A 114,378-nucleotide genomic window follows, 5' to 3' on the forward strand; every position below is an offset into this window, starting at 1 on the left:
GACCGTCAAAGCCCGCACGCCGAGACGGTGCGGTACCGGTACGCGAACGTAGTGAGCCTCAGCGAGCGAGCCGAAGGGCGCGCCGGTGTCGAAAGTGACGAGACCAAGTGAGCGAGGTACGAGCGAGCGCACAGGAGGAGTGTCGACACCGGGTACGAGCGCCCGGAGGCGAGCCGAGCGCACAGGAGGAGTGTCGACACCGGGTACGAGCGCCCGGAGGCGAGCCGAGCGCATCAGAAGAGCATTAGGCTCCCCCGTGACGGGAAATGCAGTCTGAAGGGGTACTCATGGTCACGGAGCAGCGCGGCGCGTTTGAAGCGCGTGGTGAGTGGATTCTCGAGATCTTCGGCACCGCCTTCGGGGAGTTGCTGGCCGCGGATCCGGCGGCCTTCCAGGTGAAGTTCCGGAAGATGGCCGCGTCCGCCTTCGCCTTCTACCGCGGTACCGCCTGTCTCTTCTACGCCGATCTCGACGACGAGAAGCACGGCGGCCCGTTCATGGACGACCGCACCGGCCGGGTGTGGATCCACGGTGATCTGCACGCCGAGAACTTCGGCACGTATATGGACGCGAACGGCCGCCTCACCTTCAACGTCAACGACTTCGACGAGGCCTTCGTCGGGCCTTTCACCTGGGATGTGAAGCGGTTCGCCGCCTCCGTGGCGCTGCTGGGTTACACAAAGGCCCTCAGTGACGAGCAGATCACCGGCCTGGTGCGCACGTACGCGAAGGCTTACCGGGAGCGCATCCACGCCCTGGCCACGGGCGCCAAGGACGACGAGGCGCCCTCGCTCACGCTCGACACGGCCGACGGCCCGGTGCTGGGCGCGCTGCGCGCGGCCCGCGCCAACACCCGCTTCGGGCTGCTCGACGGCATGACGGAGATCCGTGACTGGGAGCGCCGCTTCGCGCCCGGCGGCGGCGTCATAGATCTGGATTCCGCCACCCGCTACAAGGTGCTCGACGCCTTCGACGGCTATCTGGACACCCTTCCCGGCGCCACCCACATCCGGCCGGACGCCTACCGGGTCAAGGATGTGGTGGGCCGCCGTGGCATCGGCATCGGCAGTGCCGGGCTGCCCTCGTACAACATCCTGCTGGAGGGCCACAGCGACGCCCTGGAGAACGACCTGGTGATCTACATGAAGCAGGCGGGGACCTCGGCCGTCTCCCGCCACATCACCGATCCCGCCATCCGGGACTACTTCCAGCACGGCGGCCACCGCACGGTGATCTCCCAGCGTGCCCTCCAGGCGCACGCCGACCCGTGGCTGGGCTGGACGGAGCTGGACGGCGAGGGGCAGCTCGTCGCCGAGGTGTCGCCGTATGCGGTGGATCTGGACTGGTCCGATCTGGACAGCATGGAGGAGATCGCCCAGGTGGTCGCCGATCTGGGCCGGGCTACGGCCACCATGCACTCGGCGGCCGATGACGAGAGCGGCCACTCCCTGGTCCCGTTCTCCACCGAGCGCGCCATCGACGCCGCCATCGCGGGGGACGAGGAGTGCTTCCCCGAGCTGCTGATCGACTTCGCACACGCATACGGTGCGACCGTGCGCCGTGACCACCAGATCTTCGTGGATCTCTTCCGCAACGGCCGGATCCCCGGCCTGTAGCGGCGGTCGAGCCTGGCACGATGGCGGAGTGACCGCACCGACACCCTCGTCGCCCGACAGTGACCACCCCCAGCAGCACGACCCCTGGGCCTACCCGCAGCAGTCAGCGGCGGGAGGCGACGCGCCGGCGAACGCCCTTCCGGAGCATGGCGCCACCGCCGCGTCTCCTCCCGGGCTCGGGCTGCCGGTGCGCACCGAACTGCGTGACGCTGCGGCCGCCGCGCTGGCGCTGACTCTGCTGGGGGTGGTGCTCGGTCTGCTGTGGCTGTGGCTGGCTCCCCGGGTGCCGATGATCTCGGACGGCCGCGCCGTCTATCTGCTGAACGCGGAGGGCGAAGAGGCGATCGGTGCGGAGGGCACCTTCGTGCTGCTGTCCCTCGCGGCCGGCGCGCTCGCGGGCGTGGTGGCGTTCTTGTTCCGGCGCAGGGGCGGGGTCGGTCTGGTGATCGGGCTCGCGGCCGGTGCGTTCGTGGGAGCGCTGCTCGCCTGGCGGCTCGGCGTGTGGCTCGGCCCGGCCAGCGACCTGGCGGCCCATGCCCGGGAGGTCGGGAAGGGCAAGGAGTTCGACGGACCGCTGAAGCTGGACGCGAAGGGCACGCTGCTGGCCTACCCGTTCGCCGCGCTGCTGGTGCATCTGCTGGCCACGGCGATCTTCGGTGAGGCCGATCCGGAGCCTCCGGCGGAGCCTGCCGCGTACAAGGGGCCCCAGGGAGAGTTTGAGAAGTAGCGGTGACCGGCGGGCGCCTGTCAGGCGGGGCGCCGGCCGTGGTTGGCGTGGCCTGTGCGGATCCGGATCACCCGTCGTGAAGGGCTGTGAAGGCCCCGGGCGCAGGCTCTCAGCGGCGGGCGATCGGCGCGGACGTGGCGCCGGTGAGCGTGACCAGATCCGCCGGGGCCAGTTCGATCTCCAGGCCCCGGCGCCCCGCCGACACGCAGACCGTCGGCTGGTCTCCCGCGGAGGCGTCCAGCACCGTGGCCAGCTGCTTGCGCTGGCCCAGCGGAGAGATCCCGCCCCGCACATAGCCCGTCGTGCGTTCGGCCAGGGCGGGGTCGGCCATTGTGGCGCGCTTGCCGCCGACCGCCGCCGCGAGCGCCTTGAGGTCGAGCGAGGCGGAGACCGGCACGACGGCCACCGTCAGCACCCCGTCCACCTCGGCGATCAGGGTCTTGAACACCTGGTCGGGGGAGACGCCGAGTGCCTCGGCGGCCTCCTCGCCGTAGGAGGCGGCGGCCGGGTCGTGCGCGTACTGGTGCGTGGTGAAGGCCACTCCGGCGCGGGTGGCGGCCACGGTGGCGGGGGTCGCCGCGGACTGCTGGTGCCCCTGCTTCTTCTTCGCCATGGCCTCGTGCCGTCAGTTGGGACTGGTGGGCCGCCGGGTCAGCTCCGCCGCCGGCAGTGACGGGAGCTTACCGATCACCGCGGTCTCCCGTCGAAGGACTTTCAGCTCCTCCGCGAGCCGGGTCGCGGTGTCCGGTGCCTGGAGCAGCCGCTGCTTGGCCGGGGTGTCGAGCACGGTGGCCGCGGCGACCAGATAGGAGACCACGGACGGGTCGTCCGGCAGTTCCTGCCCGGTCGCGAGCGTCCGCTCCCGCGCGCTCGCCAGGCGCTTCTGGTAGGAGCGGAAGGCCCGCAGCACGCCCGAGGCCAGCGCTCCGGCGCCTTCGCCCTGCTCCTCGGGCAGCTCTTCCACCTCACCGACGAGATACGGACCGCTCGCGTCCACGGAGAGCAGCCGGAACCGGGTGGTGCCGGTGGCGAGCACCTCGTATCCGCCTTCAGCGCCCTCAGCGTCCCCGCCCGGCTCCTCGGGGCCACCGGGCTCGCCCGTTCCGGTCTCGTCCTCCTCCTCGTCCTCCTCCGCCCGGCCTCCGGAGCGGGGGCGGATGGTGGAGGCGTCCGCGATGCAGCCCACCGTGTAGAAGGACTTGACCGGGTCGGGGCCGAAGCCCGCTGTCGGGTCGCTACCCGGTGGTGGCGCTGCCTCGGGCAGGCCGGCGCCCGTGGGGGCCACCTCGCGCCCGTCCCGGATGGCCACGACACCGAAGCGGCGCGGGGCGTCCTCGGGGAGGATGAGCAGATCGCGCATGAGCGCGCGGTACCGCGGCTCGAAGATGCTCATGGGCAGCACGAGCCCGGGGAACAGCACCGAGTTGAGCGGGAAGAGCGGAAGCGCGGTTGTCACAACCGGTAAGCCTAAAGCCTCCGGGGCCGCGTCCGGGGCCGACTGCGGATCATTGGGTGCGAAGAGCGCCCCGCCGGGACCCGCGGAGGCCCCGGCGGGGTGTCGTCACACGCACTCTTCTCACTGCCGCCGCAGCAGCCGCGTCGCGCCCGCCGCGACGGTCGTGGCCAGCACCCAGCCCAGCAGGATCATCATCGCGGCCACCCACTGGTTCCATCCCAGCGGGCTCCACGCCGTGTCATGGCCGAAGCTGATCACCGGCAGCAGCAGATCCAGTGCGTACAGCGGGGCGTTCCACTGCGGTGCCTCGTCCCCCTTGAGCGGTGGCGGCGGCTGCTCGGTGAAGAACAGTGCCCCAGAGGCCCAGATGATCGCCATCCACAGGGCCGCCCGGCCGGGCCGGTAGCCGTACGCCACCGTCCAGTCCTGGAGATAGCCCCACAGCTTGCCCGCCAGCGGCAGCGTCTCGCGGCGCCTGCGGTGCTTCTCGAGCAGTACGGCGCGGGCGTCGGCGTCCTCGCCGCTGTTCCGGTAGACGCCTGCGAGCTGCTCGTACGGTCCGGGGGAGTACTCCGGGGTCGCGGTGGCCAGCCATTGCAGGCGCTGCTGGAGTGAGAAGTGGCCGCGGTGTATCAGCTGCTGATAGCTGAACCCCGCCATCCACAGCCGCTCGTCCCGTGGCCAGCTGCCGACCTTGTCGACGAGGTTCTCCACCGTCGCACCCGAGAGCACCACGACGCCTCGCTCCGGCGCCTGAGAGGTGAAGCACAGCTCCGGTGTCGTGATGCGGCGCAGCGACAGTTCCTGGTCGCGCTCCAGGTGGAAGCGCGCGTTGTCGAGCACCAGCGCGCCGCCGAACCGCCCGTCGTCCAGCTTGACGCTGCCGGTGCACTCGAACCGTTTCGTGCGGTGGCGCGAGATGCCTGAGGGGGAGAAGGGGTTCTGGGTGCCGGTCGGCGGTGTGGTGCCCTGGATCAGCCGGGCGCGGTCCGGTTCGGCGTCGGCGAAGTGTGCGGACTGGTCGACGGTCAGCTGCGGCGCGTGCAGTGCGTACCGTCCGTGCCGGTTGCGCAGCACGCTGCCGTACATGAAGAGGGAGCCGCCGATCGTGGCGCCGCGCAGGCTCACCTCTCCGTCCGTGACGAGCAGGCTGGCCTGGAGTTCCTGGGAGACCTGGAGGCCGTCGGCGGCGATGGCGCGGATCCGCCGCCCGCTGCCGACCGTCGCCTCGTTCAGCAGCAGATCGGTGCCGATGGAGGCGTCGGTCAGCCTGATGCCGTCCGGGATGCTGCACCGGGCGAGGTGCAGATCGCCCTCGGTGTGCACCCGTGCCGCCTCCAGCCGGGGTATGTAGCAGTTGACGAGCCGGGCGGTGTTCAGACGCGCCTCCGGCAGCAGCACCTCGTGCTCGAAGCGGCAGTGCCGCAGCTCCAGGTAGGGCTCGATGACGCCGCCGGACAGATTCAGCCTGCCCGTGATGTAGGCCCCGGTGAGATGCAGCGCGGCGACCCGCCCCAGCAGCGCGGCCGGCCCGTGCAGGAGCAGCAGCGCGATCACCCGGGCGCGCACGGTGCGCTGCGGGCCCCAGCTGTGCTCGCTGTTCGGATCGTCCAGTTCGGCCTCGCCGGCGCGCAGATCGTGCGAGCTGCCGTTCCGGAAGGCCTGCCACATGCCCCACTCCGCGGTGGTAAGCCGCAGTCCGGCGGGCGGTTCGCCGGAATCGGGCTCGCTCACACATCCTCCCCACAGCTGTGCGGGGCTCCCTGGCGGTGCCCCTCGGTCTTTCCGGCCGTCCCGGCCTGTGCCCCACCGTCCCTTACCCCTCCGTGACCGGTTGAACGCCGACCGGACAGGGACTGCTGACCATGATCACCCCGTGCGGCGTGTATCAGCCAGTGATACGAGCGATCGGTGTCCTCCGGTGGTCTGCGAGAATGGGTTTCGTGATCTCCCGAATCGATCTGCGGGGTTCTGTCCCCTCCGGAGCGCCCGGCGCTCCCGAAGGCGGCGGAATCGACCGAGACCTGCTGCCGCGCGCCGAATTCGACGTCGAAGCCGCCCTGGAGAAGGTGCGGCCCATCTGCGACGACGTGCGCCATCGCGGCACCGCGGCGCTGATTCACTACGGGAAGCGGTTCGACGGCTGCGAGCTGGAGCGCATCCGCGTCCCCGTCGAGGCCCTGCGCCGTGCGCTGGCGGAGCTGTCCCCAAAGGTGCGGGAGGCGCTGGAGGAGTCCGTGCGGCGGGCCCGCCTGGTCCACCGTGCGCAGCGGCGTACGGACTCGGAGGTGCGCGTCGTTCCCGGCGGCACCGTCACCGAGCGCTGGGTGCCGGTCGAGCGCGTCGGGCTGTACGTACCGGGTGGTCAGGCCGTCTATCCGTCATCCGTCGTGATGAATGTCGTGCCCGCGCAGGAGGCCGGAGTCCAGTCGCTGGCCGTCTCCTCGCCGCCGCAGCAGGCCACCGAGGGCTCCTACTGGACGGGGCTGCCGCACCCCACCATCCTGGCCGCCTGCGAGCTGCTCGGCGTGAGCGAGGTGTATGCGGCGGGCGGCGCGCAGGCCATCGCCATGTTCGCCTACGGCACCGAGGAGTGCCGTCCCGCGCAGCTGGTAACGGGGCCGGGGAACGTCTATGTGGCGGCGGCCAAGCGGCTGCTCAAGGGCCGCATCGGCATCGACGCCGAGGCGGGCCCGACCGAGATCGCCGTCCTCGCCGACCACACCGCCGACGCCGTGCATGTCGCGGCCGACCTGATCAGCCAGGCGGAGCACGACACGCTCGCCGCCGCCGTCCTCGTCACCCCCTCCGAGGCGCTCGCCGAGGCGGTCGAGGCCGAGCTGAAGACCCAGGTGGCCGCCACCCGGCACCAGGAGCGGATCACCGAAGCTCTGGCCGGGCGGCAGTCCGGCATCGTCCTCGTCGACGATCTGGAGCAGGGGCTCGCGGTCGTCGACGCGTACGCGGCCGAGCACCTGGAGATCCAGACGGAGGACGCGGCTGCCGTCGCCGCCCGGGTGCGGAACGCGGGCGCGGTGTTCGTCGGCGCCTTCGCGCCCGTCTCGCTCGGCGACTACTGCGCCGGGTCCAATCACGTGCTGCCCACGGGCGGCTGCGCCTGCCACTCCTCCGGGCTGTCCGTGCAGTCGTTCCTGCGCGGCATCCACGTCGTCGACTACTCCCGGGACGCGCTCGCCGAGGTGGCCCACCATGTGGTCGCGCTGGCGGAGGCGGAGGACCTGCCCGCGCACGGGGCGGCCCTGAAGGCACGGTTCGACTGGAAGGTACCTCGGTAAGTGACCGGCGACATCCCCGCTCCGGACGAGCTGCCCGCTTCCGACGAGCTGCCCGTACGGGAGGAGCTGCGCGGCAAGTCCCCCTACGGTGCGCCCCAGCTGGACGTGCCCGTCAGGCTGAACACCAACGAGAACCCGTACCCGCTGCCCGAGCCGCTGGTGGCCCGGATCGCCGAGCGCGTCACCGAGGCCGCCCGTACGCTGAACCGCTACCCCGACCGGGACGCGGTCGAGCTGCGGACGGAGCTGGCGCGCTACCTGAGCCGTACGGCGGGCCACCAGGTGGACCGCACCCAGGTCTGGGCGGCCAACGGCTCCAACGAGGTGCTCCAGCAGCTGCTCCAGGCGTTCGGCGGCCCCGGGCGCACCGCGATCGGCTTCGAGCCCTCGTACTCGATGCACGCTCTCATCGCGCGCGGCACCGGCACCGGCTGGATCTCCGGACCGCGGCACGACGACTTCACCATCGACGTCGAGGCGGCGGTGCGCGTCATCGCCGAGCGCCGGCCCGACGTGGTCTTCGTCTGCTCGCCCAACAACCCCACCGGCACGGCCGTCGACGCCGAGACGGTCCTCGCGCTGTACGAGGCGGCGCAGTCGGCGAAGCCCTCCATGGTGGTGATCGACGAGGCGTACGGCGAGTTCAGCCACCACCCCTCGCTGCTGCCGCTCATCGAGGGCCGCCCCCGGCTGGTGCTCTCCCGCACGATGTCCAAGGCGTTCGGCGCCGCCGGGCTGCGGCTCGGCTATCTCGCCGCCGACCCGGCCGTTGTCGACGCCGTCCAGCTGGTGCGGCTGCCGTACCACCTGTCGGCGGTCACCCAGGCCACGGCGCTGGCCGCGCTGGAGTACACCGGTACGCTGCTCGCCTATGTCGAGCAGCTCAAGTCCGAACGCGACCGGCTGGTGACCCAGTTGCGCGCGGCGGGCTGCGAGGTGACCGCCTCGGACGCCAACTTCGTCCAGTTCGGCCGCTTCCAGGACTCCCACGCCGCCTGGCGGTACCTGCTCGACCAGGGCGTACTCGTCCGGGACAACGGTGTACCGGGCTGGCTCAGGGTCTCCGCGGGCACCCCGGCGGAGAACGACGCGTTCCTGGACGCGGTACGCAAGCTGAACAAGACGGCTTTTCAGAAGGAGACCGCAGCATGACCCGCACAGGTCGCGCCGAGCGCACCACCAAGGAGACCTCGGTCGTCGTCGAGATCAGTCTCGACGGCACCGGAAAGGTCGACGTGTCGACAGGCGTCGGCTTCTTCGACCACATGCTCGACCAGCTCGGCCGGCACGGCCTCTTCGACCTCAGCGTCAAGACCGACGGCGATCTGCACATCGACAGCCACCACACGATCGAGGACACCGCCCTCGCGCTGGGCGCCGCCTTCCGGCAGGCGCTCGGCGACAAGCGCGGCATCGTCCGCTTCGCCGACGCCTCGGTGCCGCTGGACGAATCGCTGGCCCAGGTGACCGTCGACCTCTCCGGCCGCCCCTATCTGGTGCACAGCGAGCCGGACGGCCTGGCCCCGATGATCGGGCCGGTGTACGACACCACGATGACCCGGCACATCCTGGAGTCGTTCGTCGCCCAGGCCCAGGTCGCCCTGCACGTCCACGTGCCCTACGGCCGCAACGCGCACCACGTCGTCGAGTGCCAGTTCAAGGCCCTCGCGCGGGCACTGCGCCACGCCTCGGAGATCGACCCGCGGCAGACGGGGATTCCCTCGACGAAGGGCGCGCTATGACGGGCTTGACGGCGCTGCTCATCTTCGTGGGGCTCTTCTTCCTCGGCGGGGCCATCTCCTTCTGGAAGCAGCAGATGCCCAAGGGCATCATCGTGCTGCTGGGCTTCGCCGCCTTCATGTCGCTGCTGGGCGGCGTCATGCGACTCTCGGTCTGGACGTGACGGACATGACAGCCCCGGCCTCCGGCCCCCGGAAGCGCGTCGTCGTCCTCGACTACGGCTTCGGCAACGTACGCTCCGCCGAGCGTGCGCTGGCACGCGCCGGTGCGGACGTCGAGATCACCCGTGACTACGACCGGGCGATGGCGGCCGAAGGGCTGCTCGTCCCCGGTGTGGGGGCCTTCGCCTCCTGCATGGCGGGCCTGAAGGAGGTCCGCGGCGACTGGATGGTCGAGCGGCGCCTCGCGGGCGGACGCCCCGTGCTGGGCATCTGTGTCGGCATGCAGATCCTCTTCGCGCGCGGCGTCGAGCACGGTGAGGAGGCCGAGGGGCTGGACGAGTGGCCCGGCACGGTGGGCCCGATCAAGGCGGACGCCGAGCACGCCGTCCCGCACATGGGCTGGAACACCGTCGACGCGCCGGAGGGCTCCCGCCTCTTCGCGGGTCTCCCCGCCGACGCCCGCTACTACTTCGTGCACTCCTACGCCGTCCACGACTGGGAGCTGCAGACCACGCACGCCGCGATGGCCCGTCCCGTCGTCAGCTGGACCACCCATGGGCGCCCTTTCGTCGCCGCCGTGGAGAACGGGCCGCTGTGGGCCACCCAGTTCCACCCCGAAAAGTCCGGCGACGCCGGAGCGCAGCTGCTGACGAATTGGATCGAGACCCTGTGACGCACCAGCCCCAGACCAGCTCCCGCCGCGCGGCGACGCTCGAACTCCTCCCCGCGGTCGACGTCCGCGACGGCCAGGCCGTCCGCCTCGTGCACGGCGAGTCAGGCTCGGAGACCTCCTACGGCGACCCGCTGGAGGCCGCCCTCGGCTGGCAGCGTTCGGGCGCCGAGTGGCTGCATCTGGTGGATCTCGACGCCGCTTTCGGCACCGGCGACAACCGCGGCTGGATCGCCCAGGTGACCGCCGCCATGGACGTCAAGGTGGAGCTGTCCGGCGGCATCCGGGACGACGCCTCCCTCGCCGCCGCCCTCGCCACCGGCTGCACCCGGGTAAACCTGGGCACCGCCGCGCTGGAGAGCCCCGAGTGGGTGGCCAGGATCATCGCCGAGCACGGTGACCGCGTCGCCGTCGGTCTGGACGTACGCGGCACCACGCTGCGCGGCCGTGGCTGGACGAGGGAGGGCGGCGATCTGTACGAGACACTGGAGCGGCTCGACGCCGAGGGCTGTGCCCGCTATGTCGTGACCGACATCGACAAGGACGGCACCCTCCAGGGCCCGAACCTGGAGCTTCTGAAGAACGTCTGCGCCGCCACCGACCGGCCCGTGGTCGCCTCCGGGGGAGTCTCCTCCCTTGACGATCTGCGGGCGATCGCCACTCTGGTACCGGAGGGTGTCGAGGGCGCGATCGTCGGCAAGGCCCTCTACGCCCGGGCGTTCACCCTGGAAGAGGCTTTGGAGGCCGTTTCTTCATGACCACCACTCCTGTCACCCGTGTGCAGTCGGACAGCCCGTGGGAAGAGACGATCGGCTGCGCGCACGCGGTCGCGGTGGGGGACCGGGTGCTCGTCTCCGGGGCTCTCCCGCTGAGCGGCGGCAACCTTCAGGTCGAGGGCACCCCCTACGACCAGGCGAAGGCGGCCCTGGCCCACGCGATGGGTGCGCTGGAGCAGTTCGGCCTCGGGCCCGACTCCGTGGTCCGCACCCGGATGTACCTCACGCACACTCGCGACGTGGACGACGTCGCGAGGGCGCACAAGGAGCTGTTCGACTCGGTACGGCCCGCGGCGACGGTTGTCGTGGTCTCCGGTTTCGTGGACTCCCGCATCGTGGTCCAGGTAGAGGTGGAAGCGTACCGAGGAGGGGGAGACGCATGACGCTCGCCGTACGAGTCATCCCCTGCCTGGACGTGGACGCCGGCCGGGTCGTCAAGGGCGTCAACTTCCAGAACCTGCGCGACGCGGGTGATCCGGTCGAGATGGCCAAGGTGTACGACACGGAGGGCGCCGACGAGCTGACCTTCCTCGACATCACCGCCTCCTCCTCCGACCGCAGCACCACCTATGACGTGGTGCGCCGCACCGCCGAGCAGGTCTTCATCCCGCTGACCGTCGGCGGCGGCGTGCGCAGCACGGCCGACGTCGACAACCTGCTGCGGGCCGGTGCGGACAAGGTGGGGGTCAACACGGCCGCCATCGCCCGCCCGGAGCTGATAAAGGAGATCGCGCGGCGGTTCGGCAGCCAGGTGCTGGTGCTCTCCGTGGACGCCAGGCGCACGACGGACGCTTCGGCGGCCACGCCCTCGGGGTTCGAGGTCACCACGCACGGCGGGCGGCGCGGCACCGGCATCGACGCCGTCGAGTGGGCGCACCGCGCCGCCGAGCTGGGCGCGGGCGAGATCCTGCTCAACTCGATGGACGCGGACGGCACCAAAGCGGGCTACGACACCGAGATGATCACCGCCGTCCGCAGGCAGGTGACCATCCCGGTGATCGCCTCCGGCGGCGCGGGACGCCTCGCGGACTTCGCGCCCGCTGTGGAGTCGGGCGCCGACGCGGTACTCGCCGCGTCCGTCTTCCACTTCGGCGACCTGCGGATCAGCCAGGTCAAGGACACGCTGCGGGACGCGGGCAAACCGGTGCGGTGAGCGACGCTCCCACATGCGGGGCGGGGGCCGGTGATTACGCCGATGTGCGCGCAGTGCCCCTGGCCTGACGGTGTCTTCTGTCAGTGACACCGGCGGATCCCCCACCACCCGGCACGTCGCGGGTGTGGCGCCGCCATGACGGAAGGACGCTCCGACGTGCACCAGCACCAAAGCGAGAGCAGCAGCACCGCAGCGGGCAGGCGCCGGGCCGGAAGGCCGCGGCTGCGGGCGGCGTTGGCGGGACTCGCCGGTCTGCTCGCCGTAACCGGTTCCAGCACCGCCCTCGCCCCGGGCGCACAGGCCGCGCAGGACAACCCGTACGAACGCGGGCCCGCCCCCACGGAGTCCAGCATCGAGGCGCGGACGGGGCCGTACGACGTCGACGAGGATCGGGTCTCGTCGCTGGTCGACGGGTTCGGCGGCGGCACCGTCTACTATCCGGAGGAGACCGGCGACGGCACCTTCGGGGCCGTCGCCATCGCGCCCGGGTTCACCGCCAGCCAGTCCAGCATGGCCTGGTACGGGGAGCGGCTCGCCTCGCAGGGCTTCGTCGTGTTCACCATCGACACCAACAGCACCCTGGACCAGCCCGCGAGCCGGGGGCGTCAGCTCCTCGCCGCGCTCGACTACCTGACCGACGACAGCCGCGTGTCGGACCGCATCGACGCGTCCCGGCTCGGCGTGATGGGTCACTCGATGGGCGGGGGCGGCAGCCTGGAGGCGGCCAAGAGCCGTCCGTCGCTACAGGCGGCGATCCCGCTCACCGGCTGGAACACGGACAAGTCCTGGCCCGAGATCCAGGTGCCGACCCTGGTCGTGGGGGCCGACGGCGACTCGGTCGCCTCGGTGAGGACACACTCCGAGCCGTTCTACGAGAGCATGCCGGGCTCCCTGGACAAGGCGTACCTCGAACTGAACGGCGCGACGCACTTCACCCCGAACACCTCCAACACCACCATCGCGAAGTACAGCATCTCGTGGCTGAAGCGCTTCATCGACAATGACACCCGCTACGAGCAGTTCCTCTGCCCGACCCCCCGGCCCGACAGCGACATCGAGGAATACCGGGGCACCTGCCCGCACTGAGGGCTGTCCCGTGGCCGCGTCAGGCGAGGTTCGCCCCGGCTCTCAGTGTTTCTTCCGCTGGACCTTCCAGAGGGCCATTCGGTCGAGGAGCCGGTCCCGCAGGACCAGCGTGTGGAACAGCACGGCCAGCATGTGCACCGTGAAGAGGAGGAACAGCGCGTAGCCCAGCACCATGTGCATGTCGTTCAGTACGGCGTACAGCCCTGGATCGTGGGGCAGAACAGCGGGCAGCCGTACGGGTCCGAACAGCTTGAGCGGGGTGCCGGACGCTGACACCATGCCCCAGCCGATCAGCGGCTGCGACAGCATCAAGGCGTAGAGCGCGTACTCGGAAAGTGTGGCTGCCCGGCGTTCGGCACTGCCCATGGACTTGGGATGCGGGGGAAGCCGGCTGGTGAATCTGTTCACCAGCCGGATCACTCCCAGTACGAGGACCCCGACGCCCAGCGGCCGGTGCACGGCCAGCAGAAGATGGTAGTCGGCCAGGGACGCCACCATCGCGGCCCCGATGAAGAGCATGGCCACGATCATGATGGCCATCGCCCAGTGCAGCCAACGTGAGAACAGCGTGAACTGCGCCGGTGCCTCGACCGCGGGGGCGGGGGCAGGGATGTTGCCGGTGTCGACGTCAGGCATCCAGCACCTGCGACACGTTGACCGCGCTCGTCCCCGCCGGTTCGCCGGACCGCCGCGCGAAGGACTGTGCGTAGACCGCCGAGCGGGCACTGAGCAGGGGATCGTCGGAAGGTTCGATCCCCTGGGGCAGAACCAGCGGATCGAAATTGACGTCCCGCCCGTTGCCCTCCGCCTCGGTCTGGACGTTGTCGAGGGTGAGTGTTCCCGCGTCGATCTGGCGGCGTGAGTCCGGCCAGGGCACTGTTGCGTCATCGAGCTGGTCGCCGGGGAGGCCGATGGTGAGCATGAGGCGCCACCGCAGAGAACCGGCGTCGACCGTGGTGACCAGCGTGTTGAAGAGCTGGTCCCGGTCCTCCGGCGGCTTCGCCGCGGCGGGACGCGCCTGCTGGACGGGGACCATGGACCACCGGACCGGGACCATGTGGCCGGAGCTGTTGGTGAGATGGAAGGCGTTGAGCCCGTGGTAGGTGCTGTCCGCGAAGCCCGACGTGGGCGGATGTTTCTTCACGATCTTCATCGCCTTCACGGTCTCGGGATGTCCGGCCAGAAACGCGGCCGCCTTCGCCGGGTCCGGCTTGCCGGTCGCGGGCACCTTTTTGAACGCGAGCATCCGGTCGTAGAACCCGCGCGGCGTGCTGTCGAGGAAGACGGGAATGTTGATCATCGCGGTGCGCCACTGTTCGCCGTCGGGCAGGCTGAACCGCAGCCCGAGGCCACGTACGGTCGTGGCGGTGTCGGCTACGTCGGGAACACCCCCGGACAGCGAGAACCGTCCGGTCACCGGGCTCCGCCGGCCGGATTCGAAGACCGTCGCGGTCGACACCGCGCTGCCGGCCCCGTTGCCGGTGAAATGCCCCGATACGCTGACCCCCTTCGCATGGTTCCGTCTGAAGCCCGCATGCTTGCCGAAAGTGGTCTCGAATCCGTCCGCCAGCCGGGCGGGCGTCAGCTTGCCGGGGGTCAACCGGCCACTCACGTACAGGAACCCACCGACGTCGACCGCCGCGATACCGGCCACCGTGGCAAGACCGAGCACGGTACTTCTGCGACTCGGCGTCCGGGGCTGTGCCGCGGGCGCCTGTTCGTCTTCCTGGTCCAACAGATCTCTCCTTCCGTCATGCCTGCCGGCTCATGTGCGTGCCGGACACGGCGTTTCGCTGGGGGATACGCGGTCCGGTGGCGAAGTGTTGAAGACGGGGCGCTGTGCGATGCCTCGTGCGCGTACGGAAGAGGTGGTGCCGGGGCCGGGATCAGGACCTCGAACCCCTTGGCGGCACGGGCAGCCGGGCGACCGTGTTCCTGTCGGCGTCCTGGACGACGAGCATGGTGATGGCGTTCCTGGCCATGGCCGTGACCATGCGCGTGTGCGTGGGCGCGTCGCGGGGCCCGGCGCGGAGACTGCCGGCCGGCACGAGTTCGCCGTCGGCGTTGCCGGTCATCATCCGGTAGGTCTGCCCGGGCAGCAGGCCGCTCACCGAGACGGGCACCTCGGTGCCCCAGCTGTGGTCGGTCATCCTGCCTTCGCGGGACAGGGTCACCCCCGCCGTGGTGGCGCTGCCGCCGCCATCGTCGAGCGAGACGTCGACCGCTGCGAAGGCCGCACAGGCGGCCAGCGCCAGCGCAGCCGCCGCTCCGGCCAGCCGACGGCGGCGCGCGCCTGGCGGGAAGGCACCGCCACGGCGTCCCGGTGCCTCGGGAGGAGCGGCAAACTGATCCCTGCCCGCCGCTCGCGGCGACGCGGCCCGCTCGAAGGTCCGCATCACGCGCCGGACACCCTCGGCCTCGCCGGCACAGTCCGCGCACGCGGCCAGATGCCGGCCGAGCGGCTCCGGCAACGGCCGCCCCAGCAGCAGCAGCTCGGTGGCCTCTGCACGGAACGTGTCACAGGGGGAGGTCATGGGGCCAGCCATCCGTTCTCCTCCAGGATTCCGCGCAGGGCACGGACACCGTGAAACAGTCTGCTGCGCGCTGTGGACGCGGGGATGCCGATCTCCGCGGCCACCTCGGCGCAGGACCGCCGCAGGACGTAGACCTCGACGATCACTTGACGGTGTTCCGGGGTGAGACGCGCCAGTGCCTCGTCCAGTTCGATGCGCGTGAGGAGCTGGTCGAACGGATCCGGTGGGGTGTCGCGGTCGTTCTCCTCGAACTGCTGTGCTCCGGCCACCGGCGGTCGCACCGCCCGCCGCCGATGCGCGTCCACCACCGCGTTGCGGGCGATGGCGAACAGCCACGTCCGCACGGAGGAGCGTCGGCGGTCGAACGAGGGAGCGGCTCGCCAGGCCCGGGTGAACGTCTCCTGGATGACCTCTTCCGCCAGATGCCGGTCGTTCAGGGCGTTGTAGGCGTATCCGAGCAACTCGCCGCCGTACTCACGGTAGGCCTCACGCACGCCCAGTTCGGTTTCCAGGGACGGCTCGGTCCGCTCGGCGGAGGGAACGACGCGGCGCTTGCGCCACAGCCGGGGCGTCACGGCGTCCGCCTGCCGACTGACACCGCTTGCCTGCCGTGTGTCGTCACCACATGCGTCCTCACCTGTCGGCCGGCTGTCGTCGAGGGGGATACGCACGGTGTCCCCATGGTGTTGACCGCTGGCTGCGGTGTTCTGCGTCACTCTCCGGCTCGGAGGTGACATGCGGTGGCTAGGAGGTTGCCGCCCTCGCTGTGCGGCCGTACAGCGAGGGCGGCCGAAGGCTGGGGGACTGCCCAGCGGCTGTGCGCACTTCTTAACGCAGCAGTAACCTCGGCGCGTGACCGGAATGGGAACGACTGCCGGAGCAACGGCCGCGAGCAGCCCGCCGCGAATGTACGGCCGCAGTGCGGAAACCGGAACCGTCGAAGCGCTGGCGGCGCGGCTCGCCGACGGCGAGGGCGGTGCCCTGCTGCTGTCCGCACGGCCGGGGCTCGGCCGCAGCGCGCTGCTCGCCCACGCCGCCGCCTTCGCCTCCCGCAGCGGGGGCCTCGTCCTGCACACACGCGGCACGCCCGCCGAGAGCAGGCTGCGGTACGCCGGACTCCACGCGCTGCTGTGCGGCGCCCCGCCCCGGGCACGTGCCGCTCCGCCCCCGGAGGTGCTGGGCGCGGGCGTCGGTGCGGCGACGCCCTTTCTGGCTCAGCTGCGCCAACTGGCGGCCGGAAAACCGCTGTTGGTCTGCGTGGACGACGCCCATCACTGGGACCGGGAATCCCGCGCGGCCCTGGGGTTCGCCGCCCGCCGTACTGGTCCCGCGTATCCCGTCGGCGTGATCCTCACGACCGAGCAGGCGTACGCGGGGGAGCCCGACTTCGCCGCGGTGCCCAGCGTCCGTATCCCGCCGCTGGCCGAGGACGCCGCCGCCGCGCTCCTCGACGACCTCGTACCGGCGGGCGCCGCTCCCGCCGTCCGCGAGAAGCTGCTGCGCGCGGCGGACGGAAGTCCACGGCTGCTCGTGGACCTGGTGGCCCTGCTCGCACCGGGGCAGCTCACCGGGGGCGATCCGCTGCCGGACCCGCTGCCCACCGACCGCGCGCTGCTGCGGGGCTACGCTGCCCGGCTGCGCGCGCTGCCGTACGGGACCGGGCTGCTGCTCGCGCTCGCCGCGGCGGCGGCGGAACTGGCGGGCGGGCCCGGCGGCTCGGAGGACGTCGACGCCGACCTGGTGCTGCGTGCCGCCCGTGCCGCCGGGCTCGGGCCCGGCGTGCTGGGACCGGCCGAGGCGGCCGGACTCGTCCGCACCACCGAGGGCCGTATCCGCTTCGACCCGCCGCTGCTCGCCCGAGCCGTCTACGCGGGGGAGCCGCTGGCGCGTCGCCGGGCCGCGCACGCGCTGCTCGCCTCCGCCCTGCACGGCGCACGGGACCGGCTGGCACGGCTGCGCCACGAGGCAGCCGCCGCCACCTGCCCCGCTCCCGCGCTCGCCGACGCGCTCGCGGACGCGGCGGCCGCCGCCGCCGGGGCCGCCGCCGACGGGACTGCGTACAGCCACCGCGACGTGTCCGGAGCGCTGGCACGCGCGGCGGAACTCAGCGAGGACGATGACACGCGCGTCGCCCGTTTCACCGCCGCCGCGGACCACGCCCGGCTGGCCGGTGCGTCGGGCACCGCGCGTCACCTGCTCGACCGGGCGCGCGGACTGCCCGCGCAAGCGGCCGTACGAGGGCGGGTCGAACTGGTGCGCGGCATCCTCGAACTGCGGGACGGGCCGGTCGCCGACGCCCGCGAAGTGCTGCTGCTGGCCGCCGGACTGCTCGCACCGCATGAACCGGGGTTCGCCCTGGAAGCCATGCTGGGCGCCGCGGACGCGGCGTGGGCGGCAGGTGACGTGCCCGGGTATCTCGCCACGCTGGACCGTACCGGCCCGCTGGATCGCCCGGCCGCCGTGCGTACCGCTCCCGCACCGCTCGGCGACTACCGCAACGGCATGTCCGCCGTCATGCGGGGCCGGTTCGCCGAGGCGCGGCCTCCGCTGCGCCGGGTGCTGGAGCTGGCGGCGCACCGGTCACACCCGGCGGAGCTGGTGCGCGCCTGTGTGGCCGCGCTCGTGCTCGGTGAGATCGCGACCGCTCGTGAGACCGCCGCCCGTGCCCTCGCGTCCGCCCGCGCACACGGCCACGACACGCTCGTACCGCAGACGCTGGAGTATCTGGCCTACAGCGAGCTGCGTTCCGGGCTGCACGCCCGCGCACGGGCCCACGCCCGGGAAGGGCTGCGCGCCGCGCACCGGACGGGGCAGCGGAACTCCGCCGCGCACCACCACGCGATCCTCGCCATGGCCGCGTCCCTGGAGGGCGCAGCGGGGGACTGCGCCGTCCACGCTTCCGCTGCCGCCCGTACCGCCGCGCAGCACGGCCTGGTGATGGTCGAGGCACTCGCCACCTGGGCGCAGGCGCGCGCGGCGCTCGGCGAGGCGCGTCCGCTGGAGGCGGCGGCCCGGCTCGGCCCGCTGGTGCTGCCCGGACCTCGGCGCGGGCACCACGCGGTACGGATGCTCGCCGTGCCGTGCTTCATCGAGGCGGCGGCCCTCACCGGGAAGGAAGCGGAGGCCCGTACGGCGCTGGCGGAGTTCACCGGCTGGACCGGCTGGACGGCCGACCCGAACGCCCCCGGTCAGCTGGCCCGTTGCCGCGCGCTGCTGGCGGGACCGCAGGCCGCCGAGGGGCTGTACGCGCGCGCGGTGGCGGGGCACGAACGCGCGGGCGGCGAGTTCGAGCGGGCCCGTACGCAGCTTCTGCACGGCAAGGTGCTGCGCCGCCGCCGGCGGCCGCTGGAGGCGCGGGACCAGCTACGGGACGCGCTCGTCGGCTTCGAACGCTGCGGCGCCCGCAGCTGGGCGGGTCAGGCACAGGCCGAACTGCGCGCCACCGGAGCGGCCACCGCCGGGACCACTGCCGAACGCCCGCCACTCCTGGGGGAACTGACGCCGCAGCAGCTGCGCATCGCCCGCTTCGTCGCCGACGGTGCCACCAACCGCGAGGTGGCCGTCCGGCTTTCGGTAAGCCCCCGTACCGTCGACCACCACCTGCGCAACGTCTTCGCGACACTGGGCGTGCGATCCCGCGTCGAACTGGCCCGCCTCGTCGCCCGCGCGCCCGAACGGGAGCCCTGAGCCCGGCCTCCCGGTCACAGCACCAGTGCGCGGCACTAGGTACCGACCGGATGGTATGTCATCCTGCCAGCCTCACGCTGGTACGGCGCCTCGCACGCCGCTCCGCACGGATCCGACCCACGTGGAGGTCTGTGATGCAGCCAGACGTACGATCCCGGTCACGCGTCCGTGCGGTGCCCGGCCTGCCGGACACCGCTCCGCACAGCCGGTCACGCGCCAACGCGGAGGCCGTCGCCGTCCTGCACCGTTCCGCACAGGTGCTGCTGGACCACCTGCCCGAGCTGACCGACCGGCTGGTGGCCTCCCTTCGGGAGCAGGAGCCCGCCTACCGCGCGTCGATCGAGGCCGATCCCACCGAGGTGTGGCAGGAGGTGCACCACTCCCTCCGGCACAATGTCGGCTCGCTGATCCGCCCCCGGGAGAACCGCGAGTCGGCCCGCCGCTACTCCAGGCGGATCGGTGAGCTGAAGGCCGAACGCGGCCTGCCGCTGGACGCGCTGCTGCACGCCTTCCGGATCGGCGGTGCCATGGTCTGGCAGGGCCTCGTCGAGGAGACCGCACGCCGCCGGCCGGATGACGTACGGCTGCTGGTGCATGTGGCCGCCGACGTATGGAACTTCGTGGACGAACACTGCACGTGCGTCGCCGAGGCCTACCACCGTACGCAGCGGCAGCTTGCCTGGAGCCGGGAGAACCGGCTGCGGCTGATGACGGAGGCGCTGCTCGACGGCACGACCCGGATCGCCGATCTGCCCGAGGTCGCGACGGCGCTCGGACTGCCCGAGCACGGCAGATACGCCGTCCTGTGCGTCGCCCGCAGCCTCCGGCCGCCGGTGAGCGTGGGCGGCGCACTGCCACGGCCCAAACTGCCGGGGATCCGGGTGATCTGGCGCACCGGCCCGGATGGCGAACACGGCATCGCGCTGGTCGATGACGGACACGGCAACGGCCGCGGCCGCGGCAGCGGCAACGCGGGCAGGGGCGGCGACCGGAGCCGCAGCAGCCTGCCGGAGCTGGCCCGGGAACTGTCGGCACCGCCCGGCACCCGGATCGGCATCAGCTCCGAGGTGGCGGGCCTGAGCGCGGTCGGTGACGCCCGCCGCCTCGCCGAGACCGCGCTGAGGATCTGCCCCGAGGCAGGCGGCAGCGTGCTGCTGGACGATCACCTGCCCGCCGCGCTCGTCGTCTCCTCCCCGTCGCTGGGCTCCGCCCTCGCGCAACGCGTGCTCGGGCCGCTGCTCCAGCTGGAACCCCCGGACCGGGACGTCCTGCTGGAGACGCTGACGGTGTGGCTGGAGTGCGACGGTTCCGCGCCGCGCGCCGCGTCCCGGCTGTACTGCCACCGCAACACCGTGCTCAACCGGCTGCGCCGCTGCGAACAGCTCACCGACCGCTCCCTGGCCCGGCCCGATGACCTGGTGGAGCTGTCCCTCGCACTGTCGGCGCGGCGGCTGCTGCACGGCTGACGGGCTGGCGGGGCCTCCGGTCCGCTGGGCACCCGCACAGTCCGCGGGCACGGAGGCTGGGACCCGGCCCTGACCCTCGGGCGGACTCTGTACGGCGCCGGTGGCGCCTGCTGTCGTGGGCGCACCCCCGCACCACACACCGTCGCCGCGCGGAGCCGAGGAGTCTGTATGCCCGGAAGTCCCCCTGCCGGACAGCCCGTTGGAGAGCCACCGGAGCCCGGACAGTCCGGGGTGCTGCGGATCGAGCGGCTGGAGGTGACGTACGGCCGCACCGTACGGGCCCTGCGTGGTGTCGGGCTGACCGTCGCCGGGGGCAGTGTGGTCGCCCTCCTCGGTGCGAACGGCGCGGGCAAGAGCACGCTGCTGCGTGCCGTTTCGGGCACCCTGCGGTTGCACGGCGGAGCGGTCACCGGCGGCACGGTGCGCTACGACGGCCGTGTGCTGGACGGTGCCGACCCGGTCACCGCCGTACGCTCCGGGGTCGTCCAGGTGCCCGAGGGGCGGCGGGTCTTCGGTGGCATGAGTGTGGAGGAGAACCTGCGGGCGGGCCGCCTGGGACTGGCCGGCGGACTGCGCCGAGGGCGCGGGAGTGATGCCGCCGGGGCCCGCGCCGCCCGTGAACGGGTCTACGGCCTCTTCCCCAGGCTTGCCGAGCGCAGCGGCCAGCGCGCCGGGCTGCTGTCCGGCGGGGAGCAGCAGATGCTCGCCATCGGCCGTGCCCTGATGGCCGCGCCACGCCTGCTGCTGCTGGACGAACCCTCGCTCGGCCTCGCCCCGATGATGGTCGAGCGGATCGCCGAGGTCGTACGGGACATCCACGCGCAGGGCACCTCGGTGCTCCTCGTCGAGCAGAACGCGGCGATGGCCCTCGCCCTGGCGGACTACGCGTATGTGCTGGAGGTCGGCGAGGTGCGGCTGGAGGGGCCCGCCGGCGAGCTGGCCCGCACCGACGAGGTGAGCCGCCTGTACCTGGGCGAGGCCGGCGAGGCGGACACCGCGGCCGGAGCCGACGCCGAACGGTCCGCCGGATGACCGCCGCCGCCCCGGGACTGCGGGTCCGGGACATCACGGTGCGCTTCGCCGGGCTGGTGGCCCTGGACTCCGTCGACCTCACCGTCGAGCCCGGCAGCATCCACGCCCTCATCGGTCCCAACGGTGCGGGGAAGTCGACCTGCTTCAACGTGCTCTCCGGCATCCACCGCCCGGAGCACGGCAGCGTCCGGCTCGACGGCACCGAACTGACCAGCCTCGCACCGCACCGCATCGCCGCCCTCGGAATGGCCCGTACCTTCCAGAACATCGTGATGACCAGCGGCACCGTCGCCGACAACCTGCTGCTCGGCCGGCACGGCCACTCCCGCGCGGGCTTCGCCGCCACCGCGCTGCGCCTCCCGCACGCCGTACGTGAACAGCGCGCCCAGCTCGAACGCGCCCGGGAGATCGCCGAACTCACCGGGCTGGGAACGCACTTCCGCACCCCCGTCGACCTGCTGCCCTACGGCGACCGCAAGCGCGTGGAGCTGGCCCGCGCACTGTGCCTGGAGCCCAGGATGCTGCTGCTGGACGAGCCCGTCGCCGGAATGAACGCCGCCGAGCGGGCCCGCACCGCGGGCACCATCGGCGAGCTGCGCACCCGGTTCGGCCTGACGGTCGTGCTGGTGGAGCACGACATGGGCCTGGTCATGCGGCTCGCGGACGAGGTCACCGTCCTCGACTTCGGCCGCCGCATCGCGGGCGGTACTCCCGCACAGGTCCGGCAGGACCCCGAAGTCCGCCGGGCCTACCTCGGAGCCCCGTCCCCCCAGGAGTCCGCATGAGTACGGCGTTCGACATCCTGCTCAACGGCGTGGCCCTGGGCTCCGTCTACGCCCTGGTCGCCCTCGGCTTCGTCATCATCTTCAAGGCGTCCGGGGTGATGAACTTCGCCCACGGCTCGCTGCTCCTGCTGGGCGGCTATCTCACCGCGGTACTCCACGAACGCCTGGGCTTCTACGCCGCGTTGGCGCTCGCCGTCCTCGCGACCGCGCTGGTCGCCGGGGCCGTCGACCTGATCCTGCTGCGCCGCCTCGATCCGCACGCCACGCATGTCCTGACCATCCTCACCATCGGCGTCGACATCGCCCTGATGACGGATCTGACCCGGCGCATCGGCGGTGACCTGCTCTCCCTGGGCGACCCCTGGGGCGGCTCGGTCAGCACCTTCGGCGGAAGCACCGTCCCGCATACCAGGATCGCTTCGATCGTCGTCTCGCTGCTGGTCATCGGCGCCGTCTTCGCCGCCTTCCGGTTCACCGCCTGGGGCCTCTCGCTGCGGGCCGCCGCGGAGGACCGGGAGGCCGCGGCGCTGATGGGCATCCGGCTGCACCGCATCCGGACCCTCGCCTGGTGCCTCGCGGGAGCGCTGGCCGCGCTGGCCGCGGTCTTCCTCGTCGCGTTCCCCGCGCCGGGGCTGGAGCGTACGACGGGGGAGATCGCCCTCAAGGCGTTCCCGGCGGCCATCCTCGGCGGCATGACCTCCCCGCCGGGTGCCCTGCTCGGCAGCCTGCTGATCGGGGTCACCGAGGCCCTGGTCGCCGGCTATGAGGCCGAACTCAGTGCGCTGGGCGGCGGGTTCGGTGACGTCGCGCCCTACGCGGTGATGCTGCTGGTGCTGTTGGCGAGACCGAACGGTCTGCTCGGCGAGAAGGAGGCCATCCGTGTCTGACCGCTGGGTGTCCGGCCGTCAAGCGTCCGGCCGTCGAGTGTCCGGCCGCGCCGCGCTGCGCCGGGTCGGACCGGCCCGCGCGGCGGGGGCCGCCGCCGCCGTCCTGCTCTGCGCGTTCCCGTTCTACCTCGACGCCTTCTGGCTGCAGGTCGGACTGTTCTCGATGGCCGCCGCCATCGGCGCCATCGGCTTGAACCTCCTCAGCGGAACCAGCGGCCAACTCTCCCTCGGGCACGCCTTCTTCCTCGCGGTGGGCGCCTACGGCTACGTATGGCTCGCCGGGGAGCCGGGCCCCGGGCTGCCGCCGGCGGTGGCCATGGTCCTCGCGGTCTGCCTGTCCGGGCTGGCCGGGGGCCTCTTCAGCCCCATCGCGGGCAGGGTGCGCGGCGTCTACCTGGGAGTGGCCACCCTGGCCCTGGTCTTCCTCGGCCAGCATGTGATGGTCAACGCCGAGGGTGTCACCGGCGGGTTCAACGGGCGCTCCGTCCCCCCGCTGGAGATCGGCGGATTCACCTTCGCCGAGACCGATCCGGCCCTTGTCGTCCTCGGTGTGCCCTTCGGAGCCGAGGAGCGGCTCTGGTACCTCGGTCTCGTGCTCCTCGCCGCCGTCTGGTTCTCCGCCCGCAACCTGCTGCGCGGGCGCCCGGGACGGGCCCTCTCCGCGCTGCGGGACAGCGAGGTGGCGGCCGCCGCGATGGGTGTGCCGGTGGCGCGCTACCGCTCCGCCGCCTTCGTCGTCTCCTCGATGTACGCGGGGCTCGCCGGTGTGCTGATCGCGCTCGCCTTCCGTGGGATCGTCCCCGACTACTTCGGGCTCGCGCTGTCCATCGACTACCTCGCCATGATCGTCATCGGCGGTCTCGGCTCGGTGGGGGGCGCCACCGCCGGCGCCGTCTTCGTCACCGCGCTGCCGCTGGTGATGGGCCGCTATGCCGACCAGCTGCCACTGGTCGCCGCACCCGGTGCGACGGGCCACGCCATCGGCCCGACCGAGGCGGCCCGCTACCTCTACGGCGCCGCGATCATCCTCGTACTCCTCTACGTGCCCGGTGGTCTCGGCGGCCTGTTCCGCCGCCGCGTCCGCCCACCCACGCCCCCCGTCCGCCAGCCCAAGGAGCAGACCCCGTGAACCGCATCGGAAGACCGGCCGCCGCCGTGGCCGCCCTGGCCGCTCTCGCCCTGCTGGGGAGCGGGTGCAGCAGCAAGTCCGAAGACGCCTCCGCAGGGACCGGCTCGGACGGGGTGAAGACCGGCCGGGGTGTCACCGAGAAGACCGTCCAGCTGAGCGCCCTCACCGACCTCACCGGCCCGTACGCCACCCTGGGCAAGAGCATCGTGCAGGCGCAGAAGCTGTGGGCCGACGAGTTCAACAAGGCGGGCGGCGTCTGCGGCCGCGAGGTCCGGATCGAGGTCAAGGATCACGGCTACGACGTGCAGAAGGCCGTCTCCGCCTACGCGGAGGTCTCCCCTGACACCCTGGCCATGCCCCAGGTCATCGGCTCACCCATGGTCGCCGCGCTGCTCGACGAGGTGGAGGGGGACAAGATCCTCACCTTCCCGCAGGCGTGGTCCGCGGATCTGCTCGGCAAGGACGCAGTCCAGGTGCTCGGCACCACCTACGACCTCGACATGATCCGCGCCGTGGACTTCCTGACCCGTGAGCAGGGCGTCAAGAAGGGGGACACGATCGGCCACGTCTACTTCGACGGCGACTACGGCGCCAACGCGCTGGAAGGCACCCGGCACGCCGCCCAGAAGGCGGGCCTGAAGGTGGTGCCCAAGAAGATCAAGGCCACCGACACCGATCTGTCCGCCCAGGTCACCGCGTTGCGCGGGGAGAAGGTCGACGCGATCCTGATCAGCGCGGGGCCCACCCAGACCGCCTCCCTCGTCGGAGTCGCCGCCGCGCAGGGCCTCCAGGTGCCGGTCGTCACCAGCGCGCCCGGCTACGCCCCGCAGCTGATGGACACCCCGGCGGCTCCCGCCCTGGAGAAGACGCTGCACGTGGTGAGCGCGATACCGGAGCTGGGCTCCGATCTGGACGGGGTGCGGAAGATGGTCAAGGCTTACCAGAAGCGGTTCCCCGGCGAGCTGGTGGACTCCGGAGTGCTCTCCGGCTACAACGCCGCCGTCCTGCTCGGCCAGGATCTCGAGGCAGCCTGCGAGGCGAAAGACCTCACCCGGGAGGGGCTGATCAAGGCACACCGTGACCGGGCGGCGGGCGACGCCGGTCTCGGCGCCCCGCAGGACTTCACCGACGCGTCACAGCCCGCCAGCCTCTCCGCTTACATCCACCGGCCGGACAAGGCGGCGCTCGGCGGAACGGTGCTGGTCGAGGACGCCCGGAAGGCCCCCGGAGCCCAGGAGTACCTCGACTCGGCGGGGGAGTAGCCCGCTCCGGCGGCGGGCGTGTCCCGCCCGCCGCCGTTCAGCGCCCCTTCCGTACGGCCCGCAGGTACTCGCGGTTCATCGCGGCGATGGACGGCAGCGGGATGCCCTTCGGGCAGGCCGTGGCACACTCGCCGGTGTTCGTGCAGCCGCCGAAGCCCTCCGCGTCCATCTGGCCGACCATCGACAGCACCCGCTCCTCCCGCTCCGGCGCACCCTGCGGCAGCGAGTTGAGATGGACGACCTTGGCCGAGGTGAAGAGCATCGCCGAACCGTTCGGGCACGCCGCCACACACGCCCCGCAGCCGATGCACTCCGCGTTCTCGAACGCCGTGTCGGCCGCGGCCTTGGGCACCGGCGTGGCGTGCGCCTCGGGAGCGCTGCCCGTCGGCACGCTGACATAGCCGCCCGATCCGATGATCCGGTCGAACGCCGAACGGTCCACCACCAGATCCTTCACCACGGGGAACGCGGCCGCCCGCCAGGGCTCGACGTCGATGGTGTCGCCGTCGGCGAAGTGCCGCATGTGCAGCTGGCAGGCGGTGGTCCGCTCCGGCCCGTGCGCCTGCCCGTTGATGACCATGCCGCAGGCGCCGCAGATGCCCTCGCGGCAGTCGTGGTCGAAGGCGACCGGCTCCTCGCCGCGCCCGGCCAGCTCCTCGTTGAGGGTGTCGAGCATCTCCAGGAACGACATGTCCGGACTGATCCCGCTGACGTCGTAGGCGGCCATAGCGCCGTCCGCGTCGGGCCCCTGCTGGCGCCAGACGCGCAGATGAAGGTTCACGTGTAGCTCCGCTGGGTGGGGTGTACGTATTCGAAGGTGAGCTGCTCGCGGTGGAGCACGGGCGGGGTGCCGGTACCGGTGAACTCCCAGGCGGCGACGTAGGAGAACTCCTCGTCCCGGCGCTCCGCCTCGCCGCCGTCCGTCCGGCTCTCCTCGCGGAAGTGGCCGCCGCAGGACTCCGCGCGGTGCAGCGCGTCCAGGCACATCAGTTCGGCCAGCTCCAGGTGGTCGGCGACCCGGTTGGCGTTCTCCAGCGACTGGTTCAGCGTCTCGCCGCTGCCGGGCACCCTGATCCGGCGCCAGAACTCCTCGCGCAGCGCCGGGATGCGGGCCAGCGCCTTGGTCAGCCCCGCCTCGTTGCGTGCCATGCCGCACTCGTCCCACAGAAGCTCGCCCAGCTCGCGGTGGAAGGAGTCCGGGGTGCGGTCGCCCTGGTTGGACAGCAGTTGGTAGAGCCGGTCGGTGACCGTGCCGAGGGCCTCGTGGACGGCCGGGTGCCGGTCGGGCACCGGCTCGTGCGGGTGCCGGGCGAGATAGTCGTTGAGGGTGGCCGGGAGCACGAAGTAGCCGTCCGCCAGGCCCTGCATCAGGGCGGAGGCGCCCAGCCGGTTGGCGCCGTGGTCGGAGAAGTTGGCCTCGCCGATGGCGAACAGGCCGGGCACCGTCGTCTGGAGGTCGTAGTCGACCCACAACCCGCCCATCGTGTAGTGGATGGCGGGATAGATCCGCATCGGCGCCTCGTACGGGTTCTCGGCGGTGATCCGCTCGTACATCTCGAAGAGGTTGCCGTACTTCGCCTCCACCGCATCACGGCCCAGCCGCGCGATGGCGTCCGCGAAGTCCAGGTAGACCCCCTGCCCGCCGGGGCCGACCCCCCGCCCCTCGTCGCAGACGTTCTTCGCGGCGCGCGAGGCGATGTCGCGCGGCACGAGGTTGCCGAAGGCCGGGTACTGGCGCTCCAGGTAGTAGTCCCGCTCGCCCTCCGGGATCGCGGACGGCGCCCGCTCGTCACCTGCGGCCTTCGGCACCCAGATCCGGCCGTCGTTGCGCAGCGACTCGCTCATCAGGGTGAGCTTGGACTGGTGGTCGCCGGCGCGCGGGATGCAGGTGGGGTGGATCTGGGTGAAGCAGGGGTTGGCGAAGTGCGCACCGCGCCGGTGCGCACGCCAGATGGCGCTGGCGTTGGAGTTCTTGGCGTTGGTGGAGAGGTAGAAGACATTGCCGTAGCCGCCGGTCGCCAGCACCACCGCGTCGGCCAGATGGGTGTCCACCCGGCCGGTCACCAGATCGCGGGCGACGATGCCGCGCGCCCGCCCGTCGACGACGATGAGGTCCAGCATCTCGGTGCGCGGATGCATCTCCACGCTCCCGCCGGCGATCTGCCGGGACAGCGCCTGATAGGCACCGAGGAGCAGCTGCTGGCCGGTCTGGCCGCGCGCGTAGAACGTACGGGAGACCTGGACGCCGCCGAAGGAGCGGGTGTCCAGCAGCCCGCCGTACTCGCGTGCGAACGGCACGCCCTGGGCCACGCACTGGTCGATGATCTCCACCGACACCTCGGCCAGCCGGTGCACGTTCGACTCGCGGGAGCGGAAGTCGCCGCCCTTGACGGTGTCGTAGAAGAGGCGGTGGACGGAGTCGCCGTCGTTCCGGTAGTTCTTCGCCGCGTTGATGCCGCCCTGGGCGGCGATGGAGTGGGCGCGGCGCGGCGAGTCCTGATAGCAGAACTGGATGACGCGATAGCCCTGTTCGGCCAGTGAGGCTCCGGCCGCGCCGCCCGCCAGCCCGGTGCCCACCACGATCACGGTGTGCTTGCGCCGGTTCGCCGGGTTGACCAGCTTGGCCTCGAACCGGCGCCGCTTCCAGCGCTCCGCGACCGGCCCGTCGGGTGCCTTCGTGTCGACGAGCGGCTCGCCGAGCGCGTAGTCGGCGTAGTCGGTGGCCTGGGTGGCTTCGGTTTTCTGGGAAGGTCCGCTGTCGGCGGCCATATCAGCTCACGACTCCCGTCATCACGCCGATGGGTATGGAGAGGAATCCGGCGGTCAGCACCAGCGCGAGCCCGTTGGCGGTGCCCTTGAGGATCCGGTCGCGCCCGGGGCGGTTGGCCCCGAGCGTCTGGGCGGCGCTCCAGAAGCCGTGCCGAATGTGCAGACCCACGGCGAGCATCGCCACGATGTAGATCACATTGCCGTACCAGGTGCTGAAAGTCGCCAGGACGTTTTCGTACGGGTGGCCTGCCTCGCCGCGCGGGTTGACCGTGTGGGTCGTCAGGTCGAGCAGATGCCACACGATGAACAGCGCCAGGATCACCCCGCCCCAGCGCATCGTGCGCGTCGCGTAACTCGCCCGCTGCCGCTGGTGCGCGTACTTGACCGGACGCGCTCGGATGTCCCGGCGGCTGAGCTGGTAGGCGGAGACGCCGTGTGCCACGACGACGGCGACCAGCCCGAAGCGCACGATCCACACGAACCAGCTGTGCTTGAGGAACGGCTCCCCGATGGTGCGCAGCCAGTGCGCGTAGCCGTTCATCTCGTCCGGCCCGAAGAACATGTTGAGGTTGCCCACCAGGTGACCGACCAGATACAGCAGCATGATCAGCCCGCTGACCGCCATCACTGCCTTCTTCCCGACGGTGGAGCGCCACGCGAGGGATACGAGGGACGGCCGTCGGTCCGTCCGGGTCACCAGTGCCATGGCGCTGACGCTAGAGACTCCACCGTGCATCAGTCCAAGACATAGACCTGCTGCTTTCGATAGGCATCACCTATCCTTTCTCCATGCAGCTCCAGCAGCTCCGCTACTTCGCCGCCGTCGCGGACACCCGCCACTTCACCCGCGCCGCGCAGCGCGAGCACGTCGCGCAGCCCTCGCTCTCCCAGCAGATCCGCGCGCTGGAGCGCGAGCTGGGCGCCGAGCTGTTCCACCGGGCGCGGGGGCACATCTCACTGACCGACGCGGGGGAGGCGCTGCTGCCGCTGGCCCGCCGCATCCTCGCCGACACCGAGACGGCGCGGCGGGAGGTGCAGGAGGTGGCCCAGCTGCGGCGCGGCCGGGTGCGGCTGGGGGCGCCGCCCAGCCTCTGCGCCAGCATGGTGCCGGACGTGCTGCGGGCCTTCCGGGACAGTTACCCGGGGGTGGACCTCGTCGTCCACGAGGACGGCTCGCAGGACCTGGTGCGGGTGCTGGCGGCGGGCGAACTGGATCTGGCGCTGATCATCACTCCGCTGGTCGGCCAGGCCCCGGCCCTGACCGCCTACGAACTGCTGCGCGAGGATCTGGTCGTCGTCTCCTCCCCGGACGGCCCGGCGCCCGCACAAGGGCGCACCATCCGGATCGCGGACCTGCGGGGCCGCCCGCTGGCGATGTTCCGGCGCGGCTACGACCTGCGGGACTTCACGCTTGCCGAGTGCCGGGCGGCCGGGTTCGAGCCGGTGCTCGGAGTCGAGGGCGGCGAGATGGACGCGGTGCTCGGCTTCGTCCGCGCGGGCCTCGGCGTCGCGGTGGTCCCCGGCATGGTCGCCGCCCGCTCCGGCCTCCGCACGACCCCCTTCGCCCCGCCCGGCCTCCACCGCACGATCTCGGTGGCCCACCGCGGCGACGTCTCCCCACCCCGCGCGGCCCGCGAACTCCAGCGCATCCTGCGCGAGCGCATGGGCGCGTCGGGCGCGGCGGGCGCCGGTGGCGGCGCCGGTCAGCCGCCGTAGGCAAGCAGGCAGCGGACCTGCTTGCCTACGCTGGTGATCGCGGTGTGCCAGCCGGGGGCGAGGAAGTCGACCAGAGGCAGCCCCCGGCCCGACTCGGCCGCCGGATCGTCCATGGAGACCCCGGCCCGGCGCGGCATCCGGACGGTCTCCGGATCGTGCACCTTGACCCAGACGCCGGTGGGTGCGGTGTGCACCTCCACCACGAGCGGCACATGGTCCCCACACGCGCGGACGGCGTTCCCGCACAACTCGGAGACGACCAGCTGCGCGTTCTCGATGGTCCCACCGTCGACCCCGGCGTCGGCCAGCGTTTTGGCGGTCAGTTGCCGTACGCAGCGCAGGTTCGCGGGTGAGGCGGTCAGATGCGCGCGTACACCGTGCTCCCTGCCGGTGACGTAGTAGCCGGGCTGGGCTTCCTGGACGTGCTCGGCCATGAAATCCACGGTCCCTCCCGTGTCCAACTGCCGGGTGTTGACGTTGTCTTGTTGGCAAGGATGGGCACCCGTGCAGGGAATCTGCAAGTTTGTCACCCAAGTTGATGGATGCGTCGTTTGTTCTATCGACTTGCGAGTTCTCTGGACGGAGACTGCGGCTATGCCAAACATCCGCCCAGTTCCCACAGTCCGCCGCCGACGGCTTGGCGAGGCACTGCGCCGCTACCGCAACGACGCCGGGCTCACGCTGGACTCCGCGGCCGAGGCCATGGGCTGGATCGGCCCCAAGCTCTCCCGCATCGAGACGGCCAGCGCCCACATCAAGCCCGACGAGGTAGCCGCCCTGTTGCGGGCCTACGGCGTCGAGGACCGCGAAGTGATCGATGCCCTGGAAGGGCTCGCCAAGCACGCCCGAAAGAAGGGCTGGTGGCAGACGTACGGCGGCATCGTGGCTCCGGCCTACGCCGACTACATCTCGCTGGAGTCCGACGCGGAGTCCGTGCGTGCCTATGCGCCGCAGCTGATCCCCGGGCTGCTGCAGACAGCCGCCTACGCGCGCGAGACGACGGCCGCCAACGCAATCATGCGTACCCCGGAGGAGGCCGCCGCTCTTGCGGAGGTGCGCCAGGCGCGACAGGCGGTGCTCACCCGCCCCGGAGGGCCGCTCAAGTTGTGGGCGGTCATCAACGAGGCAGTTCTGCACCAGCGATTCGCGATCCGTTCGACCGCGATGCGTGAGCAGCTGCGAAGGCTGCTCGACGCGTCGGAGATGCCCAACGTCGCGCTGCAGGTCATGCCCCTGGACGCCACTCCGCATCCCGGCAATGCGGGAGGCTTTCATTTGGTGGGCTTTCCTGGGCCGATGCCCGATGTCGTCTCGCTGGAGAATCTGATCGGCGCGACGTACGTTGAAGGTGTCGACGAAGTAGCCACCTTCGCCGACGCGTTCGAGCGGATCGTCGCCGCTGCGCTTCCTGTGGACGATTCGCTGGCTCTGATCGCCCGGATGGAAGAGGACCAGCGCTCGTGAACGAGTCCAAGACGGACCTGTACGCCCGCGATCTCACCGCTGTGACATGGCGCAAGTCGTCCGCCAGCGCGGGAGAACACGAGTGCGTGGAGATAGCCGACCTGCCCGGCGGCGCCGTGGCCGTGCGGGACTCGAAGAATCCGGACCGCGAACCCCTCCGGTTCACGGCGACCGAGTGGGCCGCTTTCCGGTCAGGCGTCCTGGCCGGGGAGCTCTGAGGCCCGGCGGTCGACCCCGCGCACAGCCGGACCGCTGGTGGGTGTCTGCCGTTCAAATCCCGGTGGCCGTCCGGTCGTCGGAGGTCTTCAGGCTGCTGTCACACCCATGAGCAGCCTGGAGAGCCAGAATGAGCACCTCAGACAGATCCGGACTCGGGCGTCGTTCCGTGTTGTCCGCCGCGTTGACCGTCCCCGCCGCGACCGGTGCCGCCACCGCGCTGGGCGCCGGGTCGGCCACTGCCGCGCCGTCGAGCGCGCGGAGACCCTCCAAGGGCGGCCGGTTCGACGACGAGAGCCCCCGCTTCTCGCTCGCCGTGCTGCCCGACACGCAGTACCTCTTCGACGCCGACAGCTCGGACCCCGAGCCGCTCAACGCGACGTTCCGCTATCTGGTGTCCGAACGCGCGGGCGCCAACATCGCCTTCATGACCCACCTGGGCGACGTCACCGAGCACGGCACGAAGGACGAGATCAGCCTTGCGGCCGACACCTTCCGCACCCTGCACGGCAAGGTTCCGTACAGCGTGCTGGCCGGTAACCACGACGTCGACGGGAGCACCGACGACCAGCGGGGCGACACGGAGTACCTCCGGGCGTTCGGTCCGAAGCGCTATGCCGCCATGCCGACCTTCGGCGGCGCCTCGCCCGACGGCTACAACAGCTACCACGTGCTGCGCGCCGCAGGCCGCCGCTGGCTGGTCCTGGCCCTGGACTGGCGGGTGTCGGACGCGGGCCTGCGCTGGGCGCAGGGCGTGCTGGACGAGCACCCCACCCTGCCTGCGGTGCTCACCACGCACGACATCGCCTGGTCCGACGAGAAAGGCGCGGCGCGCCTGTCCTCGAACGGCCAGCGGCTCTGGGACGACCTCGTGCGCGGCAACGACCAGATCTTCCTCGCCCTCGGCGGCCACTACTGGCCGCCGGGCCGGACCGTGCTCACCAACGACGCCGGCCACGACGTCCACCTCCACCTCGCCAACTACCAGGACCGCTACTACGGCGGCGCCGCCATGATCCGCCTGTACGGCTTCGACCTGGTGCGTGGCGCGGTCGACGTCGAGACGTTCTCCCCGTGGTTCCTGGACCGGGCTCCAAAGAAGCGCACGCCGCTGGAGGCCGAGACCATCGAACTGACCGGCCCGACGGACCGCTTCCGCCTCGACATCGACTTCGCCGCCCGCTTCCGGGGGTTCGACGGCACCACGCTGCCGGCGCCGCGCCCCGCCTCCCGCGTGACGCCGCGCGGCACCGTGGCGTACTGGCGGTTCGACGGTTCCGGCCTCGCCGGACGCGGCAAGCCGGGCTCTGCCGTGGCGGAGGGCACCGTCGCGCACGACCTCTCCGGGCACGGGAACGACCTGCGGGTCCAGCTGCTGCATGACAGCGCGCCCGAGATCCTCACCCGCGACGCCGGCCACCACCTGTCTCAGCCCGCGCACGCCAGCCTCCGCTTCGACGGGGGCAAGGGCCCGGACCGGGGCGCGGTCCTCACCACCACCGCCGAGGCCCCGCTCAACGGCATGAAGTTCCTCTCCGGCTACACCATCGAGACCTATCTCAAGCTCCCCGATCCCTTCGAGGGCGATCATGCCTGGATGGGCATCCTGAGCTGGGAAGGCCGCAACGGGGATGCGGGCAAGACGACTGGCTGGTCGCAGGACGACCCGTCCTGCAGCCTGAACGTCACGCCGGAGCGCTATCTCCAGTTCTCGCTCTATCCGCACCGCCAGGACGCCAACCCGACGAACTGGAGCCACGCGCTGCCGGTCGGCCGCTGGACGCACATCGCGGTGGTGAACGACGGCGACCGCACCGACATGTACGTCGACGGTTCGAAGATCGCGCGCAACCCCGCGCAGCGCTCGTCCGGCATCGCGACACTGGGCAAGCCCTTCGTCATCGGCGGCACCCAGTCGGCGGAGAAGTTCGGGCAGGGTTTCTACGGCTGGATAGGCGACACCCGCATCGTCTCGCGCGCCCTGCGCCCGAGAGACTTCCTGCTGGAGGTCAGGTAGCCGACGCGTCGGCCGCCAGGCCACCAGTCCGTCAGGAGAGCCTCACCCCGCGAGGAAATCGCGGAGCAGGGCGTTGACCGCCCCCGGCTGTTCCAGCGTGCTGCTGTGGCCGCAGTCGGGGAGCGTCTCCAGCCGGGCCCCGGAGATGGCGGCAGCGATCCGCTGCGATCTGGCCGGGGGTGTCGCCGCGTCGTCCGCGCCGACGGCCACGAGCGTCGGCACCGTGATGCGTGCCAGCTCCTCGTGGACGGGGGAGCGGTTCGCGACACCCAGCACGGCCCTGCGGGTGCCCACGCGGTCGCAGGCCCGCAGCCGTTCGGTCAGCTCCTCCCGCAGCGGCTCGTGCTCCGGAGCGGCCAGGGACGCCGGGCCGAACATCAGCGGCAGGACCCTGCTCATGAGCCGGGCAGTGGGGCCGACCAGCCGGTATACCGCCGCCAGTTTCTTGTACTCCCGGGCGTGGCGGGGCTCTTCGGCGTCCGCGCTGCTGCCCAGGAGGGTCAGCGAGCGCAGCAGGCCCTCGTGCCGGGCGGCGATCCGCTGCCCGACGAATCCTCCCATCGACAGGCCGACGAAGTGGACCGGAGCGATGTGGAGTCTCTCGATCAGCGAGAGGGCGTCGCCGGTGAGGGTGTCCATGTCGTACCCGTGGCGGCAGGCCGGGGTGGCGCCCTGGCCCCGCCAGTCCAGCGTCACGCAGCGGTAGTCCTCCCGAAGCGCGGCGATCTGCGGCCCGAACATCCAGCCGCCGAACAGCAGGCCGTGCCCGAACACGAGGGTGTCCGCCTCCGGCCGCCCGGGCGGGGGTCCGGTGTCCGAGTAGGCAAGCGTCGCGCCGTTGACTCGTACCATCGGCATCGTTTCCCCCCTCGTCACAGAGCGTGCTGTGATTGTGACGGAGAATGCGACCGCGAGGAAGAAGGCAGCGGCTCGCTCGCCTGGGCGAAGACCCACCCGGGCAGGCGTCATGTCTCAGTAGTCGACGCGGTCGGATTTGGCCAGCCACGCGTCGAACGGCGCCGTACGGTTCGGCAGGTCCAGCCGCTCGACCGGCATCGGCCACATCGACTCGGGCTTCTTCTCGAAGAGGTCGTAGAACTTGCGGTCGTCGAAACCGGCCACCGCGGCATCGTGCCGATCGGCGGAGTAGACAACCCGGTCGACTCGCGCCCACAGCGCAGCGGAAAGGCACATCGGGCACGGCTCACACGAGGTGACCAGAACGCAGCCCTCGAGCGAGAAGACGTCCAGGTTCTTGCAGGCGGCACGCATCGCGCTCACCTCGGCGTGTGCCACCGGGTCCAGGGTGGCGGTGACCTGGTTGTTCCCGAACGCGACGACCTCGCCATCCTTGGCGACCAGTGCGCCGAACGGACCGCCGCCGTTCGTCACGCTGTCGGTTGCCAAGCCGATCGCCTCTTCCATCCAGGCGCGCTCGAATTCCTGGACGTTCTTTTCTCGGGTGTGCGCGGTCACAGTCGATCCTTTTTCTTCAGACGGGTGGGAATCACGGCTGAGGGCTTTCCTCAGACGCCGCAGATCTGCTCCGGTGTGACCGGAGTGTGGGTCAGGTGCAGACCCGTCGCGTTGCGAATGGCGTTCACGATCGCCGGAGTGGCGGAAATGGTCGGCGGTTCGCCGACACCGCGCACACCGTACGGCGCGTTCGGGTCCGCCCTCTCGATCACATCCACCGCCATCGGCGGCATGTCCAAAATGGTCGGGATCAGATAGTCGGTGAAGGAGGGATTGCGGATCTTGCCGTCCTTGACCTGGACCTCCTCCATCACGGCAAGGCCGAGCCCCTGCGCGGAACCACCCTGGATCTGCCCGATGACGGCGTCCGGGTTGACCGCCTTGCCGACATCCTGAGCACAGTCCAACTGCACGACCTTGACCAGGCCCAGGTCGGTGTCGATGTCCACCACCGCCCGGTGTGCGGAGAAAGCGTGCTGGACATGCACCCGCGGGCTCTGTCCGGTCACCGGGTCCATCTTGTATGTCGGAAGGTGATGGTATTCCCTGGTTTCCTCTATCGCGGAGTCGCCGAGCACGTCGACGAGTTCGGCGACGAAACCGGTGGCCAGGGAAACAACCTTGCCGCCGGAAAGCGACAAGTCCGCGGAGTTCTCGCCGAAACGCCGGGCGACGCGGTCGAAGACGACCTCGCGGACCGCTTCACAGGCGTTCCGGACGGCACCGCCGGTTACATAGGTCTGCCGGGAAGCCGAACTCGACCCCGCGTCGCCGACATTGGTGTCGGCCGGGTGGATGTTCACCCGCTCCACGCCGAGTTCACTGCGGGCGATCTGCTGCTGCACGGTGATCAGGCCCTGTCCGACCTCGGCCGCCGCCGTGTGCACCATCGCCACCGGTGCGCCGCCAATCGCCTGCAACCGCACCCGCGCCGTGGAGTAGTCGTCGACACCTTCCGCGTAGGAGACGTTCTTGACGATCACGCTGTAGCCGACGCCCCGCACCACGCCTTCGCTGTGCGTGGTGTTGGACAGACCACCCGGCAGCCCCCGGATGTCCACCGGTTCGGCCCCCTTCTCCGGCGGCAGCGGAAGCTTTTCGAGCCGCTCCAGCAGCTCGGCGACCGGCGCGGGATAGTCCAGCACCTGCCCGGTGGCCATGGTCGAGCCCTCGGCGACGGCGTTGAGCTGACGCAGCCGGACCGGGTCCATGCCCAACGCCTTGGCGAGTTTGTCCATCTGCGACTCGTAGGCGTATGCGGGCTGTACGGCGCCGAGGCCGCGCATCGCGCCGCACGGCGGGTTGTTCGTGTACAGGCCCCAACCCTCGATCTTGACGTTCGGCACCTCGTACGGCCCGACGGCCAGCGAGGTGGCGTTGCTGACCACGACCGGGGTCTTCGAGGCGTACGCGCCGCCGTCGAAGTACATCTTCGCCTTGACGTAGACGAGCTCACCGTCCTTGGTCGCGCCGTGCTCGTAGTACATCTTCGCCGGGTGCCGGTGCACGTGGCCGTAGAAGGACTCTTGCCTGTTGTAGACCATCTTCACCGGCTTGCCGGTGTGCAGCGCCAGCATGCAGGAGTGGATCTGCATGGACAGGTCCTCGCGGCCACCGAAGGCACCGCCGACGCCGGACATGGTGAAGCGCACCTTCTCGACCGGGAGCCCGAGCGCCCGCGCCGTCTGCTTCTGGTCCACGTGCAGCCACTGGGTGGCGAGGAACAGGTCGACTCCGCCGTCCCCGGCCGGGAGGGCCAGCCCGGATTCCGGCCCGAGGAACGCCTGGTCCTGCATGCCCATGGTGTACACATCGGACACCACGACGTCGGCACTGGCTTCCGGATCGCCCGTGGTGACCGGCTGATAGCGCACCACATTGCCCTCGGGGTGCAGCTTCGGCAGCGTCTCGTCATGCGCGGCCCGCTCCGGGTCGGTGACGGGCTCGAACACCTCGTAGTCGACGACGATCTTCTCCATCGCGCGCCGGGCCGTCTCCGGGTGATCGGCGGCGACCAGGGCAACCGGCTCGCCCTGATAGCGCACGACGTCCTCGGCAAGCACCGGCGTATCGGAGACCTTCAGGCCGTAGACGTTCTCGCCGGGGACGTCCTCGTGGGTCAGTACCGCGTACACGCCGGGGTGCTTGAGCGCGCGACCGATGTCGACCGAGTTGATCCGCGCATAGGGGTGCGGACTGCGCAGTGTGGCGCCCCAGAGCATGTCCTCCGCCCACAGGTCCGAGGAGTAGGCGTATTCCCCGCGTACCTTGAGCGTTCCGTCCGGCCGCAGCGGGCTGTCGCCGATCCCGCCGGTGATCGCCTCGTTGAGATCCTGCGGGGTGCGGGCGGGTGAAGTCTGGTTGGGCATCAGGAAGCCTCCACCTTGTGGCGGGATGGTTGCCGGGCATGAGGTGCTGATCAGACAGGGACGTCGGTCAGCGCGGTGGACGGATCGGTGATCGTCTGCACCCTGCGTGATGAGTAGACAGCCACCCGGGTGGAGTCAGCTAGGAGTGGAAGACATGAAACCGTCCGCAGGCCCTTCGTAGATTTCTACGAGAGCCGGACAGGCCGGTGGCGTTACGGAGTGCCCGCGCCCGGCCCCGCGCTGGCCCTTGGGCGCTGCCCCTTGCGCGCTGGCGCGGCTCCCCGTTCCGGGTGGTGGGCGACGTCACGGTTATTTAATGAGCGTTCCAGAATCTGCTAGGGTCAGAGCCATGCCTCGCCCGAAGGGGTTCGACCCCGACCGCGCCCTCGACTCCGCCATGGAAGCGTTCTGGAGCAAGGGCTACGCCGCCACCTCCGCCCAGGACTTGTGTGACAGCACTGGGCTGGGGCGCGGGAGTCTGTACAACACCTTCGCCGGCAAGCACCAGTTGTTCGCCAAGGTGCTGCGCCGGTACGAGGACGAGTGGACGGCGCGCCAGGTCGGGGTGCTGGAGGGTGGAGGTCCCGTACGGGATCGCATCCGGACGGTGCTGATGACCGTGGTGGATGAGGAGTCGGCGGGTTCGTCCGGGCGTCGGGGGTGCCTCGCCGTGAACGCCGCGATCGAGCTCGCGGGTCACGATCCGGAGGTCACCGAGCTGGTGCGGCACATCTTCGTCCGCATGGAGGACGCCTTCTGTGAGGCGTTGGAGCGGGCCCGGCGCGAGGGTGAGATCGAAGCCGACCGGGACGCGCGTGAACTGGCCCAGTATCTGCTCACCTCGATGTACGGACTGCGGGTGCTGGGCAAGACGGCCGACCGGCGTGCCCTGTCCGGCATCGTCGAGACCGTCCTCAGGCCCTTGTAGAAAAGCCGGCGGTTCCCCGGCGGTCTTTTTTCGGCTTCATTTTGGAATGAACATTAAAGAACTCTTGAGAGCACCCGTCGAGTCGAGAACGTGTGCGGGTGCGGCCACCCGGTGGCCGTACCCGCACACGGAGTGCCCGCACCCCGTCCCGCACCTCACCCGGAGACCCCTGTGAGCAGTACCACCGACAGCACCCCGCCCGACCTCAGTACGCCGCAGGCACCCGCCCCTCCAGCCGCGGAACGCCTCCCCGTAGGGCGGCTGCTGGCGTTCACCACCGCGGGGCTGCTGGCGATCATGACGGAGACGATGCCCGCCGGCCTCCTCCCGGAGATCGGACAGGGCCTCGGAGTGTCGGAGGGGCTGACGGGTCAACTCGTCACTCTCTACGCCATGGGCTCCGTACTCGCCGCGATCCCCGTCATCGCCGCCACGCGCGGCGTGCGCCGCAGGCCGCTGCTGCTCGCCGCCGTGGGCGGGCTGTTCGTCTTCAACACGGTGACGGCCCTGTCGGGCAGTTACGCGGTGACGCTGGCGGCGCGTTTCATCGCCGGCATGGCGGCGGGCGTCATCTGGGGCCTGCTCGCCGGGTACGCCCGCCGCCTGGTGGCCCCGCACCTTCAGGGCCGCGCGATGGCCGTCGTCGGAGTGGGGCAGCCGATCGCGCTGACCCTCGGAGTCCCCCTGGGGGCCTGGCTCGGTTCGGTGTTCGACTGGCGTGGGGCCTTCTGGGTCATGTCGGCACTGGCGCTGGTCCTGCTGGTCTGGGTCCGCACCCTGGTCCCGGACCATCCCGGCCAGTCGGCGGGGGAACGGCGGCCCCTCCGGGAGATCTTCCTCCTCCCGGGCGTACGGCCGGTGCTCAGCGTCGTCTTCCTCTGGATGCTGGCGCACAACATCCTCTACACCTACATCGCTCCCTACCTGGACGAGTCCGGCCTGGGCGGCTCCGTCGGCATCGTGCTCCTGGTCTTCGGTGCTTCGGCCATCGTGGGGATCTGGGGCGTCGGTGTGCTGGTCGACCATCGGCTCCGCGCGCTGACCCTCGTCGGACTCGCGGTGTTCGCCGCCGCGTCCCTGGTGCTCGGGATCGGGGTCCAGCACCCGGTCCCGGTCCTCGTCGGCGTCGTCGCCTGGGGCGTGTCCTTCGGCGGCGCACCCACCCTGCTCCAGACCTCGATCGCCGACGCGGCGGGCGACGGCGCCGATGTCGCCCAGTCCATGCTGGTCACGGTCTTCAACCTCGCGATCGCGGGTGGGGGCGTGTGCGGCGGCCTGCTGCTGGAGTCGACCGGGCCGACGTCCTTCCCGTGGGTCCTCTGCGTCCTGGCGCTCCTCGCGCTCGCGGTGGCCTGGACCGCCCGGAGTCACGGCTTCCGGCCCGGCGGGCGCGTGTAGGAAGTGCAGCGCGACCGTGTGCGAACGCGGCCACTCAATGGCCGCGTTCGCACACGGAGTGCCCGCGCCCCGGCCCGCACCGCCCCTTACGCGCCACCCCTTACGCGCTGATGCGGCGCACCCGGTCCGGGCGCTGACGGCCCTGATCGCACCCTTCGCCGCCGCCTACGTCCTGGTCCCCGTCCTGGTCCCGTGCTGGTCGCCGCTGCGGCGCTGCCCTACCGCCGGTGGAGAACGCGGAGTGAGGGCAGGCAGGGAGGGGGCCTCGGCGCTGCGGAGTCCATTACAGTAGACGGCGAAGTTCATGAAAGTGATCCGACAAGGAAGAGACGAGGAAGAGCCGTGCACCTCGAGGGCAAGCCGTGGCTGGATTCCGCCGGGATCGACCCCGCCGTTCTGGAGCTGCGCCCGGACTACCGTGCGCTGCTCGTCACCGCCGAGGGCCTGCGGCCCGGTCCCTGCGACGAGACAGGTGAACGGCTGCTCGCCGACGCCGAGGAGCACGCGCGCAAGCGGTTCGCGGACGCGGCCGTCGAGGAACACCCCCATGTCGCCGCCTGGCGGGACGCCTACCGCTCCTTCGGTGCGAAGCCGCAGCGGACCAGGCCGAGCGTGGAGGCGCTGCTGCGCCGCCTGGACACCGGCCTGCCCCGGGTGGACCGGCTGACGGACGTCTACAACGCCGTCTCCGTCGCCCACGTGCTTCCGCTGGGCGGCGAGGACCTCGACAACTACGCGGGCCCGGCCCGGCTCGTCCGCGCGGACGGCACGGAACGGTTCGAGATCACCGTCGGCGGCGAGGGTGCGGTGGAATACCCGAAGCCCGGCGAGGTGGTCTGGCGGGACGACGCGGGTGTCACCTGCCGCCGCTGGAACTGGCGCCAGTGCGTCCGTACGCGCCTCACGCACGGGACGACCCGCGCGGTGTTCATCCTCGACGCCCTGGGCCCGATGACCGATGACGCCCTCGCCGAGGCGGGCGAGGCCCTGACAGCCGCCCTGCTGGACTCCAACCCCGGCGCGCGCATGGCGTCCCGCCTCGTCACCGGCTGAGGCAGGACTGGGGGCTGCTGCCTAAATCGTGCGGGTTCGCGTGCCCCGGCACGAATCCCCTCGGCCCCGCGGGCCTGAGGAGACCCCGTACTCCCCGCGTTGTCGTCGGTCGCCAACGCTCCGCGCTGACTCCCTCCTCCGCCCTGCGACACCACGCACCAGACCCCGCTCACCGATCCGGCACGCACCAGACGGCAGACCCTAGAGGCCGAGCTTGGCCTCGTGCACCCGGGCCACCGCCTCCTTGTCTCCGTCCAGTTCCAGCCGCGCCGCGTCCTGGCGGCCGGTGGCGAGGAGGAGCAGTTCGGCGGGCTCACCGACGGCGGTGACGACCGGGGTGCCCTTGCGGGCGACCACCGTCTGGCCGTTGGGGCGGCGCAGCACCAGGCCGACGGGGGACCGGCGGCCCAGGACCCGGGCGGTGCTCTCCAGCCGCTGCCAGAGAGCGTCCGAGAAGACCGGGTCCAGCTCGCGCGGAGTCCAGTCGGGCTGGGCGCGGCGGACGTCCTCCGCGTGCACGAAGAACTCCACGGTGTTCGCCGCCTCGTCCACCTGTTTGAGTGCGAAGGGCGACAGCCGGGGCGGTCCGGTGCGGAGGAGCTGGATCAGCTCCTCGTACGGCTTCGCGACGAACTCCGCCCGCACCCGCTCGAGCCGCGCCGCCAGCGGCTTGATCACGGTGCCCGCCGCCGCGTCGCCGCGCCGCTCGCGCACCACGACATGGACGGCGAGATCCCTGGTCTTCCATCCCTCGCACAGGGTCGGGGCCTCGGGCCCCGCCCCCTCCAGTAGATCCGCGAGGAGCAGGCGTTCACGCTTGGCATGGGTCGACATGCTGCCAGCGTACGACGCGCCTGCCCGGTCAGCTCGGAAGCGGCTTGGTCAGCTTGGTGCCATCGAGTGAGTTGCTGAGGGTGAGCGAGCAGGAGATGGTGTCCTGCCCGCGGTCCTTGTACGTGTCCAGCGAGGGGTAGATCGCGTAGAAGTAGTAGTTGCGGCCGTCCTGCGGGATGGACTTCAACCGCTCCGACGCGTCCGCCTTGCACAGCTCCAGCACCTTGGCCTGGAGATCCTTGTCGGTGCTGAAGTTGCCGGTCAGCTTGTCGTTCGCGATGACCTCGCCGTTGTGCGGCCCGTCGCAGGAACGCTTCGTGACGACCGAGACGTCGCTGCTGAGGGAGGGGTGGTCGAAGCACTGCCCCGGATCCAGCACGACGAACGGCACCAGGTCGCTGGAGCTGACCTCGGGGGTCGGCTCGTCGGTCGGGGTTTCGGACTCCTGCTCCCGCTCCGTCCCGGACGGGTCCGGTATCTCGGTGTCCTCGGTCTCGCCCTCCGTCGGATCCGCCGAGGCGCTGGAGGTGTCGGACGACTTGGAGTCCGAGGCCTTGTCCTCCCCGTCGTCGCCGCCCATCAGGATCACTCCGCCGACGGCGAGGCCCAGGACCAGCACCGCGCCGACGACGATCGCCGCGACCTTGGCGCCGTTGTTCCCGCCGCCGGGGGGCTGCTGCGGCATTCCGCCGTACGGAGGCTGGCCGGGGCCACCGGGTGGCTGGCCGAAGCCGCCACCGGAGCCACCTGGGCCGCCGGGCGGCTGACCGTAACCTCCGGGCTGGCCCGGCTGCCCGTAACCCTGCGGCGGACCGGGCTGCTCGGGCGGGCCGAATCCCTGCGGCGGGCCGAAGCCGCCGCCTGAGCCGGCGGCGCCGGAACCGTGCGGGTCTTGCGGCGGCGGAGGAAAGCTCATGAGCGAAAGAATGCACCATCGCACTGACATCGGGGGAGCGCGGGGTACCGGAATTCCGCTTGTGCGACAGGCCTGTTACGCACGTCGTACCGAAGTGTCCGGGCATGTGGCTGTTCCGTGGCTGCTCCGGTGCCCGAGCAGCGACGGCGCGCTACGGATTTCGCCTCGGCCCGCAGCGGCGGCAGAATGTCCCCATGTCCAGCGCCGCTTCCCCCCTCGATCCCGCCGTGGCCGCCCGTCTCAAGCGGAACCCCGACGGCCTGCTCGCCGCCATCGCCCAGCAGTTCGACACGGGCGAGGTGCTGATGCTCGGCTGGATGGACGACGAGGCGCTGCACCGCACCCTCGCCACCGGCCGGTGCACCTACTGGTCCCGCAGCCGCCAGGAATACTGGGTCAAGGGCGACACCTCCGGCCACTTCCAGTACGTGAAGTCGGTCTCCCTCGACTGTGACGGCGACACCGTGCTCGTCCAGGTCGACCAGGTCGGCGCCGCCTGCCACACCGGCGACCGCACCTGCTTCGACTCCGGCCGGCTGCCGGTGTCCGGTGCGCTCGGCGTTCAGTGATCCGGTAGTGACAACGGGTAATCGGTAATAGAGTCCTCGATCATGACGACACCGGACCTCGACACCTTCCGCACGCTGGCGAGGAACCGCCGCGTCATCCCGGTCACCCGGCGCCTGCTGGCCGACGGCGACACCCCGATCGCTCTGTACCGCAGACTCGCCGCCGGGCGCGCGGGGACCTTCCTGCTGGAGTCCGCGGAAAACGGACGCACTTGGGCGCGGTACTCCTTCATCGGAGTACGCAGCTCCGCCGCGCTCACCGTCCGCCACGGGGAGGCACACTGGCTGGGCACCCCACCCGTCGGCGTGCCGACCAGCGGTGATCCGCTGCGGGCGCTGCGGGAGACAGTCGAAGCCCTGCACACGCCGCGCGATCTGCACGAGGCGACCGAACTGCCGCCGTTCACCGGGGGCATGGTCGGCTATCTCGGGTACGACGTGGTGCGCAGGCTGGAGAAGATCGGCGACAGCACCCTGGACGATCTGCGGGTCCCCGAGCTGACCATGCTGCTCGCCTCGGACCTGGCCGTACTCGACCACCGCAACGGCACGGTGCTGCTCATCGCCAACGCCATCAACCACAACGACCTGGAGACCGGCGTCGACAAGGCGTACCAGAACGCCGTCGACCGGCTCGACGCGATGGCCGCCGACCTGCACCGTCCCGCACCCGCGAGCGCCGTCCCGCTGCCGCCCTCCGAACTGCCCCCCTTCACCGCACGTTCGGGGGGTGAGACCTTCCGGGCCACCGTGGAGGACATCAAGGAGCGCATCCGGGCGGGCGAGGCTTTCCAGGTGGTGCCCTCGCAGCGGTTCGAGACCCCGTGCGCCGCCGACGCCCTGGACGTCTACCGTGCGCTGCGCGCCACCAACCCCAGCCCGTACATGTACCTCTTCCGCTTCGAGGACGACGACGGCGGCTTCGACGTCGTCGGCTCCAGCCCCGAAGCGCTGATCAAGGTCGAGGACAGGCGGGCCCTGCTGCACCCCATCGCGGGCACCCGGCCCCGCGGGGCCACCCCGCAGGAGGACACCGCGCTCGCCGACGAACTGCTCGCCGACACCAAGGAACGCGCCGAGCATCTGATGCTCGTCGACCTGGGCCGCAATGATCTCGGGCGGGTCTGCGAACCGGGCAGCGTCGAGGTCCTCGACTTCATGTCCGTCGAGCGCTACAGCCATGTCATGCACATCGTCTCGACGGTCACCGGCCGGCTCGCGCCCGGACGCACCGCCTTCGACGCGCTCACCGCCTGCTTCCCCGCAGGCACCCTCTCCGGCGCGCCCAAGCCCCGCGCCCTCCAGATCATCGAGGAACGCGAACCGACCCGGCGCGGCATCTACGGCGGCTGTGTCGGCTATCTCGACTTCGCGGGCGACTCCGACACCGCGATCGCGATCCGGACCGCGCTGCTCCGCGACGGCACCGCCTACGTGCAGGCGGGGGCCGGAATCGTCGCCGACTCCGACCCGGTCGCCGAGGACACCGAGTGCCGGAACAAGGCGGCGGCCGTACTGAGGGCGGTCCGCACCGCCGAACGGCTCGGCGGTAGCGTGGTGGGGTGACTTCCCTACCTCCCGCCCGTACTTCACGGGCCCCCCGGCGGGCGCTCGCGCTCGCACTGCTCTTCGGTGCACTGGGCGCCGCGGTGGTGCTGGTGGCCGCCGGGCAGGTGTGGAGCGAGAGCACCGCCTCCTTCGCGCAGGGCACGCTGCCGGTGAGCGCCGAGGGCGGTGACGTCGGCGGGCTGCCCAGCGCACTCGCTCTGGTGGCGCTCGCCACCCTGGTCGCGGTCTTCGCCGTGCGCCGCGCGGCGCGGCTGGCCGTCGCCGGACTGCTGACCCTCAGTGGCGCGGGGACGCTCGTCGCCGCACTGCTCGGCGCGAGCGACACCGGCGCGCTGGAGGAGAAGGCGGCCAAGGCGAGCGCCCTCGCGGGCACCGACATCGGCTCGGTCGACGTCACCCTCTGGCCGTACCTCTCCGCGGCGGGCGGCGCGCTGCTGCTGCTCGCGGGAGTGCTGGCGCTGCGGTACGGACGCGACTGGCCGTCGATGGCAGGCACCGGCCGGTACGAACGGAGCCCCCGCAAGGCGCGCAGGGCCCCGGCAAAGGTGGACCCGGAGCGCTCCGAGGACCTGTGGAAGGCCCTCGACCGGGGTGAGGACCCCACCCGGGGCACCGCATGACCGACCGGACCTGACCTGACCTGACCTGACCTGATCCTGGCCCGACCGCTCCCGGCCCGACTGCTCCTGGCCTGATCTCGCCAGACCCGGGCCCGGTGTGAGCCTGATCTCCTGGAGCACCCCTGAGTCCGGAGTGGACCGGCGTCGGTGGAGAATGGCGGGACGGGCCCTGTACGCCCACGAAGTTGATCAACGAGGAGCACTCAATGGCGGGCAACAACCACGGACATTCGCTGGCCGCGTGGACGGGCGTCATCATCGCCGTCATCGGCTTCACAGTCGCCGGGATGTTCACGGTCATGGCCGAGCCGCTCGGAGTCCTGGCGGGTGGCGTCGTGATCGTGCTCAGCGGCCTGATCGGTCTGGCCATGCGGGCCGCGGGCATGGGAGTGCCGAGGGCGCAGACGCACGGCCAGGCCCAGGCGGAGAGCCAGACCCAGGCACAGGGGCAGGCTCAGGCGGCGCAGGCCCAGGCCTGAGGCGGCGGAAACCGGTGGCGGGCCCTCACGGGTCCGCCCTCAGCCGGTGACACGGTGGATGCCGGGTGACGCGGATGGGCCCTGAGCCGTGCGGCCGGAGCGTGCAGCGGGGAGGCTGAGAGCGTGACGGACGCGAAGGACACCATGCCCGCGGGCGGCCCGCCGCCCGCCCGTTCCGTGCTCGCCCGCCTCGCTGCCCCCGTCGGCGCGCTGGCGGCCGTCGGAGCCGCCTTCGCGGTTGTCGGCACCCTCGATCCCAATGAGCCGGGCCACTACCCGACCTGCCCGTTCCTCTATCTCACCGGCCTGGACTGTCCGGGCTGCGGCGGCCTGCGTACCGCCCACGCCGTCGCACACGGCGACCTGGGCACCGCCCTGAGCGTGAACGTTTTGGCGGTCGCCGCCTTCGTGGCCTTCGCCGTCTACTGGATCGTGTGGGTGCTGCGGGCGCTCCGGCACCGGCCCATGAACGGTCTGACGCTGCGACCGTCGTACTGGTGGCCGATCGGGGTACTGGTCCTCGGTTTCACTGTTGTCCGGAACCTGCCTTTCGGAGCGGCCCTGGCGTCATGATCACTTCCGGCGACCTGTCCGGATTGTGGTCGTTGACGTATCCGGATGCGGGTGCTCCGCTCCCCTCCGGATACCATCGAGGTACTTGACCACACAATTCCCCGCCACGAAGGGAGCCGCTCGCGTGAGTGTGCTCGACGAGATCATCGAAGGCGTCCGCGAAGACCTCGCCGAGCGGCAGGCGCGCGTCAGCCTCGACGACCTCAAGCAGCGCGCCGCGGCCGCTCCGCAGGCGAAGGACGCAGTCGCGGCCCTGAAGGCCGAAAGCGTCAAGGTCGTCTGCGAGGTCAAGCGCTCCAGCCCCTCCAAGGGCGCGCTCGCCGCCATCGCCGATCCGGCCGCCCTCGCGGCCGACTACGAGGCGGGCGGCGCCGCCGTCATCTCCGTCCTCACGGAGGGGCGCCGCTTCGGCGGCTCGCTCGCTGATCTGGAGGCCGTCCGCGCCAAGGTGGACATCCCCGTCCTCCGCAAGGACTTCATCGTCACCGCCTACCAGCTGTGGGAGGCGCGGGCATACGGCGCTGACCTGGCGCTGCTCATCGTCAGTGCGCTGGAGCAGGAAGCGCTGGTGTCCCTCATCGAGCGTGCTGAATCGATCGGCCTGACCCCGCTGGTGGAGGTGCACGACGAGGCAGAGGTCGAGCGCGCCGTGGACGCCGGAGCGAAGATCATTGGGGTGAACGCGCGCAATCTGAAGACTCTTGAGGTCGACCGGGGCAACTTCGAGCGGGTCGCGCCGGAGATCCCGGACCACATCGTCAAGATCGCGGAATCCGGCGTGCGGGGCCCGCACGATCTGATCGCCTACGCCAATGACGGCGCGGATGCCGTGCTGGTCGGCGAGTCCCTGGTCACCGGCAAGGACCCGCGTGCCGCCGTCGCCGACCTCGTCGCCGCCGGTGCGCATCCGGCGCTGCGGCACGGGCGGGGCTGACGTTCCGATGAGCGGGCGACACGTGTGCCGTGGGACGCGCGAGGCGCGTCGTACGGCGCGGGGCGGGCCCGGTGTCCCGCGTGCGGCGGCCGTGGCAGCGGTCCCCGGCCCGTACGCGGCGCTCCGGCGGGGCTGTCGCCCCCGCGGATGCCGCGCGCCCGCGCGTCGGGTGCACGGGCGCCGTGTCAGGTATCACATCGGCTGTGAGCCGGGGCAGATCAACGGGTGCCGATGGCGGGCCCCGGCGCGGTCCGCAGCCTGACGGTTTCTTCCCGTCCGCCCGCTTTGTCGCTGGCGCTCCGCCGTCTCGCGGCGGTGCTTTCCGCCGCGTTGCGGCGCTGACGCTGCGTTGAGCGTGGTGGTGGGGGCTCTGCTGCCGCCGTCCCCAGTCCGGCCTGGTTGCTCGCCGTTGCGGCGGAGAACTCCTCCGCCGTGGTGGCGCCGGAACCCATCGGTCGGCTGCCCGCCGGCTGGGCCTCAGCGCGCGCCTCCCCGCGAGGAGGCCGCACTCTGGCCGCGCTTGCACTCACAGCGAGCAGGGCCGTGGCACCGCACGTGCTGCCTGTGGCGGCGCAGCGCGTCACGCGGCACACGCCACGCGCGACGGAACGGCGCACCGCGCCGCCCGTGCCTGCCGACGTCCACGCCGTGAGTGTCAGCGGCCCCGGCGAGCCCGAACACGTTATCCCCATCAACCATCTTTCCGAGGAGTGTGTCGGATGTCCGACTTCTTCATTCCCGACCCCGAGAGCCAGATCCCCACGGCCGAGGGCTACTTCGGGATCTTCGGCGGCAAGTTCATCCCGGAGGCGCTCGTCGCCGCCGTGGACGAGGTCGCGGTCGAGTACGCCAAGGCGAAATCCGATCCGGCCTTCGCCACCGAGATGGAAGACCTGCTGGTCAACTACACCGGTCGCCCCAGCGCCCTGACCGAGGTGCCGCGGTTCGCGGAGCAGGCGGGCGGCGCGCGGATCTTCCTCAAGCGGGAGGACCTCAACCACACCGGCTCACACAAGATCAACAACGTGCTGGGCCAGGCACTGCTCACCCGCCGGATGGGGAAGACCCGCATCATCGCCGAGACCGGCGCCGGGCAGCACGGTGTCGCCACCGCCACCGCCTGCGCGCTGTTCGGTCTCGAATGCACCATCTACATGGGCGAGATCGACACCGAGCGGCAGGCACTCAACGTCGCCCGGATGCGGATGCTGGGAGCCGAGGTCATCCCCGTCGCCTCCGGCAGCCGCACCCTCAAGGACGCCATCAACGAGGCGTTCCGCGACTGGGTCGCCAACGTCGACCGTACGCACTACCTCTTCGGCACGGTCGCCGGTCCGCATCCCTTCCCGGCCATGGTCCGTGACTTCCACCGGGTCATCGGCGTGGAGGCACGGAGGCAGCTCCTGGAACGGGTGGGGCGGCTGCCGGACGCGGTCGCGGCCTGCGTCGGCGGCGGCTCCAACGCCATCGGCCTGTTCCACGCCTTCCTCCCGGACGAGGGCGTGCGCCTGCTCGGCTTCGAGGCCGCCGGCCACGGGGTCGCCTCCGGCGAGCACGCCGCCACGCTGACGGCGGGCGAGCCCGGCATCCTGCACGGTTCGCGCTCCTACGTGCTCCAGGACGACGAGGGGCAGATCACCGAGCCGTACTCGATCTCGGCAGGGCTGGACTATCCCGGCATCGGGCCGGAGCACTCCTATCTCAAGGACTCCGGTCGCGCCGAGTACCGGCCCGTCACGGACGACGAGGCCATGCGGGCCTTGCGCCTGCTGTCCCGCACAGAAGGCATCATCCCGGCGATCGAGAGCGCACACGCGTTGGCAGGGGCCCTGGATCTGGGCCGGGAGCTGGGCTCGGAGGGGCTGATTCTGGTCAATCTCTCCGGTCGCGGTGACAAGGACATGGACACGGCGGCCCGCTACTTCGGGCTCTATGACGAAGACGAGGGGACGGACAAGTGACCGCGAACGTCCACGGGAACGTCGAACTGCTGAACTCCACGCTGGCCAGGGCCAAGGACGAGAACCGGGCCGCGCTGATCGGCTACCTCCCCGCCGGGTTCCCGACGGTCGACGGCGGGATCCGGGCCTGCGCCGCCCTGTTCGAGGGCGGCTGCGACATCGTCGAGGTCGGCCTCCCGCACAGTGACCCGGTGCTGGACGGCCCGGTCATCCAGACCGCCGACGACATCGCCCTGCGCGGCGGTCTGCGGATCGCTGACGTCATCCGTACGGTGCGCGAGGCGCACGCGGCCTCGGGTGCGCCGGTGCTGTGCATGACGTACTGGAACCCCGTCGACCGCTACGGCGTCGAGCGCTTCGCCGCCGAACTGGCGGCGGCGGGCGGCGCGGGCTGCATCCTGCCCGACCTGCCGGTCGAGGAGGCCGGAGCCTGGCAGAAGGCAGCCGAGGAGCACGGGCTCGGCACGGTCTTCGTCGTCGCCCCGTCCAGCCGCGACGCACGGCTGGCGAAGATCACCGAAGCGGGCAGCGGATTCGTCTACGCGGCTTCCCTGATGGGTGTCACCGGCACACGGGAGTCCGTCGGGCAGGAGGCGCGGAAGCTGGTGGAGCGCACGCGAGCGACAACCGAGCTGCCCGTCTGTGTCGGCCTCGGTGTCTCCACCGCGGAGCAGGCGGCGGAGGTGGCGGCTTTCGCCGACGGGGTGATCGTCGGGTCCGCCTTCGTCAAGCGGCTGCTGGCGGCGCCGGACGACCTCGAGACGGGCCTCGCGGAGGTACGGGCGCTGGCGGGCGAGCTGGCGCGGGGCGTACGGCGCGACGGCTGAGCAAGAGGGCTCCTCGTGCCCGGACCGTGCCCGGACCGTGCCCGGACCGTGCCCGGACCGTGCCCGGACCGTGCCCGGACCGGGTCCGGAGTGGGCCGAAAGCAGAATCCTCCTTTCGGGGGAAAGCAGGGCCGGGGGCGCACGCAAGTGCGTCCCCGGTTCGTTTGCGCAAGGTGTGATGAGCGAGAAGAACCATGAGGGAAAGCGCACCGCCCGCGAGCGGCTGCGGGAGCAGCGTCGACGCGAAGAGGTGGCGGACAAACGCAACAGGGTGCTGAAGGTGGCGGGCGCCATGATCGCCGTGCTGGCGATCGCGGGTGTGGCCGGAGTTCTGGTCGCCAACCAGGGGGACGGAAGTGGCGGCGGAGGCGGCGACACGCCCCCAGCTGCGCCGATCACACAGGGCAAGGGCAAGGCCCCCGCCACGCTCACGATCTACGAGGACTTCCGCTGCCCGGCCTGCGGGCACTTCGAGGAGACCTTCCGGGACACGATCCATGCACTGGAGGAAGCCGGGCAGCTCAAGACCGAGTACCACATCGTCACGATCATCGACGGAAACATGGGCGGCAAGGGATCCACGAACGCGGCGAACGCCGCCGCATGCGCGCGTGACCAGGGCGAGTTCGGGCCGTACCACGATGCGCTGTTCACTAATCAGCCCTCGGAGCAGGACGACGCCTTCGCCGACCCGAAGCGGCTGATCGAGCTGGCCGGGAAGGTCAAGGGCCTGGACAACAAGGCCTTCCGTACGTGCGTGCGGGGGAACGAGCACGCAAAGTGGGTGGAGCGGTCCAACAACGCCTTCCAGGATTCCGGCCACGACTCGACCCCGACCGTCCTCCTCGACGGCAAGGACATCTACGCGGATCCGGACAATCAGCTGACACCGGAGAAACTGCGGAAGATGGTCGCAGAGCGGGCCTGACGGCTGGCTGGATCACGACGCGCGGTCTCGTTATGCAGCCGTTGTGCCGTGCGGTGTCCCGCAGCGGGGGCCGGGCACGGTAGCGTCGGGTGGGCTATGGACACCCTTGCCTTCATTCCCAGCCCCTCAGCCGGCGAGATCGATCTCGGTCCGGTGCCGCTGCGCGGCTACGCGCTCTGCATCATCATCGGCGTCTTCTTCGCCGTCTGGCTCGGCAACAGGCGCTGGGTCGCCCGTGGCGGCCAGCCTGGCACCGTCGCCGACGTCTCCGTCTGGGCGGTGCCGTTCGGACTGATCGGCGGCCGCCTGTACCACGTCATCACCGACTACCAGCTGTACTTCGGTGACGGACAGAACTGGGTCGACGCCTTCCGCGTGTGGGACGGCGGCCTCGGCATCTGGGGCGCCGTCGCGTTCGGTGCCGTCGGCGCCTGGATCGGCTGCCGCCGCCGGGGCATCCCGCTCCCGGCCTGGGCGGACGCCCTGGCGCCGGGCCTGGCCGCCGCGCAGGCGATCGGCCGCTGGGGAAACTGGTTCAACCAGGAGCTGTACGGGCGGGCGACGGACCTGCCGTGGGCGGTCAAGATCGACCCCGAGAACCGTCCCGTCGACTCCCCGGACCTGGCCACCTACCACCCGACCTTCCTCTACGAGTCGCTCTGGTGCATCGGGGCGGCGCTGCTGATCATCTGGGCGGACCGCCGGTTCAAACTGGGCCACGGGCGGGTGTTCGCGCTGTATGTGGCGATCTACACCGTAGGGCGCTTCTGGATCGAGTACCTCCGCATCGACGACGCGCACGAGGCGTGGGGGCTGCGGCTCAACAACTGGACGTCGATCGTGGTCTTCGCCGCCGCGGTGGCGTACATCGTGATCTCCCACAAGCGGCGGCCGGGGCGCGAGGAGGTCGTCGAACCCAGGGCTGACGGGTCCACCGGCACGGACTCCGGCGCCTCCGACGGAAAGGGCGATGCGGCCCCGGCCACGGGCGGTACCAAGACCACGGGCGGTACCAAGACCAAGTCTGGTAAGAAGACCAAGGGTGGGGACGAGGCCGAGGACGACGAGGCAACGGGCTCAGGACTCGCCGCTTCTCCCGGCACCTCCGCCTTCTTCGCCGGGGAGGCGGACACCTCCGGCGCGAAGAAGGACACCGCCGCCGACGCAGGTGACACCTCCGGCCGCGAGAGTGCGCCTGCCTCCGGTACGGGTAGGAAGAAGAAGGGAGCCACGGCCACCGAGGCTCCCGCCACCGAGGCTCCCGCCACCGAGGCTCCCGCCACCGACGCTGCCGGAGCATCCGCCGACGCTGACACTGGCACCGACAAGGCCAGCGACAGCGCCGAGGCATCGGCCGCCTCCGGCGGGGCCCGACAGGATTCCCCAAAGAAGGCCTGACCGGGCCCGCTCCACCACCCCACCTGCTCGCCCTGACGCCCACCCGCCGCACGGAGGTGGGCGTCAGGAGTGTCGCGAGGGCCTGTCCGGTGGCTTTCCAGGGCCCGCGACGCCACGGCGACACGAGCCACCGGTGCGCCGGGCGCACGCGCGCTGCGTTCTCGGAGGCACCCGAGCACGCCCAGCACGGCAGCGGTCCTCCGCCTTGCGAGCCGCCCCGGCCTGCGGCGGGGAGGCCCAGCACCAGCCTCCGGTCCCTGGCGGCCTGGGATGTGCCCCCTGCGGGCGGGTCCTCGGAGGTTCGCCGGACAGAGACTGGTGCCGCGTCGGGCGGGGTTTGACCGGTAGTGAGGCGCTCTGGTGCGCTCAGCTGCGAGCAGGTAGTTGCAGGGCGAAGCGGCGGACGGCATCGGTGAAGGCATCTGGATCGTCGAAGTTCGCGAGATGTCTCGCCCGCGGGATCAATTCGACGCGGGCGTGCGGATGCGCGTGGACGAAGTCCATCTCGCCGGACCGGAATACGGTGTCCTTCTCACCGTTCAGGATGAGCACGGGAGCCGCCACATGACGCATCGCATCCGCATCAAAGCGGCCCAGCACGTCGCCCCAGGCGGCCGGCAGAGTGTGGAAGGCGTAGCCGGAGCGGATGGTGGCGTCCACCACCTCGGGAGGGTAGAGCCGACGCAGCAGCCTGTCATTCCAGCGGGTCAACCGGTCCGCCGGTATACGAGGGACAAGCCCGGCGACCCACCGATACGGCGTTGCCCACGGACCACAAGTTGAGGCGCTGGCCCCCGCGAGGACCAACCCCCGCAGCCGCTCCGGGCAACGCCGCGCGAACTCCAGCGAGGCGTATCCGCCAAGCGAGTGCCCGACGACCAGAGCAGGCCCGCGGTCGAGCGAGTCCACCGCAGAAGCGATGATCTCCGTCGCCGCGTTCAGACTCCAGGGTTGCGCAGAGCGGGCGCCGTGGCCTGGCAGGTCAACGGCGGCTACCCGGAAGTCCTTTTGGAGCACGGCGAGCTGTGGGCTCCATTGTCCCGCGCTGAACCGCGTCCCGTGTACGAAGATGATGGGCGGTGCATCCGCAGCCGTCATACGTCCCCCAGATCCGCGCTCTCCTCGGGCCGACTCTACTGGCGGGCAGTCCCCGGCGCTGACACCTCCCGCGGCCCGGAATACGCGGCCAAGAAGGCCCGCTTCGAGCACCTCTAGCGCCGACGGCGAGGTCATCCCCGAGGAAGGCGAACTCGACGTCATCTCGTGCGTCGACGAGTTCGGCCCCCTCAACCTGATGCCGCACCCAGGCCGGCAGTGGGCCGAACGCGGAGGCAAGCACAAGCATCCCGAGTGTGAGCCTCGCCGGCGGCGCCGGGCGACCTACCACCGCTACGGCGGAGTGCGGCACCCGGGCGGGGCGAAACGTCGAGACGGCCTGCACCCCGACCAACAACTCCTGGCGCAACCGTCGCCATGGCAACCCTTGCCTGATGCGGCGCTGGGGCGTGTCTCTCGGATTGTCGCGGGCCCGCGACCGCCGCGGTGACACGAGCCGCTCGCGCGGCGTGCCGCGCCTCGCTGCGTTGTCGGGCCCGCCGCATACGCCCAGTATGAGGACGACCCTCCGCCTTGCGATCCGTCCGCTGCCTGCGGCGGGGAGACCCCGGCACCAGACGCCGCGGGCTGATCCGCGGCGATCCGAGAAACACGCCTACGGGACAGCCCCTAGCGGCCGCGGGCCAGCGCCAGCGCCAGCGTGCGCTGGGCGCCCGCGACGACCGCCGCGTCGACGAAGCGGCCGTCCGGCAGCGCGGTGGCTCCGGCGCCGCCGGACCCCGCACGTATGACCTCCTCGGCGGCCTCGACCTCCTGATCCGTGGGGAGGTATGCCCGCACGATGACGGGGAGCTGGCGGGGATGGATGGCGGTCCTGCCGAGGAAGCCCAGCGCCCGGCCGTGTGCGCAGGAGCGGGCCAGTCCTTCGGCGTCGCGCACATCCGGGTAGACGGACTGGGCGGGCGGTGCCAGACCCGCCGCGCGGGCCGCGACGACGGCCCGGCTGCGAGGCCACGCCAGCCCGGCCTCGCCGGTCACCCCCAGCACGGCCCGCAGATCGGCCTCGCCCAGCGCGATGCCACGCACGGCGGGGTGAGCGGTGGCGATGGTGAAGGCGTTCTCGATACCGAGGGCGGACTCCAGCAGGGCGTAGAGGGGCGGAACGCCGTCCGTACGGGAGGACGCGCCCGGGGCCTCCGCCGCCCACCGGGCCACCCGTACGACCGCCTCCGCCGTATCGACCTTGGGCAGTCGCAGCCCGGCCAGTCCGGGCAGGCCCGCGAGGGCCTGGGCGTCGGCCGCCGCGAGAGGGGTCTCCAGGGAGTTGATGCGCACATGCACGGGGACCGGGCCCGGTGCGGACTCCGCGAGCAGCTCGGCCGTCGCGCTCCGAGCGTACGCCTTGCGTTCGGGGGCTACGGCGTCCTCGAGGTCGACGACGACGATGTCGGCCCCGGAACCGAGCGCCTTGGTGACCACCTCAGGGCGGTCCCCGGGCACGTACAGCCAGGTCAGCGGCAGGGGCCCGGCGGCGTTCACGACGCACCGCCTTCCCGGAGACCGTCGATCTCCCCTCGGCTGAGGCCGAGTTCGGTGAGAATCGCCTCCGAGTCCGCACCGTGCCGACGGCCCGCCCATTTGATGGCCCCGGGGGTCTCGGAAAGACGGAAGAGGACGTTCTGCATCCGCAGTGTGCCCAGCTCGTCGTCCTCGACCTCGGTGATGGTGCCGAGCGCCCGGTACTGCTCGTCCGCCAGCACATCGCGGATGTCGTTGACGGGGGCGACCGCTGCCTCCGCCTTCTCGAACGCGGCCACCACCTCGTCGCGTTCGTGTGCCGCGATCCAGCCGCCGACCGCCTCGTCCAGCTCGTCGGCGTGCTGGGCGCGCCCGGCCCCGGTCGCGAACCACGGCTCCTCGATGAACTCCGGCCGCCCGACCAGACGCAGCACCCGCTCCGCTATGGACTGGGCGGAGGTGGAGACGGCCAGCCACTTGCCGTCGGCGGTGCGGTAGGTGTTGCGCGGCGCGTTGTTGGTGGACCGGTTGCCGGTACGGGGCTGCACATAGCCGAGCTGGTCGTACCAGAGCGACTGTGGGCCCAGCACGGCAAGCATCGGCTCGATGATCGCCATGTCGATGATCTGACCCCGGCCGGTCGCCTCCCGCCCGTGCAGCGCGGTCATCACGGCGAACGCGGTGGAGAGCGCCGCGATCGAGTCGGCGAGTCCGAAGGGCGGCAGCGTCGGCGGCCCGTCCGGCTCGCCGGTGGCGGCGGCGAAACCGCTCATCGCCTCGGCCAGCGTGCCGAATCCGGGGCGGCGGGCATACGGACCGAACTGCCCGAATCCGGTGACCCGCGCCAGCACCAGCCCGGGGTTCGCGGCCGAGAGGTGGTCCCAGCCCAGATCCCACTTCTCCAGAGTGCCGGGACGGAAGTTCTCGATGACGACATCGGACTCCGCGACCAGCCGCAGCAGCACGTCGCGACCGCCCGGCGTGGACAGGTCGAGGGTCAGCGTGCGCTTGTTCCGCCCCAGCAGCTTCCACCACAGGCCGACGCCGTCTTTCGCGGGGCCGTGGCCACGGGACGGGTCGGGCTTGCGCGGGTGCTCGACCTTGATCACGTCGGCGCCGAAGTCACCGAGCATGGTGGCGGCGAGGGGACCGGCGAAGAGGGTCGCGAGGTCGAGCACCCGCAGGCCGTCGAGCGAGCCGGGCGTGCCGGTCGGGCGAGTCGGAGTTGGCGAGTTGGCGGGAGTGGCGGAGACGGGGGCTGCGTCGTGAGAGTCGTTCATCAGAGCATCCGGCTTTCCTGGATCAGCTTCCTGGGTTCAGCTTTTTCCGGCGGCTTCCGTGCCCGGACCCTGTCAAAGGCCCGGACCCTGTCAGAGGCCCGGACCGCGCCAAGGCGTCGATCTCGGCGCGGTACGGCATCGACGCGGAGGCACCCTCGCGCTGGACGGAGAGCGCGGAGGCCGCCGAGGCCCAGGCCATCGCCTCGGGCATGGCACAGCCCTCGCCCGAGGCCACGGCGAGCGCACCGACGAAGGTGTCCCCGGCGGCGGTGGTGTCCGAAGCCCGCACCTGCCGAGCGGGGACCACGACGGGCGGCGCACCGCGCACGGCGTACAGGCTGCCCGCCGCGCCCAGCGTGACGACCACCTCGGGGACGAGTGTGAGCAGCTCCGCCGCCGCCTCGTGCGGGTCGTCTCTGCCGGTGAGTGCGGCGGCCTCATGCTCGTTGGGGACCAGCAGGTCGGTCAGGCTGAGGAGCTCGGGCGGCAGTGGCTGGGCGGGGGCGGGGGTCAAGATGACCCGCACGCCGTGCCGCCGGGCCGCCCGCGCCCCTGCGAGCACGCCCGCGAGCGGGATCTCCAGTTGGAGGAGGAGTGCCCCGGCCGCCGCGATGCGGTCCTCGTCGCCGTCGGCGAGGCCGGTGACGGTGCCGTTGGCTCCCGGGACGACGATGATCGAGTTGCCGCCTTCGTCGTCGACGACGATGTGCGCGATGCCGCTGGCGCCGGGCGCCGTACGCAGACCGTCCGTGTGCACGCCCGCCTCGGTCAGGGCGACGCGGAGCCGCGCGCCGAGGTCGTCCGCTCCGACGGCGCCGATCATCGAGACCGCGCCGCCCGCACGGGCCGCGGCGACGGCCTGGTTGGCTCCCTTGCCGCCGGGCACCGTACGGAACGCGCTGCCGGTGACGGTCTCGCCGCGTCGCGGTGCGGTCGGGACGTAGGCGACCAGGTCCATGTTGGTGCTGCCCAGCACGGCGAGGGCGGGGGAGCCTGGGGGAGGGGTCATGGTGCGGAGTTCTCCTGTCCGTCCGTACGGGGCTGATGGGGGCCGGGGGAAGGCGGCTGCACGGCCGGGGGCCGCACGGCCAGCGTGGCCGTCCGCTCCGCGAGCGCGTCGAAGCCGATGCCGTCGAATCCGCCGACGGCCGTGGCGAGCCGGTTCCTGAGCGGCTCCGTCCAGCGGGCCGGCAGGGCGCAGGCCGAACCCGCCAGCAGGCCCGCGATCGAACCGGCGGTCGCTCCGTTGGAGTCGGTGTCCCAGCCGCCGGAGACGGCTCGGCAGATGGAACCCGTGAAGTCGCCGTCGGCGTGGGTGAGCGCGGCGGTCAGCAGCGCGGCGTTCGGCAGGACATGCACCCAGTGGTGCCGGCCGTAGGCCTCGTGCAGGGTGTCGACGACGTCGGCGAAACCTGCGGCGCTGCCGGTGGGTTCCGCGCGTGCCGCCGCCATGCCGAAGCGGACGGCTCGCGCGAACCGCGAGTGCTCCGGGACGACGTCGAGGCCCGCACGCAGGCAGGCGTGCACGTCCGCCGTCCCGCCCGTGGCCTCAGCGACGACGGCGGCAACGAACATCGCGCCGTACACGCCGTTGCCGGTGTGGCTCAACGTGGCGTCCCGCCAGGCTTGCCGGGCGGCGCCAGCCGGGTCGCCGGGGTGGGTCCAGCCGAAGACGTCGGCGCGGATCTGCGCACCGATCCACTCCCGGAAGGGGTTGTGGCGGCTCGCGGTAAGCGGTGGCTCCAGCCCGTCGAGAAGGTTGCGGTACGTGACGCGCTCAGCCGTGAACGTACGGCCTGCCGGAAGTTCGTCCAGCCACAGCTTCGCGACGTCGGCGGTGTGGAAATCATGGCCGTGGCGCTGGAGCAGCAGCAGGCCGAGCAGCGGGTAGTTGAGATCGTCGTCCTCGGGTGCGCCGTCGATGTTCTCGGCCAGCGAGGTGGGGCCGCTGCGGCGGTTCCAGGGCCACCGACCGGCGATCTCGGCGGGCAGCCCCACCTCGGTGAACCAGCTGTCCAGCGGCCAGTTGCCGGTGGCACGGGCGATCTCCCTGATCCCGGCGAGCGGCAGTTTCTCGACGGGCTTGCCGAGCACACACCCGGCGGCCCGGCCCAGCCATGCGGCCTCCAGCCGCACCCGCAACTGCACTGCGCCGCCCAGGCTCCAGGCGTCCGACGTGCTCGCGGCAGCAGTCGGGCGGGGCCGTGCGGGCCAGGCCGCCTCGATGGACGTGAGGTCGGTCGGCTCGCGCGCGGCCAGCGGAGAGGGCAGCAGTGCCAGCTCGTCCAGCAGCGTGGTGGCAAGAGCACGCAGCTCCGGCGCCGCCGGGCCGGGGGACGCCCCGGCACGCTCCGGCGCGAGAGCGCCGCCGGCGGCCAGCCACCGCTGCTGAATCGCCGCGGCATCGCGGCCGTCCTCATCCGCTTGGCGCAGCTCGTGGCCGACCAAGTCCTCCGGCTGCACCCAGGTCAGGCGAAGCGCGGGCGAGGTGCCCGCCGTGCGGGCCGTCACGCGCCCGCGAGGGCGCCGAAGGCGCGCTCGTGTGCGCGGCGGCGCCGCACGTCGTGGGCGAAGATCTCGCGGGCGACCCCCGCCAGCGCCGTCGCCGGGGCGTGCAGGTCGAGCCTGCTGGCGCGGGCCACCTCCGCGCTCCATTCCGCCGGAACGGCGCGCTCACCGTACAGCGCGCCGACGATCGCCCCGCTCATCGTGGCGATGGAATCGCAGTCGCGGCCGTAGTTGACCGAACCGAGGACCGTGTGGCGGTAGTCGCCGTCCCCGATCAGCAGCATGCCCAGGGCGACCGGGAGCTCCTCGATCGCGTGCAGCCGGGAGGGCCGCCGGGCGCCGAGCGAGGGCTGCCGGTACTCCGGGCCCACCGTGTCGAACGGGGCGACCGCCGCGCGCAGCGGCTTGAGCGCCGTCTCGAAGTCCGAGTATCCGGCCGCCGCCTCGCACACCGCCTCGATCGCGTCCCGCGTGCCGTCCTTGGCCAGCGGCAGGATCTCGTCGACGACCGACCGGGGGGTGGCATCCGGTGCGCAGGCCGCCGCGACGGCCGCCGCGAAGACGCCCGCGGCCTCTCGCCCGTACGAGGACTGGTGGGCCCCGGCCACGTCCAGCGCCTCGGCGTAGGCGGCTGCCGGATTACCGGCGTTGACGGCCCCCACCGGGGCCATGTACATCGCCGCACCGCAGTTGACGATGTTGCCCACGCCCGCCTCGCGCGGGTCGACATGGCCGTAGTGCAGTCGCGCCACGATCCACTTCTCGGCGAGGAAGAGCCGCTGCAGGGGCAGCGCTTCGGCCTCCAGTTCGGGAATCCAGCGGGGTGTGCCGATCAGGTCGGGCACCAGATGATCGGCGACGGAGTACGCGTCGAGGTGGTCGCGGACCCGCTCGTACACCCGGACGAGGGCGTGGGTCATCAAGGTGTCGTCGGTGACGTGCCCGTCGCCCTTGTGGTACGGGGCGATCGGCCGCGCCGTCCGCCACTCCTCGTAGAAGGGGCCGACGATGCCCTGCACCCGGCCGCCGTGGCGGTCGGCGATCTGCTCCGGCGTCCAGCCCTCGACCGGTCCGCCGAGCGCGTCGCCGACAGCGGCACCGACCAGGCAGCCGGTCGTACGGTCCTCCAGGGTGAGCGTCATGTGCGGGTCAGTCCTTCCACCGAAGTGTGCTCGGATGTGTCTTCTGGCGTTGTCAGTTCCGAACGGACGAGCATTCCGGCGAGCTCCACCAGATCCGTCCCGGCCAGCCGGGGGAGCGCGCAGCCGGACAGCGAACGGCAGGCCGCGCGCCAACTGTCGGGGAGGTCGAGGGCGCCACCGATCGCGCCGGTCAGCGCGCCCGCCAGAGCGGGGGCACTGTCGGCCACCCGCGAGAGGCAGGCCGCCGCGGGAACCGCCTCGGCGATCCGGCCGCCGCCCGCGAGGGCCACGGCGAGCGCGACGGGCACGGTCTCGGCCGCCGCGATGCCGTAGCTGTAGATGTGGTCGACGATCTGGTGCTCCAGCACGGGTACGAGAGCGAAGGCGTTGCCGGGCTGCCCCGGGCAGTCGGCGACGGCCTTCCGGGCGAGGTTCACCGCCTGCTGGGCGTTGCGGTGGATTTCGGTGTGCGGGGGAAGCTGGGTGAGCGCCGCCGCCACACAGGTCCCGACGTCGGCCCCGCCGAGCGCCGTGGCGATGGCGGCGGCCATGGCACGGGCGCCGTGCACGCCGTCGCCGTCCTGGGTGTAGTGCGCGTCGTACGCGGCGAGTTCGGCGGCGGAGTCCGGGTCGCCCGGGTGCACGATGGCCAGCACCGTCGCCCGTACGCAGGCCGCGTCGTCGAAGAAGTGCGGGTTGTCGTGGCCGGTGGCGGGCGGACGCAGGCCCGCCGCGAGATTGCCCAGCCCCGCCCGTACGGAGATGCGGGCGCGCAGCGGCAGCACCGCCGACTCCACCTCCGGAGCCCGCTGGGCTGCTGCGGCGACCTCGCTGGCCAGGGTGTTCCAGGCGAGGTCGACCGCGGCCCGCGTCCGCCGGTCCCGGCCGAAGTCGCTGAGCAGGGCGCCCGCGGCGGTGAGGACCGACTCGGCGGTGAAGGCCGCCCACTCGGCGTCGTCGGAGGGGCCCAAACGCAGTGGCTCGGGCGGCTGGTTGAGGGCGGTGGGCACGGGCAGGGTGGTGGTGGCGTTCTGCTCGGCGAAGGTGTCGAGTTCGCGGGTGAGCCGGCGGGTCCACTCCGGCATCCGGGAGGCGCGATGCCGTGCGGCGGGCCAGCCGGCGGCGTCTCCGGCGGCGAGACCGAGGAGCAGCCCCTCGATCCGGTGTGGCGCCGGGCCGGTGTACGGCTGGCCGCCCCGGGCTTCGGATGCCGCGCCGGGCCGGCTGTCGGGCGGGGAGCCGGGTGCGGGGGAGTCAGGGGGTTTCATGAGACCGCCGGTCCGTGTGAGGCCGTCGCCGTGTCCGGCGCGGGTGCCGAGGGGGTGAGCAGGTCGGCGATGTCCAGGACGTGATAGCCCGCCATCGAGGGCAGACAGCTGCCGCGCACCGGCCCGATCGCCGCGGCCCATTCGTCGGGTACGGCCGCCGCACCGCCGAGCGCGCCTGCCAGCGCACCCGCGACGGCTGCCGTCGTGTCGGCGTCCCGCCCCATGTTGACCGCCGTCAGCACGGAGGTGGTGAAGTCGCCCCGGGCTGCGGCGAAGGCGCCGAAGGCGAGGCCGACGGCCTCGGGGGCGAGATCCATCCAGGGGTAGCCGCCGATGATCACCGCGGAGCGAACGGTGCGTTCGGTGGTGAGCTTCGTACCGTCCGGGTCCAGCAGGGAGCGCTGGGCGGCGGAGACGGCGCGGCGCAGCGAGCGCGCCGTCCAGGAGTCCTCCGGCACGACGGAGAGGGCGGCGGCGATCACCGTGTCCGTGCCGCTGCCGACCATGGCGGCGGCGACTCCGGCCGCGACGGCCTGTCCGCCGTAGATGCCCTCGCCGTCGTGGCTGACGGTGCCGTCCACCTCGACGAGGCGGGCCGCTTCGGCGGGCCGCCCCGCGCAGTAGATGCCGAACGGGGCGGCGCGCATGGCCAGTCCGTCGCTCCAGGCGTGCCGGTGCTGGGCGGAGATGGGGGCGGCGAGTCCTCGGCGCAGATTCTCCAGGGTGCCGCGCTCGCTGAACCCGGCTCCGCGGAAGGGGCCCTCGTCGAGGTTGGCGATCCACTGGTGCCAGGCCTCCTCGACATGGGAGACGGTGAGAGCCGAGCCGTGCTCGGCGAGCAGCAGCCCGGAGAAGATCGCGTACTCGGTGTCGTCCGTGCCCGCCGGGTCGTCGTCGACGAAGCCCTCGATACGGCCCCACCGCTGGCGGATCTGGGACGGCTTCATGTTCTCGGCGGGGGCGCCCAGGGCGTCGCCGACGGCGAGCCCGAGCATCCCCCCACGGCCCCGGCCGCGCAGTGGGGTTGTGCCTTCCGGGACGACGGCCGTCGCCCGGCCATGGCCCGCGCTGTTTTCGGGGCCCGGTGGCCGGACCGGACGGAGCCGGCGCCGGGGCACCGGTACGGACCCGGAGGAGGTGGATGCGTGGACTGCGCTCATGGTGCGTGCCGTTCTGTGCGTCGTGCGTCGTGCGTGGTGCGTCGTGCGGTTCAGCGGGCGCGGGCGTCCGACGCGCGGAGTCCGTCAGCGCTGGTACCGCGCGAGAATGCGGTTGCCGTCGTCGACGAGCTTGTCGCGGAGGGATCTGAGGCCGATGCTGCCGCTGTAGTACTCCTGGAAGGCGGGAGTGGCGATCTTGTCCTTCCACTCGGGGTAGCCGCGTACCCCGAGGACGGGAGAGGCCCGCAAGTCCTCGGAGACCCGCACGCCCGTACTCCAGCCGAGCTTGTCGGTGTTCAGCGCCTGGTCCCGCAGGGCCTCTTCGCCCGTCGGCACCAGCCAGTCCGCTCTGGCGAGCCGGGCCATCCGGTCCGGGGCGGTGAGGAAGGCGATGAAGGCCATCGCGGTCTTCTTGCGTGAGGTGTCCTGTGCGATGGACAGGGTCTGCGGGCTGACGCCCTGGACTCGTCCCTCCTCCGCCCCGCCCGTGGCGGCGGGCAGCGGCAGGGTCACCCACTCGAAGCCGTCCGGTGCCTGCTGCTGGACCTGCTGCCGGTAGGAGAAGTTGAGCGGCACCATGGCGTACCGGCCGCTGAAGAAGCCGGGGAGGGTGTCGCCGCCGGCCATGCCGAGACTGCCTGCCGCCGCCGTACGATCCTTGTTGACCTGGCGGTGGATGAGTTCGGCGATGCGGGATTCGGGCTCGTCGAAGCGGATGACGTTCTTGCCGCCTTCGCGCTGGAATATCGAGCCGCCGGTGGACATGGCGAGGTTGACCGACTGGTTCACCGGCTCCTTCATGGACCAGGCGACGCCGTAGTCGCGCCCGCGGGTCAGCTCCTTGGCGGCCTCCTCGAACTCGGCCCAGCTCCACGGCTTCTCAGCGGTCGGGATGCGCACCCGGGAGCGCTCCAGCAGCTTGCGGTTGGCGATCAGCACCCGGGGGTCCTGGAGGAAGGGCACGCCGTAGACGCCCCCGGCCTGGGTCACCATGTCCCAGGTGCTCTTCGGGATCTGCCGCTTCAGGCTGCCGGGCAGCAGCCCGCTCAGGTCGGCGAGGTAGCCGCCGTGCGCGAAGTCGGTGAGGTCGTTGGCCTCGTCGTGGATGATGTCGGGCGCCTCGCCGCCCTCGAAGGAGGTCAGCAGCTGGTCGTGGACGCTCTCCCAGGACCCCTGGACATAGCGGACCCGGGAGCGCGGGTGCCGTGAGTTCCACTCGGCCACGAGAGCCTTGTTGGCCTTGATGGACTCCTGCTGCCAGGCCAGGCTGAGGAAATCGAGGGTGCCGTCGTCGGAGTCGTCGGCACAGCCGCTGAGGAGGGTGGCGGCGGGCGCGGCGGCCACGGCCGCGCCGAGGAAGTTGCGGCGGCGCATCAGCCCTTCACCGCCCCGCTCACCATGCCGCTGACCAGCCGTCGCTGGAGCAGTGCGAAGAACACCAGGCTGGGGAGGGTCGCCAGGACGGCGGCCGCGGCGAGCGGCCCCAGGTCGGCGGCGCCCTCGGCGCCGAGGAAGTGAGTGAGGATCACGGACATCGTCTGCTTCTCCGGGGACTTGAGCAGGACCAGGGCGAAGAAGAACTCGTTCCACGCGGTGACGAAGGAGAACATCACGGTGGCGACCAGCCCCGGGGTGAGCAGTGGGAAGACCACGCTGACCAGCGTCCGGAAGCGGCTGCAGCCGTCGATCGCGGCGGCCTCCTCCAGGGAGCGGGGCACTGCCCGCACATAGCCCTGGAGCATCCACAGCGCGAAGGGGAGGTTCCATACGACATAGACGAGAATCAGCCCGAAGAGCGAGTTGATCAGTTCGAGGTTCTTCAGCACCAGGAACAGCGGGATGATCACCAGGACGAACGGGAACATCTGGCTGACCAGGATCCAGCCTGTCGCCGCCTTGCTGACCGGCGAGCGGTACCGGACCATCGCGTACGCCGCGGGCACCGCGATCAGCACGGATATCGCCGCGGCGGTGACCGCCACGATGAGGCTGTTGAGTGCCGAGCGGAGCAGTGGCTGCTGGTCGAAGGCGTCCCGGAAGTTGTCCAGCGAGGGGTGCTGGGGGAGCCAGCTGGGGTCGACGGAACCGAGCTCCTGCGGCGCCTTGAAGGCCGTGGAGATGAGCCAGAACAGCGGGAAGGCCAGGAAGACCAAGTAGCAGATCAGGGCGAGGTACTGGCCCGCGCGTCCGAGCCGGTGCCTCGGCGACCGCCGGTACCGGGGCCGCTTCGTGTCCGCCGGCTGCGGCTTCGCGGACTGCGGCTTCAGGGGCTGCGACGTCACTGGTCGTCCTCCTTGAGGCGGTTGCGCAGGAAGATCGTCAGGAGCACGGCGACGACGGCGATCATCACCAGGCCCATCGCGGCGGCGTAGCCGAACTGGCCGTACCGGAAGGCCTCTTCGTAGGCGAACAGCGACGGCAGCCTGGTCTCGCCGCCGGGCCCGCCCTGGGTCAGCACATAGACCAGGCCGAAGGAGTTGAAGTTCCAGATGAAGTTGAGCGCGGTGATGGCGAGTACGACGGGCTTCAGGGCCGGCCAGGTCACCGTGCGGAAGCGGCGCCAGAGACCCGCGCCGTCCAGCGCGGCGGCCTCGTGCAGCTCGTGCGGCACGTTCTGCAGGCCGGCGAGCAGCACCACCGTCGTCTGCGGCATGCCAGCCCAGACACCGACGACGATCACGGCGGGCAGCGCCATGGAGAGGCTGGAGAGCCAGTTGACGTTCTCGGATATCAGATGCAGGTCCCGCAGGGTGGCGTTGAGGATCCCGGCGTCCTGGTGGTAGACGAGCCGCCACATGATGCCGATGACGACCTCGGGCATCGCCCATGGGACGAGCGCGAGCGTACGGGCGAGCCAGCGGAAGCGGAGATTCTGGTTGAGCAGCAGGGCCAGCCCGAGCGCGAGCACGAACTGGATCGCCGTCACGCTCACCGCCCAGACGATGCCGATCCGGAAGGAGTCCCAGAAGAGCGAGTCGAAGCGCAGATCTTGGAAGTTGTCGAGCCCGATCCACTGGGTGGGCTCGGTACGGCCCGCCTGGGAGTCGGTGAAGGCGAGCGACAGCCCGTAGAGCAGCGGGCCGACGCTGAGGATCAAAATCGGCAGCAGCGCCGGGAGCAGCAGGAACCAGGCGTCGCGGTCCAGACCCAGGACGGCCTTGCGCGCCCGGGCGGTGCGGGGCGGCGGAGTGCCCCGGCCGGGCCGCTTGCGGGAGCGGAGGAGAGTGGTGCTCATCGGGTCTCCTCCTCGGCGCCGCGCCGCACGGGGCCGGACGAAGCGCGGACGACAAGCCGGGGCGTGACCGTCTCGGAGCGGACGGGTGCCCTCGACGAGCTGTCCCGCTCGGTGATCCGGGCCAGCAGCATCTCGGCCGCGATCCTCCCGCGCTCGGCGGAGCCGAGATCGACACTCGTCAGCAGCGGCCAACTGGCACGGGCCAGCGAGGTGTCGTCCATGCCCACGACCGCGACGTCCTCCGGAATCCGCCGCCCCCGGGTGTGCAGGGCCTGTGCGGCGCCCAGCGCGAGCTGGTCGTTGGCGCAGAAGACGGCGTCCACTGAGGGATCGGCCTCCAGCAGTTCGTGCACGGCGCGCACTCCCGCCTCGATGGTGAAATCGGTGGTGGCCACCAGGCTCGGATCGAGCCCGAGGCCGCAGTCGGCGAGCGCCCTGCGGTAGCCGCGCTGACGGTTGTGCCCCGGCACGGTGTCGGCCGGGCCGTTGACGAAGGCGATCCGGCGGCGGCCCGTTTCCACGAGGTGCCGCACCGCCTTCTCCGCACCGGTGACGGAGTCGGCCCGCACGCTGTCGACCGGCGCGTCCTCGGGGAGCGAACCGATGACGACGACGGGCTGGGCGGCCGTACGCAGCGCCTCCAGGTGCTCGGGCGTGATGCGCAGGGGGCAGATGACCAGCCCGTCGCTGGTGCGGTCCGCGAGGCTGCGCAGCACCGCCAGTTCGTCCTCCACCACGGCGTCCGTGGAGTGCAGCAGCAGCCGGTAGCCGTGTGCCTTGGTGATCGCCTGTATTTCGCGGACCATCGACACGTAGACCGGGTTGCCGATGTCCTGCATGGCGAAGGTCAGCTGCATGGACCGGCCGCCCTTCAGCGAGCGGGCCACGGCGTTGGGTACGTACCCCAGCTCGGCCGCAGCGCGTTCGACCCGGGTGACGGTGTCGGGCCGCCCGCCGTGCCCGTTGAGCACACGGGAGACCGAGGCGATCGAGACCCCGGCGCGCTCGGCGATCGTCTCGACGGTGGGAGCCCCGCCTGTCGTCACCACAATTGCCCCTCCGCTGACTCGGTGTTGCTGGAAACGTTTACAGAATGGTTCGTCCCACCCCCGGCCGGAAGCGGTGTGGATGACGAGAATGTTGCGCGCATGTCTCCTGGGCGTCAATGCCGTACGAACGGCGGAATCACGTGATCCGGATCTCATCCGCCTGTTCGGGGAGGCTCGGGGAGGCTTCCGACGGACCGGGTGGCGGACCGGCCCCACTGGTGTCGGCCCAGGTGGGGGGCGGGTCCAGTGCGGTTTCGTTGTCGGCGCGGGATGGGGCGGCGCGCCTGCCGCGGAGTTGTCGGCACGTGGAACGGGGCCGGCGATCAGATCGGTATTGACCGTTGTCGAGCACTGCCGATCACTGCTGACCGGTGAGTGGGAGGGTGAGCGGGTCGGGGAGTGTGTCGCGCGGTTCGGGCCCCGGAAGTGAAGATCCACTGGTTACCGGACGGTTTCGGCCGCGTCACGTTGGGCAGAAGCCGGGAAGCCCACGCGCAATGACGCCCGTGCCGCCAGGCCGACTCCGGCCGCCGCAAAGCCGCAGATTTCCGGTGCTTCCGCCGTTCCCGGCCGTCTCTCTCAGTGCTCTCTGTCCGCATAGTGGGACGGTTTATCCGCGTACTGGGAAGATGCGCCATCGTGTAATCTGCATGAAAATTTGATCCTGAGGGCCAACGTCGTCCCTCGGCGCTTGCGACATGCCACCGACGACGACGGGAGAGCCGATGCGCGCAGCATCTTTGGCGGCCCACCCTGCCAAGCAGGGGATGTATGACCCCCGGTACGAGCACGACGCCTGTGGTGTCGGCTTCGTGGCCACTCTCACCGGCGTCCCGAGCCATGAGCTGGTGCAACAGGCACTCACGGTACTGCGCAACCTGGAGCACCGCGGCGCCACCGGGTCCGACCCCGACACCGGCGACGGTGCGGGCATCCTGCTCCAGGTGCCGGACGCCTTCCTGCGCGAGAACGTCTCCTTCGCCCTCCCCGAGGCGGGTTCCTACGCCGTCGGCATCGCCTTCCTGCCCGTCGACGCGGACGACGCCGCCCAGGCCGTCTCACAGATCGAGACGATCGCCGCCGAAGAGGGTCTCCGCGTGCTCGGCTGGCGCGAGGTCCCCGTCGCGCCGGAGCTGCTCGGCTCCGGCGCCCGCGCGACGATGCCCGTCTTCCGGCAGCTCTTCGTCGCCGACGCGAACGACGCCCGCGACGCCTCCGACGCCCCGCGCACCGGCCTGGCGCTGGACCGCCCCGCCTTCGTGCTGCGCAAGCGCGCCGAACGCGAGGCCGGCACGTACTTCCCGTCGTTCTCCGCGCGCACCCTCGTCTACAAGGGGATGCTCACCACCGGCCAGCTGGAGCCGTTCTTCCCGGACCTGTCCGACCGCCGCCTCGCCTCCGCCGTCGCGCTGGTCCACTCCCGCTTCTCCACCAACACCTTCCCGAGCTGGCCGCTCGCCCACCCGTACCGGTTCGTCGCCCACAACGGTGAGATCAACACCGTCCAGGGCAACCGCAACTGGATGCGCGCCCGCGAATCCCAGCTGGCGAGCGAACTGTTCGGCGGCGGCGAGAACCAGGACCTGGAGCGCATCTTCCCGGTCTGCACCCCGGACGCCTCCGACTCCGCCACCTTCGACGAGGTGCTGGAGCTGCTGCACCTCGGCGGCCGTTCGCTGCCGCACTCGGTGCTGATGATGGTCCCCGAGGCATGGGAGTCCGCCGAGTCCGAGGAGTCGATGGACCCGGCCCGGCGCGCCTTCTACCGCTACCACTCCACGATGATGGAGCCCTGGGACGGACCCGCCTGTGTGACCTTCACCGACGGCACCCAGGTCGGAGCCGTTCTCGACCGCAACGGACTGCGCCCCGGCCGCTACTGGGTCACCGAGGACGGCCTGGTCGTGCTCGGCTCCGAGGTCGGTGTCCTGGACATCGACCCGGCCAAGGTGGTGCGCAAGGGCCGCCTCCAGCCCGGCCGGATGTTCCTGGTGGACACCGCCGAGCACCGCATCGTCGAGGACGACGAGATCAAGGCCCAGCTCGCGGGCGAGCAGCCCTACCAGGAGTGGCTGGAGGCCGGGCTGATCGAGCTCGCCGACCTCCCCGAGCGTGAGCACATCGTGCACACGCACGCCTCCGTCACCCGCCGCCAGCAGACCTTCGGATACACCGAGGAGGAACTGCGGATCCTGCTCGCGCCGATGGCCAAGGCGGGTGCCGAGCCGATCGGCTCGATGGGCACCGACGCGCCGATCGCCGCGCTCTCGGACCGCCCCCGGCTGATCTTCGACTACTTCACCCAGCTCTTCGCCCAGGTCACCAACCCGCCGCTGGATGCCATCCGCGAGGAACTGGTCACCTCACTGCACTCATCCCTCGGCCCCCAGGGCAACCTGCTGGAGCCGACCGCCGCCTCCTGCCGCAGCGTCACGCTGCCCTTCCCGGTCATCGACAACGATGAACTGGCCAAGCTCATCCACATCAACGCCGACGGCGATCTGCCCGGCTTCAAGGCAACCACCCTCTCCGGCCTCTACCGGGTGCACGACGGGGGCCAGGGCCTGGCCGAGCGGATCAGGGAGATCTGCGCCGAGGCGGACGCCGCGCTGGAGGCCGGTGCCCATCTGATCGTGCTCTCCGACCGCCATTCGGATGCCGAGCACGCGCCGATCCCGTCGCTGCTGCTGACCTCCGCCGTGCATCACCACCTCATCCGCACGAAGCAGCGCACCCGGGTGGGCCTGCTCGTCGAGGCGGGCGACGTACGCGAGGTGCACCACATCGCGCTGCTCATCGGCTACGGCGCGGCCGCGGTGAACCCGTACCTGGCAATGGAGTCCGTCGAGGACCTGGTGCGCGCCGGTACGTTCCTGCCGGACGCGGAGCCCGAGGCGGCCATCGGCAACCTGATCAAGGCGCTGGGCAAGGGCGTCCTGAAGGTGATGTCCAAGATGGGCATCTCGACCGTCGCGTCCTACCGGGGGGCCCAGGTCTTCGAGGCCGTCGGTCTGGACGAGAGCTTCGTGGACACCTACTTCCACGGCACCACCTCCAAGATCGGCGGCGCCGGACTGGACGTCATCGCCAAGGAGGTCGCCGCCCGGCACGCGAAGGCGTACCCCGCCTCCGGCATCGCACCGGCCCACCGCGATCTGGAGATCGGCGGCGAGTACCAGTGGCGCCGCGAGGGCGAGCCGCATCTCTTCGACCCCGACACCGTCTTCCGCCTCCAGCACTCGACGCGCGAGCGCCGCTACGACGTCTTCAAGCAGTACACGAGCAGAGTCGACGAGCAGTCCGAGCGGCTGATGACGCTGCGCGGCCTGTTCCGCTTCAAGGACGCAGGCAAGGACGGCGGCAACGGCGGTGAGGGCGGCGAAGGCACGGCCCGTACGCCCGTACCGCTCGACGAGGTCGAGCCGGTCTCCGAGATCGTCAAGCGCTTCTCCACCGGCGCCATGTCCTACGGCTCCATCTCCATGGAGGCCCACGAGACGCTGGCCATCGCCATGAACCAGCTCGGCGGCAAGTCCAACACCGGTGAGGGCGGTGAGGACGCGGAGCGCCTCTACGACCCCGCGCGCCGTTCCAGCATCAAGCAGGTCGCCTCCGGCCGCTTCGGCGTCACCAGCGAATACCTCGTCAACTCCGACGACATCCAGATCAAGATGGCGCAGGGCGCCAAGCCCGGCGAGGGCGGCCAGCTGCCCGGCCACAAGGTCTACCCGTGGGTGGCGAAGACCCGGCACTCCACGCCGGGCGTGGGCCTCATCTCGCCCCCGCCGCACCACGACATCTACTCCATCGAGGATCTCGCCCAGCTGATCCACGACCTGAAGAACGCCAACCCCAAGGCGCGCATCCACGTCAAGCTGGTCTCCGAGGTCGGCGTCGGCACGGTCGCGGCGGGCGTCTCCAAGGCCCACGCCGACGTCGTGCTGATCTCCGGCCACGACGGCGGTACGGGCGCCTCGCCGCTCACCTCGCTCAAGCACGCGGGCGGCCCCTGGGAGCTGGGCCTCGCCGAGACCCAGCAGACGCTGCTGCTCAACGGGCTGCGCGACCGCATCGTCGTGCAGACCGACGGTCAGCTGAAGACCGGCCGTGATGTGCTGGTCGCCGCGCTGCTGGGCGCCGAGGAGTTCGGCTTCGCCACCGCGCCGCTCGTCGTCTCCGGCTGCGTCATGATGCGCGTCTGCCATCTGGACACCTGCCCGGTCGGCATAGCCACCCAGAACCCGGTGCTGCGGGAACGGTTCTCCGGCAAGGCCGAATTCGTCGTCAACTTCTTCGAGTTCATCGCCGAAGAGGTCCGTGAGCTGCTCGCCGAGCTGGGCTTCCGTACCCTCAACGAGGCGATCGGGCACACCGAACTGCTCGACACCAGCCGCGCCGTGGACCACTGGAAGGCCCAGGGCCTGGACCTGGCGCCGCTGCTGCACGTACCCGAGCTGCCTGACGGCGCCGTGCGCCACCAGGCCGTCGAGCAGGACCACGGGCTGGGCAAGGCGCTCGACAACCAGCTGATCAAGCTGTCCGCCGACGCGCTGTCCGCCGATTCCCCCGAGGCGGCCCAGCCGGTCCGCGGCACGCTCACCATCCGCAACATCAACCGGACCGTGGGCACCATGCTCGGGCACGAGGTCACCAAGAAGTTCGGTGGCGCCGGCCTCCCGGACGACACCATCGACCTCACCTTCACCGGCTCCGCCGGTCAGTCCTTCGGCGCCTTCCTGCCGCGCGGCGTCACCCTGCGCCTGGAGGGGGACGCCAACGACTACGTCGGCAAGGGCCTCTCCGGCGGCCGTGTCGTGGTGCGGCCCGACCGCGGAGCCGACCACCTCGCCGAGTACTCCACCATCGCGGGCAACACGCTGGCCTACGGGGCGACCGGCGGCGAGCTGTTCCTGCGCGGCCGGGTGGGCGAGCGCTTCTGCGTACGGAACTCCGGAGCGACGGTGGTGTCCGAGGGCGTGGGCGACCACGGCTGCGAGTACATGACCGGCGGCCACGCCGTCGTACTGGGCACCACCGGCCGCAACTTCGGGGCGGGCATGTCCGGCGGCACCGCCTACGTCATCGACCTCGACACCCGTCACGTCAACATCGGCCTGCGCGAAGCGGTCGACGTACTCGACGAGGACGACAAGCGGTGGCTGCACGACGTCGTGCGCCGCCACCAGGAGGAGACCGGCTCCACCGTCGCGGCGACGCTCCTCGCCGACTGGGACGCGGCACTGACCCGGTTCAGCAAGGTCGTTCCGCCCACCTTCAAGGCCGTGCTCGCCGCCAAGGACGCCGCCGAGCGGGCGGGGCTCTCCGAGTCCCGGACCCACGAGAAGATGATGGAGGCGGCGCTCAATGGCTGACCCCAAGGGTTTTCTGACGACCGACCGGGAGGGCGCCGCCTCGCGCCCCGTCGGTGAGCGTGTCCAGGACTGGAACGAGGTCTACGTCCCCGGTTCGCTGCTGCCCATCATCAGCAAGCAGGCCGGACGCTGCATGGACTGCGGCATCCCCTTCTGCCACAACGGCTGCCCGCTGGGGAACCTCATCCCCGAGTGGAACGACTACGCCTACCGCGAGGACTGGGCCGCCGCCAGCGAGCGGCTGCACGCGACGAACAACTTCCCGGAGTTCACCGGGCGGCTGTGCCCGGCGCCATGCGAGTCCGCCTGCGTGCTCGGCATCAACCAGCCCGCGGTGACCATCAAGAACGTCGAGGTCACCATCAGCGACAAGGCGTGGGAGTCCGGGGACGTCACCCCGCAGCCGCCGGACCGGCTCTCCGGCAAGACCGTCGCCGTCATCGGCTCCGGCCCGGCCGGGCTGGCCGCCGCCCAGCAGCTCACCCGCGCGGGCCACACCGTCGCCGTCTACGAGCGTGCCGACCGGCTCGGCGGACTGCTGCGGTACGGCATCCCCGCGTTCAAGATGGAGAAGCGGCACATCAACCGGCGTATCGAGCAGATGCGCGCGGAAGGCACCAAGTTCCGTACCGAGGTCGAGATCGGCCGCGACATGGACGCCGCCAAGCTGCGCAGGCGCTACGACGCCGTCGTGATCGCCGCCGGTGCCACCACCTCCCGCGACCTGCCGGTGCCCGGCCGTGAACTGGGCGGCATCCACCAGTCGATGGAGTACCTGCCGCTGTCCAACAAGGTGCAGGAGGGAGACCTGACCGTCTCCCCGATCTCCGCCGAGGGCAAGCACGTGGTGGTCATCGGCGGCGGCGACACCGGCGCCGACTGCGTCGGTACGGCACACCGCCAGGGCGCGGCCTCCGTCACCCAGCTGGAGATCATGCCCCAGCCGGGCGAGGAGCGGGTGCCGAACCAGCCGTGGCCGACCTTCCCGATGCTCTACAAGGTCACCTCCGCGCACGAGGAGGGCGGCGAGCGGGTCTACTCCGTCTCCACCACCCACTTCGAGGGCGATGCCGAGGGCAACGTGCAGTGGCTGCACATGACCGAGGTGGAGTTCAAGGACGGCAGGCCGGCGCCCAAGCCGGGCACCGAGCGGAAGATCCCGGCCCAGCTGGTCACCCTCGCCATGGGCTTCACCGGCACCGACCAGACGAACGGACTGGTCGAACAGTTCGGCGTCGAGCTGGACGAGCGTGGCAACATCGCCCGCGACGCGGACTACGCAACCTCGGTCGACGGCGTCTTCGTCGCCGGCGACGCCGGGCGCGGGCAGTCGCTCATCGTCTGGGCCATCGCCGAAGGCCGCTCGGCGGCGCGCGGCGTGGACCGCCACCTGGCCGGCACCAGCACCCTGCACGCACCCATCAGACCGACGGACCGGGCGCTGACGGTCTGAGCACTGCCGTCTGACGGTCCCCCGCTGTCCCGTACGAGGACGTACGGGTCTGACGCGGCGTCTGCCACTCCCCGACCGGAGGCAGGCGCCGCGCCGCTTTTCGCTTGCGCGGGGTGCGGTGGCGGCGCGTCCGCCGCCGTCCGCCGCCGTCCGCCGCGGGATCGTACGATCCCGGGCATGAGTCCTTCCGTCGCGAGCAACACCCGCGTCGAGCGTGCCGAACTGCTCGACTTCGTCCGCCCCCGCCACCATGCGATCCTGCTGACCCGCCGCGCCGACGGCACGCCACAGGGGTCGCCGCTGAGCTGCGGGGTGGACGACGCGGGCCGCATCGTCGTCTCCACCTACCCCGAACGCGCCAAGACCCGCAACGCGCGCCGGGACCCAGCCGTCAGTCTGATCGTCCTCTCGGATGACTGGAACGGTCCATGGGTCCAGATCGACGGCGAAGCGGAGGTGATCGACGTCCCGGAAGCGGTCGAGCCGCTCGTCGAGTACTTCCGCGCGATCTCCGGCGAGCACCCCGACTGGGACGAGTACCGCGCCGCGATGCTCCGCCAGGGCAAGTCCCTGATCCGCATCACGCCACGCAACTGGGGCCCCGTGGCCACCGGTGGCTTCCCGGCCCGCCTGGCCGAATAGCACGCCCTGCGCGCAGGCTTTTCCCTGCGACTCCGCCTCAGGCGTCGTCGGTGGATCCTTCGCGGGGGGAGGTCGCTATGCCGCTGTCCGCCCTGATGCCCTCGACGGTGCGGTACCAGGGCGGCGCCGCCTTCGCCAGCGCCCCTGGCGAACGGCCCGCTGCCGGTGCCACCACCGCGGCGGTGGCACCGGCGGGCCTCGGGCGCACGCGGGCGTGATCCGCCGTCTGGCTGCCGAGTTGCGGCCGGGACGGGGCGCAGCGCGGCGCCCCGTTCGCCGCCGAGGCGGTCGAACAGGCTGCTGCGCACCTCCCGTGCACCCCCGACAGGGGTCCGGGGCGGCGCCACGGTTTCGGGAAGGGGCGGGGCAGGGGAGAAATCCACCCGGCGCCCGGCCCGGGGCGGAGCCCCTCCCGTGCAGGCACGCGGCCACGCCGCATGCTCCTCCCACCCTTGGCCAGGGTCTGGGGCAGAGCCCCAGTTCGCGGCCACCGCCGCACGTACAGCTCACGCCCGGTCGGTCTGCCCCGGGCATCGCCGGGGGCGCCTCTGCCTCCAGTCGCTTCCGCAGGTCAGCGACCAGCGCCTCCCGTGGGGCCATCTGCTCGGACTACGCGTCGCGTATGCGTAGCAGCAGGCCGCCGGCCACGAGCGCGGCGGCGGCCCACCCGGCGGTGACGCCAAGACCGGCCCAGGGACTGAGGGGCAGGCTGTGGAGATTGGTGGTGGCCTGGATGGCGAGCCCGGCGCTCATCGGCCCGATCTGCTGGAGCAGGCGCTGCCCATGCGGATTGCCGATCACCTGGGAGAGGATGGGGAGAAGGTAGAGCAGGCCGAGGACGACCCCGATCGTGGTCGCGGAGTCCCGCACGATGGCAGCGATGCCGAGGCTGAGCAGGGCGATCAGGGTCAGGTAGAGGATCGACCCGACGGTCGCACGTAGCGTGGGCCCGTCGGCCAGGGAGAGGGCCGGGTAGCCGCGGGTGGCCGTGAAGCCGTGGCGGGGCAGGATGAACCGCCCAGCCAGCAGCGATCCGAGAACCGCGAGGGTTCCGGCCGCGGCCACGACGCCGGCGAGAGTGATGGCCTTGGCCGCGAAGGCGATGGTCCGGCGCGGCATCGCCGTCAGGGTGGTGCGGATCATGCCCGAGCTGTACTCGCCGCTGATGACCAGCACGGCCAGGATGGCGACCAGCGCCTGGCCAAGCTCGACGCCGATGAGGCTGAGCTTGGTCATGTCGCCGCCGCAGCCGGCGGACGTGCATGTCACCACCGAGGTCGCCCCGGCGCTCAGGGCCACTGTCGCCGCGATCATGCCGAGCAGCAGCCACAGGGGGCCGGCGACGGTCCGCATCTTCGTCCATTCCGCGTGCAGGGCCGGTCTCACGCGTCCCTTTTGCGGAGAAGGGCGGCGGCTACGGCCAGGCTTACCAGCGCGTAGACGGCCAGGACGGCGAGCCCGGCCCACGGTGCCAGCGGATAGTAGCCGTTGTACGGCGTGTAGATGCCCGTGACCTGGTGATACTGCACGAGCGTCTGCTGGACGGCGAAGGCCGCGACGGGCGTCACCGGGTCAGCCAGTCCGACACGCTCGCGGGCATGAAAGGGTTGGCGATCAGGATGTAGGGCAGCACGGTGGCCGCGAGGACGGTGGTGACCGCGCCGGCGCTGTGCCGGAACATGGTGCCGACGGAGAGGGCCAGGATCGCGGCAGTCGCGAGCAGCGCCGCGGTCCCGAGCCCCACCCGTAGTTCGGTGGAAGACGCCACCGGGAAGATGTACACGCCGTTGGCACGGGCGAGCCGCTCGCCGAGCGGAACCGCGACGAACGCTCCTGCCAGCCCGGCGACGAAGGTGACGAATCCCAGCACGATCGCCTTGGCCACCAGCACCCGGCTCCGCCTCGGGCTGGCGGCCAGGGTCACGTGGATCAGGTTCTTCCGGTATTCCGTGGTGATGGACAGCGCTCCCACGACGATCACCGCGATCAGCGCGGCGAACGTGCCGGTGAGGAGGTCTCCGAAGGTGCCGCCGGTTGGCAGGGTCTCGCGAACGGCGGGCGCTATGTCTCCGGCCCCGGTCACCGTGAAGCTGCCGTCGGATCCCAGATACGAACCCGAAGTGTTCTTCGGGTAGCCGGCGAAGCTGGGGGATTCGGGTCCCATCTGGTCACCTGCCCAGCTACCACCGTCCCAGCCTCCCTGGATACGAAGATCTTCGAAGACGGCCGTGGACACGCTGCCGCGCGTGCCCATGCCCTCTGCGGAAGGCGGAGATGCGACGAACAGCCCGACCTGCGCGGTCGGTTCGAGCCCGCTCACGTGCACCGTGCCCACCTTGGTCCAGTGCGTGCCGTCGGCGGAGGCATGGCCGGTGATCGCGTCGCCCGAGCGGTCCAGCCGCAGCCAGCGAACAGACGCGGCGGAGACAGGGCCGGGGAGGCCCGCCGTGTCGTTGACGTAGTTGTCCTGCATCCGCACGCCGTGGCTGCTGGTGACCATGATCGCCGCGTACGGTGATCCCTGGCGGGTGCTCTGCTTGATGATGAGCCCGGCCTTCGCCCACGGCACGATGCCAGGCCGCAGGTCCGCGGGACCCGTGGGGATGCTGCTCCTGAGCGCGGAAACGGAGACCGTGATGCTGCCGTTTCCGGCCAGCGGCTGGTGCAGGAAGTAGAAGCTGTCGGTGACCGGCTCACCGCCCGGTCCGATCGGCACGGGCGGTGAGCCCTTCTGATCGCTGCTGGCTCCGGCGAGCAGGGCGACCAGCACCACCATCAGCGCCGCAGCCGCCATGCCGATCACCGAGCCCCGGACGGTTCGGAACTTGGTCCACTCCGCGTGCAGCAACTGGAGGAAGCCGTGCCGCCCGGCCCGCCGACCGGATCGGTACGGCGTGACGGTGGGGGTCACCGCGACACCTCCGGCGGCGTCGCGGCGCGGAACTCGACCGCCTCGCGGGTGAGTTCGATGTAGACGTCCTCAAGGGTGGCGCGGTGCGCCGATACCTCCGAGAACGGAACCGCGCTCTGGTTGAGCAACGCCACGATGCGATCCGCCGGCAGGCCGGAGACGGTAACGGTGTCCCGGCCGGTGGCCGCCACGGCAGCGCCCGCATGCCCGAGCGCCGTCATCGCGTCCGGCCGGGCCGTGGTACGCACGGCCACCCGGTTCCCGGACGCGGCCGCGATCAGCTCGGCCACGCCGGCGTCGGCGATGGCCTTGCCGCGCCCGACCACGACGAGGTGATCGGCGGTGTCCTGCACCTCGCTCATCAGATGGCTGGACACCAGGACGGCGCGGCCCTGAGCGGCCAGCGACCGCAGGAAGCCACGTATCCATACGATGCCGTCGGGGTCCATGCCGTTGAACGGTTCATCGAGCACGATGATCGGCGGGTCGCCCAGCAGGGCCGCGGCGATCCCGAGCCGCTGCCGCATGCCGAGCGAGTAGCCGCCGGCCTTGCGCCGGGCCGCCGTGGTCAGGCCGACCAGATCGAGCACCCGGTCCACCCGCCGCGCGGCCAGGCCCTGGGAATGCGCCAGCCAGAGCAGGTGGTTACGAGCGCTCCGGCTGGGGTGCGGTGCTGCCGCGTCCAGCAGTGAACCGACGTGGCTCAGCGGGTGCCGAAGGCTGTGGTACGGCCTCCCCCGATCGTCAACAGCGTGCGAGGGCGCGGATTTCTGCTGGCTCTGGCACTCCTTGCCGGAGCGGGGGCGATGGTGACGGGCCATGCGCCGCCCCGCGCGCCGTGCGTTGTCGGCGTGCCCCGCCGGAGGCGTTACGTGTCGCAGTCGAGCACGGTGTGGCAGAGGCCGCAGCGGGCGCGTACCCGGCCCCGAACCGGGACGCGGATGCGCTGGTGGCAGGTCGGGCAGGGGAAGGAGACGCGTGGCGGGGTGTGCGCGTGGTTCTCGAAGGCGTAGCCCGTCCGCTCCGGGGCCGGTGCGACGTGGGATCCGTTTGCGGCCGGGGCCAGTGCCAGTCGCCGGTCGCGTGCGTACCGGCGGCGGCCCGACCAGCTGGAGGAGGCCAGTGGCGGCTGCTCCTCGTCGCGTCGTGCCAGGGCGCGGCCGGCGGTGTACGCCTCGTACGCCTGGGGGCTGGTGAACCAGATCGCCGGGTCCTCGTCGAACAGCGCCGCTCGCTTGGCCAGGACGTAGCCGAACTCCTCGGGCGTGAGGTAGCCGAACTTCTGGGAGGTGAGCGAGTCCTGCCGGAAGGCGTCGAGCAGCAGCCAGCCGGAGCCGAGGTAGGCGGCGGCGGTGTCGGTGAGGATCTCGTTGTCGCGGGTGCCGGGGAAGGCGAGGCCGAGGCGGTGCAGGCAAACGTGCATCACCTCGTGCGCGAGGGCGGCGCCGATGTCGCGGCGGTGGCTCTTGAAGCGGGAGTTCAGCTCGACGAAGTACTCCGGGCCTGCCTCCAGTTCGACATGGGCGGCGTCCTCCATGTCGCGGAAGTTCACGATCATGCGCGCGTCGGGCAGCCGCAGATGCTGCACCATCACCCGGGCCACACGCTGCACACCCGCGTACAGCTCCTCGTCGTCGGTGAGTGCCACCTCGTCGGGGGTGATGCTGGCGCTGAAGCTGTGCACGGTGTCGTACGACAACCGTTTGTACAGGGCGGTCACCGCCGCTCGTACGGTCTCCAGGTGCGGGTAGCCCCGCTCGACCGGGTCGGCGGTGCCGCTGTGCCGCGCGCCCATACGCTCCACCCCCGTCTCTCTGCGTGTGTCCGGACCCGCCCGCCCGGTGGCACCGAGGGGGCTTCTCCATCGTCGCACCCGCCCTCGGCCCGGCTTGCCGAGGCTGGCCCGGCGCCTTCTCAGTCTCCGGTCGGCTCGTCCTCGCGCCAGGCCCGCTGCCGCCGGGTGATCTGCCGTAGCAGGCGCTTGAACTCCGTGTAGGAGGCAGCGCCTGCGGCCTCGGCGTGGCGGTGGTCCATGGCTGCCAGGATGGCGTCCGATCTGGTCATCTGGTCCCGGCCGAGCGCGGTGGGGACCACGAGTTTGGCGCGCCGGTCGGCCGGGTCGGGGCGGCGTTGGACGTAGCCCAGGGTCTCCAGTTCATCGATGAGCTTGCCGACCACCTGTTTGTGCTGCCCGGAGTGGCGGGCCAGCTCGGTGGCGCGGCTGCCTTCGGTGTCCAGGTAGGCGAGGACCGCGCCGTGCTGGGGCCGCAGGTCGGGGTGGCCTTGCCGGGCGAGGGTGTCGAAGAGTTCGTCCTGCACGGCGAACAGCAGACGACCGGTGAGTACTCCCAGGTCGGGGTCCAGTTGCTTGCGTTCACTGCGTCGCATGGCACCTCTCAGTGTTCTCACGGTGGTAAGTAGTAAGTAATGTTGACGGTATTCATAGGTGACTATATCGTTCCCGGCGTCGGAGCGCGAGTGGCGCGAGTGGCGCGGCGCCCGGCGGCGACGGGCCGTCAAGGAAGCGAGGGGCGGGCAATGGCAGAGGTCAGCAGTGTGCGGGGGACCACCGCGGAGGGTTTCGAGGAAGTCCGGGAGGAGTTCGCCGCCGTACGGGCCGAGGAGGGCGGGGAGCCGGAGGTCCAGCTCGCGGTGTACCGGCACGGGAAGCAGGTGGTCGACCTCTGGGCGGGGGTGGCGGGCGATTCGCTGCTCGGCCTGTACTCCTCGGCCAAGGGTGCGGCACATCTGACCGTGGCGCTGCTGGTGCAGGAGGGCGTGCTCGATCTGGACCGCCGAGTCTCCTCCTACTGGCCGGAGTTCGCCGCGGAGGGCAAGGGGGAAGTCACGCTGCGGGAGCTGCTGGCACACCGCTCCGGGGTGATCGGGGTGGACGGCGGCTTCCGTACGGAGGAGCTTGCGGACGACCGTCTGATCGCCCGGCGGCTGGCGGGCCAGCGGCCGTTCTGGCGCCCCGGCCAGGCGTACGGCTATCACGCGTTCGTTATCGGCGCCCTCACCGGCGAGGTCGTCCGGCGGGTCACCGGGCATTCGCTCCAGCAGATCTTCCGGGAACGGATCCAGATCCCCTACGGCATCGACTTCCATCTCGGTCTGCCCGAGGAGCTCGAAGCACGCTATGTGACGGTGCAGGCGGCGCGAGCGGTGCAGCCGGCGCCGTCCTCGCGGCCGGCGCCCACGCCGGACCCGGACAGCCTCGCCGGCATCGCCTTCAACCTGCACGCGAGCCCGCCCACCGACCTGGTGGAGTTCGCCAACACCCGCGCGGTGCGGGCGCTGGGCTCCGCTTCGGCCGGCGGGGTGGGGAACGCGCGGGGCCTGGCGGCGATGTATGCGGCGGCCATCAGCGAGGTGGACGGCCGGGCGCCGTTGCTCAAGCCGGAGACCGCCGCCGAGTTCGGCAGGGTCCACTGGAGGGGCACGGACTTGGTCACGGGGGAGCGGGACCATTTCGGCCTCGGCTTCGAGGCGCAGAGCGTGCGGTATCCGCTCCTGAGTGAGGGCGCGTTCGGTCACAGCGGAGCGGTGGGCGCGCAGGCGTTCGCCGATCCGGCCAGCGGCATCGCGTACAGCTACACGCGCCGCCGGTTCGCCGTGGGTGGGGGAGGCGGGGCGCAGGAGAACCACCGCTTGGTGGCGGCGGTGCTGCGCGGGGCCGCGCCCTCCGGTCGGCCGCTTCCTCCTGCGTACTCCGAGGCCAAGAAACGGTAAAGTTCTCGGAGTTGGTCCAGTCCAATATGGGGGCCGTAGCTCGGAGGAGGGGTTTCGATCGCCCGATTGGTACGGTCCAAGTCCTCGGATGTGCGTTGACATGTACGCACGGGGCGGTTGTTCTGAAGGTCTGTACCGCAGCGCAGCGCGTCCGAAGCCCCGCAGTGGCAGGACACGTTCACGCCTCCGTCACCCGCCATCGGCGTGCGGCGGGCACGCGGACGCGGACCGGCCACGGGGGTGCCCCGATGGCGGCGGCCCCGGCAGGGGCGGGCCGCCTCGCCTCCGCTACCCCCAAGGAGAGCCGTGTCCCCACCGAGACCCCCACGCTGGTTACGAAGGTCCCCCCGGAGTTCGCCGCACAGACTCCCGCACAGATCGGCCCGCAGAGCGCATCGGTTCACGACGCCCTTCCGGAGGCGGCTGACCGCCGTGCTCGCCGTGTTCACGCTGGCGCTGGCCGGACTCACCGGGCTGGCCGCCCCGGCGCAGGCCGAGACCGGGCTCACCGCGACGTTCACCAGCACCGGCAGCGGTTCGTCATGGACCGGCAAGTTCGTCGTCCAGAACAGCACCGCCACCGCCGTGGAGGGCTGGTCGCTGGAGTTCGACCTGCCGGAGGGGGTGACCGTCAGCGGGCACACCCACGGCACGGCGGAGGTCGACGGCACGCATGTGACCGTGACACCCGCCTACTACAACTCGCGGGTGCCCGCGAACCGTTCCACCGAGCCGTACAGCTACCAGTTCCAGTCCTCCGGCCCGATCGGGACGGCAGCCGGCTGTCTGATCAACGGCGAGAAATGCGACGGCAGCCCGGCCGTACCACCGAAGGCGCCGACCGGGGTCAGCGTCGCCGACAGCACCGCCCACACGGTGAGCCTCCAGTGGAGCGCGGCAGTCAAGGGCGACTTCCCCGTCACCTCGTACGAGGTGCTGCACGGCGGCACGGTGGTCGGCGCCAGCGCCACCACGGAGGCCACCGTCCGGGAACTTGAGCCCGCGACGAGTTACGAGTTCACCGTCCGCGCCAAGGACACCCGGGGCAACGTCGGCGCCCCCAGCGGCCCCGTCACCGCGACCACCGTCGATCCGGCGACCGACCCGGAACCGCCGACGGCGCCCCGGAACCTGCGGGCCGGCGAGGTCACCTCCAGCACCGTGGAACTGAGCTGGGACGCGGCGACGGACAATGACCGTGTCGCCGCGTACGACGTCTACCAGGGCGCCGACCTGGCCGCCAGCCTGCCTGCCGACACCCTCACCACCACGCTCAGCGGCCTGGCGCCCGCCACCGGATACGACTTCACGGTCAAGGCCCGGGACGCGGCCGGCAACGCCTCCCCGGCCAGCAACACCCTGGCCCTCACCACGGACGATCCGGTGGGCGACGGGGGATACGCCGAGGTCGGCTACTTCGTGCAGTGGGGCATCTACGGCCGCCAGTACTTCGTCAAGAACCTCGACACCTCCGGGGCGGCGGCCAAGCTCGACGTCATCAACTACGCCTTCGGCAACATCGATCCGAAGAACCTCACCTGTCTCAACGGCGTCACCAAGGGCACCACCACCGACCCCCAGGACCCGAACCAGGGCGACGGAGCGGGCGACGCCGATGCCGACTACGGCCGGGCCTTCCCTGCTGCCCAGTCCGTGGACGGCGTGGCCGACGACGGCTGGGGCAAGCTGCGCGGCAACTTCAACCAGCTCAAGAAGCTCAAGGCCAAGCACCCGCACCTGAAGATCCTGCTCTCGCTGGGCGGGTGGACCTACTCCAAGTACTTCTCGGACGCTGCCGCGACGGAGGCCTCCCGAGAGAAGTTCGTCAAGTCCTGTGTCGACATGTACATCAAGGGCAACCTGCCCGAGTACAACGGCGCGGGCGGCGAGGGCGTGGCCGCCGGCATCTTCGACGGCATCGACCTGGACTGGGAGTGGCCCGGTTCCCCCGACGGACACCCCGGCAACCACTGGAGCCCCGAGGACAAGGCGAACAACACCGCGCTGATCGCCGAGTTCCGCGAGCAGCTCGACGCGCTGGGCGGCGAGCACAAGCTGCTGACCGCGTTCACCCCGGCCGACCCGAAGAAGATCGACGCGGGCTGGGACATCTCCAGGATCTTCGACGATCTCGACTACGCGAACATCCAGGGCTACGACTTCCACGGATCCGGCAGCGACAACTCCTGGGAGCCGAACCGCACCGGCCATCAGGCCAACCTCTACCCCGACGAACAGTCGCCGTACGAAACCGACTTCAGCATCGACGGCGCCGTACAGCACTATCTGGACGCGGGCGTCAGCCCACGGAAGCTCACGTTCGGCTTCCCCTTCTACGGCCGGGGCTGGCAACAGGTCGAGGCTGGGGCCGCCGACGGCGAGTACCAGGGCGCCAACGGGGCTGCTCCCGGCCAGTTCCCGGAGGAGGCCGGGATCCGCGGGTACCAGAACATGATCACCGGCGTGCCCGACCTCACCGTCCACCATGACACCGAGTCCGTGTCCACCTACGGCTATACGGGGCCCGGCGGGCAGTGGTGGTCGTTCGACGACGCCTGGTCCATCAAAAAGAAGACGGAGTACATCAAGTCGAAGGGCCTGCTCGGCGGGATGATCTGGGAGATGTCCGGTGACACGCCGAACGGCTCCCTGATGAGCGCCCTGCACGGCGGGCTCCAGTAGTGAAGCGCCCCGGCGGGGGACGACGCGCCCGGCCTCCCGGCGTGTCACCCCTGCCGGGGCGCCGACCGGAGGGGACGGCATAGGCTTTGCCGACAATGAATGAGATCGACGGGACCGACGAGTCCGTACGGGCGCAGCTGGAAGAACTGCGCGACAGCATCGACAACATCGACGCGGCGGTGGTGCACATGCTCGCCGAGCGCTTCAAGTGCACGCAGCGCGTCGGGCGGCTCAAGGCGGAGCATCGGCTGCCCCCGGCCGATCCGTCGCGCGAGGCGCGCCAGATCACCCGGCTGCGGGAGCTGGCCGAGAACGCCAAGCTGGATCCGGCGTTCGCCGAGAAGCTGCTGAACTTCGTCATCGCCGAGGTCATCCGGCACCACGAGACGATCGCCAGGGAGCCGGTACCCGGCGCCGCGGACGAGGGCCGCGACGGCTGAAGTACCGGCTGTAGCCACGGCTGTAGCGACGGCTCCCGCCTGGCGGGGGCCGTCAGCGGCGGGAGTCGTCCTCGCCGATGTGGTGCACATGGACCAGGTTGGTCGTACCGGGGACGCCGGGCGGCGACCCCGCCGTGATCACCACGATGTCGCCCTTCTCGCAGCGGCCGATCTTGAGCAGCTGCTCGTCGACCTGGTCGATCATCTCGTCGGTCGTCTGCACCGTCGGCCCCAGGAACGTCTCCACGCCCCAGGTCAGATTGAGCTGCGAGCGGGTCGCCGCGTCCGGGGTGAAGGCGAGGACCGGGATCGGCGAGCGGTAGCGGGCCAGCCGGCGGACCGTGTCGCCGGACTGCGTGAAGGCGACGAGGAACCGGGCGCCGAGGAAGTCGCCCATCTCCGCGGCAGCCCGCGCCACCGCGCCGCCCTGGGTGCGCGGCTTGCTGCGCTCGGTGAGTCCGGGCAGGCCCTTGGCCAGCATGTCCTCCTCGGCCGCTGTGACGATCCGGCTCATCGTGCGGACCGTCTCCACCGGATAGTGGCCCACGCTGGTCTCGCCCGACAGCATCACCGCGTCGGTGCCGTCCATCACCGCGTTCGCCACATCAGAGGCTTCGGCGCGGGTCGGACGGGAGGCGTCGATCATCGACTCCAGCATCTGCGTCGCCACGATCACCGGCTTGGCCATGCGCTTGGCCAGCTTGACCGCCCGCTTCTGGACCATCGGCACGGCCTCCAGCGGCATCTCCACGCCGAGATCGCCGCGCGCGACCATGAGTCCGTCGAAGGCGTCCACGATCGACTCGAGGTTCGCCACCGCCTGCGGCTTCTCGATCTTGGCGATCACCGGGATCCGGCGCCCCTCCTCCTTCATCACCCGGTGCACCTCGCGGATGTCGTCGCCGCTGCGCACGAAGGAGAGCGCGATCAGGTCGGCTCCCATCCGCAGTGCCCAGCGCAGGTCCTCGACGTCCTTCTCGCTGAGCGCGGGCACCGAGACCGCGACACCGGGCAGGTTGAGGCCCTTGTGATCGGAGACCATGCCGCCCTCGATCACCCTGGTGCGCACCAGCGGCCCCTCGACCGCCTCCACCTCCAGCGTGACCCGGCCGTCGTCCACGAGGATGCGCTCACCCGGGGTGACGTCCGAGGCCAGACCGTCGTACGTGGTGCCGCAGCAGGTCCGGTCGCCCTCCATCTCCTGCACGGTGATCGCGAACTCGTCACCGCGTTCAAGGAGTACTGGACCTTCACGGAAACGCCCGAGCCGAATCTTCGGACCTTGAAGGTCGGCGAGCACTCCCACGCTGCGGCCGGTCTCCTCGGACGCCCGGCGGACCCGCTCGTAACGCGCCTCGTGCTCGGTATGCGTGCCATGGCTGAGATTGAGCCTGGCCACGTCCATACCCGCCTCGACAAGCGCTTTGATCTGCTCGAACGAATCCGTGGCGGGGCCCAGTGTACTGACGATCTTTGCTCGGCGCATACGTCGAGCTTAGGACTTACCAGTCAGTAGAGAACTGTGGAGAGGTAACTGTCCAACGTCCTTCTGATGAAAGGCTGTTGACAACTAATAAACTGGGCGGGCCCCCGCTCCGATGAGCACTTCGCAGACCTTCAGAGGACCGGAGGATGCATCGTGAAGCGCGCGTTGACGCGTGCGTACACAGTCTGCCGCTCGGGCTCCAGATCCAGCTGCGGAGGGGGCGCGCCGGCCCCGCCGGGGGCTGCCGCACGGCCCAGGCCGCCGGGCGCCGCGGGCATCATCGGCGGCCCCTCCGCGTCCAAGTCCGCCAACTCCACCAGCGCCGCCAACTCCGTGCCCAGTGCGCCCGCGTACTCCCGCGCGCGCGTCACCGCCTCGCGCACCGCCTGCTGGCGGGCCTGCGCGTACACCGGGGAATCGGGCCGCAGACTCCACCACGGCCCGGACACCCGGGTCAGCTCCAGATCGCCGAGCCGCGTGGTCAGCTCACCGAGGACGGCGAAGTCGGCAAGGACGGCGGACACCTGCACCCGCCCGTGGTAGGCGTGCACCCGCTCGCGGCGACCGCCCTCGGTGAGCTGCGGGGTGATGCTGACGGAGCCCGTCTCCAGCTTCTCCACCGCCTCGCCGTAGCTCTTGACCAGATCCAGCACCTGCGTGTTGCGCCGGGTGAGATCACCGAGCGCCGCACGCTGGCCGGTGCCCCGAGCGGTGACGATGATCCAGATCCGGGCGATCTCCGGTTCGACCTCCAGCCGGGCCTCACCCCGCACGGCGATCCTGGGGGCGGCGGGGGTTCCGTAGGGGACGGGCTGCTCGGCGTTCATCGGGGACTCCCTCGTCGTCGTCACCGTGGGTACGGTACGCCCCCACCCTCTCCCCTCCCGGTGCTCTCCTGCCGTGCGCCCTCCTCCTGCCGTCCGGTGCCCTCGTCCCGCAGTCCGAAGGTGGTGAAGGCGCTGCGCCGCGGCAGCGGGAACTGCTCTCCGCCCGTCACCGCGTTGAGGATCCGGGCGCTGCGGTACGCCGCGAGCCCCAGATCGGGAGCGCCGACGCCGTGCGTGTGCCGCTCCGCGTTCTGTACGTGCACCGCGCCCCGCACCGACGGGTCGAGGACGATCCGGAACTCCTCGTCGATACGCGGGCGCCGCCTCGCGTCGCGCCGGATATGAGGATCGAGAGCCGACAGCAGCCCCTCGCAGGAACGTTCCCGGTAACCGGTCGCCAGCACCACCGCGTCCGTCACCAGCCGCGAGCGCGCGCCCTGCTCGGCGTGTTCGAGGTGCAGCTCCACCTGAGCCCGGCCGATCCGGCCCGCCGTACGGACCCCGACGCCCGGCGTCAGCACCGCGTCCGGCCAGCCGCCGCTCAGCGTGCGCTGGTACAGCTCGTCATGGATCGCCCCGAGGGTGCCGTGGTCGATCGCCTTGTGCAACTGGCCCTGGCGTGTGAGCAGGCCGTCCCGTACCTGCTCCGGCAGTCCGTGGAAGTAGCGGGCGTAGTCGGGGGTGAAGTGCTCCAGCCCCAGCTTGCTGTACTCCATGGGCGCGAACGCCGGGCTGCGGGTGACCCAGTGCAGCCCCTCCGCCCCGGCGGGGCGCCGCCGGAGCAGGTCCAGGAAGACCTCCGCGCCCGACTGGCCCGAGCCGACGACCGTCACATGGCCGGCGGCCAGCAGCCGTGCCCGGTGCGCCAGGTAGTCGGCCGAGTGCAGCACCGGCACCGTCGGCGCCTCCAGCAGCGGCCGCAGCGGTTCCGGTACGTGCGGGGCCGTGCCCACGCCGAGACACAGGTTGCGCGCGTATGCACGGCCGCGCGCCTGGACCGTGCCGGAACCGGCGTGCAGCCGGGTGAAGTCCAGCTCGAACACGGCCCGCTCGGTGTTCCAGCGCAAGGCGTCGATCCGATGGCCGAAGTAAAGCCCCACCCCGCCGCCCCCGGCAGTGCCCGCAGCCCCACTGGTCCCGCCAGTTCGGTCGGCCGGATCGCCCGGGGCACCCGACCGCGTCGGGCGTGACTCCAGTTCCGTGCACACCCAGCGGCAGTACGCCTCGTACTCCGCCCGTGTGATGTGGAAGCGCTCCGCGAAGTAGAAGGGGAACAGCCGCTCCCGCGCCCGCAGATAGCGCAGGAAGGACCATGGGCTGGCCGGGTCGGCGAGGGAGACGAGGTCCGCCAGAAAGGGCACCTGGAGAGTGGCACCCTCGATCAGCAGGCCCGGATGCCAGGAGAACTCCGGCTGCTGTTCGAAGAACGCCGTACGCAGGCCGGGGACTCCGTGCGCGAGTGCGGCAAGTGACAGGTTGCACGGGCCGATGCCGATCCCGGCGAGATCGAGTGGACGGGCCCGGGGGACGGCCGAGTCGGCGGAGTGCACGTGTGCGGCGGCGGAGTGGGCCGGGCGAGGGGAGGGGGCCGCAGCAGCTGAGGTCATCGCGGCGCAGGTCCTTCCCACCATCCCGTGTCATGCGGCTGCCCCGTGCCGTGGGTGCCCGCGGCATCCCGTACGAGCTTCAGCAGCGCGCTCAGATCACTGGGCTGGACATGCGGGTTGAGCAGCGTCGCCTTCAGCCACAGCCGGCCGTCCAGCGAGGCCCGGCCCAGCACCGCGCTGCCCTCCGTCAGCAGCCCGCGGCGGATTCCGGCCACCGTGCCGTCGCCGGCGCCCGCCGGGCGGAAGACCACCGTGGACAGCGTGGGCAGCGACCGCAGTTCGAACTCGGGGTCGGCCGCCACCAGGTCCGCGAGGCACTCCGCCGCCGCACACGTGCGCTCCACCAGATCGGCCATTCCGCGTCGCCCCAGCGCCCGCAGGGTGACCGCTGTCTTCAGCACGTCCGGCCGCCGCGTGGTACGCAGTGAGCGCCCCAGCAGATCGGGGATTCCCGCCTCGCTGTCGTCGCCGGCGTTGAGGTAGTCCGCACGGTGGTCCAGCGGGCGCAGCGCCGCCCCGTCCGGGACGGCGAACAGCCCGGCGGCGACCGGCTGCCAGCCCAGCTTGTGCAGATCCAGCGTGACCGAATCCGCTTGCTCCACGCCCGCCAGCCGCTCCCGCAGCAGATCGCTGAACAGCAGCGGCCCGCCGTAGGCGGCGTCCACATGCAGCTGTGCGCCGTACCGGCGGGCGACGGTCGCGATCGCGGGCAGCGGGTCCAGGTCGCCCGCGTCCGTGGTGCCCGCCGTCGCCACCACCAGATACCGGCCCGGTTCCGACGGGCGCGCGCCCGCCGCCTCCAGCGCCCGGGCCAGCGCGCCCGGGTTCAGCACTCCCCGGGGCGCCGGGACGGTCAGCGGCGCCGCGAGACCGAGCAGCCACGCCGCCCGGCGCACGCTGTGATGCGCGTTCTCCCCGCACACGACCCGCACGCCGGGACCGTGCCGCTCCCGTGACAGCAGCACACCCAGCTGGTTCGACTCGGTGCCGCCGGTGGTCATGAGCGCGTCCGCCGCACCGCCCGGTCCGTAGACCAGACCGGCCAGCGCCGCGCAGGTCACAGCCTCCAGCTCGGAGGCGGCGGGTGCCTGGTCCCAGGAGTCCATCGAGGGATTCAGCGCGCTCGCGGCCAAGTCGGCGGCGACCGCCACCGCCAGCGGCGGACAGTGCAGATGTGCGGCACAGAGCGGGTCGGCGGGGTCCGCGGCGCCTTCGGCGAGCAGGCGCACCAGCGTCCGTAAAGCTGGGACCGGGCCAGTGCCCGACTCCGGCAGCGCGTCCGGCACCAGCGCGCGGACCCGCCTCGCCACCGCGGACGGGCCGCCGCGCGGCAGCGGGCCGCACCGCTCGCCCGCCCCCTCCGCGAGCGAGTCCAGCACCTCCGCGATCAGCGGACGCAGTACGGACGGCCCGGCGGTGCCGCCCGCGAGCAGACGGGCCCCTTCCAGGCCGGATCTCCCGTTGCCAAAATCTTCAACGACGGACGCAGGCATGGGCGGCGGGACCTCCCCTTCGGAGATTGGAGATCGGAGAGAGGGTGTCGCCGAAGTCTCCCCCGGCTTCGGCGGGGGACACCCCCGCCGTCGGACGCGTCCGAGCTGCCCGCCGGGCGGACGAGGACGGCCCGCCGCCTTGCGGCTGCACGCACCAGGCCCCTCGGCTTCACCGGCAGGCGGCGCCGCTGCGGGCACCGCCTGCCGACGAACACCACCCCCGCCGACGGCGTTCCCTTCACGACACCCCCGGGCTGTGCGGACACGCCCCAGGCATACCTAAGCTACGCACGCCGCACGCCGCCGCCGCCGATGTGCGCGTTCTTTCGCCCGAAGGGGGTATCGGCGCAGGGGATCCGGGCCCTCCTCTGCTATACGCGCGGCTGCCCCGGCCGGTCACCGCAGCCGTGACAGAAGATCCGCCAAGGAGCCCCTGGCGCCGCGTCAGCCTCGGGCAGGGCCAGGGCCAGGGCCAGTCCGGGCCTCCCGAACCGCCAGCGCACGGCGCAGGTCGTCCAGCTGGTCCGCGAGCTGCCGCCGCAGCGCGGGCGTGGGGCCGTCGGTGGCCAGGCATTCCGTGCCCCGCCGCACCGCGTCCTCGTCGATCACGAAGAACGGGAACGCCCAGTGGCCGATCGCCGCCGCGATCGAATCCCCGCGCCGGGCCGCCAGTTCGACCGCCGCGCCGTAGTAGCGGCCGACGTACTCCTCCAGCAGTGCGGCCTGCTCCGGCTGCCAGAACCCCTGTGCGGTGGCGGTGACGAGGTACTTGGACAGCCGGTCGTCGGTGCCGAATATGGCGTCCCAGGCTGCCGCCTTGGCCGCCGCGTCCGGCAGCGCCGCACGGCACCGGGCCGCCCCCTCCTGCCCGGTCGCGCTCGGATCGGCCTCCAGCGCCGCGGCGATCTCCGGCTCGCCCACCGCGCCGAGCACCGAGAGCCGCCGCAGCACCCGCCAGGAGAGTTCCGGGTCCAGCGCCGGACCGCCCGGCACCGTGCCCGCCGCACGCCAGGCCAGCAGTTCGTCCGGAGCGGTCGCGCTGTCGGCGAACGTCCGCACCGCGGTGAGCCGGACGCCCGGTGCCGAGCCGCCCGCCGTACGCGCCAGCAGTTGGCGGCAGGTGTCCGCGATCGCGTCCAGCGCCTCGGTACGCGCCACGCCGCTCAGGAACCTGTCGGCGACCTGCGTGCGGGCGAAGGACAGCACGCCCTGCACCACCGCGTTGTCCGTCTCGGCCGGCAGGTGCGCCCGCATCGTCGCCAGATACTCGGCCGGTGCCAGCTCCGCGTCCCGCACCAAGTCCCGCGCCGCGTTCCACAGCACCCCGCGCGACAGCGGATCGGGAAGCCCAGAGAGACAGTCGCGGACGCTGCGCCAGGACTCGGCGTCCAGCCGGACCTTCGCGTACGTCAGATCGCCGTCGTTCAGCAGCACCAGGTCGGGGCGCGGGCCGTCCGCGGCGTGGGTGAGCGGGGCGCCGTCCTCAAAGAGGTCCTTCTCCAGCCGCTCCCGCAATACCAGACGGGCCGGGTCCGCGGGCGCCCGGTCGTAGAGTCCGACGGCCAGCCGGTGCGGGCGCCCGCCCTCGTGCCCGATCTCCAGCCACCACCGCCCGTCGGCCTCGCCGACGCGCGGAGTGAGGGTGTCGACGCCGGTGGTGCTCAGCCAGCGGGCGGCCCAGGCGTGCACATCGCGCTCGGTGGAGACGCGGGCGAGCGAGTCGAGGAAGTCGTGCAGGGTCGCGTTGCCGAACCGGTGCCGGGCGAAGTGCTCGTTGATACCGGCGAGGAAGGTCTTCTCGCCGAGCCAGGCGACGAGTTGGCGCAGCGCGCTGGCGCCCTTGGCGTACGAGATTCCGTCGAAGTTGAGCCGGGCGGCGGCCGTGTCCGGCACGTCGTCGGGGTCGGGGGCCACCGGGTGGGTGGAGCCGCGCTGGTCGGCGTCGTAGCCCCAGCCCTTGCGGGCCACCGCGAAGTCCGTCCAGGTACCGGTGAAACGCGTGGACTCGGCGAGGGTCTGGAAGCCCATGTACTCGGCGAACGACTCGTTCAGCCAGATGTCGTCCCACCAGCGCAGCGTGACCAGGTCGCCGAACCACATGTGCGCCATCTCGTGGGCGATGACCATGCCGCGGGTCTGCCGGTCCGTCTCGGTGATCGCCGAGCGGTGGATGAACTCGTCGCGGAAGGTGACGAGTCCGGGATTCTCCATCGCACCGGAGTTGAACTCCGGCACGAACGCCTGGTCGTAGGAGTCGAACGGGTAGGGCTCGTCGAAGAGCTCGTCGTAGCGGTCGAAGAGCCGCCGGGTGAGGTCGAACAGCTCGTCCGCGTCGGCGTCCAGGAACTCCCCGAGCGAGCGTCGCACGTGCAGGCCGAACGGCAGCCCGGCGTGCTCGGTGCGCACCGAGTGGTAGGGGCCGGCGGCCACGGCCATCAGATAGGTGCTGATCGGCGGGGTGGGCGCGCACTCCCAGTGGCCCTCGCCGGTCCGCTGGGCGATGCCGTTGCCCAGCACCGTCCACTCGGGCGGCGCGGTGACGGAGACCTGGAACACGGCCTTGAGGTCGGGCTGGTCGAAGCAGGCGAAGACGAGCGGCGCGTCGTCCATGCAGCACTGGGTGTACAGATAGGTGAGCCCGTCGGCGGGGTCGGTGAAGCGGTGCATGCCCTCGCCGACCCGCGAGTAGGGCATGTCCGCCTCGACGCGCAGCACGTGCTCGCCCGCCGGCAGCGCGGTCAGCGGCAGCCGGCCGTCCGCGAGGGAGGAGGCGGCCAGTGCCGCCCCGTCCAGTTCGGTGCCGTCCAGCTCGGCGCGGTGCAGCGTGTGCGGGCGCAGTTGCACGAAGGTGTCCGTTCCCGCCTCCCGAACGGTGAAACGGATCACGGTCGTGGAGCCGAAGACCTCGGCGCCACGGGTCAGATCGAGAGTGATCTCATACTGCTGGACGGTGAGGAGGCGGGCTCTGGTCTGCGCTTCATCGCGCGTCAGTACGGACATGGGCCCATGCTGCCGTACCCCCGGCCTGCGCGCACCGGGCCTTCCAAGTGGCTGGGAGCCTGTCGGGCGGCCTCGGTGACGCCTTACCGCGCCGCCGCACCGGAGGATCCGCTGGGGGAGGCCCCCAGCGCACCGTGAATGAGTGCCGGGTGCGGGATTCGAACCCGCACGCCCTCTCGGGCAATCGATTTTGAGTCGATCATGTCTGCCCATTCCATCAACCCGGCCGGGACAGCTCGCCACGAGCATACCGTGCGCCGAGTACGGTCTGGAGGTAGGTAGGGTCGGAGTTCCCATCTGTGTTGAACGAGGAGCCCTGTGAGCACCCCGGACGCCCCCGAGCCCAGCCCGACGGCGCAGCCCGAAGCGAACCCCGCAGACCCCACCGCGGCGAGTCCTGCCGAGGGTCCCGCCGGGAGCGGTTCCGCAGCCGAGGAGGAGGGCGCACATGTGCCGCCGCACACGACGCGGGTCGTGATCGCGGAGGACGAGGCCCTCATCCGGATGGATCTGAAAGAGATGCTGGAGGAGGAGGGGTACACCGTCGTCGGCGAGGCCGGGGACGGCCAGACGGCGATCGAGCTGGCCCGCGAGCACCGGCCGGACCTGTGCATCCTCGACGTGAAGATGCCGGTGCTGGACGGCATTTCGGCCGCGGAGCGGATCGCCGAGGAGAACATCGCACCGGTGCTGATGCTGACCGCCTTCTCGCAGCGCGAGCTGGTGGAGCGGGCGCGGGACGCGGGCGCCATGGCCTATCTGGTGAAGCCTTTCAGCAAAAGCGACATCGTTCCGGCCATCGAGATGGCGGTCTCGCGCTTCACAGAGTTGCGGGTGCTCACCCAGGAGGTGGCCGACCTCTCCGAACGGCTGGAGACGCGGAAGCTGGTGGACCGCGCGAAGTCGGTGCTGCAGACGCAGTACGGGCTGTCCGAGCCGGCCGCGTTCCGCTGGATCCAGAAGACGTCGATGGACCGTCGCCTGTCCATGCGGCAGGTCGCGGAGGCCGTGATCGAGGACGCCGAGGAGAAGAAGGCCGCCGCCGAGGAGAAGAAGCAGCGGTAACGGCCAGGCCGGTAAGCGTGGGCGGGCCGTCCCGGCCCGCCCTGCCGCTCCTCCCGCCCCCGCCGCCCTCGTCCCGGTGAGGCGATTGCGCTGGTCAGCAGCTGTACGCGCGGGTGTGCCCGCAGGGTCTGCGGACGCTGGGTGATCTTCCCTGTTCGTCCGGTGGTCGGTCAGTAGTGTTCTGATTTCGGCGCATGTCTCAGGTCACAGGGCGATCACATCTGCACTCGGTGGGTATCTGGGGCCGCGCCCCTGGCAATAGATTCCGGCGCACACCGCACGAGCGTGTGGTCCGCGGCTCCGTGATCACCTGCGGGCGCCGCGATGGTCCCGGCTGGCCCAGGGGGTTCGACAGTGGTTCGTACGAAGATCGCCAGAATAGGCATACCTGTGGTGGCGGGCGCGCTCCTGCTCACCGCTTGCGGTGGCGACGACAGCGGAGACGGCGGCGGCGGCGTCACCATCGGCTACCAGGGCCCGCTCTCCGGCGACAACGTCCAGTTGGGCGTGAACATGGAGTACGGCGTCAAGCTGGCCATCAAGGAGGCGAACGCCTCCGGCGACCTCGACTTCAAGATCAAGTACAAGGCCGTCGACGACCAGGGTCTGCCGGAGAAGGCCACCGCCGCCGCGCAGAAGGCGATCGACGACCAGGACGTCAAGGCCGTCGTCGGCCCTGCCTTCTCCGGTCCGACCGACTCCGCCTCGCCGCTCTACACCCAGGCCGGAATGGCAACGGTGTCACCGTCGGCGACCCGCCCCGACCTGACGGAGAAGGGCTACAAGAGCCTGCTGCGCGCGGTGCCCAACGACGCCTCCCAGGGCGCAGGCATGGCGGCGTACTTCGACAAGAAGACCGACGCCAAGAAGGTCATGATCGTCGACGACAAGACCGACTACGGGGTCGGTCTTGCTGATGTCGCCGAGAAGGAACTGAAGGCCGTCGGCATCGAGGTGACGCGCACCAGCGCCCAGCAGAAGACCCCGGACTACAGCGCCACCGCCAAGAAGGTGGCGAACTCCAAGGCGGACGGCCTCATTTACGCGGGCTATTACCAGGACGCCGGACCCTTCGCGAAGAAGATCAAAGAAGCCGGTTTCGACGGCATCATGATGTCGGACGACGGCACCAAGGACGACCAGTTCCTCAAGCTGGCCGGAAAGTCCGCCGAGGGCTGGTACCTCACCTGCCCGTGCACCGACCCGAACGTGGACGCGAAGACCAAGAAGTTCGCGGCGGATTACAAGAAGGAGTACAAGGAAGCCCCCGGCACGTATTCGGCCGAGTCCTACGATGTCACCAACATGATCATCGAGGAGCTGAAGAAGGCGGGCCCCGACGTGGAGCGCCAGGCGCTCGCCGACGCACTCGCGAAGGCCGAGTACAAGGGCCTCACGAAGACGTTCTCCTTCGACGACAAGGGCAACCTCAAGAAGCAGGCGATCTTCCTGTACCAGGTGAAGAGCGGGAAGATCGAGTACCAGGGGAGCATCGAAGAGCTGACGGCCAGCTGAGCGCGGGGCCGGCCCCGGCCTGACGGTGCGGTGCGCCTGACCCCCGGCCCGGGGGTCACCGCGCCGCACCGTCCGGCGCGCCGGACCGCAGTTCCGCCCGCCCGCTCCTGTCCCCGGCCGCCCCGGCACGCCCGCCCGGCCGGCACGGACACTCATCCCCAAGGAAGTCAGTTCGATGTCCCTCAGTGAATTCTGGGACTTTCTTGTCCTAGGGGTGGTGCTCGGCTCTCTCTACGCCGTCATCGCCATCGGCTACACCCTCGTCTACGGCGTGCTGCAACTGCTGAACTTCGCACACAGCGAGGTGTTCATGTTCGGCGGTTACGGCGGCCTCATCGCACTCACCGCCTGGTCACCCGTCACCAGCCCGTCCGGCTTCCAGTCCGTCGCGTATGTGGCGGTCGGCATGTGCGCCGGCGCGGCTTTGGGCGGAATCGCCGCCTACGGACTGGAGAAGGTCGCCTACCGGCCGCTGCGAAGGCGGCACGCGCCACGGCTGGTGTTCCTGATCACCGCCATCGGTGCCTCCTTCTTCCTCTACAACCTGGCCGGCAAGCTCTTCGGCCGCAACGCGGCACCGATGCCGACCATGTACGAGAACAAGAAGCTGTTCTCGGTCTTCGGCGCGGACATCAACATCACCCAGCTGCTCATCCTGATCTCGGCCGTGGTGATGATGATCGGACTCGACTATGTGGTGAACCGGACCAAGCTGGGCTCCGGCATCCGGGCGGTCGCGCAGGACCCCGAGGTCGCCTCCCTGATGGGTGTCGACATCGACAAGGTGGTCTCGCGCACCTTCGTCATCGGCGGACTGCTCGGCGGCGCGGCGGGATTCCTGTTCGGAACCAACCAGCAGGTCTTCTACACGATGGGCTTCCTCCCCGGCATCACGGCGTTCGCCGCCGCGGTACTGGGCGGGATCGGCAATGTCCGCGGCGCGATGGTCGGCGGCATGCTGCTGGGCATCGTGGAGAACCTCACGGTCGGCTTCTGGGGCGACGGCTGGCGCTACGTCGGTGCCTTCGCGGTCCTGGTCCTGGTGCTCATGTTCCGGCCGACGGGCATTCTCGGCGAACGGGTGGGGAGGACGGCATGAGCAGCGGCATCACGAAAACGGCATCCGGCGGCCCGGCCTCGACAGCACGCCTGCGCGGCGTCGCCTGGTACCAGCACCCGCGCTGGTCGCGGCTGACCGCGATGGTGGCCATCGCGGTCGTGCTCACCATGGTCACCGGCGAGCAGGGCACCGACCGGGACATCTTCTTCGCACTGCGCGAGGACTTCACCGGGCCCCTGCCGTGGATCTGGCTGGGCCTGTGCCTGCTGGTGTGGACGGTGCGCGAATTCTGGAGCGAGCCGATCCGGAAGGTACGGCGGGCGTCCGTGGCCAAGTCGGACCCGCCCGTCGCGTGGGTGCGCGGGCAGTGGCGCGGCGACCGGCGCATCCGCCAACTGGTCCTGGCCGCGCTCGTGGCGGTCGCCGCGTTCGCGCCGATGGGCCTGGAGCGCTACTGGCACCAGGTGCTGGTGGACCAGATAGCCATCTACGTCCTCCTCGCCATCGGCCTGAACGTCGTCATCGGCTGGGCGGGCATGCTCGACCTGGGCTTCGTCGCGTTCTTCGCCATCGGCGCGTACAGCGCGGCCTTCTGGACCGGAGCGCTGCCGGTGGACCCGCCCTTCGAACTGAACAACTTCCTGGTGATCCCCGTCGCGGTGCTCACCTGCCTGATCGCCGGACTCATCCTCGGGGCGCCAACCCTGCGGCTGCGCGGCGACTATCTGGCGATCGTGACGCTCGGGTTCCACGAGATCGTCTACATCACTGCCAAGAACGTCGAGGACTTCACCGGCGGCGCGCGCGGCGTCTCCGGCGTCGAGCACTTCTCCATCGACATGGGCTTCAGCTACGAGTGGAAACTCGATCCGCTGCCCTACTACTGGCTGCTGCTCGGGTTCATCGTGCTGCTCGTGTTCCTCTTCATGCGGCTGGAGCACTCCCGGGTGGGCCGCGCCTGGACCGCGATCCGCGAGGACCAGGTGGCCGCCGCCGCCACCGGCGTGAACACGGTGCGCTTCAAACTGATGGCGTTCGCCATCGGCGCCTCCACCTCCGGCATCGCGGGCGTCGCGTACGCGAGCAAAGTCGGCTACTTCAACCCGGAGAACTTCCCGCTGCTGGCCTCGGTGCTGGTGCTGGCCTATGTGATCTTCGGAGGCATGGGTTCCATCCCCGGAGTGCTCTTCGGCGCGGCGTTCCTGGTGTGGCTGCCCGAGGTGCTGCGTGACTACGTGGACCCCCGCGACCGCTACATGTATCTGGGCGCGCTGCTGGTCATCATGATGATCTACCGCCCGCAGGGTGTCTGGCCGTCCAAGCGCCGCCAGCGCGAACTGAAAATGGCAACGGAGGGCACCGTCGACGGCGACGCCACGGCCGCGCCGGCGGGAGGCAAGGTGTCATGACGGTGAAGGTGACGAAGGACGAGACCCCCGGCGGCAAGCCGGAGTCGGTCACGGGCGATCTGGTACTGGAAACGAAGGGTGTGACACTGCGGTTCGGCGGTGTCACCAGCCTGGACTCCGTCGAGCTGCGGATGCTGCGCGGCGAGATACTGGCGGTGATCGGGCCCAACGGGGCGGGGAAGACCTCTCTGTTCAACTCGCTCACCGGCGCGTATGTCCCGCAGGAAGGGAAGATCACCTTCCGTTCCGGCAAGGGCGGCGAGCACAGCCTGCTGGGCTGCAAGCCGCATGTGGTCAGCCTCCTCGGGGTGGCCCGTACCTTCCAGAACATCCGGTTGTTCGGCGCGCTGACCGCACTGGAGAACGTCAAGATCGCGGCGGAGACACGGCTCAAGGCCGGCCCCGTATCGATCATGCTCGGGCTGCCCAGAGCGCGGAAAGCCGAGCGGGAGAGCGACCTCAAGGCGCACGAGATGCTGTCGTACGTCGGACTCGACAGCAAGATGAACGAGCTGGGCGGCTCGCTCAGTTACGGCGACCAGCGACGGCTGGAGATCGCCCGCGCGCTGGCGACGGACCCTGAGGTGCTGCTGCTGGACGAGCCCGCGGCGGGTACCAACCCGACCGAGAAGCGGGAACTGGAGGAGCTGATCCGCCGGATCAACACCGAACGCGGAGTCAGCGTGCTCCTCATCGAGCACGACATGCGGCTGGTGATGTCGGTCGCGGACCGCGTGATGGTGCTCAACTTCGGCAGGAAGATCGCCGAGGGCGCGCCGGAGCAGGTGCAGCGGGACCCGGCAGTCGTCGAGGCGTATCTCGGGGTGGCCCCACAGGAAGAACCGGCCGCGGAGGGACAAGAGTGAGCACCACCAAGCTGGCGAAGGAGCCGGAGGGCACCGAACCCACGGCCGCCCCCGCACTGCTGGAACTCCGCGACCTCCGGGTCTTCTACGGAGCCATCGAAGCGCTCAAGGGCGTCAACCTCAGCGTGCGGGAGGGAGAGGTGGTCGCACTGCTCGGCGCCAACGGCGCCGGCAAGTCGACGACGCTGCGCACCGCCTCCGGCATGCTGTCCCCCCGGTCCGGAGAGGTGCTGCTGCGCGGCGAGCGGATCGACGGCATCAAGCCGCACAACCTGGTGCGCTTCGGGATCGGCCATGTGCCGGAGGGCCGCCGAGTCTTCGCCCGCATGACGGTGCGGGAGAACCTCGAGATGGGGGCCTACCGCTTCAAGTCCCCCGACCAGGACGAGATGGACCGGATCTTCGGTCTCTTCCCGAGGCTCGCGGAACGGAGCAGCCAGCTGGGCGGCACCCTTTCCGGCGGCGAGCAGCAGATGCTGGCGATCGGCCGCGCGCTGATGGGCAAACCGGAACTGCTGCTGCTGGACGAGCCGTCGATGGGCCTGGCCCCGCTCGTGGTGCAGCAGATCTTCGAGATCCTCCGGGAGATCAACCAGCAGGGCACCACGGTGCTGCTGGTCGAACAGAACGCGGCGCAGGCACTGCAGCTCGCCGACCGCGGCTACGTCCTGGAGACGGGAACGGTGGCGATGCACGAGGAGGCCTCGGCACTGCTGGCCGATCCCCGGGTGCGCGCGGCGTACCTGGGCGAGATCGCCGAGTAGGTGCTGCTACTCCTCGCCCGCCTCCGGCCGCTCGTGCCCGACCCCGACGTTCCTCGACACGGCGCTTCCTCGTGCCTCGGTCGCTTGGTCTCGTCGCTTTCGGTGTCGGCGCGGCCTTTGGCGGGCGAGGGGGTGCCTCGCCCGGCCTCCGGCCGCTCGTGCCCGACGCCGACGTTACTTGACACGGCGCTTCCTTGTGCCTCGGTCGCTTGGTCTCGTCGCTTTCGGTGTCGGCGCGGCCTCTGGCGGGCGAGGGGTTTCGGCTGGCGCGTCAGCCCGCCGTGCCCGGCTGCGGGCTGTCGCGGAGGAGGCAGGTGAGGCGGGCTGTGCAGACCCGCTTGCCGGACTCCTCCTCGGCGATCACGATCTCGTACGTCGCCGTGCCGCGCCCGCGGTGCAGCGGCGTGGCCGTGCCGGTGATCATCCCGGACCGGACGCCCCGGTGGTGGGTGCAGTTGAGGTCGACACCGACGGCGACCTTCTGCGGCCCGCCGTGCAGCATGGCGCCGACGGAGCCGAGCGTCTCCGCGAGCACGGCGGAGGCACCACCGTGCAGCAGCCCGTACGGCTGGGTGTTGCCCTCGACGGGCAGCGTGCCCGTGACACGCTCCGGCGCCGCGTCCACGACCCGCAGCCCCATCCGCTCACCCAGATGTCCCGCCGAGAACAGCGCCGGCAGATCGATCCCGGAACCGGCCCACTCGTCGAGGACCTGCTGCGGGAACCTGGTCGTGGTCTGCTCGCCCATGGGCTGCGTGCTCCGTTCACCTGCGTTGCTCGGCTGTGTCTCCCGTTCCTATCAGAGCGGGGAACCGGCCGACGCCTCAAGCCGGGGTGAGGCGGATCACCAGGGACTTGCTGGCCGGCGTGTTGCTGGTGTCGGCGGTGGCGTCCAGCGGCACGAGCACGTTGGTCTCCGGATAGTAGGCGGCGGCACAGCCCCGTGCGGTGGGGTAGTGCACGATCCGGAAGCCGGGGGCGGTGCGTTCGGTGCCGTCCCGCCACTCGCTGACCAGATCCGCGTAACTGCCGTCCGCGAAACCGAGCGCGGTGGCGTCCTCGGGATGGACGAGGACGACCCGGCGGCCGTTGCTGATGCCCCGGTAGCGGTCGTCGAGGCCGTAGATCGTGGTGTTGTACTGGTCGTGCGAGCGCAGAGTCTGGAGCAGCAGACGGCCCTCCGGCACCTGCGGGTATTCGAGCGGTGAGGCCGTGAAGTGGGCCTTGCCGCTGGCCGTGGGGAAGGTCCGGGTGTCGCGCGGCGCGTGCGGAAGGGTGAAGCCGCCGGGGCGGGCGACCCGGCGGTTGAAGTCCTCGAAGCCGGGGACCACGCGGGCGATGCGGTCCCGGACGAGTGAGTAGTCGGTCTCGAAGTCCTCCCAGGGCGTGGCCGATTTGGGCCCGAGCACCTGACGGGCGAGGCGGCAGACGATCGCGGGCTCGGAGAGCAGCCGGGAACCGGCCGGCTCCAGCCGCCCCCGGGAGGCGTGCACCATGCCCATGGAGTCCTCGACGGTGACGAACTGTTCGCCGCCGCTCTGCACGTCGCGCTCGGTGCGGCCCAGCGTGGGCAGGATCAGCGCCCGCGCGCCGGTGACGCAGTGCGAGCGGTTCAGCTTGGTGGAGACGTGCACGGTGAGGCGGGCACGCCGCATCGCGTCCTCCGTCACGGCCGTGTCCGGGGAGGCGGCGACGAAGTTGCCGCCCATGGCGAAGAACACCTTGGCCCGACCGTCCCGCAGGGCACGGATCGCCCGTACGACGTCCAGCCCGTGCGCCCGTGGCGGCGCGAAACCGAACTCCTGCTCGAGCGCGTCCAGGAAGGCGGCCGGAGGGCGCTCGAAGATGCCCATCGTGCGGTCGCCCTGCACGTTGCTGTGGCCGCGGACGGGGCACACCCCGGCGCCGGGGCGGCCGATGTCGCCGCGCAGCAGCAGCAGGTTGACGATCTCCTTGATGCTGGGCACCGCGTGCTTGTGCTGGGTCAGGCCCATCGCCCAGCACACGACGGTGCGTCCGGAGGCCAGGACCATCCGCGCGGCCTGCTCGATCCTGGCGCGCTCCAGACCGGTCGCCCGCTCCGTCTCCGGCCAGTCCACCGCCTCCGCCGCTGCGGCGAACTCCTCGAAGCCGAGGGTGTGCTCACGGATGAACGCGTCGTCCGCACCGCCCGCGGCCAGGACCAGCTTTCCGAGCGTACGGAAGAGCGTCTGGTCGCCGCCGATGCGGATCTGCAGGAAGAGGTCGGTCAGCGCGGTGCCGCCCCCGGTCAGGCCGCGCGCGGTCTGCGGGTTCTTGAACCGCTCCAGCCCGGCCTCGGGCAGCGGGTTCACCGTGATGATCTTCGCGCCGCCCGCCTTCGCCTTCTCCAGCGCGCTGAGCATGCGGGGATGGTTGGTGCCGGGATTCTGACCGGCCACGATGATCAGCTCAGCGCGGTGCAGATCCTCCAGCAGCACGCTGCCCTTGCCCACGCCGAGGGTCTCGGTGAGCGCCGAGCCGGAGGACTCGTGGCACATGTTGGAACAGTCGGGCAGGTTGTTCGTGCCGAACTCGCGGGCGAAGAGCTGGTAGAGGAAGGCCGCCTCGTTGCTGGTGCGGCCGGAGGTGTAGAAGACCGCCTCGTCCGGAGAGCCCAGCGCGGTCAGCTCCTCGCCGATGATCTCGAAGGCCCGCTCCCAGCCGACCGGCTTGTAGTGGGAGGCGCCCTCGGCCAGATACATCGGCTGGGTGAGCCGCCCCTGCTGCCCCAGCCAGTAACCGGAGCGCTCGGCCAGCCCGGCGACCGGATGGCGCGCGAAGAAGGCCGACGTGACCCGCTGCCGGGTCGCCTCCTCGGCGACGGCCTTGGCGCCGTTCTCGCAGAACTCGGCGGTGTGCCGCTTTTCCGGCTCCGGCCAGGCGCAGCCGGGGCAGTCGAAGCCGTCCTTCTGATTGACCTTGAGCAGGGTGAGCGCGGTACGCCGCACGCCCATCTCCCGCTGGGCGGCGCGCAGCGAGTGCGCCACGGCGGCCGGACCGGCCGCGGAGTGACGCGGCTCACCGACCTCGGGCGCGTCCTGGACCGGGTCGTGTGCGCGCGGCTTTCGGCTCATGCCCCGATGCTCGCACGCGGTGCGGCTCCGGCGTCACTCCTCGTACCCGCCCGCTGGCCGCCGGGAGGGGTTGTCAGTGGTCCATGGGAGTATTCCAGCGTGGCAAAGACAGCATCGAAAGACACCGCTCCGCGCCTGCTCCTCATGGACGGGCACTCCCTCGCCTACCGTGCGTTCTTCGCACTGCCCCCGGAGAATTTCTCCACCACGACCGGGCAGCCGACGAACGCGATCTACGGCTTCACCTCGATGCTGTCGAACACCTTGCGTGATGAGGCACCTACGCACTTCGCGGTCGCCTTCGACGTCTCCCGCAAGACCTGGCGATCCGAGGAGTTCCCCGAGTACAAGGCGAACCGCACAAAGACTCCGGACGAGTTCAGGAGTCAGGTGGAGCTGATCGGCGAGCTGCTGGACACCATGCGGGTGAAGCGTTTCGCCGTGGAGGGCTTCGAGGCGGACGACGTCATCGCGACCTTGACCACCCGGGCGGAGGCCGAGGGCTTCAAGGTCTCGATCGTCACCGGAGACCGCGACTGCTTCCAGCTGATCACGGACAACGTCACCGTGCTGTACCCGACGAAGGGCGTCTCGGAGCTCACCCGCTTCACCCCGGAAAAGGTGCAGGAGAAGTACGGCCTGTCGCCGCAGCAGTATCCGGATTTCGCCGCGCTGCGCGGCGATCCGTCCGACAACCTGCCCGGCATCCCCGGCGTGGGCGAGAAGACGGCCACCAAGTGGATCAGCCAGTTCGGCTCCTTCGCCGAGCTGGCCGACCGCGCCGAGGAGGTGAAGGGCAAGGTCGGGCAGAGCCTCCGTGACCACCTGGACGCCGTCCGGCTCAACCGGCGGCTGACCGAGATGGTCCGCGACGTCGAGCTGTCCGAGGGGCCTGCCGACCTGATGCGGGCGCCGTACGACCGGGAGGCCCTGGGCGTCATGCTGGACGCCCTCGAATTCCGCCACCAGAACTTCCGCGACCGGCTGTTCGGCGTCGACCCGGGCACCGAGGCCGAGGAGGCCACGCCCGCCCCTGCCGCGGGCATCCAGGTCGAGGGAGTCATGGCGGGCAGCGGCGAGCTGGCCGGCTGGCTGGCGGAGCACGGCGCGGCCGGGCCGCTGGGCCTGGCCGTCGTCGGTGCGTGGAAGCTCGGCACCGGCAGCGTCAGCGAGGTCGCGCTCGCCGCCGCGGGCGGTCCCGCCGTCTGGTTCGACCCCGCCCAGCTGGACGAGGCGGACGACCGCGCCTTCGCCGCCTGGCTCGCCGACGCCGACCGGCCCAAGGTGCTGCACGACTCGAAGGCCGTCTTCCGGGTCTTCCCGGAGCAGGGCTGGCAGGTCCGCGGCGTCCACATGGACACCGCCCTCGCCTCCTATCTCGTCAAGCCCGGCCGCCGCTCCTTCGCGCTGGACGACCTCTCCGTGGAGTATCTGGGCCGCGAGCTGGCCCCGGCGGTCGCCGAGGGCGACGGCCAGCTTGCCTTCGGCACCGGCGAAGAGGCCGGCGGGCCGGTGGAAGGCCAGGTGGAGGGCCAGGCCGAAGCGGACGCCCTGATGGGCAACGCCCGCGCCATCCTCGACCTCGGCGCCGAACTGGAAGGCAGGCTGGAGGAGGTCGGCGCGGCCGCCCTGCTGCGCGACCTGGAGCTGCCCACCTCAGAGATGCTCGCCCGGCTGGAGCGGGCCGGTATCGCCGCCGACCGCGAGTGGCTGGCGGGCCTGGAGCGGCAGTTCGCGGACGCCGCACGGCAGGCCGTCACCGAGGCGCACGCCGCGGTGGGCCACGAGTTCAACCTCGGCTCGCCCAAGCAGCTCCAGGAGGTGCTCTTCGGCGAGCTGGGCCTGCCGCGTACGAAGAAGACGAAGACGGGCTACACCACGGACGCGGACGCGCTGGCCTGGCTGGCGGGGCAGACGGAGCACGAGCTGCCGGTGCTGATGCTGCGCCACCGCGAGCAGCAGAAGCTGCGCACCACCGTGGAGGGGCTGATCAAGACGATCGCGGCCGACGGCCGCATTCACACCACCTTCCACCAGACGGTCGCCGCCACCGGCCGGCTCTCCTCGACCGACCCGAATCTGCAGAACATCCCCGTCCGCACCGACGAGGGCCGGGCCATCCGCCGGGGGTTCCGCGTCGGGGAGGGGTATGAATCCCTGCTGACCGCCGACTACAGCCAGATCGAACTCCGGGTCATGGCGCACCTGTCCGATGACGAAGGACTGCTGGAAGCGCTCACCTCCGGCGAGGACCTCCATGACACGGTCGCCTCCCAGGTGTTCGGGGTGGAGCGGAAAGCGGTCGATCCGGAGATGCGGCGGAAGATCAAGGCGATGTCCTACGGGCTTGCCTACGGCCTCTCCGCCTTCGGCCTCTCCCAGCAGCTTTCGGTCGCCCCCGACGAGGCACGCAGGCTGATGGACAACTACTTCGAGCGGTTCGGCGGAGTGCGCGAGTATCTGCACCGGGTGGTGGCGGAGGCCCGTGCCGTCGGCTACACCGAGACGATCATGGGTCGGCGCCGCTACCTCCCCGACCTGACAAGCGACAACCGGCAGCGGCGTGAAATGGCCGAGCGGATGGCGCTGAACGCACCGATCCAGGGCACCGCGGCCGACATCGTGAAGGTGGCGATGCTGCGGGTCGCCGAGGCACTCGACGAGGAGAAGCTGGCCAGCCGGATGCTGCTCCAGGTGCACGACGAAATCGTCCTGGAGGTGGCGCCGGGGGAGCGCACACAGGTCGAGGAGCTGGTGCGCGACCGGATGGCCCACGCGGTCGAACTGCGCGCTCCCCTGGACGTGTCGGTGGGCTCCGGCACGGACTGGGAGTCGGCGGCACACTGACCGGCATTGACAACGGCTTCTGAGGCATAGAGTCGCTGGGTCCGCTGACTTGGGGCCAGGGGTGCCGTAGGGTCAGCACGTGTTGGGTCGCAGGGAGAGGGCGGTCGGATCCATGACGCGATACCGCGGAAGGCACGCGGCAGCGAAGTTCACCGACTTCGGGGGCACGAGACTGCGAAGAAGTGTGAGCACCGCCGCTGTCGCGGCGGCGGCGATGGCCGCGCTCACCGCCTCCCAGGCGCCGGGACTGCAATCCGCCCAGGCAGGCGGGGACGGCGACAGCGGGCAGCCCGACCTCCCCCCGGAGGGGTCACCGGGCGACGACTCCTACCACACGGAGCTGCCGCCGCTGGAGTCACCGGAGCCGGGCGACAAGGACTCCGACGGCGAGAGCCCCAACGGATCCGGCATCCCGGCCACGGTGCTCGCCGCGTACAAGAAGGCCGAGGCGTCGGTCGCCGGGTCCGACCCCGGCTGCGCCCTGCCCTGGGAGTTGCTGGCGGCGATCGGCAAGGTCGAGTCCGGGCAGGCCCGCGGTGGCGCTGTGGACGACGACGGCACCACCCTCAAGCCGATACTGGGCCCGGTACTCAACGGCGGCGACTTCGCCGAGATCACCGACACCGACAGCGGTGTCTACGACGGCGACGCCACCTACGACCGTGCCGTAGGGCCCATGCAGTTCATACCCTCCACCTGGGCGAGCTGGGGCGCCGACGGCAACGGCGACGGCCGCCAGGACCCGAACAACATCTACGACGCGGCGCTCGCCGCCGGTGAGTACCTGTGCGCGGGCGAGCGGGACTTGTCGGTGAAGGCCGACCTGGACCGCGCGGTCCTCAGCTACAACCAGTCACGGGAGTACCTGCGGACGGTCCTCAGCTGGCTGGAGCACTACCGCGAGGGCGTGCAAGAGGTACCGGACGGAGAGGGCACGCTGCCCACCTCGCCCGGCCCCGGCGGCCGGGACGACGGCCGCAGCGGTGACGGGCGTGACAGCAACGACAACGGGCCCTCGCGCAAGCCTTCGAGCTCGTCTGACGACAAGCCCAGCACGCCCAGCGATCCCGGCGGCAACACGCCGACATCGCCGCCGAGTACTCCGCCGCCCACCACTCCGCCGCCCACCACTCCGCCTCCGACAACGCCGCCGCCCACCACTCCGGCGCCCCCCGCCAAGCTGGAGCGCGTCAGCTCCACCGAGGTGACGGCGACGGCGGGCGGCGAGTTCACCGAGCGACTGCGGGTGCGCACGGTGGACTCCCGCGGAAACGCGGTGGACGACGTGCGGGTGCAGTACAAGATCGTCGACAACACCACCGACGCCCGCTTCTCCGGCGGCGCCACCACGGTCACCGTCACCACGGGCAACAACGGCACCGCCACGGCGCCGAGGCTGCGTGCCGGTGAGCGGACCGGCGCGTTCGTCGTCCGCGCCAGCGTCGTCGGCCGCAACGTACCGGCCACCGACTTCACCGCCACCGTGAAGCCCAGGCCCGCCCCGGAGGCGGACGAGCTGGCCCGTACCTCGGACACGGCGCTGGAGACCGTCGCCGGGGGCGTGTTCGCCGCTGGCGCCGTCGAAATCCAGGCCACCTACCGGGACAAGGCGGCGGCGGGGGTGCCGCTGACCGCGACGATGGTCACCGAGGACGGCACGGCTGCCGAGACCGGCCCGTACTTCGACGGCGCGGACGGCAAGCCGCTGCGTTCCCTCGCCGACCTGGAGACGGATGCCGACGGGGTGCTGCGGCTCCCCAAGATCAAGACGGACGAGGCACACGACGGGCCGTACTACGTCAAGATCGCCACCGGCAACGGCGTGTCGGTCACGGTCAAGCTGACGGTCAAGCAGCCGGAAAAGTAGGCACACCCTCGCGCTTCCGTTGCGGCGCGCCGCCCTCCCGGGATCCGGGGCCGCGCGCCGCAACGGTCGCACTGTCCAAACGGCAGGCCCTAGCCGCGCCGGGCCTTCAGCCTGCGGGTCGGCTCTGCCGTCGCCGGGTCCTCCGGCCACGGATGGCGCGGGTAGCGCCCGCGCAGCTCCGCCCGCACCGAGCGGTAGCCCTCCCGCCAGAAGGACGCCAGGTCCGCGGTGACCGCAGCCGGCCGCCCGGCCGGGGACAGCAGATGAACGAGCAGCGGTACCCGGCCGTCCGCGATCCGCGGGCTCTCGCTCCAGCCGAACAGCTCCTGCAACTTCACCGCCAGCACCGGCTGCTCGCCCGCGTAGTCCACCCGCACCCGCGAGCCGGACGGCACCGTGACGCGCTCCGGGGCCAGTTCACCGAGCCGCGCCGCCTCCCCGCCCGCCCATGGCAGCAGCCCGCGCAGCAACTGCCCCGCGTCGATTCCCGCGAGGCGGGCCCGGGACCGCGCCCGCCCGAGCACGTCGCCCACGTGGGCGAGCAGCGCCTCGTCGGACATCTCGGGCCATGGCTCGCCCAGCTCGCGCCGGAGGAAGGCCAGCCGCCGGCGGAGCGCGACGGCGTCCTCGGACCAGTGCAGCAGCTCCAGCCCCTCGCGCCGCAACCCGTCGAGTACGGCCGCCCGCACCTGGTCGGCGTCGGGCGACCGCAGCGGCTTCGACCGCAGTTCGACGGCGCCCAGACACTCCACCTCACGGGCCACGACCTCACCGCGTGCCGTGTCCCAGCGCACCTCGGCACGCACCTCGTGCAGCGCACCGGCCGCCGCGTGTGCCGTCTCCTCGTCCACGGCGGCTGCCAGCCGTATCCGCGCCGACGGCGCGCCCGCCGGGCGGTCCGCGACCGCCACGGCCAGCCATCCGGCCTCCCGCAGTGTCGAGCCCTCCGGGAGTTCCGCCCGGGTGCCTGACACCATCAGAGCGGACCGTCCGGAGCGTGCCCGCGCCACCCGCTCCGGGTACGCCAGCGCGGCCACGGTGCCCGCGACCAGGACCTCGTCCGGCTGTCGGGCGGGTTTCGTGCCCGTCCCCGCGCCTCCACCCCCGCCGAGTGCCGCCCGCAGCCGCCGTACCTCCGCGCGCCAGCGGGCCGCGTACGCGTCGCCGCCCCGGCGCGCCGCCCGCAGCGCCTCCGCGAGGTCGTCGCCATAGTCCCTCGGCGGCTCCTCGCTCAGCAGCGCGACCGCCTCCGCCGCCGGTGCCGCGCCGACCAGCGCGGCGCCGTCCAGCAGCGCCCGTGCCAGCCTCGGGTGCACACCCATGCCCGCCATCCGGGTGCCACGCCCGGTCACCCGTCCCGTGGCGTCCAGCGCGCCGACTGCACGCAGCGTCTCGCGGGCCGCCGCCAGCGCGCCGGCCGGTGGCGGGTCGAGCAGGGCCAGTCCGCTCGCGTCGGCTTCACCCCAGCAGGCGGTCCGCAGCGCGAAGGCCGTCAGGTCGGCGACCGCGATCTCCGGCGAGGGGAAGCGCGGCCGGGAGGCATCCTCGCTCTCGGCCCAGCAGCGGAAGACCGTGCCCGGAGCTTCGCGCCCCGCTCGCCCGAGCCGCTGTGTGGCAGCCGCCCGGGATACCCGTACCGTCGCCAGCGAGCCGAGCCCGCGCGCGTGGTCGGTGCGCGGCTCCCGGGCGAGGCCCGAGTCGACGACGATCCGCACACCGGGCACCGTCAGACTCGACTCGGCAACCGAGGTCGCGAGGATCACGCGGCGACGGGAGAGGGCGCCCGCGTCCGTCCCTCGCAGCACCGTTTCCTGGACCGCCGCAGGGGCCCGGCCGTGCAGCTGCAACACCTCAGCGCCCGAGCCGCCCAGCAGCCCCGCCACCCTGGCGATCTCGCCGACGCCGGGCAGGAAGCACAGCACGTCCCCCTCCGGCACGGTTCTCAGCGCCTCCCGCACCGTCGCCGCCACATGCCGCAGCAGCGCCGCGTCCACCCAGGTGCCATGGGACGGGCGGACGCCGGACGGGGGCGCGGCGTAGCGGACGGCCACCGGGTGGCTCGCGCCGCCACCCCGTACGACGGGTGCCGCGTCCGCGTCCGCCGTGGCTCCGGACGCCAGCAGGCGGGCCCACGCCTCGCTGTCCTGGGTCGCCGACGCGGCGATGATCCGCAGATCGGGCCGCAGCGTGGCGCGTACGTCCAGCAGGAAGGCGAGTGCGGTATCGGCGTCGAGATGCCGCTCGTGGCACTCGTCCAGCAGCACCACGTCGACGCCGGTCAGCTCCTGATCGCGCTGGAGCCGCTGGAGCAGGACGCCGGTGGTGACCACCTCGACGCGGGTACGCGGCCCCGTCACCCGCTCACCGCGCACGGTGAAACCGACACTCGCCCCCGGCTCCTCGCCGAGCAGCCAGGCCATCCGCCGGGCTGCGGAACGCGCGGCCATCCGGCGCGGCTCGGCGACCAGCACCCGGTGCACGGGCGGCGGCGTCCCGGCGGCCGCGGCCGCCGGGGAATCTCCACTGCCGCCGAGCAGGCCCGCCAGCTCCAGGGGAACGAGTGTGGTCTTGCCGGTGCCCGGCGGAGCGCAGAGCACGGCGACGCCCTGCGCGTCGAGTGCCGCGCGCAGCGCGGGTACGGCCGCCGCTACGGGCAGCCGGCTGAGGTCCTCGGTACGCAGCACCCGCCCAGTCTCCTGCACTCGGGCAACCCGCCGCTCCGGCAGCCCGTCATCCCGCCAGCCCGTCAGTCGCGCGCGCAGACGAAGATCGCGGTGCCCGGCACCAGGTGCCCCCGCAGCGGGGACCAGCTGCCCCACTCCTGCCGGTTCCAGGCGGGCCACTCCGGCTCGACCAGGTCCGTCAGCCGCAGACCGGCGGACACCACGTCCCGCACACGGTCACCCATCGTCCGGTGGTGCTCCACATACACGGCGCGCCCGGACGCGTCCTGTTCCACGTACGGGGTCCGGTCGAAGTAGGAGCCGGACACGGTCAGGCCCTCGGGGCCCGGTTCGTCCGGGAAGGCCCAGCGGATCGGATGGGTGACGGAGAAGACCAGCCGCCCGCCCGGGCGCAGCACCCGGTGCGCCTCGCGCAGTACCCGCACCGGCTCGGCGACGAAGGGCAGGGCGCCGAACGCCGAGCAGGCCAGGTCGAACGAGGCGTCCGCGAAGGGCAGTGCCGCCGCGTCGGCCTCCACCAGCGGCACCGCGGTCTCGCCGGGTGAGGTGCCGATGCGCCGCGCGTGCTGGAGCTGGCGGTGCGAGAGGTCGAGCGCGACGGGGTGCGCGCCCTGTGCGGCCAGCCAGCGGGAGCACTGCGCCGCGCCCGCACCGATCTCCAGTACGGCACTCCCGCGCAGCGCCGATGCGGGGCCGAGCAGTCCGGCCTCGGCCTCGTCCAGGCCTTCCGGACCCCAGACGAAGCGGCTGTCGCCGAGGAAGGCGCCGTGCTCTTGCTGGTAGTCGTCGGCGTTCCGGTCCCACCAGGCGCGGTTGGCCCTGCTGCTCTCCGGGCCCCCCGCGTCGCGGCGGGTGGCCTCCGGCTCGTCGTCGTCCTTGATCATGATGCGCCCTGGATCATGGTGCCCGTCGTCGTGGTCGGGAAGCGGAGGGGTCGCTGCGAATTCTGCCGGACTCGTGAAAGCGGCTGGTCGGCGGCTACCGGATCGTCGGTGGCGGTATCGAGGAGGACGCGCAATCCGCCGCTCGTGTGGTCCGAGCGGCGAATTCTGCCGGGATTGGGGGGTTGTGTCCAAGGTGTGCTTGTTCGCGCATTGACCGTGCCCTGCTGCCCCCGTATGCTACAAGTTGCGCTGCGGGCCTGCGCGCCTCAGACATAGCAGGTCGCGCTCGCATCAGTTGTTGGTCTCCTCGGGTTTCTGCCTTGATTGGCATCCGGCTGGCTTGCAGGGGTGCGATAGCGGGTTCTCGGCGTAGCAGCACCTACGACTCACCGTCCGTACCGGAGCCCTTTTCCACATGACGAGCAGCACCGAGACCATCGCGACCACTCCGCAGGTTGCGGTAAACGACATCGGTTCCGAGGAAGCCTTCCTCGCCGCGATCGACGAGACGATCAAGTACTTCAACGACGGCGACATCGTCGACGGCGTCATCGTGAAGGTCGACAGGGACGAGGTCCTGCTCGACATCGGCTATAAAACCGAGGGTGTCATCCCCTCTCGGGAGCTGTCGATCAAGCACGACGTCGACCCCAACGAGGTCGTCGCCGTCGGTGACGAGATCGAGGCCCTTGTTCTCCAGAAGGAGGACAAGGAAGGCCGCCTGATTCTCTCGAAGAAGCGTGCCCAGTACGAGCGAGCCTGGGGCACGATCGAGAAGATCAAGGAAGAGGACGGCATCGTCACCGGTACCGTCATCGAGGTCGTCAAGGGTGGTCTCATCCTCGACATCGGCCTCCGTGGCTTCCTCCCGGCCTCCCTGGTCGAGATGCGCCGCGTTCGCGACCTTCAGCCCTACGTGGGCAAGGAGCTCGAGGCCAAGATCATCGAGCTGGACAAGAACCGCAACAACGTGGTCCTGTCCCGCCGTGCATGGCTGGAGCAGACCCAGAGCGAGGTCCGCCAGACCTTCCTCACCACCCTCCAGAAGGGCCAGGTGCGCTCCGGCGTCGTCTCCTCCATCGTCAACTTCGGTGCCTTCGTGGACCTGGGTGGCGTGGACGGCCTGGTGCACGTCTCCGAGCTTTCCTGGAAGCACATCGACCACCCCTCCGAGGTCGTCGAGGTCGGCCAGGAGGTCACGGTCGAGGTCCTGGACGTCGACATGGACCGCGAGCGCGTGTCCCTGTCGCTCAAGGCGACCCAGGAAGACCCGTGGCAGCAGTTCGCCCGCACGCACCAGATCGGCCAGGTCGTGCCCGGCAAGGTCACCAAGCTGGTGCCGTTCGGCGCGTTCGTCCGGGTCGACGAGGGCATCGAGGGCCTGGTCCACATCTCCGAGCTGGCCGAGCGCCACGTGGAGATCCCGGAGCAGGTCGTCCAGGTCAACGACGAGATCTTCGTCAAGGTCATCGACATCGACCTCGAGCGCCGTCGCATCAGCCTCTCGCTGAAGCAGGCCAACGAGGCGTTCGGTGCCGACCCGACAGCCGTCGAGTTCGACCCGACGCTGTACGGCATGGCCGCGTCCTACGACGACCAGGGCAACTACATCTACCCCGAGGGCTTCGACCCCGAGGCCAACGACTGGCTCGAGGGGTACGAGAAGCAGCGCGAGGAGTGGGAGCACCAGTACGCCGAGGCGCAGCAGCGCTTCGAGCAGCACCAGGCGCAGGTGGTCAAGTCCCGCGAGGCCGACGAGCAGGCGGCGGCCGAAGGCACCACGCCGGGCGGTGCCGCGGCACCGCAGGGCGGCGGCGGTGGCGGCGGTCAGACCAGCAGCAGTGGCGGCGGCGGTGGCGGCGGCTCGTACTCCTCGGAGTCGTCGGACGACTCCGGTGCGCTGGCCTCGGACGAAGCGCTGGCGGCGCTCCGCGAGAAGCTGGCCGGAGGTCAGAGCTGACCACGTCAGTGCTGACCACGCGCCGCTGAGGCGGCACGCGGTCGAGTGATCGACACGAGAGGCCCGTACCCCTTGGGGTGCGGGCCTCTTATGCTGCTCCGGCCCCGCCGGGACAGCGCCGGAAGAAGAGGGGTGCCGGTCCGCCCGGTGCTGTGCGAGGCTGTTGCGGTGGACGTAGCAGACTGGGAACAGCGCACCGCCGACGCCTGGGCGTCCCTCGACCAGCACGGCGAGGCCGAGTTCCGTGCGCTCATCGAGGGGCTCGCCGCCGAGCTCCCACCGGACAGCGCGATCGCGGCCTTCGAGCGGGCCAGCGCGTTCGACTCGACCGGCCATTCGGACCGCGCGGTGCCGCTGTACCGGCAGGCGCTCTGGACGGGGCTGACGGGAGAGCGCCGCCGCCGCGCGGTGATCCAGCTCTCCAGCTCGCTGCGGAACACCGGTCAGGCCGAGGAGAGCGTCACCCTGCTGAGGGCCGAGCTGGCAGCCGGGTCCGACGCTCTGGACGACGCGGTACGGGCGACGCTCGCGCTGGCCCTCACCGAGATCGGTGAGGAGCGGGAGGCCGTCTCGGTCGCACTCACCGCACTCGCGCCGCACCTGCCCCGTTACCAGCGCTCGATGGCCAACTACGCGCGCCTGCTGGTGGAATCGTCCCCCGGCCCGGAGTAGCCCGACAGGCTCACACACCGGGAATGCCGGTGGCGGTTCGTGCGTTGGCCCAGAGGTAACGAAGGAGCTGACGTGCTGGAACCGAAGGGTTTGTACGAGTGGGAGCCCGCCGGGCTTCGTGCTGTGGACGGGATCATCAGCGGTGACGACAGCGCCGGGCTGGTGATGCTCTACCACTTCGAGGGCTTCATGGACGCCGGGGAGACGGGCTCCCAGATCGTGGAGCGAGTGCTGGACAACCAGCCCTATCTCACCGTGGCCCGGTTCGATGTCGACAGGCTCATCGACTACCGTGCCCGCCGCCCCGCGATGACCTTCCGGCGCAGCCAGTGGGTGTCCTACGAGACGCCTACGCTGGAGCTGCGGCTCGTGCGGGACGCCACGGGTGCTCCCTTCCTGCTGCTGTCCGGCCCCGAGCCGGACGTGGAGTGGGAGCGTTTCACCGCGGCCGTCCGCGAGATAGTGGAGCGTACGGGCGTCCGGTTGGCCGTCACCTTCCACGGCATTCCGATGGGGGTGCCGCACACCCGCCCGGTCGGGCTGACTCCGCACGGCAGCCGTATCGATCTGGTGCCCGGCCATCAGGCCCTCTTCGACGAGGCGCAGGTGCCGGGGAGTGCCGCCGCCCTGGCGGAGCTGCGGCTCGCCGAGTCCGGCCACGATGTGCTGGGGATCGCCGCACATGTGCCGCATTACGTCGCCCGCTCCACCTACCCGGACGCGGCGCTCGTCGTTCTGGAGTCGATCACCTCCGCGACGGGACTGGTGCTGCCGGAGATCGCGCACGGGCTGCGCGGCGAGGCGCTCAAGACGCAGAACGAGATCGAGCGGCAGCTGGCCGAGGGCGACGAGGAGCTGGTGTCGGTGGTGCGCGGCCTGGAGCAGCAGTACGACGCCGTGGCCGGCGCCGAGACCAGAGGCAATCTGGTGGCCGAGCCGGTGGAGTTGCCGTCCGCGGAGGAACTGGGCGCGGTCTTCGAGCGCTTCCTCGCCGACCGCGAGTCCGAGGGCGGCTCAGGGGAGCACTGACCGAGACGGCCTGCCCGGGAAATCCGGGTGCGGACTCCGCCCCCGTGCTGCAGAGTTGGGTCTGCGCGGGGGCGGCTCCGTGGTGTGCTTCCTTCTCTTCTTCTCTTAAAAGAATCCGTAGCGCACCTGCTCTCCGCCCTCGCGCTCACACTTGGCCGGGATCACCCGCATCACGGGATCACCGGCATCGCACGGGGATGAGGGGACATCGGCATGACCGCCGAGGACGTGGAGAAGGTGCTGTTCCGCCGCCGCCAGAGCGTCTTCCTCGAACCAGCGCCCGCCCGGCCGCCGTACTCCCGCACCCCCGGCAGCAGCCGTAC

98 protein-coding genes, 1 tRNA gene and 1 pseudogene (1 of these 100 only partly in view) are annotated in these 114,378 nt (G+C 71.2%); 56 read left to right on the forward strand and 44 right to left on the reverse strand.

Features of this window, described 5'->3' with window-relative positions:
- The first annotated feature begins 287 nt into the window (after window positions 1-287).
- Both LHJ74_RS31255 and LHJ74_RS31260 read left to right on the forward strand, forming a co-directional pair.
- Complete coding sequence (locus tag LHJ74_RS31255; protein ID WP_260221659.1) at window positions 288-1,616, forward strand: DUF2252 domain-containing protein; 1,329 nt, start codon at window positions 288-290, stop codon at window positions 1,614-1,616.
- 28 nt (window positions 1,617-1,644) lie between these two features.
- A complete protein-coding gene (locus LHJ74_RS31260; protein WP_375546875.1) occupies window positions 1,645-2,343 on the forward strand; it encodes a DUF2567 domain-containing protein in 699 nt (232 codons plus the stop codon).
- A 109-nt stretch (window positions 2,344-2,452) separates the two neighbouring features.
- Here LHJ74_RS31260 and ybaK read toward each other — a convergent pair whose 3' ends face one another.
- From ybaK to LHJ74_RS31275, 3 genes are all read right to left on the reverse strand, one after another.
- On the reverse strand, window positions 2,453-2,956 hold the full coding sequence (ybaK, locus tag LHJ74_RS31265) for a Cys-tRNA(Pro) deacylase (protein WP_260221661.1): 504 nt from the start codon (window positions 2,954-2,956) through the stop codon (window positions 2,453-2,455).
- A gap of 12 nt (window positions 2,957-2,968) precedes the next feature.
- A complete protein-coding gene (locus LHJ74_RS31270) occupies window positions 2,969-3,799 on the reverse strand; it encodes an LON peptidase substrate-binding domain-containing protein (RefSeq protein ID WP_260221662.1) in 831 nt (276 codons plus the stop codon).
- 120 nt (window positions 3,800-3,919) lie between these two features.
- Window positions 3,920-5,533, reverse strand: a complete 1,614-nt coding sequence (locus tag LHJ74_RS31275) for an oxidoreductase (RefSeq protein WP_260221663.1) — start codon at window positions 5,531-5,533, stop codon at window positions 3,920-3,922.
- A 209-nt stretch (window positions 5,534-5,742) separates the two neighbouring features.
- Here LHJ74_RS31275 and hisD point away from each other — a divergent pair, with 209 nt between their 5' ends.
- The 9 genes from hisD to bdeA all read left to right on the forward strand — a co-directional run bounded on the left by hisD (window position 5,743) and on the right by bdeA (window position 12,681).
- A complete protein-coding gene (hisD, locus tag LHJ74_RS31280; RefSeq protein ID WP_260221664.1) occupies window positions 5,743-7,095 on the forward strand; it encodes a histidinol dehydrogenase in 1,353 nt (450 codons plus the stop codon).
- Window positions 7,096-7,125: 30 nt separating this feature from the next.
- Window positions 7,126-8,247, forward strand: a complete 1,122-nt coding sequence (locus tag LHJ74_RS31285) for a histidinol-phosphate transaminase (protein ID WP_260221761.1) — start codon at window positions 7,126-7,128, stop codon at window positions 8,245-8,247.
- Window positions 8,244-8,837: an imidazoleglycerol-phosphate dehydratase HisB gene (gene hisB / locus LHJ74_RS31290; RefSeq protein WP_260221665.1), complete on the forward strand. Its 594-nt coding sequence runs from the start codon at window positions 8,244-8,246 to the stop codon at window positions 8,835-8,837. Before LHJ74_RS31285 ends, hisB begins: the two co-directional genes overlap by 4 nt.
- Window positions 8,834-8,998 carry a CG2302 family histidine operon protein gene (locus LHJ74_RS31295; protein WP_260221666.1) on the forward strand — a complete coding sequence of 55 codons (165 nt, stop codon included), beginning with the start codon at window positions 8,834-8,836 and terminating at the stop codon, window positions 8,996-8,998. The genes hisB and LHJ74_RS31295 overlap by 4 nt, the downstream gene beginning before the upstream one ends.
- Before the next feature lie 5 nt (window positions 8,999-9,003).
- Window positions 9,004-9,669, forward strand: a complete 666-nt coding sequence (gene hisH / locus LHJ74_RS31300; protein ID WP_260221762.1) for an imidazole glycerol phosphate synthase subunit HisH — start codon at window positions 9,004-9,006, stop codon at window positions 9,667-9,669.
- The gene (gene priA / locus LHJ74_RS31305) at window positions 9,666-10,424 is read left to right on the forward strand and encodes a bifunctional 1-(5-phosphoribosyl)-5-((5-phosphoribosylamino)methylideneamino)imidazole-4-carboxamide isomerase/phosphoribosylanthranilate isomerase PriA (protein WP_260221667.1); all 759 of its coding nucleotides are present in this window, start codon (window positions 9,666-9,668) and stop codon (window positions 10,422-10,424) included. The genes hisH and priA overlap by 4 nt, the downstream gene beginning before the upstream one ends.
- Window positions 10,421-10,825, forward strand: coding sequence for a Rid family hydrolase (locus LHJ74_RS31310; RefSeq protein ID WP_260221669.1), 405 nt, complete (start codon window positions 10,421-10,423; stop codon window positions 10,823-10,825). The genes priA and LHJ74_RS31310 overlap by 4 nt, the downstream gene beginning before the upstream one ends.
- Window positions 10,822-11,595 (forward strand): imidazole glycerol phosphate synthase subunit HisF, encoded by a 774-nt coding sequence (gene hisF, locus LHJ74_RS31315; protein WP_260221670.1) that lies wholly within the window; start codon window positions 10,822-10,824, stop codon window positions 11,593-11,595. Before LHJ74_RS31310 ends, hisF begins: the two co-directional genes overlap by 4 nt.
- Window positions 11,596-11,829: 234 nt before the next feature.
- Window positions 11,830-12,681 carry a bis(hydroxyethyl) terephthalate hydrolase gene (bdeA, locus tag LHJ74_RS31320; protein ID WP_375546879.1) on the forward strand — a complete coding sequence of 284 codons (852 nt, stop codon included), beginning with the start codon at window positions 11,830-11,832 and terminating at the stop codon, window positions 12,679-12,681.
- Between the two features lie 42 nt (window positions 12,682-12,723).
- On the opposite strand, the gene LHJ74_RS31325 is transcribed toward bdeA, so the two are convergent.
- The 4 genes from LHJ74_RS31325 to LHJ74_RS31340 form a co-directional block, all read right to left on the reverse strand.
- Window positions 12,724-13,317 carry a cytochrome b gene (locus tag LHJ74_RS31325; RefSeq protein WP_260221671.1) on the reverse strand — a complete coding sequence of 198 codons (594 nt, stop codon included), beginning with the start codon at window positions 13,315-13,317 and terminating at the stop codon, window positions 12,724-12,726.
- A complete protein-coding gene (locus LHJ74_RS31330; RefSeq protein WP_260221672.1) occupies window positions 13,310-14,416 on the reverse strand; it encodes a catalase family peroxidase in 1,107 nt (368 codons plus the stop codon). Before LHJ74_RS31330 ends, LHJ74_RS31325 begins: the two co-directional genes overlap by 8 nt.
- Before the next feature lie 151 nt (window positions 14,417-14,567).
- On the reverse strand, window positions 14,568-15,227 hold the full coding sequence (locus LHJ74_RS31335) for a hypothetical protein (RefSeq protein WP_260221673.1): 660 nt from the start codon (window positions 15,225-15,227) through the stop codon (window positions 14,568-14,570).
- Complete coding sequence (locus LHJ74_RS31340) at window positions 15,212-15,886, reverse strand: sigma-70 family RNA polymerase sigma factor (protein ID WP_260221674.1); 675 nt, start codon at window positions 15,884-15,886, stop codon at window positions 15,212-15,214. The genes LHJ74_RS31335 and LHJ74_RS31340 overlap by 16 nt, the downstream gene beginning before the upstream one ends.
- A 190-nt stretch (window positions 15,887-16,076) precedes the next feature.
- On the opposite strand from LHJ74_RS31340, the gene LHJ74_RS31345 reads away from it, so the two are divergent.
- The 7 genes from LHJ74_RS31345 (at window position 16,077) to LHJ74_RS31375 (ending at window position 25,463) form a co-directional block, all read left to right on the forward strand.
- Window positions 16,077-18,902 carry a LuxR C-terminal-related transcriptional regulator gene (locus tag LHJ74_RS31345; RefSeq protein WP_260221764.1) on the forward strand — a complete coding sequence of 942 codons (2,826 nt, stop codon included), beginning with the start codon at window positions 16,077-16,079 and terminating at the stop codon, window positions 18,900-18,902.
- Window positions 18,903-19,036: 134 nt separating this feature from the next.
- Window positions 19,037-20,368 (forward strand): PucR family transcriptional regulator, encoded by a 1,332-nt coding sequence (locus tag LHJ74_RS31350; protein ID WP_260221675.1) that lies wholly within the window; start codon window positions 19,037-19,039, stop codon window positions 20,366-20,368.
- 168 nt (window positions 20,369-20,536) lie between these two features.
- The gene (locus LHJ74_RS31355) at window positions 20,537-21,400 is read left to right on the forward strand and encodes an ABC transporter ATP-binding protein (RefSeq protein ID WP_260221676.1); all 864 of its coding nucleotides are present in this window, start codon (window positions 20,537-20,539) and stop codon (window positions 21,398-21,400) included.
- Window positions 21,397-22,185: an ABC transporter ATP-binding protein gene (locus tag LHJ74_RS31360; RefSeq protein WP_260221677.1), complete on the forward strand. Its 789-nt coding sequence runs from the start codon at window positions 21,397-21,399 to the stop codon at window positions 22,183-22,185. Before LHJ74_RS31355 ends, LHJ74_RS31360 begins: the two co-directional genes overlap by 4 nt.
- Complete coding sequence (locus LHJ74_RS31365) at window positions 22,182-23,072, forward strand: branched-chain amino acid ABC transporter permease (protein ID WP_260221678.1); 891 nt, start codon at window positions 22,182-22,184, stop codon at window positions 23,070-23,072. Before LHJ74_RS31360 ends, LHJ74_RS31365 begins: the two co-directional genes overlap by 4 nt.
- 37 nt (window positions 23,073-23,109) lie before the next feature.
- A complete protein-coding gene (locus LHJ74_RS31370; protein WP_375546880.1) occupies window positions 23,110-24,201 on the forward strand; it encodes a branched-chain amino acid ABC transporter permease in 1,092 nt (363 codons plus the stop codon).
- On the forward strand, window positions 24,198-25,463 hold the full coding sequence (locus tag LHJ74_RS31375; protein ID WP_260221679.1) for an ABC transporter substrate-binding protein: 1,266 nt from the start codon (window positions 24,198-24,200) through the stop codon (window positions 25,461-25,463). Before LHJ74_RS31370 ends, LHJ74_RS31375 begins: the two co-directional genes overlap by 4 nt.
- A 37-nt stretch (window positions 25,464-25,500) precedes the next feature.
- Here LHJ74_RS31375 and LHJ74_RS31380 read toward each other — a convergent pair whose 3' ends face one another.
- Genes LHJ74_RS31380 through LHJ74_RS31390 form a run of 3 tightly spaced genes read right to left on the reverse strand, consistent with a single transcriptional unit; the run spans window position 25,501 to window position 28,938 of the window.
- Window positions 25,501-26,244: a succinate dehydrogenase/fumarate reductase iron-sulfur subunit gene (locus LHJ74_RS31380; RefSeq protein WP_260221680.1), complete on the reverse strand. Its 744-nt coding sequence runs from the start codon at window positions 26,242-26,244 to the stop codon at window positions 25,501-25,503.
- Complete coding sequence (locus tag LHJ74_RS31385; protein WP_260221681.1) at window positions 26,241-28,232, reverse strand: fumarate reductase/succinate dehydrogenase flavoprotein subunit; 1,992 nt, start codon at window positions 28,230-28,232, stop codon at window positions 26,241-26,243. The genes LHJ74_RS31380 and LHJ74_RS31385 overlap by 4 nt, the downstream gene beginning before the upstream one ends.
- 1 nt (window position 28,233) lies before the next feature.
- Window positions 28,234-28,938: a succinate dehydrogenase cytochrome b subunit gene (locus LHJ74_RS31390; RefSeq protein WP_260221682.1), complete on the reverse strand. Its 705-nt coding sequence runs from the start codon at window positions 28,936-28,938 to the stop codon at window positions 28,234-28,236.
- Between the two features lie 83 nt (window positions 28,939-29,021).
- On the opposite strand from LHJ74_RS31390, the gene LHJ74_RS31395 reads away from it, so the two are divergent.
- Complete coding sequence (locus LHJ74_RS31395; protein WP_260221683.1) at window positions 29,022-29,948, forward strand: LysR family transcriptional regulator; 927 nt, start codon at window positions 29,022-29,024, stop codon at window positions 29,946-29,948.
- Here LHJ74_RS31395 and LHJ74_RS31400 read toward each other — a convergent pair.
- On the reverse strand, window positions 29,936-30,382 hold the full coding sequence (locus LHJ74_RS31400) for an ATP-binding protein (RefSeq protein WP_260221684.1): 447 nt from the start codon (window positions 30,380-30,382) through the stop codon (window positions 29,936-29,938). The genes LHJ74_RS31395 and LHJ74_RS31400 overlap by 13 nt on opposite strands.
- Window positions 30,383-30,542: 160 nt before the next feature.
- On the opposite strand from LHJ74_RS31400, the gene LHJ74_RS31405 reads away from it, so the two are divergent.
- From LHJ74_RS31405 to LHJ74_RS31415, 3 genes are all read left to right on the forward strand, one after another.
- Window positions 30,543-31,412: a helix-turn-helix domain-containing protein gene (locus tag LHJ74_RS31405; RefSeq protein ID WP_260221685.1), complete on the forward strand. Its 870-nt coding sequence runs from the start codon at window positions 30,543-30,545 to the stop codon at window positions 31,410-31,412.
- Window positions 31,409-31,630 carry a DUF397 domain-containing protein gene (locus LHJ74_RS31410; RefSeq protein ID WP_260221686.1) on the forward strand — a complete coding sequence of 74 codons (222 nt, stop codon included), beginning with the start codon at window positions 31,409-31,411 and terminating at the stop codon, window positions 31,628-31,630. Before LHJ74_RS31405 ends, LHJ74_RS31410 begins: the two co-directional genes overlap by 4 nt.
- Window positions 31,631-31,758: 128 nt before the next feature.
- Window positions 31,759-33,645 (forward strand): LamG-like jellyroll fold domain-containing protein, encoded by a 1,887-nt coding sequence (locus tag LHJ74_RS31415; RefSeq protein WP_260221687.1) that lies wholly within the window; start codon window positions 31,759-31,761, stop codon window positions 33,643-33,645.
- A gap of 42 nt (window positions 33,646-33,687) precedes the next feature.
- Here the strand turns inward: LHJ74_RS31415 and LHJ74_RS31420 are convergent, their stop codons facing one another.
- From LHJ74_RS31420 to pucD, 3 genes are all read right to left on the reverse strand, one after another.
- A complete protein-coding gene (locus LHJ74_RS31420) occupies window positions 33,688-34,503 on the reverse strand; it encodes an alpha/beta fold hydrolase (RefSeq protein WP_260221688.1) in 816 nt (271 codons plus the stop codon).
- A 114-nt stretch (window positions 34,504-34,617) separates the two neighbouring features.
- The gene (locus tag LHJ74_RS31425) at window positions 34,618-35,070 is read right to left on the reverse strand and encodes a nucleoside deaminase (protein WP_260221766.1); all 453 of its coding nucleotides are present in this window, start codon (window positions 35,068-35,070) and stop codon (window positions 34,618-34,620) included.
- A gap of 101 nt (window positions 35,071-35,171) precedes the next feature.
- The gene (pucD, locus tag LHJ74_RS31430) at window positions 35,172-37,490 is read right to left on the reverse strand and encodes a xanthine dehydrogenase subunit D (RefSeq protein ID WP_260221689.1); all 2,319 of its coding nucleotides are present in this window, start codon (window positions 37,488-37,490) and stop codon (window positions 35,172-35,174) included.
- A 349-nt stretch (window positions 37,491-37,839) separates the two neighbouring features.
- Between pucD and LHJ74_RS31435 the strand changes: the two genes are divergently transcribed.
- The 3 genes from LHJ74_RS31435 (at window position 37,840) to LHJ74_RS31445 (ending at window position 40,869) form a co-directional block, all read left to right on the forward strand.
- On the forward strand, window positions 37,840-38,418 hold the full coding sequence (locus LHJ74_RS31435) for a TetR/AcrR family transcriptional regulator (RefSeq protein ID WP_260221690.1): 579 nt from the start codon (window positions 37,840-37,842) through the stop codon (window positions 38,416-38,418).
- Window positions 38,419-38,589: 171 nt separating this feature from the next.
- A complete protein-coding gene (locus tag LHJ74_RS31440; RefSeq protein ID WP_260221691.1) occupies window positions 38,590-39,816 on the forward strand; it encodes an MFS transporter in 1,227 nt (408 codons plus the stop codon).
- A gap of 342 nt (window positions 39,817-40,158) precedes the next feature.
- The gene (locus LHJ74_RS31445) at window positions 40,159-40,869 is read left to right on the forward strand and encodes a B3/B4 domain-containing protein (RefSeq protein WP_260221692.1); all 711 of its coding nucleotides are present in this window, start codon (window positions 40,159-40,161) and stop codon (window positions 40,867-40,869) included.
- A gap of 201 nt (window positions 40,870-41,070) precedes the next feature.
- Here the strand turns inward: LHJ74_RS31445 and LHJ74_RS31450 are convergent, their stop codons facing one another.
- A complete protein-coding gene (locus LHJ74_RS31450) occupies window positions 41,071-41,703 on the reverse strand; it encodes a TIGR03085 family metal-binding protein (protein WP_260221693.1) in 633 nt (210 codons plus the stop codon).
- Window positions 41,704-41,731: 28 nt separating this feature from the next.
- On the reverse strand, window positions 41,732-42,619 hold the full coding sequence (locus LHJ74_RS31455) for a hypothetical protein (protein ID WP_260221694.1): 888 nt from the start codon (window positions 42,617-42,619) through the stop codon (window positions 41,732-41,734).
- Window positions 42,620-42,813: 194 nt separating this feature from the next.
- Between LHJ74_RS31455 and hisI the strand changes: the two genes are divergently transcribed.
- The 11 genes from hisI to lgt all read left to right on the forward strand — a co-directional run bounded on the left by hisI (window position 42,814) and on the right by lgt (window position 52,477).
- Entirely contained in the window at window positions 42,814-43,188 is a 375-nt protein-coding gene (gene hisI / locus LHJ74_RS31460; RefSeq protein WP_260221695.1) for a phosphoribosyl-AMP cyclohydrolase, read from the forward strand.
- Between the two features lie 42 nt (window positions 43,189-43,230).
- On the forward strand, window positions 43,231-44,754 hold the full coding sequence (locus tag LHJ74_RS31465) for an anthranilate synthase component I (RefSeq protein ID WP_260221696.1): 1,524 nt from the start codon (window positions 43,231-43,233) through the stop codon (window positions 44,752-44,754).
- On the forward strand, window positions 44,751-45,377 hold the full coding sequence (locus tag LHJ74_RS31470) for a TIGR02234 family membrane protein (protein WP_260221697.1): 627 nt from the start codon (window positions 44,751-44,753) through the stop codon (window positions 45,375-45,377). The genes LHJ74_RS31465 and LHJ74_RS31470 overlap by 4 nt, the downstream gene beginning before the upstream one ends.
- Before the next feature lie 206 nt (window positions 45,378-45,583).
- Window positions 45,584-45,856, forward strand: a complete 273-nt coding sequence (locus LHJ74_RS31475; RefSeq protein ID WP_260221698.1) for an HGxxPAAW family protein — start codon at window positions 45,584-45,586, stop codon at window positions 45,854-45,856.
- 123 nt (window positions 45,857-45,979) lie between these two features.
- A complete protein-coding gene (locus tag LHJ74_RS31480; protein ID WP_375546876.1) occupies window positions 45,980-46,429 on the forward strand; it encodes a DUF2752 domain-containing protein in 450 nt (149 codons plus the stop codon).
- Window positions 46,430-46,553: 124 nt separating this feature from the next.
- Entirely contained in the window at window positions 46,554-47,363 is an 810-nt protein-coding gene (trpC, locus tag LHJ74_RS31485) for an indole-3-glycerol phosphate synthase TrpC (protein ID WP_260221699.1), read from the forward strand.
- Window positions 47,364-47,370: 7 nt separating this feature from the next.
- Entirely contained in the window at window positions 47,371-47,625 is a 255-nt protein-coding gene (trpM, locus tag LHJ74_RS34540; RefSeq protein ID WP_375546877.1) for a tryptophan biosynthesis modulator TrpM, read from the forward strand.
- A 457-nt stretch (window positions 47,626-48,082) separates the two neighbouring features.
- Window positions 48,083-49,324: a tryptophan synthase subunit beta gene (gene trpB / locus LHJ74_RS31490; protein WP_260221700.1), complete on the forward strand. Its 1,242-nt coding sequence runs from the start codon at window positions 48,083-48,085 to the stop codon at window positions 49,322-49,324.
- A complete protein-coding gene (trpA, locus tag LHJ74_RS31495) occupies window positions 49,321-50,151 on the forward strand; it encodes a tryptophan synthase subunit alpha (protein ID WP_260221701.1) in 831 nt (276 codons plus the stop codon). Before trpB ends, trpA begins: the two co-directional genes overlap by 4 nt.
- Before the next feature lie 178 nt (window positions 50,152-50,329).
- The gene (locus tag LHJ74_RS31500; protein ID WP_260221702.1) at window positions 50,330-51,079 is read left to right on the forward strand and encodes a DsbA family protein; all 750 of its coding nucleotides are present in this window, start codon (window positions 50,330-50,332) and stop codon (window positions 51,077-51,079) included.
- A gap of 96 nt (window positions 51,080-51,175) precedes the next feature.
- The gene (lgt, locus tag LHJ74_RS31505; RefSeq protein ID WP_260221703.1) at window positions 51,176-52,477 is read left to right on the forward strand and encodes a prolipoprotein diacylglyceryl transferase; all 1,302 of its coding nucleotides are present in this window, start codon (window positions 51,176-51,178) and stop codon (window positions 52,475-52,477) included.
- 366 nt (window positions 52,478-52,843) lie between these two features.
- Here the strand turns inward: lgt and LHJ74_RS31510 are convergent, their stop codons facing one another.
- A complete protein-coding gene (locus tag LHJ74_RS31510) occupies window positions 52,844-53,575 on the reverse strand; it encodes an alpha/beta fold hydrolase (RefSeq protein ID WP_260221704.1) in 732 nt (243 codons plus the stop codon).
- 63 nt (window positions 53,576-53,638) lie between these two features.
- On the opposite strand from LHJ74_RS31510, the pseudogene LHJ74_RS34290 reads away from it, so the two are divergent.
- Window positions 53,639-53,885 (forward strand): annotated as a pseudogene (locus tag LHJ74_RS34290) (IS630 family transposase); the annotation flags it as partial.
- A 317-nt stretch (window positions 53,886-54,202) separates the two neighbouring features.
- On the opposite strand, the gene LHJ74_RS31515 reads toward LHJ74_RS34290, so the two are convergent.
- The 11 genes from LHJ74_RS31515 to LHJ74_RS31565 all read right to left on the reverse strand — a co-directional run bounded on the left by LHJ74_RS31515 (window position 54,203) and on the right by LHJ74_RS31565 (window position 66,690).
- Window positions 54,203-55,171, reverse strand: a complete 969-nt coding sequence (locus tag LHJ74_RS31515; RefSeq protein ID WP_375546878.1) for an HpcH/HpaI aldolase/citrate lyase family protein — start codon at window positions 55,169-55,171, stop codon at window positions 54,203-54,205.
- Window positions 55,069-56,331, reverse strand: a complete 1,263-nt coding sequence (locus tag LHJ74_RS31520; protein WP_260221706.1) for a CaiB/BaiF CoA transferase family protein — start codon at window positions 56,329-56,331, stop codon at window positions 55,069-55,071. The genes LHJ74_RS31515 and LHJ74_RS31520 overlap by 103 nt, the downstream gene beginning before the upstream one ends.
- Before the next feature lie 22 nt (window positions 56,332-56,353).
- Window positions 56,354-57,340 carry a ribokinase gene (locus tag LHJ74_RS31525; RefSeq protein ID WP_260221707.1) on the reverse strand — a complete coding sequence of 329 codons (987 nt, stop codon included), beginning with the start codon at window positions 57,338-57,340 and terminating at the stop codon, window positions 56,354-56,356.
- Complete coding sequence (locus tag LHJ74_RS31530) at window positions 57,337-58,842, reverse strand: ADP-ribosylglycohydrolase family protein (protein ID WP_260221708.1); 1,506 nt, start codon at window positions 58,840-58,842, stop codon at window positions 57,337-57,339. The genes LHJ74_RS31525 and LHJ74_RS31530 overlap by 4 nt, the downstream gene beginning before the upstream one ends.
- On the reverse strand, window positions 58,839-59,981 hold the full coding sequence (locus LHJ74_RS31535) for an ADP-ribosylglycohydrolase family protein (RefSeq protein ID WP_260221709.1): 1,143 nt from the start codon (window positions 59,979-59,981) through the stop codon (window positions 58,839-58,841). The genes LHJ74_RS31530 and LHJ74_RS31535 overlap by 4 nt, the downstream gene beginning before the upstream one ends.
- Entirely contained in the window at window positions 59,978-61,249 is a 1,272-nt protein-coding gene (locus LHJ74_RS31540; RefSeq protein WP_260221710.1) for an ADP-ribosylglycohydrolase family protein, read from the reverse strand. The genes LHJ74_RS31535 and LHJ74_RS31540 overlap by 4 nt, the downstream gene beginning before the upstream one ends.
- On the reverse strand, window positions 61,246-62,244 hold the full coding sequence (locus LHJ74_RS31545; RefSeq protein ID WP_260221711.1) for an ADP-ribosylglycohydrolase family protein: 999 nt from the start codon (window positions 62,242-62,244) through the stop codon (window positions 61,246-61,248). Before LHJ74_RS31545 ends, LHJ74_RS31540 begins: the two co-directional genes overlap by 4 nt.
- A gap of 249 nt (window positions 62,245-62,493) precedes the next feature.
- Window positions 62,494-63,783 carry an ABC transporter substrate-binding protein gene (locus tag LHJ74_RS31550; protein WP_260221712.1) on the reverse strand — a complete coding sequence of 430 codons (1,290 nt, stop codon included), beginning with the start codon at window positions 63,781-63,783 and terminating at the stop codon, window positions 62,494-62,496.
- On the reverse strand, window positions 63,783-64,574 hold the full coding sequence (locus tag LHJ74_RS31555) for a carbohydrate ABC transporter permease (protein ID WP_260221768.1): 792 nt from the start codon (window positions 64,572-64,574) through the stop codon (window positions 63,783-63,785). Before LHJ74_RS31555 ends, LHJ74_RS31550 begins: the two co-directional genes overlap by 1 nt.
- A 113-nt stretch (window positions 64,575-64,687) precedes the next feature.
- Entirely contained in the window at window positions 64,688-65,644 is a 957-nt protein-coding gene (locus LHJ74_RS31560; protein WP_260221713.1) for a carbohydrate ABC transporter permease, read from the reverse strand.
- Window positions 65,641-66,690, reverse strand: coding sequence for a LacI family DNA-binding transcriptional regulator (locus LHJ74_RS31565; RefSeq protein WP_260221714.1), 1,050 nt, complete (start codon window positions 66,688-66,690; stop codon window positions 65,641-65,643). Before LHJ74_RS31565 ends, LHJ74_RS31560 begins: the two co-directional genes overlap by 4 nt.
- A 728-nt stretch (window positions 66,691-67,418) precedes the next feature.
- Here LHJ74_RS31565 and gltB point away from each other — a divergent pair.
- The 4 genes from gltB (at window position 67,419) to LHJ74_RS31585 (ending at window position 74,378) form a co-directional block, all read left to right on the forward strand.
- Window positions 67,419-72,065: a glutamate synthase large subunit gene (gene gltB / locus LHJ74_RS31570; protein ID WP_260221715.1), complete on the forward strand. Its 4,647-nt coding sequence runs from the start codon at window positions 67,419-67,421 to the stop codon at window positions 72,063-72,065.
- A complete protein-coding gene (locus LHJ74_RS31575; RefSeq protein WP_260221716.1) occupies window positions 72,058-73,518 on the forward strand; it encodes a glutamate synthase subunit beta in 1,461 nt (486 codons plus the stop codon). Before gltB ends, LHJ74_RS31575 begins: the two co-directional genes overlap by 8 nt.
- Window positions 73,519-73,695: 177 nt before the next feature.
- Window positions 73,696-74,160, forward strand: coding sequence for a PPOX class F420-dependent oxidoreductase (locus LHJ74_RS31580; RefSeq protein ID WP_260221717.1), 465 nt, complete (start codon window positions 73,696-73,698; stop codon window positions 74,158-74,160).
- Between the two features lie 77 nt (window positions 74,161-74,237).
- Complete coding sequence (locus LHJ74_RS31585) at window positions 74,238-74,378, forward strand: hypothetical protein (protein ID WP_260221718.1); 141 nt, start codon at window positions 74,238-74,240, stop codon at window positions 74,376-74,378.
- A gap of 391 nt (window positions 74,379-74,769) precedes the next feature.
- Here LHJ74_RS31585 and LHJ74_RS31590 read toward each other — a convergent pair whose 3' ends face one another.
- The 6 genes from LHJ74_RS31590 to LHJ74_RS31615 form a co-directional block, all read right to left on the reverse strand.
- Window positions 74,770-75,546 carry an ABC transporter permease gene (locus tag LHJ74_RS31590; RefSeq protein WP_260221719.1) on the reverse strand — a complete coding sequence of 259 codons (777 nt, stop codon included), beginning with the start codon at window positions 75,544-75,546 and terminating at the stop codon, window positions 74,770-74,772.
- Window positions 75,543-75,728 (reverse strand): hypothetical protein, encoded by a 186-nt coding sequence (locus tag LHJ74_RS31595; RefSeq protein ID WP_260221720.1) that lies wholly within the window; start codon window positions 75,726-75,728, stop codon window positions 75,543-75,545. Before LHJ74_RS31595 ends, LHJ74_RS31590 begins: the two co-directional genes overlap by 4 nt.
- Window positions 75,725-77,071, reverse strand: a complete 1,347-nt coding sequence (locus LHJ74_RS31600; protein WP_260221721.1) for a DUF1349 domain-containing protein — start codon at window positions 77,069-77,071, stop codon at window positions 75,725-75,727. The genes LHJ74_RS31595 and LHJ74_RS31600 overlap by 4 nt, the downstream gene beginning before the upstream one ends.
- Window positions 77,068-77,892 (reverse strand): DUF8746 domain-containing protein, encoded by an 825-nt coding sequence (locus tag LHJ74_RS31605; RefSeq protein WP_260221722.1) that lies wholly within the window; start codon window positions 77,890-77,892, stop codon window positions 77,068-77,070. Before LHJ74_RS31605 ends, LHJ74_RS31600 begins: the two co-directional genes overlap by 4 nt.
- Before the next feature lie 47 nt (window positions 77,893-77,939).
- Complete coding sequence (locus LHJ74_RS31610) at window positions 77,940-78,866, reverse strand: hypothetical protein (RefSeq protein ID WP_260221769.1); 927 nt, start codon at window positions 78,864-78,866, stop codon at window positions 77,940-77,942.
- Between the two features lie 119 nt (window positions 78,867-78,985).
- A complete protein-coding gene (locus tag LHJ74_RS31615) occupies window positions 78,986-79,459 on the reverse strand; it encodes a MarR family winged helix-turn-helix transcriptional regulator (protein WP_260221723.1) in 474 nt (157 codons plus the stop codon).
- Between the two features lie 150 nt (window positions 79,460-79,609).
- Here LHJ74_RS31615 and LHJ74_RS31620 point away from each other — a divergent pair, with 150 nt between their 5' ends.
- The 3 genes from LHJ74_RS31620 to LHJ74_RS31630 all read left to right on the forward strand — a co-directional run bounded on the left by LHJ74_RS31620 (window position 79,610) and on the right by LHJ74_RS31630 (window position 83,925).
- Window positions 79,610-80,803 (forward strand): serine hydrolase domain-containing protein, encoded by a 1,194-nt coding sequence (locus LHJ74_RS31620; RefSeq protein WP_260221724.1) that lies wholly within the window; start codon window positions 79,610-79,612, stop codon window positions 80,801-80,803.
- Between the two features lie 432 nt (window positions 80,804-81,235).
- Window positions 81,236-83,485, forward strand: a complete 2,250-nt coding sequence (locus LHJ74_RS31625; protein ID WP_260221725.1) for a glycosyl hydrolase family 18 protein — start codon at window positions 81,236-81,238, stop codon at window positions 83,483-83,485.
- Between the two features lie 95 nt (window positions 83,486-83,580).
- The gene (locus tag LHJ74_RS31630) at window positions 83,581-83,925 is read left to right on the forward strand and encodes a chorismate mutase (protein ID WP_260221726.1); all 345 of its coding nucleotides are present in this window, start codon (window positions 83,581-83,583) and stop codon (window positions 83,923-83,925) included.
- 52 nt (window positions 83,926-83,977) lie between these two features.
- Here LHJ74_RS31630 and pyk read toward each other — a convergent pair whose 3' ends face one another.
- The 6 genes from pyk to LHJ74_RS31660 all read right to left on the reverse strand — a co-directional run bounded on the left by pyk (window position 83,978) and on the right by LHJ74_RS31660 (window position 92,565).
- Entirely contained in the window at window positions 83,978-85,411 is a 1,434-nt protein-coding gene (pyk, locus tag LHJ74_RS31635) for a pyruvate kinase (protein WP_260221727.1), read from the reverse strand.
- A 131-nt stretch (window positions 85,412-85,542) separates the two neighbouring features.
- On the reverse strand, window positions 85,543-86,238 hold the full coding sequence (locus LHJ74_RS31640; protein ID WP_260221770.1) for an SIMPL domain-containing protein: 696 nt from the start codon (window positions 86,236-86,238) through the stop codon (window positions 85,543-85,545).
- Between the two features lie 20 nt (window positions 86,239-86,258).
- On the reverse strand, window positions 86,259-87,845 hold the full coding sequence (locus LHJ74_RS31645) for a lysine N(6)-hydroxylase/L-ornithine N(5)-oxygenase family protein (protein ID WP_260221728.1): 1,587 nt from the start codon (window positions 87,843-87,845) through the stop codon (window positions 86,259-86,261).
- Complete coding sequence (locus tag LHJ74_RS31650; protein WP_260221729.1) at window positions 87,842-89,338, reverse strand: pyridoxal phosphate-dependent decarboxylase family protein; 1,497 nt, start codon at window positions 89,336-89,338, stop codon at window positions 87,842-87,844. The genes LHJ74_RS31645 and LHJ74_RS31650 overlap by 4 nt, the downstream gene beginning before the upstream one ends.
- 444 nt (window positions 89,339-89,782) lie before the next feature.
- Entirely contained in the window at window positions 89,783-92,338 is a 2,556-nt protein-coding gene (pepN, locus tag LHJ74_RS31655; protein ID WP_260221730.1) for an aminopeptidase N, read from the reverse strand.
- 143 nt (window positions 92,339-92,481) lie between these two features.
- Window positions 92,482-92,565, reverse strand: a tRNA-Leu gene (locus LHJ74_RS31660).
- A 223-nt stretch (window positions 92,566-92,788) separates the two neighbouring features.
- On the opposite strand from LHJ74_RS31660, the gene LHJ74_RS31665 reads away from it, so the two are divergent.
- From LHJ74_RS31665 to LHJ74_RS31690, 6 genes are all read left to right on the forward strand, one after another.
- On the forward strand, window positions 92,789-93,403 hold the full coding sequence (locus LHJ74_RS31665; RefSeq protein WP_260221771.1) for an ANTAR domain-containing response regulator: 615 nt from the start codon (window positions 92,789-92,791) through the stop codon (window positions 93,401-93,403).
- Between the two features lie 393 nt (window positions 93,404-93,796).
- Window positions 93,797-94,918 carry a branched-chain amino acid ABC transporter substrate-binding protein gene (locus LHJ74_RS31670; RefSeq protein WP_260221731.1) on the forward strand — a complete coding sequence of 374 codons (1,122 nt, stop codon included), beginning with the start codon at window positions 93,797-93,799 and terminating at the stop codon, window positions 94,916-94,918.
- A gap of 175 nt (window positions 94,919-95,093) precedes the next feature.
- A complete protein-coding gene (locus LHJ74_RS31675; RefSeq protein ID WP_260221732.1) occupies window positions 95,094-96,017 on the forward strand; it encodes a branched-chain amino acid ABC transporter permease in 924 nt (307 codons plus the stop codon).
- The gene (locus tag LHJ74_RS31680; protein ID WP_260221733.1) at window positions 96,014-97,387 is read left to right on the forward strand and encodes a branched-chain amino acid ABC transporter permease; all 1,374 of its coding nucleotides are present in this window, start codon (window positions 96,014-96,016) and stop codon (window positions 97,385-97,387) included. The genes LHJ74_RS31675 and LHJ74_RS31680 overlap by 4 nt, the downstream gene beginning before the upstream one ends.
- Entirely contained in the window at window positions 97,384-98,253 is an 870-nt protein-coding gene (locus LHJ74_RS31685) for an ABC transporter ATP-binding protein (RefSeq protein ID WP_260221734.1), read from the forward strand. Before LHJ74_RS31680 ends, LHJ74_RS31685 begins: the two co-directional genes overlap by 4 nt.
- Window positions 98,250-99,017 carry an ABC transporter ATP-binding protein gene (locus LHJ74_RS31690; RefSeq protein WP_260221735.1) on the forward strand — a complete coding sequence of 256 codons (768 nt, stop codon included), beginning with the start codon at window positions 98,250-98,252 and terminating at the stop codon, window positions 99,015-99,017. The genes LHJ74_RS31685 and LHJ74_RS31690 overlap by 4 nt, the downstream gene beginning before the upstream one ends.
- A gap of 271 nt (window positions 99,018-99,288) precedes the next feature.
- Here LHJ74_RS31690 and LHJ74_RS31695 read toward each other — a convergent pair whose 3' ends face one another.
- Both LHJ74_RS31695 and LHJ74_RS31700 read right to left on the reverse strand, forming a co-directional pair.
- Complete coding sequence (locus tag LHJ74_RS31695; RefSeq protein WP_260221736.1) at window positions 99,289-99,765, reverse strand: PaaI family thioesterase; 477 nt, start codon at window positions 99,763-99,765, stop codon at window positions 99,289-99,291.
- 76 nt (window positions 99,766-99,841) lie between these two features.
- Complete coding sequence (locus tag LHJ74_RS31700) at window positions 99,842-102,112, reverse strand: FdhF/YdeP family oxidoreductase (protein ID WP_260221737.1); 2,271 nt, start codon at window positions 102,110-102,112, stop codon at window positions 99,842-99,844.
- 99 nt (window positions 102,113-102,211) lie between these two features.
- Between LHJ74_RS31700 and polA the strand changes: the two genes are divergently transcribed.
- Complete coding sequence (gene polA / locus LHJ74_RS31705; protein ID WP_260221738.1) at window positions 102,212-104,959, forward strand: DNA polymerase I; 2,748 nt, start codon at window positions 102,212-102,214, stop codon at window positions 104,957-104,959.
- A 184-nt stretch (window positions 104,960-105,143) separates the two neighbouring features.
- Window positions 105,144-106,826, forward strand: coding sequence for a lytic transglycosylase domain-containing protein (locus LHJ74_RS31710; RefSeq protein ID WP_311203374.1), 1,683 nt, complete (start codon window positions 105,144-105,146; stop codon window positions 106,824-106,826).
- Window positions 106,827-106,915: 89 nt separating this feature from the next.
- Here the strand turns inward: LHJ74_RS31710 and hrpB are convergent, their stop codons facing one another.
- Both hrpB and LHJ74_RS31720 read right to left on the reverse strand, forming a co-directional pair.
- On the reverse strand, window positions 106,916-109,510 hold the full coding sequence (gene hrpB / locus LHJ74_RS31715; RefSeq protein WP_260221740.1) for an ATP-dependent helicase HrpB: 2,595 nt from the start codon (window positions 109,508-109,510) through the stop codon (window positions 106,916-106,918).
- Between the two features lie 62 nt (window positions 109,511-109,572).
- Window positions 109,573-110,394, reverse strand: a complete 822-nt coding sequence (locus tag LHJ74_RS31720; RefSeq protein WP_260221741.1) for a class I SAM-dependent methyltransferase — start codon at window positions 110,392-110,394, stop codon at window positions 109,573-109,575.
- 415 nt (window positions 110,395-110,809) lie between these two features.
- Here LHJ74_RS31720 and rpsA point away from each other — a divergent pair, with 415 nt between their 5' ends.
- The 4 genes from rpsA to LHJ74_RS31740 all read left to right on the forward strand — a co-directional run.
- Window positions 110,810-112,354: a 30S ribosomal protein S1 gene (rpsA, locus tag LHJ74_RS31725; RefSeq protein WP_260221742.1), complete on the forward strand. Its 1,545-nt coding sequence runs from the start codon at window positions 110,810-110,812 to the stop codon at window positions 112,352-112,354.
- A 150-nt stretch (window positions 112,355-112,504) separates the two neighbouring features.
- Window positions 112,505-113,026, forward strand: coding sequence for a tetratricopeptide repeat protein (locus LHJ74_RS31730; protein ID WP_260221772.1), 522 nt, complete (start codon window positions 112,505-112,507; stop codon window positions 113,024-113,026).
- A gap of 72 nt (window positions 113,027-113,098) precedes the next feature.
- On the forward strand, window positions 113,099-114,055 hold the full coding sequence (locus LHJ74_RS31735) for a PAC2 family protein (RefSeq protein ID WP_260221743.1): 957 nt from the start codon (window positions 113,099-113,101) through the stop codon (window positions 114,053-114,055).
- A 213-nt stretch (window positions 114,056-114,268) separates the two neighbouring features.
- A protein-coding gene (locus LHJ74_RS31740; protein ID WP_260221744.1) for an MXAN_6230/SCO0854 family RING domain-containing protein crosses the window boundary here: on the forward strand, window positions 114,269-114,378 show its beginning. The gene runs 2,779 nt beyond the window's last position; the window shows 110 of its 2,889 coding nt (coding positions 1-110); its start codon is at window positions 114,269-114,271; its stop codon lies beyond the right edge, outside the window.

It is taken from the genome of Streptomyces gossypii (assembly GCF_025165795.1).
Taxonomy (GTDB): Bacteria; Actinomycetota; Actinomycetes; order Streptomycetales; family Streptomycetaceae; genus Streptomyces; species Streptomyces gossypii.

What these genes read in the sequence shown, in the direction of transcription:
- LHJ74_RS31255 (WP_260221659.1), top strand. Translation starts at nt 288, where the DNA reads ATGGTCACGGAGCAGCGCGGCGCGTTTGAAGCGCGTGGTGAGTGGATT.
- ybaK (WP_260221661.1), bottom strand. Translation starts at nt 2,956, where the DNA reads ATGGCGAAGAAGAAGCAGGGGCACCAGCAGTCCGCGGCGACCCCCGCC.
- hisB (WP_260221665.1), top strand. Translation starts at nt 8,244, where the DNA reads ATGACCCGCACAGGTCGCGCCGAGCGCACCACCAAGGAGACCTCGGTC.
- LHJ74_RS31295 (WP_260221666.1), top strand. Translation starts at nt 8,834, where the DNA reads ATGACGGGCTTGACGGCGCTGCTCATCTTCGTGGGGCTCTTCTTCCTC.
- hisH (WP_260221762.1), top strand. Translation starts at nt 9,004, where the DNA reads ATGACAGCCCCGGCCTCCGGCCCCCGGAAGCGCGTCGTCGTCCTCGAC.
- LHJ74_RS31310 (WP_260221669.1), top strand. Translation starts at nt 10,421, where the DNA reads ATGACCACCACTCCTGTCACCCGTGTGCAGTCGGACAGCCCGTGGGAA.
- hisF (WP_260221670.1), top strand. Translation starts at nt 10,822, where the DNA reads ATGACGCTCGCCGTACGAGTCATCCCCTGCCTGGACGTGGACGCCGGC.
- LHJ74_RS31325 (WP_260221671.1), bottom strand. Translation starts at nt 13,317, where the DNA reads ATGCCTGACGTCGACACCGGCAACATCCCTGCCCCCGCCCCCGCGGTC.
- LHJ74_RS31335 (WP_260221673.1), bottom strand. Translation starts at nt 15,227, where the DNA reads ATGGCTGGCCCCATGACCTCCCCCTGTGACACGTTCCGTGCAGAGGCC.
- LHJ74_RS31345 (WP_260221764.1), top strand. Translation starts at nt 16,077, where the DNA reads ATGGGAACGACTGCCGGAGCAACGGCCGCGAGCAGCCCGCCGCGAATG.
- LHJ74_RS31350 (WP_260221675.1), top strand. Translation starts at nt 19,037, where the DNA reads ATGCAGCCAGACGTACGATCCCGGTCACGCGTCCGTGCGGTGCCCGGC.
- LHJ74_RS31355 (WP_260221676.1), top strand. Translation starts at nt 20,537, where the DNA reads ATGCCCGGAAGTCCCCCTGCCGGACAGCCCGTTGGAGAGCCACCGGAG.
- LHJ74_RS31360 (WP_260221677.1), top strand. Translation starts at nt 21,397, where the DNA reads ATGACCGCCGCCGCCCCGGGACTGCGGGTCCGGGACATCACGGTGCGC.
- LHJ74_RS31365 (WP_260221678.1), top strand. Translation starts at nt 22,182, where the DNA reads ATGAGTACGGCGTTCGACATCCTGCTCAACGGCGTGGCCCTGGGCTCC.
- LHJ74_RS31385 (WP_260221681.1), bottom strand. Translation starts at nt 28,232, where the DNA reads ATGGCCGCCGACAGCGGACCTTCCCAGAAAACCGAAGCCACCCAGGCC.
- LHJ74_RS31390 (WP_260221682.1), bottom strand. Translation starts at nt 28,938, where the DNA reads ATGGCACTGGTGACCCGGACGGACCGACGGCCGTCCCTCGTATCCCTC.
- LHJ74_RS31395 (WP_260221683.1), top strand. Translation starts at nt 29,022, where the DNA reads ATGCAGCTCCAGCAGCTCCGCTACTTCGCCGCCGTCGCGGACACCCGC.
- LHJ74_RS31400 (WP_260221684.1), bottom strand. Translation starts at nt 30,382, where the DNA reads ATGGCCGAGCACGTCCAGGAAGCCCAGCCCGGCTACTACGTCACCGGC.
- LHJ74_RS31405 (WP_260221685.1), top strand. Translation starts at nt 30,543, where the DNA reads ATGCCAAACATCCGCCCAGTTCCCACAGTCCGCCGCCGACGGCTTGGC.
- LHJ74_RS31415 (WP_260221687.1), top strand. Translation starts at nt 31,759, where the DNA reads ATGAGCACCTCAGACAGATCCGGACTCGGGCGTCGTTCCGTGTTGTCC.
- LHJ74_RS31420 (WP_260221688.1), bottom strand. Translation starts at nt 34,503, where the DNA reads ATGCCGATGGTACGAGTCAACGGCGCGACGCTTGCCTACTCGGACACC.
- LHJ74_RS31425 (WP_260221766.1), bottom strand. Translation starts at nt 35,070, where the DNA reads ATGGAAGAGGCGATCGGCTTGGCAACCGACAGCGTGACGAACGGCGGC.
- pucD (WP_260221689.1), bottom strand. Translation starts at nt 37,490, where the DNA reads ATGCCCAACCAGACTTCACCCGCCCGCACCCCGCAGGATCTCAACGAG.
- LHJ74_RS31435 (WP_260221690.1), top strand. Translation starts at nt 37,840, where the DNA reads ATGCCTCGCCCGAAGGGGTTCGACCCCGACCGCGCCCTCGACTCCGCC.
- LHJ74_RS31450 (WP_260221693.1), bottom strand. Translation starts at nt 41,703, where the DNA reads ATGTCGACCCATGCCAAGCGTGAACGCCTGCTCCTCGCGGATCTACTG.
- LHJ74_RS31455 (WP_260221694.1), bottom strand. Translation starts at nt 42,619, where the DNA reads ATGAGCTTTCCTCCGCCGCCGCAAGACCCGCACGGTTCCGGCGCCGCC.
- hisI (WP_260221695.1), top strand. Translation starts at nt 42,814, where the DNA reads ATGTCCAGCGCCGCTTCCCCCCTCGATCCCGCCGTGGCCGCCCGTCTC.
- LHJ74_RS31465 (WP_260221696.1), top strand. Translation starts at nt 43,231, where the DNA reads ATGACGACACCGGACCTCGACACCTTCCGCACGCTGGCGAGGAACCGC.
- LHJ74_RS31475 (WP_260221698.1), top strand. Translation starts at nt 45,584, where the DNA reads ATGGCGGGCAACAACCACGGACATTCGCTGGCCGCGTGGACGGGCGTC.
- trpM (WP_375546877.1), top strand. Translation starts at nt 47,371, where the DNA reads ATGAGCGGGCGACACGTGTGCCGTGGGACGCGCGAGGCGCGTCGTACG.
- trpB (WP_260221700.1), top strand. Translation starts at nt 48,083, where the DNA reads ATGTCCGACTTCTTCATTCCCGACCCCGAGAGCCAGATCCCCACGGCC.
- LHJ74_RS31500 (WP_260221702.1), top strand. Translation starts at nt 50,330, where the DNA reads ATGAGCGAGAAGAACCATGAGGGAAAGCGCACCGCCCGCGAGCGGCTG.
- lgt (WP_260221703.1), top strand. Translation starts at nt 51,176, where the DNA reads ATGGACACCCTTGCCTTCATTCCCAGCCCCTCAGCCGGCGAGATCGAT.
- LHJ74_RS31510 (WP_260221704.1), bottom strand. Translation starts at nt 53,575, where the DNA reads ATGACGGCTGCGGATGCACCGCCCATCATCTTCGTACACGGGACGCGG.
- LHJ74_RS31515 (WP_375546878.1), bottom strand. Translation starts at nt 55,171, where the DNA reads ATGGGCGGGCCGTCGGCACGGTGCGGACTCGGAGGCGATTCTCACCGA.
- LHJ74_RS31520 (WP_260221706.1), bottom strand. Translation starts at nt 56,331, where the DNA reads ATGAACGACTCTCACGACGCAGCCCCCGTCTCCGCCACTCCCGCCAAC.
- LHJ74_RS31525 (WP_260221707.1), bottom strand. Translation starts at nt 57,340, where the DNA reads ATGACCCCTCCCCCAGGCTCCCCCGCCCTCGCCGTGCTGGGCAGCACC.
- LHJ74_RS31535 (WP_260221709.1), bottom strand. Translation starts at nt 59,981, where the DNA reads ATGACGCTCACCCTGGAGGACCGTACGACCGGCTGCCTGGTCGGTGCC.
- LHJ74_RS31540 (WP_260221710.1), bottom strand. Translation starts at nt 61,249, where the DNA reads ATGAAACCCCCTGACTCCCCCGCACCCGGCTCCCCGCCCGACAGCCGG.
- LHJ74_RS31545 (WP_260221711.1), bottom strand. Translation starts at nt 62,244, where the DNA reads ATGCTCGGGCTCGCCGTCGGCGACGCCCTGGGCGCCCCCGCCGAGAAC.
- LHJ74_RS31550 (WP_260221712.1), bottom strand. Translation starts at nt 63,783, where the DNA reads ATGCGCCGCCGCAACTTCCTCGGCGCGGCCGTGGCCGCCGCGCCCGCC.
- LHJ74_RS31560 (WP_260221713.1), bottom strand. Translation starts at nt 65,644, where the DNA reads ATGAGCACCACTCTCCTCCGCTCCCGCAAGCGGCCCGGCCGGGGCACT.
- gltB (WP_260221715.1), top strand. Translation starts at nt 67,419, where the DNA reads ATGCGCGCAGCATCTTTGGCGGCCCACCCTGCCAAGCAGGGGATGTAT.
- LHJ74_RS31575 (WP_260221716.1), top strand. Translation starts at nt 72,058, where the DNA reads ATGGCTGACCCCAAGGGTTTTCTGACGACCGACCGGGAGGGCGCCGCC.
- LHJ74_RS31580 (WP_260221717.1), top strand. Translation starts at nt 73,696, where the DNA reads ATGAGTCCTTCCGTCGCGAGCAACACCCGCGTCGAGCGTGCCGAACTG.
- LHJ74_RS31585 (WP_260221718.1), top strand. Translation starts at nt 74,238, where the DNA reads ATGCCGCTGTCCGCCCTGATGCCCTCGACGGTGCGGTACCAGGGCGGC.
- LHJ74_RS31605 (WP_260221722.1), bottom strand. Translation starts at nt 77,892, where the DNA reads ATGGCCCGTCACCATCGCCCCCGCTCCGGCAAGGAGTGCCAGAGCCAG.
- LHJ74_RS31610 (WP_260221769.1), bottom strand. Translation starts at nt 78,866, where the DNA reads ATGGGCGCGCGGCACAGCGGCACCGCCGACCCGGTCGAGCGGGGCTAC.
- LHJ74_RS31615 (WP_260221723.1), bottom strand. Translation starts at nt 79,459, where the DNA reads ATGCGACGCAGTGAACGCAAGCAACTGGACCCCGACCTGGGAGTACTC.
- LHJ74_RS31620 (WP_260221724.1), top strand. Translation starts at nt 79,610, where the DNA reads ATGGCAGAGGTCAGCAGTGTGCGGGGGACCACCGCGGAGGGTTTCGAG.
- LHJ74_RS31630 (WP_260221726.1), top strand. Translation starts at nt 83,581, where the DNA reads ATGAATGAGATCGACGGGACCGACGAGTCCGTACGGGCGCAGCTGGAA.
- pyk (WP_260221727.1), bottom strand. Translation starts at nt 85,411, where the DNA reads ATGCGCCGAGCAAAGATCGTCAGTACACTGGGCCCCGCCACGGATTCG.
- LHJ74_RS31640 (WP_260221770.1), bottom strand. Translation starts at nt 86,238, where the DNA reads ATGAACGCCGAGCAGCCCGTCCCCTACGGAACCCCCGCCGCCCCCAGG.
- LHJ74_RS31645 (WP_260221728.1), bottom strand. Translation starts at nt 87,845, where the DNA reads ATGACCTCAGCTGCTGCGGCCCCCTCCCCTCGCCCGGCCCACTCCGCC.
- LHJ74_RS31650 (WP_260221729.1), bottom strand. Translation starts at nt 89,338, where the DNA reads ATGCCTGCGTCCGTCGTTGAAGATTTTGGCAACGGGAGATCCGGCCTG.
- pepN (WP_260221730.1), bottom strand. Translation starts at nt 92,338, where the DNA reads ATGTCCGTACTGACGCGCGATGAAGCGCAGACCAGAGCCCGCCTCCTC.
- LHJ74_RS31675 (WP_260221732.1), top strand. Translation starts at nt 95,094, where the DNA reads ATGTCCCTCAGTGAATTCTGGGACTTTCTTGTCCTAGGGGTGGTGCTC.
- LHJ74_RS31680 (WP_260221733.1), top strand. Translation starts at nt 96,014, where the DNA reads ATGAGCAGCGGCATCACGAAAACGGCATCCGGCGGCCCGGCCTCGACA.
- LHJ74_RS31685 (WP_260221734.1), top strand. Translation starts at nt 97,384, where the DNA reads ATGACGGTGAAGGTGACGAAGGACGAGACCCCCGGCGGCAAGCCGGAG.
- LHJ74_RS31695 (WP_260221736.1), bottom strand. Translation starts at nt 99,765, where the DNA reads ATGGGCGAGCAGACCACGACCAGGTTCCCGCAGCAGGTCCTCGACGAG.
- LHJ74_RS31700 (WP_260221737.1), bottom strand. Translation starts at nt 102,112, where the DNA reads ATGAGCCGAAAGCCGCGCGCACACGACCCGGTCCAGGACGCGCCCGAG.
- LHJ74_RS31720 (WP_260221741.1), bottom strand. Translation starts at nt 110,394, where the DNA reads ATGATCAAGGACGACGACGAGCCGGAGGCCACCCGCCGCGACGCGGGG.
- rpsA (WP_260221742.1), top strand. Translation starts at nt 110,810, where the DNA reads ATGACGAGCAGCACCGAGACCATCGCGACCACTCCGCAGGTTGCGGTA.